The organism is Shinella sp. SUS2, assembly GCF_001262505.1.
Lineage (GTDB): Bacteria > Pseudomonadota > Alphaproteobacteria > Rhizobiales > Rhizobiaceae > Shinella.
Window position 1 is genome coordinate 264760 of the sequence record NZ_KQ410732.1, and the last position, 99335, is coordinate 364094.

General features: G+C 65.5%; 81 protein-coding genes. 41 read left to right on the forward strand and 40 right to left on the reverse strand.

What is annotated here, in order from left to right; all coding sequences use genetic code 11:
* The first annotated feature begins 50 nt into the window (after positions 1 to 50).
* On the forward strand, positions 51 to 947 hold the full coding sequence (locus tag AKG11_RS17425) for a MurR/RpiR family transcriptional regulator (RefSeq protein ID WP_023514864.1): 897 nt from the start codon (positions 51 to 53) through the stop codon (positions 945 to 947).
* On the forward strand, positions 937 to 2250 hold the full coding sequence (locus tag AKG11_RS17430; protein WP_023514863.1) for a type I glutamate--ammonia ligase: 1314 nt from the start codon (positions 937 to 939) through the stop codon (positions 2248 to 2250). Before AKG11_RS17425 ends, AKG11_RS17430 begins: the two co-directional genes overlap by 11 nt.
* Positions 2251 to 2393: 143 nt before the next feature.
* On the opposite strand, the gene AKG11_RS17435 is transcribed toward AKG11_RS17430, so the two are convergent.
* On the reverse strand, positions 2394 to 3155 hold the full coding sequence (locus AKG11_RS17435; protein ID WP_023514862.1) for a DeoR/GlpR family DNA-binding transcription regulator: 762 nt from the start codon (positions 3153 to 3155) through the stop codon (positions 2394 to 2396).
* Between the two features lie 231 nt (positions 3156 to 3386).
* On the opposite strand from AKG11_RS17435, the gene AKG11_RS17440 reads away from it, so the two are divergent.
* The 7 genes from AKG11_RS17440 to dmeF all read left to right on the forward strand — a co-directional run bounded on the left by AKG11_RS17440 (position 3387) and on the right by dmeF (position 12290).
* Positions 3387 to 4352: an ABC transporter substrate-binding protein gene (locus AKG11_RS17440; protein WP_023516957.1), complete on the forward strand. Its 966-nt coding sequence runs from the start codon at positions 3387 to 3389 to the stop codon at positions 4350 to 4352.
* A 94-nt stretch (positions 4353 to 4446) separates the two neighbouring features.
* Positions 4447 to 5466, forward strand: coding sequence for a quaternary amine ABC transporter ATP-binding protein (locus tag AKG11_RS17445; RefSeq protein ID WP_050744790.1), 1020 nt, complete (start codon positions 4447 to 4449; stop codon positions 5464 to 5466).
* Positions 5467 to 5470: 4 nt separating this feature from the next.
* Positions 5471 to 7504, forward strand: a complete 2034-nt coding sequence (locus tag AKG11_RS17450; protein ID WP_050744791.1) for an ABC transporter permease — start codon at positions 5471 to 5473, stop codon at positions 7502 to 7504.
* On the forward strand, positions 7504 to 8415 hold the full coding sequence (locus AKG11_RS17455) for a phosphotransferase (RefSeq protein WP_050744792.1): 912 nt from the start codon (positions 7504 to 7506) through the stop codon (positions 8413 to 8415). Before AKG11_RS17450 ends, AKG11_RS17455 begins: the two co-directional genes overlap by 1 nt.
* Entirely contained in the window at positions 8412 to 10853 is a 2442-nt protein-coding gene (locus tag AKG11_RS17460; RefSeq protein ID WP_050744793.1) for a GcvT family protein, read from the forward strand. The genes AKG11_RS17455 and AKG11_RS17460 overlap by 4 nt, the downstream gene beginning before the upstream one ends.
* Positions 10854 to 10941: 88 nt before the next feature.
* On the forward strand, positions 10942 to 11214 hold the full coding sequence (locus AKG11_RS17465) for a metal/formaldehyde-sensitive transcriptional repressor (protein WP_023516304.1): 273 nt from the start codon (positions 10942 to 10944) through the stop codon (positions 11212 to 11214).
* 86 nt (positions 11215 to 11300) lie between these two features.
* A complete protein-coding gene (dmeF, locus tag AKG11_RS17470; RefSeq protein ID WP_050744794.1) occupies positions 11301 to 12290 on the forward strand; it encodes a CDF family Co(II)/Ni(II) efflux transporter DmeF in 990 nt (329 codons plus the stop codon).
* 11 nt (positions 12291 to 12301) lie between these two features.
* Here dmeF and AKG11_RS17475 read toward each other — a convergent pair whose 3' ends face one another.
* Complete coding sequence (locus AKG11_RS17475; RefSeq protein ID WP_050744795.1) at positions 12302 to 12943, reverse strand: class I SAM-dependent DNA methyltransferase; 642 nt, start codon at positions 12941 to 12943, stop codon at positions 12302 to 12304.
* An 82-nt stretch (positions 12944 to 13025) separates the two neighbouring features.
* Between AKG11_RS17475 and AKG11_RS17480 the strand changes: the two genes are divergently transcribed.
* The 13 genes from AKG11_RS17480 to AKG11_RS17540 all read left to right on the forward strand — a co-directional run bounded on the left by AKG11_RS17480 (position 13026) and on the right by AKG11_RS17540 (position 28532).
* A complete protein-coding gene (locus AKG11_RS17480) occupies positions 13026 to 13931 on the forward strand; it encodes a phosphotransferase (protein ID WP_371260108.1) in 906 nt (301 codons plus the stop codon).
* A 204-nt stretch (positions 13932 to 14135) separates the two neighbouring features.
* Positions 14136 to 15164, forward strand: coding sequence for a substrate-binding domain-containing protein (locus tag AKG11_RS17485; RefSeq protein ID WP_023515422.1), 1029 nt, complete (start codon positions 14136 to 14138; stop codon positions 15162 to 15164).
* A 65-nt stretch (positions 15165 to 15229) separates the two neighbouring features.
* Positions 15230 to 16756 carry a sugar ABC transporter ATP-binding protein gene (locus tag AKG11_RS17490; RefSeq protein WP_050744797.1) on the forward strand — a complete coding sequence of 509 codons (1527 nt, stop codon included), beginning with the start codon at positions 15230 to 15232 and terminating at the stop codon, positions 16754 to 16756.
* Between the two features lie 22 nt (positions 16757 to 16778).
* On the forward strand, positions 16779 to 17768 hold the full coding sequence (locus AKG11_RS17495) for an ABC transporter permease (RefSeq protein ID WP_023515424.1): 990 nt from the start codon (positions 16779 to 16781) through the stop codon (positions 17766 to 17768).
* Between the two features lies 1 nt (position 17769).
* Positions 17770 to 18777, forward strand: a complete 1008-nt coding sequence (locus tag AKG11_RS17500; RefSeq protein ID WP_023515425.1) for a sugar-binding transcriptional regulator — start codon at positions 17770 to 17772, stop codon at positions 18775 to 18777.
* Positions 18774 to 19769: an aldo/keto reductase gene (locus AKG11_RS17505; protein WP_050744798.1), complete on the forward strand. Its 996-nt coding sequence runs from the start codon at positions 18774 to 18776 to the stop codon at positions 19767 to 19769. The genes AKG11_RS17500 and AKG11_RS17505 overlap by 4 nt, the downstream gene beginning before the upstream one ends.
* Before the next feature lie 12 nt (positions 19770 to 19781).
* Complete coding sequence (locus AKG11_RS17510) at positions 19782 to 21530, forward strand: glycerol-3-phosphate dehydrogenase/oxidase (RefSeq protein WP_050744799.1); 1749 nt, start codon at positions 19782 to 19784, stop codon at positions 21528 to 21530.
* A complete protein-coding gene (locus AKG11_RS17515) occupies positions 21503 to 22345 on the forward strand; it encodes a class I fructose-bisphosphate aldolase (protein WP_023515428.1) in 843 nt (280 codons plus the stop codon). The genes AKG11_RS17510 and AKG11_RS17515 overlap by 28 nt, the downstream gene beginning before the upstream one ends.
* Before the next feature lie 30 nt (positions 22346 to 22375).
* The gene (locus tag AKG11_RS17520; RefSeq protein ID WP_050744800.1) at positions 22376 to 23905 is read left to right on the forward strand and encodes an FGGY-family carbohydrate kinase; all 1530 of its coding nucleotides are present in this window, start codon (positions 22376 to 22378) and stop codon (positions 23903 to 23905) included.
* Positions 23906 to 23922: 17 nt separating this feature from the next.
* Positions 23923 to 25527, forward strand: coding sequence for a GMC family oxidoreductase (locus tag AKG11_RS17525; RefSeq protein WP_088016447.1), 1605 nt, complete (start codon positions 23923 to 23925; stop codon positions 25525 to 25527).
* A gap of 71 nt (positions 25528 to 25598) precedes the next feature.
* Entirely contained in the window at positions 25599 to 25847 is a 249-nt protein-coding gene (locus AKG11_RS17530) for a hypothetical protein (protein WP_024271381.1), read from the forward strand.
* The gene (locus tag AKG11_RS17535; protein ID WP_050744802.1) at positions 25844 to 26257 is read left to right on the forward strand and encodes a type II toxin-antitoxin system VapC family toxin; all 414 of its coding nucleotides are present in this window, start codon (positions 25844 to 25846) and stop codon (positions 26255 to 26257) included. Before AKG11_RS17530 ends, AKG11_RS17535 begins: the two co-directional genes overlap by 4 nt.
* 226 nt (positions 26258 to 26483) lie before the next feature.
* Positions 26484 to 28532 carry a putative bifunctional diguanylate cyclase/phosphodiesterase gene (locus AKG11_RS17540; RefSeq protein ID WP_050744803.1) on the forward strand — a complete coding sequence of 683 codons (2049 nt, stop codon included), beginning with the start codon at positions 26484 to 26486 and terminating at the stop codon, positions 28530 to 28532.
* 12 nt (positions 28533 to 28544) lie between these two features.
* Here the strand turns inward: AKG11_RS17540 and AKG11_RS17545 are convergent, their stop codons facing one another.
* On the reverse strand, positions 28545 to 29207 hold the full coding sequence (locus tag AKG11_RS17545) for a GntR family transcriptional regulator (RefSeq protein WP_023514811.1): 663 nt from the start codon (positions 29205 to 29207) through the stop codon (positions 28545 to 28547).
* Positions 29208 to 29451: 244 nt separating this feature from the next.
* On the opposite strand from AKG11_RS17545, the gene AKG11_RS17550 reads away from it, so the two are divergent.
* The 5 genes from AKG11_RS17550 (at position 29452) to AKG11_RS17570 (ending at position 35719) form a co-directional block, all read left to right on the forward strand.
* Entirely contained in the window at positions 29452 to 30717 is a 1266-nt protein-coding gene (locus AKG11_RS17550; RefSeq protein ID WP_050744804.1) for an NRAMP family divalent metal transporter, read from the forward strand.
* Between the two features lie 74 nt (positions 30718 to 30791).
* Positions 30792 to 31559: a LamB/YcsF family protein gene (locus AKG11_RS17555; RefSeq protein ID WP_050744805.1), complete on the forward strand. Its 768-nt coding sequence runs from the start codon at positions 30792 to 30794 to the stop codon at positions 31557 to 31559.
* Positions 31560 to 31568: 9 nt separating this feature from the next.
* The gene (locus AKG11_RS17560) at positions 31569 to 32378 is read left to right on the forward strand and encodes a putative hydro-lyase (RefSeq protein ID WP_050744806.1); all 810 of its coding nucleotides are present in this window, start codon (positions 31569 to 31571) and stop codon (positions 32376 to 32378) included.
* A gap of 7 nt (positions 32379 to 32385) precedes the next feature.
* The gene (locus AKG11_RS17565; RefSeq protein ID WP_050744807.1) at positions 32386 to 33978 is read left to right on the forward strand and encodes a 5-oxoprolinase subunit B/C family protein; all 1593 of its coding nucleotides are present in this window, start codon (positions 32386 to 32388) and stop codon (positions 33976 to 33978) included.
* Between the two features lie 10 nt (positions 33979 to 33988).
* Positions 33989 to 35719 carry an acetyl/propionyl/methylcrotonyl-CoA carboxylase subunit alpha gene (locus AKG11_RS17570; RefSeq protein WP_050744808.1) on the forward strand — a complete coding sequence of 577 codons (1731 nt, stop codon included), beginning with the start codon at positions 33989 to 33991 and terminating at the stop codon, positions 35717 to 35719.
* Between the two features lie 40 nt (positions 35720 to 35759).
* On the opposite strand, the gene AKG11_RS17575 is transcribed toward AKG11_RS17570, so the two are convergent.
* From AKG11_RS17575 to AKG11_RS17665, 19 genes are all read right to left on the reverse strand, one after another.
* Complete coding sequence (locus AKG11_RS17575) at positions 35760 to 36605, reverse strand: cupin domain-containing protein (RefSeq protein ID WP_023514793.1); 846 nt, start codon at positions 36603 to 36605, stop codon at positions 35760 to 35762.
* Between the two features lie 28 nt (positions 36606 to 36633).
* Entirely contained in the window at positions 36634 to 37200 is a 567-nt protein-coding gene (locus AKG11_RS17580; RefSeq protein WP_050744809.1) for a TetR/AcrR family transcriptional regulator, read from the reverse strand.
* Between the two features lie 32 nt (positions 37201 to 37232).
* Positions 37233 to 38318: a Gfo/Idh/MocA family protein gene (locus tag AKG11_RS17585; protein ID WP_050744810.1), complete on the reverse strand. Its 1086-nt coding sequence runs from the start codon at positions 38316 to 38318 to the stop codon at positions 37233 to 37235.
* 29 nt (positions 38319 to 38347) lie between these two features.
* On the reverse strand, positions 38348 to 39187 hold the full coding sequence (locus AKG11_RS17590; RefSeq protein ID WP_050744811.1) for a carbohydrate ABC transporter permease: 840 nt from the start codon (positions 39185 to 39187) through the stop codon (positions 38348 to 38350).
* Position 39188: 1 nt separating this feature from the next.
* Positions 39189 to 40097, reverse strand: a complete 909-nt coding sequence (locus AKG11_RS17595; protein WP_050744812.1) for a carbohydrate ABC transporter permease — start codon at positions 40095 to 40097, stop codon at positions 39189 to 39191.
* Position 40098: 1 nt separating this feature from the next.
* A complete protein-coding gene (locus tag AKG11_RS17600) occupies positions 40099 to 41172 on the reverse strand; it encodes an ABC transporter ATP-binding protein (protein ID WP_050744813.1) in 1074 nt (357 codons plus the stop codon).
* Entirely contained in the window at positions 41169 to 42113 is a 945-nt protein-coding gene (locus AKG11_RS17605; protein ID WP_050744814.1) for an ROK family protein, read from the reverse strand. The genes AKG11_RS17600 and AKG11_RS17605 overlap by 4 nt, the downstream gene beginning before the upstream one ends.
* Positions 42110 to 42895, reverse strand: a complete 786-nt coding sequence (locus AKG11_RS17610; protein ID WP_050744815.1) for a 6-phosphogluconolactonase — start codon at positions 42893 to 42895, stop codon at positions 42110 to 42112. The genes AKG11_RS17605 and AKG11_RS17610 overlap by 4 nt, the downstream gene beginning before the upstream one ends.
* Positions 42892 to 43767, reverse strand: coding sequence for a sugar phosphate isomerase/epimerase family protein (locus tag AKG11_RS17615; RefSeq protein WP_050744816.1), 876 nt, complete (start codon positions 43765 to 43767; stop codon positions 42892 to 42894). Before AKG11_RS17615 ends, AKG11_RS17610 begins: the two co-directional genes overlap by 4 nt.
* Before the next feature lie 126 nt (positions 43768 to 43893).
* A complete protein-coding gene (locus AKG11_RS17620) occupies positions 43894 to 45162 on the reverse strand; it encodes an ABC transporter substrate-binding protein (protein WP_050744817.1) in 1269 nt (422 codons plus the stop codon).
* 143 nt (positions 45163 to 45305) lie between these two features.
* Positions 45306 to 46481: a glycerate kinase family protein gene (locus AKG11_RS17625; protein ID WP_050744975.1), complete on the reverse strand. Its 1176-nt coding sequence runs from the start codon at positions 46479 to 46481 to the stop codon at positions 45306 to 45308.
* Between the two features lie 145 nt (positions 46482 to 46626).
* On the reverse strand, positions 46627 to 48105 hold the full coding sequence (locus AKG11_RS17630) for an SLC13 family permease (protein ID WP_245290126.1): 1479 nt from the start codon (positions 48103 to 48105) through the stop codon (positions 46627 to 46629).
* 34 nt (positions 48106 to 48139) lie between these two features.
* The gene (locus tag AKG11_RS35140) at positions 48140 to 48499 is read right to left on the reverse strand and encodes a hypothetical protein (protein ID WP_082342475.1); all 360 of its coding nucleotides are present in this window, start codon (positions 48497 to 48499) and stop codon (positions 48140 to 48142) included.
* Positions 48500 to 48677: 178 nt separating this feature from the next.
* Entirely contained in the window at positions 48678 to 49394 is a 717-nt protein-coding gene (locus tag AKG11_RS17640; RefSeq protein WP_050744818.1) for a DUF6065 family protein, read from the reverse strand.
* An 89-nt stretch (positions 49395 to 49483) separates the two neighbouring features.
* On the reverse strand, positions 49484 to 49792 hold the full coding sequence (locus AKG11_RS17645) for a DUF6958 family protein (protein ID WP_050744819.1): 309 nt from the start codon (positions 49790 to 49792) through the stop codon (positions 49484 to 49486).
* Positions 49785 to 50321: a GFA family protein gene (locus tag AKG11_RS17650; RefSeq protein WP_050744820.1), complete on the reverse strand. Its 537-nt coding sequence runs from the start codon at positions 50319 to 50321 to the stop codon at positions 49785 to 49787. Before AKG11_RS17650 ends, AKG11_RS17645 begins: the two co-directional genes overlap by 8 nt.
* The gene (locus AKG11_RS17655; protein ID WP_050744821.1) at positions 50272 to 50952 is read right to left on the reverse strand and encodes a TetR/AcrR family transcriptional regulator; all 681 of its coding nucleotides are present in this window, start codon (positions 50950 to 50952) and stop codon (positions 50272 to 50274) included. The genes AKG11_RS17650 and AKG11_RS17655 overlap by 50 nt, the downstream gene beginning before the upstream one ends.
* Before the next feature lie 253 nt (positions 50953 to 51205).
* Positions 51206 to 51946, reverse strand: a complete 741-nt coding sequence (locus AKG11_RS17660) for an anti-sigma factor family protein (RefSeq protein WP_050744822.1) — start codon at positions 51944 to 51946, stop codon at positions 51206 to 51208.
* Positions 51943 to 52485, reverse strand: coding sequence for an RNA polymerase sigma factor (locus tag AKG11_RS17665; protein ID WP_050744823.1), 543 nt, complete (start codon positions 52483 to 52485; stop codon positions 51943 to 51945). The genes AKG11_RS17660 and AKG11_RS17665 overlap by 4 nt, the downstream gene beginning before the upstream one ends.
* A gap of 110 nt (positions 52486 to 52595) precedes the next feature.
* Here AKG11_RS17665 and AKG11_RS17670 point away from each other — a divergent pair, with 110 nt between their 5' ends.
* Positions 52596 to 53993, forward strand: coding sequence for a S8 family serine peptidase (locus AKG11_RS17670; RefSeq protein ID WP_245290125.1), 1398 nt, complete (start codon positions 52596 to 52598; stop codon positions 53991 to 53993).
* On the opposite strand, the gene nadE is transcribed toward AKG11_RS17670, so the two are convergent.
* From nadE to AKG11_RS17700, 6 genes are all read right to left on the reverse strand, one after another.
* Entirely contained in the window at positions 53990 to 54979 is a 990-nt protein-coding gene (nadE, locus tag AKG11_RS17675; protein WP_050744824.1) for an NAD(+) synthase, read from the reverse strand. The genes AKG11_RS17670 and nadE overlap by 4 nt on opposite strands.
* A complete protein-coding gene (locus tag AKG11_RS17680) occupies positions 54976 to 56502 on the reverse strand; it encodes a class I adenylate-forming enzyme family protein (RefSeq protein ID WP_050744825.1) in 1527 nt (508 codons plus the stop codon). The genes nadE and AKG11_RS17680 overlap by 4 nt, the downstream gene beginning before the upstream one ends.
* 13 nt (positions 56503 to 56515) lie before the next feature.
* Positions 56516 to 56770, reverse strand: coding sequence for an acyl carrier protein (locus AKG11_RS17685; RefSeq protein WP_023515753.1), 255 nt, complete (start codon positions 56768 to 56770; stop codon positions 56516 to 56518).
* A gap of 2 nt (positions 56771 to 56772) precedes the next feature.
* The gene (asnB, locus tag AKG11_RS17690; protein ID WP_050744826.1) at positions 56773 to 58728 is read right to left on the reverse strand and encodes an asparagine synthase (glutamine-hydrolyzing); all 1956 of its coding nucleotides are present in this window, start codon (positions 58726 to 58728) and stop codon (positions 56773 to 56775) included.
* Positions 58729 to 58731: 3 nt separating this feature from the next.
* Positions 58732 to 59808 (reverse strand): hypothetical protein, encoded by a 1077-nt coding sequence (locus AKG11_RS17695; protein WP_245290124.1) that lies wholly within the window; start codon positions 59806 to 59808, stop codon positions 58732 to 58734.
* A 180-nt stretch (positions 59809 to 59988) separates the two neighbouring features.
* Complete coding sequence (locus AKG11_RS17700) at positions 59989 to 60771, reverse strand: glutaredoxin family protein (RefSeq protein WP_050744828.1); 783 nt, start codon at positions 60769 to 60771, stop codon at positions 59989 to 59991.
* A 51-nt stretch (positions 60772 to 60822) separates the two neighbouring features.
* On the opposite strand from AKG11_RS17700, the gene AKG11_RS17705 reads away from it, so the two are divergent.
* The 8 genes from AKG11_RS17705 (at position 60823) to AKG11_RS17740 (ending at position 70205) form a co-directional block, all read left to right on the forward strand.
* Positions 60823 to 61227 carry a MerR family transcriptional regulator gene (locus tag AKG11_RS17705; RefSeq protein ID WP_023517105.1) on the forward strand — a complete coding sequence of 135 codons (405 nt, stop codon included), beginning with the start codon at positions 60823 to 60825 and terminating at the stop codon, positions 61225 to 61227.
* A 231-nt stretch (positions 61228 to 61458) separates the two neighbouring features.
* On the forward strand, positions 61459 to 62577 hold the full coding sequence (locus AKG11_RS17710; protein WP_023517104.1) for a sugar ABC transporter substrate-binding protein: 1119 nt from the start codon (positions 61459 to 61461) through the stop codon (positions 62575 to 62577).
* Between the two features lie 59 nt (positions 62578 to 62636).
* Positions 62637 to 64187, forward strand: coding sequence for a sugar ABC transporter ATP-binding protein (locus AKG11_RS17715; RefSeq protein WP_050744829.1), 1551 nt, complete (start codon positions 62637 to 62639; stop codon positions 64185 to 64187).
* 3 nt (positions 64188 to 64190) lie between these two features.
* Positions 64191 to 65162 carry an ABC transporter permease gene (locus tag AKG11_RS17720; RefSeq protein ID WP_023517102.1) on the forward strand — a complete coding sequence of 324 codons (972 nt, stop codon included), beginning with the start codon at positions 64191 to 64193 and terminating at the stop codon, positions 65160 to 65162.
* A gap of 12 nt (positions 65163 to 65174) precedes the next feature.
* Positions 65175 to 66710 carry an FGGY-family carbohydrate kinase gene (locus tag AKG11_RS17725; RefSeq protein WP_050744830.1) on the forward strand — a complete coding sequence of 512 codons (1536 nt, stop codon included), beginning with the start codon at positions 65175 to 65177 and terminating at the stop codon, positions 66708 to 66710.
* Entirely contained in the window at positions 66707 to 67483 is a 777-nt protein-coding gene (locus AKG11_RS17730; RefSeq protein WP_050744831.1) for a DeoR/GlpR family DNA-binding transcription regulator, read from the forward strand. The genes AKG11_RS17725 and AKG11_RS17730 overlap by 4 nt, the downstream gene beginning before the upstream one ends.
* Before the next feature lie 38 nt (positions 67484 to 67521).
* The gene (locus AKG11_RS17735; RefSeq protein ID WP_050744978.1) at positions 67522 to 69210 is read left to right on the forward strand and encodes a glycerol-3-phosphate dehydrogenase/oxidase; all 1689 of its coding nucleotides are present in this window, start codon (positions 67522 to 67524) and stop codon (positions 69208 to 69210) included.
* The gene (locus AKG11_RS17740; protein ID WP_082342483.1) at positions 69207 to 70205 is read left to right on the forward strand and encodes a hypothetical protein; all 999 of its coding nucleotides are present in this window, start codon (positions 69207 to 69209) and stop codon (positions 70203 to 70205) included. Before AKG11_RS17735 ends, AKG11_RS17740 begins: the two co-directional genes overlap by 4 nt.
* Positions 70206 to 70287: 82 nt before the next feature.
* On the opposite strand, the gene AKG11_RS17745 is transcribed toward AKG11_RS17740, so the two are convergent.
* From AKG11_RS17745 to AKG11_RS17755, 3 genes are all read right to left on the reverse strand, one after another.
* Positions 70288 to 77073: a beta strand repeat-containing protein gene (locus AKG11_RS17745; RefSeq protein WP_245293364.1), complete on the reverse strand. Its 6786-nt coding sequence runs from the start codon at positions 77071 to 77073 to the stop codon at positions 70288 to 70290.
* Positions 77074 to 77260: 187 nt separating this feature from the next.
* Positions 77261 to 79276 carry a beta-N-acetylhexosaminidase gene (locus tag AKG11_RS17750; RefSeq protein ID WP_050744832.1) on the reverse strand — a complete coding sequence of 672 codons (2016 nt, stop codon included), beginning with the start codon at positions 79274 to 79276 and terminating at the stop codon, positions 77261 to 77263.
* 5 nt (positions 79277 to 79281) lie between these two features.
* A complete protein-coding gene (locus AKG11_RS17755) occupies positions 79282 to 79758 on the reverse strand; it encodes a GNAT family N-acetyltransferase (RefSeq protein ID WP_050744833.1) in 477 nt (158 codons plus the stop codon).
* A 163-nt stretch (positions 79759 to 79921) separates the two neighbouring features.
* Between AKG11_RS17755 and AKG11_RS17760 the strand changes: the two genes are divergently transcribed.
* A complete protein-coding gene (locus AKG11_RS17760; protein WP_050744834.1) occupies positions 79922 to 82216 on the forward strand; it encodes an FdhF/YdeP family oxidoreductase in 2295 nt (764 codons plus the stop codon).
* Positions 82213 to 82500, forward strand: coding sequence for a hypothetical protein (locus tag AKG11_RS17765; RefSeq protein ID WP_050744835.1), 288 nt, complete (start codon positions 82213 to 82215; stop codon positions 82498 to 82500). The genes AKG11_RS17760 and AKG11_RS17765 overlap by 4 nt, the downstream gene beginning before the upstream one ends.
* On the opposite strand, the gene AKG11_RS17770 is transcribed toward AKG11_RS17765, so the two are convergent.
* The 8 genes from AKG11_RS17770 to AKG11_RS17805 all read right to left on the reverse strand — a co-directional run bounded on the left by AKG11_RS17770 (position 82493) and on the right by AKG11_RS17805 (position 94911).
* On the reverse strand, positions 82493 to 84583 hold the full coding sequence (locus AKG11_RS17770; protein WP_197283992.1) for a caspase family protein: 2091 nt from the start codon (positions 84581 to 84583) through the stop codon (positions 82493 to 82495). The genes AKG11_RS17765 and AKG11_RS17770 overlap by 8 nt on opposite strands.
* 86 nt (positions 84584 to 84669) lie before the next feature.
* A complete protein-coding gene (locus AKG11_RS17775) occupies positions 84670 to 86547 on the reverse strand; it encodes a methyltransferase domain-containing protein (protein WP_050744837.1) in 1878 nt (625 codons plus the stop codon).
* Between the two features lie 8 nt (positions 86548 to 86555).
* Entirely contained in the window at positions 86556 to 88775 is a 2220-nt protein-coding gene (locus AKG11_RS17780; protein ID WP_050744838.1) for a glycosyltransferase, read from the reverse strand.
* The gene (locus AKG11_RS17785) at positions 88772 to 89212 is read right to left on the reverse strand and encodes a hypothetical protein (protein ID WP_050744839.1); all 441 of its coding nucleotides are present in this window, start codon (positions 89210 to 89212) and stop codon (positions 88772 to 88774) included. Before AKG11_RS17785 ends, AKG11_RS17780 begins: the two co-directional genes overlap by 4 nt.
* Positions 89213 to 89325: 113 nt before the next feature.
* Positions 89326 to 90942 (reverse strand): heparinase II/III domain-containing protein, encoded by a 1617-nt coding sequence (locus AKG11_RS17790; protein WP_050744840.1) that lies wholly within the window; start codon positions 90940 to 90942, stop codon positions 89326 to 89328.
* A 443-nt stretch (positions 90943 to 91385) separates the two neighbouring features.
* On the reverse strand, positions 91386 to 92336 hold the full coding sequence (gene araH / locus AKG11_RS17795) for an L-arabinose ABC transporter permease AraH (RefSeq protein ID WP_023514737.1): 951 nt from the start codon (positions 92334 to 92336) through the stop codon (positions 91386 to 91388).
* Positions 92333 to 93847 (reverse strand): L-arabinose ABC transporter ATP-binding protein AraG, encoded by a 1515-nt coding sequence (gene araG, locus AKG11_RS17800; protein WP_050744841.1) that lies wholly within the window; start codon positions 93845 to 93847, stop codon positions 92333 to 92335. The genes araH and araG overlap by 4 nt, the downstream gene beginning before the upstream one ends.
* An 80-nt stretch (positions 93848 to 93927) precedes the next feature.
* Positions 93928 to 94911 carry an arabinose ABC transporter substrate-binding protein gene (locus tag AKG11_RS17805; RefSeq protein ID WP_024271371.1) on the reverse strand — a complete coding sequence of 328 codons (984 nt, stop codon included), beginning with the start codon at positions 94909 to 94911 and terminating at the stop codon, positions 93928 to 93930.
* A 188-nt stretch (positions 94912 to 95099) separates the two neighbouring features.
* Between AKG11_RS17805 and AKG11_RS17810 the strand changes: the two genes are divergently transcribed.
* Genes AKG11_RS17810 through AKG11_RS17820 form a run of 3 tightly spaced genes read left to right on the forward strand, consistent with a single transcriptional unit; the run spans position 95100 to position 97842 of the window.
* Positions 95100 to 95870: a FadR/GntR family transcriptional regulator gene (locus tag AKG11_RS17810; protein WP_050744842.1), complete on the forward strand. Its 771-nt coding sequence runs from the start codon at positions 95100 to 95102 to the stop codon at positions 95868 to 95870.
* Positions 95871 to 95905: 35 nt separating this feature from the next.
* A complete protein-coding gene (dgoD, locus tag AKG11_RS17815) occupies positions 95906 to 97054 on the forward strand; it encodes a galactonate dehydratase (protein ID WP_050744843.1) in 1149 nt (382 codons plus the stop codon).
* Between the two features lie 11 nt (positions 97055 to 97065).
* Positions 97066 to 97842 carry an SDR family oxidoreductase gene (locus AKG11_RS17820; RefSeq protein ID WP_050744844.1) on the forward strand — a complete coding sequence of 259 codons (777 nt, stop codon included), beginning with the start codon at positions 97066 to 97068 and terminating at the stop codon, positions 97840 to 97842.
* A gap of 243 nt (positions 97843 to 98085) precedes the next feature.
* Here the strand turns inward: AKG11_RS17820 and AKG11_RS17825 are convergent, their stop codons facing one another.
* Positions 98086 to 99291 (reverse strand): ROK family transcriptional regulator, encoded by a 1206-nt coding sequence (locus tag AKG11_RS17825; protein ID WP_050744845.1) that lies wholly within the window; start codon positions 99289 to 99291, stop codon positions 98086 to 98088.
* Positions 99292 to 99335 lie beyond the last annotated feature (44 nt).

Here is a 99335-nt window from a genome sequence, read left to right on the forward strand (position 1 = left end):
AATTTTTTTCATGGCGCAAATATCCGGACCAACCAAGGGAACGAACGCCAATGAGCGATGGGAAATCGTCGACGACGATCCGCACGAGGATTCGCGATGCCGCAGCGCAGCTGACCGCCAGCGAGCGCAAGATCGCCAATGCCATTCTTGCGGATTACCCCTTCACGGGCCTCGAAAGCATCCAGGAACTGGCGGCCAAGACCGGCGTCAGCGCCCCCTCGATCACCCGTTTCGTCAGCAAGATCGGCTGTGGGGGCTTCCAGGACCTGCAGCGCCAGCTGATTGCCGAGCTGAAGGAAGGGCAGCGCTCGCCGCTCGACCTGAAATCGAGCCAGAAGCCGGTGGGCCATTCGGAATTCCTGTCGGAATACGTCGCGCGCGTCTCGGCCGTGATGCAGGAGATGACCGCAACGGTGTCGCAGGCGCAGTTCGACATCCTTGCCGAGCTGCTCGCCGATCCTGCGCGCAACATCTTCCTGCTCGGGGGGCGCGTCAGCGACAATGTCGCCGCGTTCCTGTCGATCCACCTGCGCCAGATCCGCAGCGGCATCTACCATATGGCCGGCAACCCGGAAATATGGCCGGAGCACGTCCTGCGCATGCGCCGGAAGGACGTCGTTCTGCTGTTCGATTTCCGGCGTTACCAGCTCAGCCTGGCGCGCCTTGCCGAGACCATCGCCGAAAAGCGCGGCGCGACGATCGTCGTCGTCACCGACAAGTGGATGTCGCCGGCGGCGCGCAGCGCCGACCATATCGTCGCGCTGCCGATCGATGCCGGCACGGCCTGGGATACGGTGGCGGCCGCCATGGCACTCGTCGAGGCGCTGATCGTGCGCGTCTCCGAGGCCGATTGGGGGGCGACGCAGAAACGCATCAAGGATTGGGACGGCATCCGCTTTTCGATGCCGGGCTATGATCAGATCAACGGGGACGCTGATGAAACGTGAAGAAATGATGGTCGCCTGCTGCGGCGACCTTTCGGGCAAAGTGCGCGGCAAGGCTTTTCCGCTGGTGCAGATGGAAAAGCGCCTGAGGCGCGGCGTCGGATGGACGCCGACCAATGTGCAGATCACCTGCTTCGACAACATCGCCGAAAGCCCGTTCGGCTCGCTCGGCGATCTCGTGCTCATTCCCGATCCGGCGACGAGCGTCAGCATCGAGAGCGAGGAGGGGGCACCGAACGAGAATTTCGTTCTCGGCAACATCCGCTATACCGACGGTCGGCCTTGGGAATTCTGCACGCGCTCAATCCTCGAGGCGGCGCTAGATCGCCTGCAAAGGGTGGCGGGCGTCACGCTCTACGGCGCCTTCGAGCACGAATTCCAGATCAAGCACCTCGTCTCCGATATCGGCAAGGCTTTTACGCTCGGCGGTTTCCAGGAGGAGCGGCATTTCTGCGAGGCGATCATCGCGGCGATGCGGGAAGCGGGCGTCACGCCCGACACCATCCTGAAGGAGTTCGGCGCCGGCCAGTTCGAGGTGACGATGGGCCCGCAGAAGGGCGTCACCGTCGCGGACCATTCGCTGATCACCCGCGAGCTCGTCGGTCTTGTCGCCCGCGAGCTTGGCTACGATCCCACCTTCACGCCGATCCGCGACCCCGCGGGCGTCGGCAATGGCGTGCATGTGCATATGAGCATGCTGGACGCAGCCGGCAATCCCGTCACGCATGATCCGAACGGCAAGCACGAGCTCTCCGACGTCGCCGGAAAGTTCGTTGCCGGTATCCTGAAATACCTCGATTCGATCATCGCCATTACCGCGCCGAGCGTCGTCTCCTATCTGCGTCTCACGCCGCATCGCTGGAGCGCGGCCTTCAACAATCTCGGTTTCCGCGATCGTGAGGCGTCGGTGCGCATCTGCCCGGTTTCCGACATCAGCGACATCGCCCGCGCTGCCCAGTTCAATTTCGAGTTCCGTGCTGCCGACGGCACGGCCAATCCGCATCTGACGCTTGCCGCCATCGTGCATGCCGGCGTGCAGGGTATCGAAGAGGGGCTTGCCGTGCCGGAGGCGACGCAGGAGGATTTATCTCTTTTGACCGTCGAGGCGCTGGCTGCACGCGGCTACGTTCGTCTGCCGCAGACGCTGGAGGCCGCGCTCCAGCGGTTCCGTGGCAATGCAACGGTGTGCGGCTGGTTCCCGGAAGGCTTTGCCGATGTCTACGTCAAGCACAAGGAAGGCGAGATCGCCTACCTTGCCGGCAAGACGCAGGCGGAAATCTGCGCCGCCTACGAAAATGCCTACTAGCCACAAGGCTTTTGAGTGCGGGGAAGTCTACAAGGATCCCTGCGCTCTTTTCGGGCGCCAGTGCTCGATGATGAAGTGATCGCCCGGGTTTCCGAGGGGGATGCAAAGCGGTTCGGCGGGATATCCGCCGGGCCGCTTTTTCGTCAGCGTGCCAGCGTGACGTTGACGCCAGCCGCCTTCAGCGAGGCGGAGACATCGCGGGGCGGCGTCTTGTCGGTGAAAAGATCGGTCAGCATGCTGAATTCGCAGACCCGCACCAGCCCCTGCCGGCCGAACTTCGTATGATCCGTGACGACGACGGCTCGCTTGCCGCGCGAGACCACGGCCCGGGCGAACTCCGCCTCCTCGAGGTCGTAGTCCATCACCCCGATGCCGGCATCAATCGCGCCCGTGGAAATGACCGCGTGGCCCACGGTGAAATGGCTGATGAACTCGATCGCCGAGACGCCGAAGGCGGCGCCGTTGTCGCTGCGCAATTCGCCGCCCGCCATGTAGACCCTGTTGTCGTTGACCGTTGAAAGGGTGCGGGCGATGTCGGAGGAGTTGGTCACGACCGTCAGCCGTCGGTGCCCCAGCAATTCACGGGCGAGGTAGCTCGTCGTCGTGCCCGTATCGAGCATGATCGAATCACCGTCGCGAATCGTCGCGGCCATGGCGACGGCGATCGCCTTCTTCGCCTCGCTGTTTTCGCGCATGCGCTTTTCAAAGGGCGCTTCGCCGACCACGGAGGGCAGCGCTACGGCGCCGTGCATCTTCAGCACGGTGCCGTTCGTCGTCAGCGGCTTGATGTCCCGTCGCACGGTTTCCAGCGAAACGTCGAGTTTCTTGGCAAGGTCGGCGATCGTCACCGTGCCGTCCTGCTGGAGCAGCCTCAGAATGTCGTTGTGGCGTTTGGAGTGGTTCATCGTCGTCATGTCCGCATGCGTTCTCCTGCTTCATAATCCTAGACGGATCATCTGGCAAGAAAGCCGCAAATTCGGTCATAAAGGCAGAAAAAGCCACATTGCAGGATTGACAGCCGCTTTTATCCAGCGTGAGATCGCTACCGTGCGCAGGCCGACAGATACAAAAGTACGGGGAACGGCATCCGGCGCATCATACAGCATCGACTTCAAAGTGCGACCGGGAGATCACGCATGTTTCAACCTATTCGCCTGTCAGGACTGTTTGCCGCGACGCTCTGCCTGTCCGCGGCCTTCACGATTGCGCCCGCAGCGGCGCAGGAATCCACTGACCCCATCAAGCTGACTCTGCACGACTGGACGGGCCAGCTCATCACCACCGAGATCATGGGTGAGGTGCTGAAGAAGGCCGGCTATTCCGTCGAATATGTCCAGGCCGACTATCTCGCGCAGTTTGCGGGGCTGGAAACCGGCGACCTGCACGTCGCCATGGAAATGTGGGAAACGACCGGCCGCGACGCGATGGACGCCGCGACGGCCACCGGCAAGGTCGAGAATTTCGGCGAGACCGGCATGCAGGCCAAGGAAGAGTGGTGGTATCCGGCCTATATGAAGGAGAAATGCCCCGGCCTGCCGAACTGGGAGGCGCTGAAGAGCGAGGCATGCGCGGAAGCCTTCTCCATTCCGGAAACCGCGCCAAAGGGGCGTTATCTCGGCGGCCCCGTCACGTGGGGCGGCTTCGATGACGAGCGCGTCGAGGCGCTGGACCTGCCCTTTGAGGTGATCCATGCCGGCACGGACGCCGCGCTCTTTGCCGAACTGGAAAGCGCCTACCAGCGCCAGGCGCCCATCCTCCTGTGGATATACGCGCCGCACTGGGCGCCGGCCAAGTACAAGGGCGAGTGGGTCGAGTTCCCGCCCTATTCGAAGGAATGCTACGAGGATCCGGCGACCGGCGTGAACCCCGATGCCGCCTATGATTGCGGCAAGCCCTTCGGCCCGATCTGGAAGGTCGGCTGGTCCGGCGTCAAGGACAAGTGGCCGGGCGCTTATGCCGCCATCAAGGCGTTTAACATCAACAACGACGAAATGGGGGCGATGATCACCAAGGTGGACCTCGACGGCAAGAAGGTCTCCGAGGTGGTCGCCGAATGGATGGCGGCGAACGAAGCGCGCTGGTCCGGCTGGATCAAGAAGTAGCGCGCAAGGCCCGGCCCTCCGCCAGCAGGGGAGGCCGGGCACCTTTCGTGCGGTCCCGCAAGGACCGCGTTTCGATGACGCGACCGGAATGAAAATGGCCTCTAGCGAACCGAAACTTGTCTGCCGCGGCGTCTGGAAGATTTTTGGAGCAGGCGGCAAATCCCTCGTCGGCTCCTCGTCTGCCCGGCTGACGAGTGCGGAGTTGCGCGCGGCCGGCGCTGTCGGTGCGGTGCGCGATGTCAACATCGAGGTGCGCGAGGGCGAGATCTTCGTCATTATGGGCCTGTCCGGTTCGGGCAAGTCGACGCTGGTGCGCTGCCTCTCCCGTCTCATCGAGCCGACCTCCGGCGACATCCTCTTCAACGGCGAGAATCTCCTGGCGGCGAGCGAGGCGCGGATGATCGAGATCCGCCGCCACCAGATGGGCATGGTCTTCCAGCATTTCGCCCTGCTGCCGCATCTCACGGTGCTGGCGAATGTCGCCTTTCCGCTGGAGATCCAGGGTGTCGAGCGAGCGGCGCGAGAGGAGCGGGCGCGGCGCATGATCGATCTCGTCGGTCTTGCCGGCCGCGAGAATGCCTTCCCGCGCGAGCTGTCCGGCGGCCAGCAGCAGCGCGTCGGCATTGCCCGCTCGCTTGCCGTCGAGCCGGAGCTCTGGTTCCTCGACGAGCCCTTTTCCGCGCTCGACCCGCTGATCCGACGGGAGATGCAGGACGAGTTCCTGCGCCTGCAATCGGTGCTGAGGAAGACCATCGTCTTCATCACACATGATTTCGACGAAGCGATCCGCCTTGCCGACCGCATCGCCATCATGAAGGATGGCGAGATCGTGCAGGCGGGCACGCCGGAGGATCTCGTGTTGAACCCGGCGACCCCCTATGTGGCGGAGTTTACGCGCAGCGTCGCCAGGGCCAAGGTCGTCAAGGTGGCCACCCTCATGCGGCCGCTCAACGGTACGCTGCCGCAGGCCTCGATCCGCGCCAATGCGCCGGTGGCCGAAGCCGCGCCGCTTTTTTCGCACGGTGCGGAGACACTCGCCGCACTCGACGGGGCGGGAATACCCGTCGGCCTCCTCGACCGCGCGGCGGTCGTCGACGTGATGATGCGGGGCTGACGACATGGGCGCGTCCTTCCCCGTTCTCCAGCCAGTCGCCGAACCGATCCCGGAAAATCCGACCGCGCGTGGTGCTGTGCGGACGCGCTGGCTGTGGCCTGCGGCGCTCGCCCTCTTCGTCCTCTTCTGGCAGTTCGGCGAGGGCGTTGCGAAATGGGCCTTCTCCTACCCGCGCGCTTTCGAGATCCCGGCGGCGCGCTGGATCGGCAAGGCGACGAAATGGCTGGTGGACGAGGCGAGCTTCGGCCTCTTCACCTTCACGGACTTCACCCGGTTCCTCGCCGAGATCATCGACCTGCCCTATCGGGTGGCGCTCGGCCTGCTCTCGAGCGGGCTCCTGTCGGGGCAGGGCTCGAGTGCCGTGCAGCACCTGCCGCCACTCTCCTGGCTGGCGGTTCTCGCTATCGTTGCGCTGATCGGCCATCATGCCGGCGGCGTGCGGCTCGCCGCGCTCGTCACGGCCTGCTTCGGCTTCCTCGTCCTCTTCGGCCAATGGACGAGCGCCATGGTGACGCTTGCCTCCATCGTCGTCGCGGTGCCGATCGGCGTGGTGGCCGGCCTGCTGCTCGGCCTTGCCGCCTGGCGCTGGCCGGTCTTCGAGCGGGTACTGGTTCCCATCCTCGACCTCATGCAGACGATCCCCGTTTTCGCCTATCTCGTGCCCGTGCTCGTCTTCTTCGGCTTCGGTCCGACCGCAGCCATCGTCGCGACGCTGATCTATGCCCTGCCGCCGATGGCACGCGTCACGATCCTCGCCATGCGCTCCGTACCATCGGAAATCCGCGACCTCGGCAACATGGTCGGTTGCAGCCGGCGGCAGATGACCTGGAAGATCATGGTGCCCTCGGCCAAGGACAGCCTGATGGTGGGGGTCAATCAGGTCATCATGCTCTCGCTCAACATGGTTATCATCGCCTCGATGATCGGTGCCGGCGGCCTCGGCTTCGACGTGCTCGCCGCGCTCCGCCGCCTCGATATCGGCGCGGGCCTCGAAGCCGGGCTTGCAATCGTCGCGCTCGCCGTGGCGCTCGACCGGCTGAGCCAGGCCTATGCGGAGAAAGCTGGGCGGCCTGCAGCCGGTCTCCCGACGGATGGCGGCCTCGTTTCCCGTCATGCCTATCTCGTCGCCGCGCTCGCCATCGTCGTCGTGGCCTTCCTCGCCGGGCTTGCCGTGCCCGCGCTGCAGAGCTTTCCGGAAAGCTGGCAGGTCTCCACCGGCACTTTCTGGTCCGAAGTGGTGCGCTGGATCAACGTCAATTTCTTCGATGCGCTGGAGGCGATCCGCAACGCCATTCTGCTGAACCTCCTCGTTCCGCTGAAGCGACTGCTTGGCGACCTGCCCTGGGCGGGTGTCGTCGCGCTGCTCGCGTTGGCTGGCTACCGGCTGGGCGGCCAGCGTCTCGCCACGCTGGTCGGTGTGCTTTCTTTCCTGATCGCCGCAACCGGGCAATGGGAGAAGGCGATGATCACCGTCTATCTCTGCGGCGTCTCCGTCGTCTTTGCCTGCCTTATCGGCGTGCCACTGGGCATTCTGGCGGCGGAGCGCGACCGGCTGTGGCGCTGGCTGCAACTCCTTATCGACACGCTGCAGACGCTGCCTTCCTTCGTCTATCTCATGCCTGTCGTCATGCTCTTCCGCGTCGGGGATTTTACCGCGATGATCGCCGTCGTCGCCTATTCCGTCGTGCCGGCGATCCGCTACACGGTGCTGGGCCTTCACCGCGTCGATCCGCGTGTGGTGGAGGCGGGCCGAGCCATGGGCTGCACGCCCGGGCAGATTCTCGTCAAGATCAAGCTGAAGCTGGCGCTGCCGGAAATCCTGCTCGGCCTCAACCAGACGATCATGTTTGCCCTTTCCATGCTGGTCATCACGGCGCTGGTGGGCACGCGTGATCTTGGGCAGGAGGTTTATATCGCGCTCACCAAGGCCGATACGGGGCGCGGCCTCGTCGCCGGTCTGTCCGTCGCCTTCATCGCCATCATCGCGGACCGGCTGATCTCAGCCGGCGCGAACCGCATTCGTGAAAGGGTGAGCTGATGGACGGTCATGTCGAACCCAGCCGGGCCGTCGAGGATCGCATCCGCGCTCTGCCCTGCTGGGAGGGCCGCATCGAGATCGCGCCGCTGAAGGGCGGCATCAGCAACGAGAGCTATCTCGTCAGCGATGCGGTAGGGCGCCATGTCGTGCGCTTTGGCCGGGACTATCCCTTCCATCACGTCTTCCGCGAGCGGGAGCTGATGACGGCCCGCGCGGCGCATGCGGCTGGATTCGGTCCCGAAGTGCGTTATGCCGAGCCCGGTGTGATGGTCTCTGCCTTTCTCGGTGCGAAGACGTTCAGCGCGGAAGATGTTGCCGCCGGGCGGCGGCGGGTGGCCGACCTGCTGCGCCGGTTCCATGGCGAGATGCCGCAGGAGGTCAGCGGCGCCGCCTTCCTCTTCTGGCCGTTCCACGTGGTGCGCGACTATGCCCGCACGCTGCGGGAGGGTGGCAGCCGCATGAAGCCGCATCTTCCGGGCTACCTCGCGCTTGCCGCTGAACTGGAGGCCGCCCAGGCGCCGCTGCCGATCGTCTTCGCGCACAACGACCTGTTGCCGGCCAATATCCTCGACGATGGCGATCGGCTCTGGCTGATCGATTTCGAATATGCCGGCTTTTCCACCGCCATGTTCGATCTTGCAGGCGCCACCTCCAATGCCGGGCTTTCGCCCGACGAGGCGGAGGATTTTCTCGATGCCTATTTCGCCGGTGCCCCCGACCCGGCGATCCTTCGCTCGCACGCGGCCATGCAATGCGCCTCGCTGCTGCGCGAGGCGATGTGGAGCATGGTGTCGGAGCTCCATCTCCAAGCCCCGGGGGCCGACTATGTCGGCTACACGGCCGAAAATCTCGATCGCCTCGACAGGGCGCTTGACCACTACAGAACGAAATACGGGAAACACACCAAATGACCCTGCCATCCCATGCTGAGATCGTTGTCATCGGCGGCGGCATCATCGGCTGCTCGACAGCCTATCATCTCGCCCGCGACCACAAGGCGAACGTGATCCTCCTGGAGCAGGGCACGCTGACCTCGGGCTCGACCTGGCATGCGGCCGGTCTCGTCGGTCAGCTCCGTTCCTCGGCGTCGATCACCCGGGTGCTGAAATACTCCGTCGATCTCTACAAGGGCCTCGAAGCCGAGACAGGCCTTGCGACCGGCTGGAAGATGACGGGATGCCTGCGGCTCGCCACCAACCAGGACCGCTGGACGGAGTTCCGCCGCCTCGCCACCACCGCCAGGAGCTTCGGCATGGACATGCATCTCCTGACGCCGCAGGAGGTCAAGGCCATGTGGCCGCTGATGGAGGTCGGCGACCTCGTCGGCGCAAGCTGGCTGCCGACGGACGGGCAGGCGAGCCCCTCGGACATCACCCAGTCGCTCGCAAGGGGCGCGCGCATGCACGGCGCGAAGATCGTCGAGAACGTGCGCGTGACGGGTTTCGACATCGAGGGCGGCTGTATCCGGCGCGTGCGCACGACGCTCGGGGACATCGCCTGCGAGAAGGTGGTCAATTGCGCCGGCCAGTGGGCGCGGCAGGTGGGCGCGATGGCCGGCATCAACGTGCCGCTGCAGCCGGTCAAGCACCAGTATATCATCACGGAAACCGTGCCGGGGCTTGCAACCGATGCGCCGACGATCCGCGATCCGGATCGCCGCACCTACTTCAAGGAAGAGGTCGGCGGGCTCGTCATGGGTGGCTATGAGCCGAACCCGCAGCCCTGGACGACCGGCGATGTGCCGGATGAGTGGGCCTATCGGCTGTTCGATGACGATTTCGACCATTTCGAGCAGCATATGGTGGAGGCGATCGCCCGCGTGCCGGCGCTGGAAAAGGTCGGCGTCAAGCAGATGATCAACGGACCGGAGAGTTTTACGCCCGACGGGAACTTCATTCTTGGTGTGGCGCCGGAATGCAGCAACATGTTCGTCGGTGCGGGCTTCAACGCTTTCGGGATCGCGTCGGGCGGCGGGGCCGGCTGGGTGCTGGCGCAATGGGTCGTTGATGGCGAGGCGCCGCTCGATCTCTGGGTGGTCGATATCCGCCGCTTCGCCGGCATGCACCGCGACCGTCAATGGGTGCTCGACCGCACGCTGGAGGCCTATGGCAAGCACTATACGATCGGCTTCCCGCACGAGGAATATGAAAGCGGGCGCCCGCGCGTCGTCTCGCCGCTCTACGAACGGCTGAAGGCGCATGGCGCGGTGTTCGGTTCCAAGCTCGGCTGGGAGCGGCCGAACTGGTTTGCGCCGAAGGGCACGGAGGCGCGGGACGTCTATTCGATGGGCCGGCAGAACTGGTTCTCGACGGTCGGCGACGAGCACCGCCATGTGCGTGAGGCCGTCGGCATCTTCGACCAATCCTCCTTCGCCAAATACGAGATGACGGGGCCGGACGCGCTGAAGGCGCTCGACTGGATCTGCGCCAACGATGTCGGCAAGCCGGTGGGGCGGCTGACCTATACGCAGCTTCTCAACACCCGCGGCGGTATCGAGGCGGACCTGACGGTGGCGCGGCTCGCCGAGGAAAAGTTCTACATCGTGACGGGCACGGGCTTCCGCACCCATGATCTCGGCTGGATCACGGATCACCTTCCCGATGGTCTCGACGTGACGCTTTGCGATGTGACGGAGGATTTCGGCACGCTCTCGCTGATGGGGCCGAAGGCGCGCGACGTGCTGGCCGCGCTGGCCGATGCCGATGTCTCCAATGTGGGCTTCCCCTTCGGCCATGTGCGGGAAATCGTGCTCGCCGGCCATGTCGTGCGGGCGCTGCGCGTCACCTATGTCGGTGAGCTCGGTTGGGAGCTGCATGTGCCGATCGATGCCATCGGCACGGTCTTCGACGCGCTGATGACGGCCGGTGCCCCGTTCGGCATCCGCCCTGTCGGCTACCGCGCCCTGGAATCGCTGCGCCTCGAAAAGGGTTATCGTGCCTGGGGATCCGACATCACGCCGAACGACACCCCCCTCGATGCCGGTCTCGGCTGGGCGGTGAAGCTGCGCAAGAATACCGATTTCCTCGGCCGCCGGGCGCTGGAGGCCTTGCAAGGGGAAAAGCGCAGGAAGGCGCTGGCCGGCTTCACGGTCGACAATCCCGATATCGTGCTCGTCGGCCGTGAGACGATCCTGCGCAACGGCGAGCCCGTCGGCTACCTCACCAGCGGCGGCTATGGCTACACGCTCGGCAAGAATGTTGGCTACGGCTATGTGCGCCGCGCCGAGGGCGTGGACGACGATTTCCTGACAGGCGGCGATTATGAACTCGTCGTCGCCATGGAGCGCACGCCGGCAAAGATTCATCTCGAACCGCTCTACGACCCGGCCGGTGCGCGTGTGAAAGCCTGATCCTGAGGAAGGGAGGGCCCTCGGGCCTTCCCGGAGAATGATTCATATAGTATACCCCCCTATAGTATAGATTCGAAGGACGACCTGCATGGGCCACACCATCCAGCAGAAGGACAAGCTGATCGCCCGCGTGCGTCGCATTCGTGGCCAGATCGAGGGCATCGAACGGGCGCTGGAAGGCGAGGCGGGATGTGCGGAGATCATGCGCCAGCTCGCCTCGGTGCGCGGCGCGCTCGGCGGCCTCACGGCCGAGGTGATGGAGGATCACCTGCGTCACCATGTGATGGAGGCCGAAACGAAGGCGGACTGTCTTCAGGGCGGCGAGGAACTGATCGGGGTCATCCGGACCTACATGAAATAGCGCAGTTCCCGCTACGGCGGGATGTACCGCGCAGCGGGACCTGTCGAAGGGATCCAGTCTCGCCGGCTACAACGAAAGGAAATCCCATGGCAAACGACATGACGGCAAGGTCCACACACGAGCACGTCTTTCTCGGCACAGACCATAGCCGCAACGAGCGCAGGGTCTGGCTCGTCATCGCGCTGACGGCCGGCATGATGGTGGCGGAAATCGTCGCGGGTGCGATCTACGGCTCGATGGCGCTGGTGGCAGATGGCTGGCACATGTCCACCCATGCCGGCGCCATGTTGATCGCGGCGCTTGCCTATTCCTATGCGCGCCGGCATGCGCGCGACCCGCGCTTCACCTTCGGCACGGGAAAACTTGGCGATCTCGCTGGCTTTGCCAGCGCCATCATCCTCGCTTTCATTGCCCTGCTCATTGGCTGGGAAAGTTTCCAGCGCCTTGCCAACCCGGTCGAGATCCATTTCGGCCAGGCGATCGCCGTCGCCGTTGCCGGCCTTGCCGTGAACCTTGTCAGCGCCTGGCTGCTGCGGGACGATCACGCGCATCACCACCATGGCCATCACGGTCATGGCCATGGTCATGGCGGGCACCATCATCACCACGACCATGATGATCATGATCACCATGCGCATGATCACCCGCATTCCGCGCGCGACAACAACCTGCGCGCCGCCTATCTGCATGTCCTGGCGGACGCACTGACCTCGATCCTTGCCATCGTGGCGCTGCTGGTCGGCCGGAGCTACGGCTGGCTCTGGGCAGATCCGCTGATGGGCGTGGTCGGGGCGCTGGTGATTGTGCGCTGGTCATGGAGCCTCATCCGCGAGACTGGCGGCGTGCTGATCGATGCGGTGCCGGAGGGCGGTGCGCTGGCGGACGGCATCCGCACGGCGCTGGAGCGCGGCGACGAGCGCATCACCGACCTGCATGTCTGGCAGGTTGGCCCGGGCCACCACGCCGCCATCGTTTCGCTGTCCTCGCCGCAGCCGAAGGCGCCGTCCGACTACAAGGCGCGGCTTGCCCATCTCGGTGCGCTGTCGCATGTGACCGTCGAGGTGCAGCCGGCCTGACCGGCGCTGCCTCAGCCGTGGCGCAGCACCTTCAGCACGACGCCGCGGCTCGGCACGGTGCCCGTCTCGCCGGGCATCGAGACATAGGGCGCCGTTTCCTCGGCCCGCTCGAGGATGCCCCCGCGCTCCAGGGTAGCCAGACGGTCGGAAAAGCCGTCGTTCCAGAGCGTGTTCTTGACCGTCAGAACGAGGATGCCGCCTGGCCGTGTGATGCGGATAAGCTCCGGTAGGCCCTCGACCCCGACATGGCCTGACGTGAAGACGCCGGCCGAGACGATGCCGGCGAAGTGACCGTCCGGGAAGGGCAGAGGATTGCCGAGGGCGGCGCGATGCAGAGCGGCATAGACGCTCTTTGCTGCCGCCCGGGCGAGCATGCCTTCGGAAATGTCGAGGCCCTCGACATGGGCATAGCCGAGGATCGCCAGCCACTCGCCGATGAGCCCGGTGCCGGCACCGGCATCGAGCAGGGGCGCGGCGCCACGCGGCAGGTGGCGCGCAAGCAGCGCAAGGCAGATCGACGGATGACGATAGCCGGCGCTCGCCATGTCGGCGTCGTAGGTCTCTGCCCAGCCGTCGTAGAGGGCTGCGACTTCCTCCGTGCCGCTTGCATTGTAGACCGCGCCGAGTGCGCCCTCGTGATGCCCGTTTGCCATAGCCTTTTCTCCCGTGTTCTGATGATGATAGCGAAAGGCCGAAATCTGTGAAACCGTCCCGGGCGGCCAAAAGGAGGTGTTGATGAGCGACGAGCGGCAGGCCCTGGATGCAATCGCAAAAATCCCCCTTCTGGCAGGCTACGACGGTCCCGTGGAACGGCTCGGTGGCCTCACCAACCTCGTCTTCCGCGTCCGTGACTGGTGCCTGCGCGTGCCCGGCAGGGGCACGGAGGAATATATCGATCGCGGCAACGAGGCCGCTGCGGCAAGGGAAGCCGCGCGTGTCGGCGTGGGGCCGGAGGTCTTTCACGCGGATCCGGCGAGCGGGCTGATGGTCACGCGCTTCATTCCCGGCGCGACGACGATGACGCCGGAGGGCTTCAAGGCCGTCGCCGGCGCCCCGGCGCGTGCAGGCGAGGCCTTCCGCCGCCTGCACGACAGCGGCGCGGTCTTTCCCGCGCGCTTCGAGCTCTTCGCGATGATCGACGATTACCTTTCGGTGCTCTCCACCAAAGATGTCGCCTTGCCGGAAGGCTATCACGAGGGATTGCGCGAGGCGGAAGTGGTGCGCGCCGCGCTTGCCGCCCATCCGCTGCCCGTCGTCGCCTGCCATTGCGATCCGCTCTGCGAGAACTTCCTCGACACGGGAGACCGCATGTGGATCGTCGACTGGGAATATTCCGGCATGAACGACCCGATGTGGGATCTCGGCGACCTCTCGGTGGAGGCTGAGTTCGACCGCGCGCAGGAAGAGGCCATGATTCGCGCCTATTTCGGCGGTGAGCCGAAACCGGCCGAGCGCGGCCGGATCGTCATCTACAAGGCGATGTGCGACCTGCTCTGGACCCTGTGGGGGCTCATCCAGCTGGCGAACGGCAATCCGGCCGCCGACTTCCGCGCTTATGCAGACGGGCGTTTTGCCCGTTGCCGCGCGCTGATGGCCGATCCGGTCTTCGCCGCTTCCGTGGCGGCCGTCTCCAAAGGGTGAAAGATATTTCAGTCTCCGGGCTTGATTTCACCATTTGAGTATGAAATATATTTCAATGTCTGAATTATATTGACACCCCCTCTGCTTTGCGATTAGTTGCCCATACCGGACTTCGAGGAGGAATTCCGGTCTTCACGGAGATCACCGGCGTCGGAACGACGCCCACGGGCTTTTTGGGAGGGGCTTTCGCCCCGAGGAGGATACTTGCGCACTTTTCTGACGACGACCGCGATGGCGGTCCTTGCGACGACGCTCTTTGCCGGTTCCGCGGCGGCCGAAACGGAGAACCCGTTCCGCTGCAAGCCGGGCGAGAAATACGTCATGAATGTCATGGTCTCGGGCGTCGAATACTGGTTCCCGGTCTATGAAATGTTCAAGCAGGCCGGCCAGCAGCTCGGCTGTGAGACGGAATACACCGGCACGCCGGAATATGACGTCAACAAGCAGATCGCCACCTTCGACCAGGCACTGGCACAGAACCCGGCCGGCATTCTCGTCCACCCGATGAACTCCGACCCGTTCATCGAGCCGATCAACCGCGCCATCGACCAGGGCACGGCGGTGGTGACCTTCGCTGCCGACTCGCCGCTTTCCAAGCGCGTCTCCTTCATCACCTCGGACAATACCCGCGAAGGCACCTATGCCGCCGATGCGATCGCCGAGAAGATGGGCGGCAAGGGCGAATATGCGGTCCTTGAAAATCCGGGTCAGGACAACCACGACAAGCGCATTTCCGCCTTCATCGCCCGCATGGAGGAGAAGTGGCCAGACATGAAGCTGGTCGGCCGCGCTGCGTCCAACCAGGACCCGACCAAGGCCTATCAGGGCCTGTCGAGCCTCATCCAGGCCAACCCGAACCTCGGCGCGGTCTTCATGCCGGAAGCCAACTCCGCCATCGGCGCGGCGCAGGCCAACAAGGAAGCCGGCGGCAAGGTCCTCGTCATGTGCGCGGACGTCAACGCCAACATCCTTGACATGATCAAGGCCGGCGAAGTCTTCGGCTCGATCAACCCGAACCAGGGCATGCAGGGCTATATGGGCTTCATGCTGCTCTGGCTTGCCAAGCATCCGGAACTGATCGACCCGATGAACGACGCCAAGCGCTCCGGCTTCAACCCGATGAGCATCCCGGTTGTCGACAACGGCCTGTCCATCGTGACGGCGGAAAATGCCGATGACTTCTACTGGGACAAGTACCTGAAGCGTCGCGGCACCAAGGGCATCGAGGAGTAAGCTTCCCAGGTGAACGCCATCCGCGCCGTGTGGCGCGGATGGTTCCGGGAAGAAGGAGGAAGACGATGGCGGAGCCGGTGCTCACCATTCATGGCGTGACCAAGCATTTCGGGGCGGTGAAGGCGTTGACCGAGGTCGACTTCACCCTGGAGCGCGGCGAAGTGCATGCGCTCTGCGGCGAGAACGGCGCCGGCAAGTCGACGCTGATGAACATCATCGCCGGCGTCCTGCAGCCGACAGAGGGGGATATCCGCGTCGATGGCAAGGCCGTGCGCATCGCTTCGCCTGCCGCCGCACAGGCACTCGGCATCGGCCTCGTGCATCAGGAAATCGCGCTCTGCCCGGATGCGACGGTTGCCGAAAACATGTTCATGGCCGCCACCAACCGGCGCCGCTCGCCTTTCATGAACTACCGCGCTCTGGAGCGTGATGCGCAGGCCGTGATGAACCGCCTTGCCGCCATCGATGTCCGCCGCAAGGTGGCGGACCTGCCGATTTCCAGCCAGCAGCTCGTCGAGATCGCCAAGGCGCTGACGCTCGACTGCCGTGTGCTGATCCTCGACGAACCCACCGCTGCCCTCACCGAAACCGAGGCGCAGCAGCTCTTTTCCATCATCCGCGACCTCAAGGCGAACGGCATCTCGATCATCTATATCAGCCACCGTATGGCCGAGATCTTTTCGCTCTGCGACCGTGTGACCGTTTTTCGCGATGGCCGCTATGTCTGCACCGACCGTATCACCGATATCACGCCTGATGACGTGGTACGCCGCATGGTCGGACGCGAGATCACGCAGCTCTATCCGGACAAGCTTGGCGCGGGAGAAGCGCCCGGCACGACGATCCTCGAGGTCGACCGCCTCGGTGACGGCGACCGTTTCCACGACGTCGGCTTCACTCTGCGCAAGGGCGAGATCCTCGGCATCGGCGGCCTGATCGGCTCCGGCCGGACGGAGATCGCAGAGGGCATCTGCGGGCTGCGGCCGCACACGGCGGGTAGGGTGCGCCTGCACGGCGAGACACAGGCGATCCGCTCCTATGCGGATGCAGTGAGGGCCGGCATCGTCTACCTTTCTGAGGACCGCAAGGGATCCGGCGTCTTCCTCGATCTCTCCATCGCGCAGAACATCTCCGTGCTCGACCTCAAGTCGCTGACGAGCCCGCTCGGCCTGCTCGACGGCCGCGCCGAGGCAGCACTGGCGGAGGATTTTGCAAAGCGGCTCGCCGTGCGCATGGGCGGCATCGACGCGCCGGTAAAATCGCTTTCCGGCGGCAACCAGCAGAAGGTGGCCATCGCCAAGCAGCTCGCCGTCAAGCCGAAGGTCGTTCTGATGGACGAACCGACGCGCGGTATCGATGTCGGGGCGAAGACGGAAATTCACCGCCTGCTGCGCGAGCTTGCACGCTCGGGCATCGGCATCGTCGTCATATCCTCGGAAATGCCGGAGCTGCTCGGGCTCTGCGACCGCGTGCTCGTTGTCCGGGAGGGACGCATCGCGGGTGAACTCGGCGCGGAGGAGATGACGGAGGAAGCCGTGATCCGGCTCGCTTCGGGCATGGGTACGGCAAGGGCGGCGAACCATGCCGCGTGAGAAGAAACTGGGAGAGACGGGAATGGCAATCGACACGATGGCGGCAAGCACGCCGAAGACATCGTCCTTCAGGCGCATCGGTACCATGCGTGAGGCCGGGCTGATCGCGATCATCCTCGTGCTCTGCGTGATCATGAGCTTCGCCTCGCCGCACTTCCTGACGCTCGGTAATTTCCGCGCCATGCTGATGAGCTTTTCGGTGGAAGGCATCGTCGTCGTCGGCATGACGATCCTTCTGATCGTCGGCGGCATCGACCTTGCGGTCGGCTCCGTCGTCTGCTTCGCGATGGTGCTGTCCGGCTCGCTGTTCCTGGCCGGGCTCGATCCGTGGACGGCCTCGCTGATCGGCATTCTCGCCTCGAGCGCCATCGGCGGCGCCATGGGCTTCTTCGTGACGGTCGTCGGCCTCAACCACTTCATCACGTCTCTGGCCGCGATGGTGATCGTGCGCGGTCTCTGCCTCATCATCACCAAGGGTACGCCGCTGTCGCTCTTCACGCTGCCGGCCGGCTTCAAGGCGGTGGGCCAGGGCACCTTCTACGGTGTGCCGTATGTCATCCTGATCTTCGTCGCGGTCGTCATCCTGTTCGATTTCCTGCTGCGCCGGGCGACCGCGTTCCGCAAGGTCTTCTACACCGGCAGCAACGAGAAGGCTGCGCTCTATTCCGGCATCAAGACCAACCAGGTGAAGTTCTGGGTAACGGTTCTGTGCTCCACCCTCGCCGGTGTCGCAGGCGTCATCTACATGTCCCGCTTCGGTGCAGCGACGCCCACCTTCGGTGCCGGCATGGAGCTCAACATCATCGCTGCGGCCGTCATCGGCGGGGCTTCGCTCAGCGGCGGCTCGGGCACCATTCTTGGCGCCATCCTCGGCATCGCGCTGCTCTCGGTCGTCACCTCGTCGCTGATCCTGCTCAACGTCTCGGTCTACTGGCAGGACATGATCAAGGGTTGCATCCTGCTATCGGCCGTCTCGATCGACCATTTCCTGCACAAGCGGAAGGCTTCCTGACATGCCGATCGCCAAGCTGAAACCCAAGACGACAGCGGCGCGTGAAGAGATCGTCATCGCCCGCCAGATGCACCAGGCGCTCGTGCTGCATTTCCTGGAAGGCCTGACGCAGGCGCAGATCGCCGACCAGCTCGGCCTGTCGCACGCCACCGTCAATCGCCTCATCAAGCGCGGCCGCCAGCTCGGCCTTGTGGAAATCAAGATCAAGTCGCCGGTCGAGCCGCTGGTCGATATGGAGGAACGGCTTCTGGCGCTCGGCGGCATCAGCCGCGCCGTCGTGGTGCCGACCGTCTCCGACAACCCGCAGACCGCCTTGCAAGCGGTGGGGGAGGCCGCAGCCCGGCTGCTGCTCGAAGAGATCGCCGATGGCGACACGATCTGCATCACCGGCGGCAAGGGCGTCAGCGCCGTCGTTGCCGGTCTGCAGGCCGCGCGACGCTTCGATGTCGAGGTCATTCCCGCAACGGGCTGTGTCCAGGGCAAACACTATACGGACGTCAACCACGTCTCGACGCTGATGGCCGAACGGCTCGGCGGGCGCTCCTACCAGATCCACGCACCGCTCTTTGCCGACGATGCCGAACAGCGCGCAATGCTGATGAACATGCGCTCCGTCGCCGACGTCTTCCAGCGGGCACGCGAGGCGAAGGTGGCGGTCGTCGGCATCGGCTCGATCATGAGCACGGATTCGACCTATTACGACCTGCATCCCTCCTCGAGCGAGGACCGCAAGGCGATCGAGCATTCCGGCGCAAGCTCGGAGCTGCTGGCCCATCTGCTCGACGGCGAGGGCCGGATCTGCGACTACAGCCTCAACCGTACCCTGGTCTCGCTGACGCTTCCGGAGTTCGCGTCCATCCCGACGAAGATCGGTGTCGCGAGCGGCTTCAACAAGGCCGGTTCCATTCTCAGCGTCCTGCGCGGCGATCATCTCGACACGCTCGTCACTGACGAGGCGACCGGTGCGCGCATTCTTGAACTGGCATCCGAAGAAGGAGTTTCCGCATGAGCGGCGAACAATTGATCCGCGACATCGGGCGCTCCGGCGTCAAGGCCTCGGCCGTCGGCCTCGGCACCTGGGCGATTGGCGGCTGGATGTGGGGCGGCACGGACGAGGCGCAATCCATCGCCGCGATCCAGGCCTCGCTTGATGCCGGCGTAACGCTCATCGACACGGCCCCCGCCTATGGCCTCGGCCGCTCGGAGGAGATCGTCGGCAAGGCCATCGCCGGGCGCCGCGACAAGGCCGTCATCGCCACGAAATGCGGTCTCGTCTGGCACACGCAAAAAGGCACGCGTTTTTTCGAACAGGACGGCAAGCCGGTCCACCGCTATCTCGGCCGGGATGCGATCATCCATGAGGTGGAGGAGAGCCTGCGCCGGCTCGGCACGGACTACATCGACCTCTACATCACCCACTGGCAGGACGCGACAACGCCCATCGGGGAAACGGTTGCGGCGCTCGAGGACCTGAAGAGAGCGGGCAAGATCCGCGCCATCGGTGCAAGCAACGTCGATAGGTCGGAGCTTGCGCAGTATATCGAAACAGGGTCGCTCGATGCGATCCAGGAGCGGTTCAGCATGATCGATCGCGAGATCGAGGCGGACCTGCTGCCGCTCACTGTTCCAAACGGCGTGTCGACGCTCAGCTATTCCTCGCTGGCGCTCGGCCTACTCTCCGGCACGATCGGCCCGGATCGCGTGTTCTCCGGCGACGACCAGCGCAAGGACAATCCGCGCTTCTCCGTCGCCAACCGGCAGAAGGCGAAGGCCTTTTCCGATGCGATTCGCCCCGTCGCCGAGCGCCATGGCGCGAGCATCGCCCAGGTCGTGATCGCCCGGACGCTGGCGCAGAAGGGCGTGACCTTCGCGCTCTGCGGCGCCAGAAACCCGGCGCAGGCGCTCGACAATGCGCGGGCCGGTACATTGCGGCTCGGGGCGGACGATCTGGCGGCCATCGACACCGCCATCGCGGCACACCTCGTCTCCATGGACGGATAACGGACTGCCATCATGAACCGGAAACAGACTTTGGACGGGCTCCGCCAGAGCCCGAAGGTGGACGTGTGCGTCCTCGGCGGCGGCATCAACGGGCTCAGCGTCTTTCGCGAGCTGGCGCTGCAGGGCGTCAACGTGCTCATCGTCGAGAAGGCTGACTACTGTTCCGGTGCGAGCGCCGCCCTCTCGCGCATGGTGCATGGGGGGCTGCGCTATCTCGAAAACGGCGAGTTCAGCCTCGTCAAGGAATCTCTCGTCGAGCGCGACCGCCTCTTGCGCAATGCGCCGCATTACGTCGCGCCGCTGCCGACGACGGTGCCGGTCTTCGACATCTTTTCGGGCCTTGCCAATGGCATCGTGCGTTTCCTCGGCCTCACCCGCCGCCCCAGTCGCCGCGGCGCGATCGCCATCAAGACGGGACTCGGCATCTACGATTTCCTCACGCGCAAACGGGCGCTGATGCCGAAGCACCAGTTCCGCAGCCGCAAGGCGACCCTTGGAAAGTGGCCGGCGCTCAATCCGGCGATCCGCAACTCGGCGACGTACTACGACGCCTGGGTCAGCCATCCCGAGCGTATCGGCATCGAGCTTCTGCGCGACGGCCTTTCCGGCGGCGAACAGGCACGGGCTCTCAACTACGCGACGATCGAGGAGGCGAGCGACGGGCGTTACAGGCTGCACGACGGCCTCACCGGGGAGACGCTTGCCCTCCAGCCGCGGCTCATCGTCAACGCGACGGGCGGCTGGATCGACATTGCCAATGCCAGCCTGTTTCCCGCGGAGGCACGGCCCGAGCCGCTGATGGGCGGCACGAAGGGCTCGCATCTCATCATCGACAATCCCGCCCTGCGCGACATGCTCGACGGGCACATGATCTACTACGAGAACGAGGACGGGCGCATCTGCATCCTCTTCCCCTATCTCGGCAAGGTGCTGGTGGGCTCGACGGATATCCGCGTCGACGATCCCGGCATGGTGCGCTGTGAGGCGGACGAGCGGGACTATATCCTGCAATCGCTCACTTTCGTTCTGCCCGGCATCCGCATCCGTCCGGAGGAGATCGTCTTCCAGTTTTCGGGCGTGCGCCCGCTGCCGGCGAGCAAGGACAGCTTTACCGGCCGTATCCCCCGCGACCATTTCTGCACCGTCCTCGAAGGGCGCGACGGCGGGCCGCCGGTGCTCTGCATGATCGGCGGCAAGTGGACGACGTTCCGTTCCTTCGGTGAACTCTCCGCCGACATGGCGCTCGACCGGCTCGGCCTGCCGCGCCGTATCGACACGGCGGAACGCCCGCTCGGTGGCGGCCGGGACTACCCCGAGAATGGTGGTGACTGGACGCGGGCGCTCTCGGCCTCTACAGGCCTTCCCGCAGAACAGACAGCGGCGCTGTTTTCGCGCTACGGCACGGATGCGCGCGACATCGCCCGCTTCATCGCCGCCGGGCCGGATCATGTCCTGTCTCATTCTGCCTACAGCGCTCGCGAACTTCTCTATCTCATTCGCTCCGAAGCCGTCGAGCATCTGGACGACCTCCTTCTGCGCCGCACTGCGCTCGCCGTTACCGGCGAACTCTCGCTTGCGATGGCGGAGGCCACGCTCGACGTGCTGGCAGCCGAAAAAGGCTGGCCCGCGGCGCGGAGGGCCGAGGAGCGCACCCGTTTTCTGACCCTCATGCGCGAGCGCCACGGCGTCGCGGAGGAAAACCTTTCCGCAAGGAACGAACAAAGGAGTGATGTATGCGAAACAACCGCAAGGTCCGGATGAACCGGCTGTTCGGCAACGGTCGTTGCCTGGACGTGGCGATCGATCACGGCGTGTGCAACGAGCCGTCCTTCCTCGACGGGCTGGAGAATATGCCGGCCGTGGTGAAGGCGCTGGTCGATGCGAGGCCCGATGCGATCCAGATGAACTACGGCCAGGCCGACCTTTTGCAGGGCCTTCCCGGCAAGGACAAGCCTGCCCTCGTCATGCGCATCGACATGGGCAATCCCTATAACCGCATTCGCCACCGCGACATGTGGGCTGTCCTGCAGAACGAGGCGGAACCGCTGATCGGTGCGCTGGAGATGGACGCCGCCTGTGTGGTGGTCAACCTTTTCATGCTGCCGGACGAGCCCGATCTTTTTCGCCAGTGCGTGCAGAATATCGCGCGCGTCCGAGCGGATTGCGAGAAGTACGGCATGCCGCTGATGATCGAGCCGCTCGTCATGCAACCCGTCACGGAGCGTGGCGGCTATATGGTTGACGGTGATGCGGAGAAGATCGTCACCCTGACGCGGCTTGCCCGCGAGATGGGTGCGGATATCATCAAGGCGGATCCGACAACGAATGCCGAGGATTTCCACCGGGTCGTTGAGGCGGCGCGTTGCCCGGTCCTCGTGCGCGGCGGCGGCAAGGAGGATCTTCGCGCCGTCTTCGACAAGTCCGCGGCCTTGATGCGGCAGGGCGCGGTGGGCATGGTCTATGGACGCAACATCTACCAGCACGCCAATCCGAGCGCCGTGGTGCGCGGGCTGATGGCGATCATCCATGCGGATGCGAGCGGCGAAGAGGCTTTCGCGCTCTATCAGCAGGGGTAAGATAGACCAGAACCTTGGGAGGGGTTCAGCATGCAGGAATATCTGTTGGGGCTCGATGCGGGCAACACCGTGATCAAGGCGGTGATCTTCGACCGGACGGGCCGGGAATTGGCGCATGCGGGCGAAGAAGGCCATAGCCGCATGCCGAGTCCCGGCCATGTCGAGCGCGATCTCGGGGAGCTCTGGGCCAATGCGCGGCGTGTCATCCGTACCTGCCTCGACCGGGCGGGCATTGCGGCGGGCGACATTGCCGCCATCGGCTGCGCCGGCCATGGCAACGGGCTCTATGCGCTCGATCGGGCGGGCGAGCCGCTTGTCGGCATCCAGTCGCTCGACACGCGGGCGACCGGCCTCGTCGAGACATGGCTGGCAGAAGGCGTCGGCGAACGGACCTATCCGATCGCTCGCCAACGCCCCTGGCCGTCGCAGACGCCGACCCTGCTCTCCTGGCTGAAGCGTCACCGGCCGGAACTCTTCAAGCGCATCGGCACGGTGTTCTTCTCGAAGGACTTCGTCGTCAATCGGTTGACCGGCCAGCGTGTCAGCGAGGTCTCGGATATGTCCGGCGCCGGCCTGCTCGATCTTGCCGCGCGCCGCTACGACAAGGCGTTGATGGAGGCCTATGGCCTCGGTGATTGCATGGATCTCCTGCCGCCGCTCATCGAAAGCGCCGATATCGCCGGGTACGTGACGGAGGCGGTGGCCGCGGAGACTGGCCTCGCCGCCGGCACGCCGGTCATCGGCGGGCTCTTCGACGTCGTCGCTTCGGCACTCGGTTCGGGCGTCTCGCGCACCGGCAGCGCGTCCGTCATCGCCGGCACCTGGAGCATCAACCAGGTCGTCATCGACGGCCCGGATCTCGACGGTCCGGTCTTCATGTCGTCGACCTTCGACCGTACCCGCTATATGGCGATGGAAAACAGCGCCACCTCGGCCGCCAATCTCGAATGGCTGGTGCGGGAGTTCTTCGAAGGCGACCACACCGCCGACGTCTCGCCCTTCGACGCCTGCTGCGCGCATGCCGCGGCGGTGGAGCCTGCAGCGGATGATCCGCTCTACCACCCCTATCTCTACGGCGCGCAACAGGACGGCCATGCGCGGGCGGGCTTCTACGGCATTGCTGGCTGGCACACCAAGGGACATCTGGTCCGTGCCCTGCTCGAAGGCGTCGCCTTCGGTCATCGCCAGCACGTCGAGACGATCCGCAAGGCCGGGGCGACGTTCGAGGAGGCGGTCCTGTCGGGCGGCGGCTCGCGCAGCAGGCTCTGGCCGCAGATCTTCGCCGACGTGCTCGGCGTCCCTGTCTCCGTCGCCATGTCACGCGAGACGGGCGCGCTCGGTGCGGCGATTGCGGCAGGCACCGGGGTCGGCCTCTTTGCCGATTTCACCGCAGGCGCCAATGCCATGGTGCGGACCGACCGGCACTACAGGCCGAATGTCGCGCTTGCCGCCCACTACGACCGTCGCTACGCCCTCTACAGGGATGTTGGCGAGGCCATGACGCCGCTTTGGCGGCGCCTTACAGCCTCGCAGGAGATGACAGCAGGAGTTGCAGCGTGACCGTCAGGGAACAGGAAATGCCGGTGGACGAGGGCAGCTACGACTTCATCGTCGTCGGTGCCGGCTCGGCCGGCTGCGTTTTGGCGAACCGGCTTTCGGCCGACCCGAAGAACCGGGTGCTGCTCATCGAGGCCGGCGGCTCGGACCGCTACCACTGGGTTCATGTGCCGATCGGCTATCTCTATTGCATGGGCAATCCGCGCACGGACTGGATGATGAAGACGGCCGCAGAGGCTGGTCTCAACGGCCGCGCGCTCAATTATCCGCGCGGAAAGGTGCTTGGCGGCTGCTCGTCGATCAACGGCATGATCTACATGCGCGGCCAGGCCGCCGACTATGACGGCTGGCGGCAGGCGGGCAATGCCGGTTGGGGCTGGGACGACGTGTTGCCCTATTTCCTGAAGTCGGAAGACAATTATCGCGGAAAAACCGGCATGCACGGGGCCGGCGGGGAGTGGCGCGTCGAGCGCCAGCGACTTTCCTGGCCGATCCTCGACGCCTTCCGCGATGCGGCCGAGGAACTCGGCATCCCGAAGACCGACGATTTCAACGACGGCGACAATGAGGGCTCCGGCTATTTCGAGGTCAACCAGCGCCGCGGGCTGCGCTGGAACACGACGAAGGCTTTCCTGCGGCCGGCGATGAAACGGCCGAACCTGCGTGTCCTCACCGGCGCGGAAACCGAGCGGCTGGAATTCGACGGCCGGGCGGTGACGGGCGTGCGCTTTCGTCAGGGCGGGCGTGCCCGCCTTGCTCGCGCCACGCGGGAGGTCGTGCTGTCGGCGGGCGCGATCAATTCCCCGAAAATCCTGGAGCTGTCGGGCATCGGCCGGCCGGAATTGCTTTCCGCGCTCGGCATTCCCGTTCACCACGTGCTGCCCGGCGTCGGCGAGAACCTTCAGGATCATCTGCAGATCCGCACGGTCTTCCGGATCGAGGGTGCGCGCACGCTGAACCAGCTCTACCACAACCTGTTCAGCCGTGCCGGCATGGGGCTGCAATATGCCTTCCGCCGCTCCGGCCCACTCTCCATGGCACCGAGCCAGCTCGGCATCTTTGCCAAGAGCGATCCTGCCGTCGCCACGGCCGATCTCGAATATCACGTCCAGCCGCTCAGCACCGACCGGCTCGGCGAGCCCCTGCATCGCTATCCCGCGGTCACCGTTTCGGTGTGCAATCTCCGGCCGGAAAGCCGCGGCACGGTGCACATTGCGACCCGCGACCTCGCTCTTGCGCCGGAAATCCGGCCGAACTACCTCTCGACGGTCGGTGACCGATTGCTCGCCGCAAAATCCATCCGCCATGCGCGCAGCCTCATGCAGGCAAAGGCCATTGCGCCCTTCCGTCCGCAGGAAATGCTGCCCGGCCGGGAGTATGACAGCGACGAGGAGTTGATCCGCAAGGCCGGCGACATCGCCACGACCATCTTCCACCCCGTCGGTACCTGCAAGATGGGAAGCGATCCGATGGCAGTGGTCGATACGAAGCTCCGTGTGCACGGCCTGGACCGGCTGCGCGTCGTCGATGCCTCGATCATGCCGACCATCGTTTCCGGCAACACCAATTCGCCTGTGATCATGATTGCGGAAAAGGCGGCGGAGGCGATTCTGGCACAAGCCTGATGGCTTGCCATCCCCTGCCATCTTGATGGCGTCAAGGCGAAGGGTTATATTTCCCCTCGAAGGAGACCGTCATGGCAGAACCGCAGCTTTCCGTCCGCAGCGCCCGCGCCCGCGATCTCGCTCATCGCCTTGCCCGGCGGGAAAACCGCACGGTCGCCGACATCGTCGAGCGGGCGCTGGAGGCCTATGAGGTGCGGGAGGCCGGCAGTGAGCCGGCGGCCCATTTCTACCGCCGGCTTGCCGCCGATTTCGGTGCGGAAGTCGACTTGGAGGCCGTGATCCGCGAGCATCGCACGCCGCACAAGGGTCTGGACCTTTGATCTTCCTCGACACGAATGTCGTGTCCGAGACGCTGAAGAAAGCGCCCTCGGAAAACGTGCTCGCCTGGCTCACGCGTTTCGACGCCGAATTGGCGCTGCCGACGGTGACGATTGCCGAGATCGCCTTCGGCATCCAGAAGATCAGGCCGGACGAGCGGGCCGTGAGGTTGGAGCAGGGGCTGGCCGAATGGCGGCGGCGCTTTGCCGGGCGGATTTTCGGCCTGACCGAGGCGGCGGCCCTTGCCTATGGCGAGATCATGGGGCAGGCGGTGCGGGAAGGACGCCCGATGTCGGCGCCTGACGGTATGATTGCCGCGATCGCCCGCGTCAACGGCGGTCGGCTTGCGACCCGCAACACGCGTGACTTTACCGGCACCGGCATCGAGGTCGTCGATCCCTGGGCCTTCTAGCGTCCCGAACCGGGGCGCAAACGTGCCGATAGGGTGCAATCTTATGGTTGTATTAGGGGTTTTCTCACACTCTTGTGCTCCACTCGTCCGTACCGAAGCGATGGTGCGGTTGCCGGTTTCCGGGCGCCTGCGCGCAAGGGACAAATGTGGTGAGACGGGTACGGCCTTTGGACAGGACGACAGCGATCGCGAATGACGGGGTGTGCCGCATCGGGGTTAAGGCCATATGCCCGTACACGAGCCGGGCCGCACGGTACCGGTCATGATGCGGTCTCCTCGAAGCACGCTTCGCCTGATTTCGGTCGCCTGGCCCTTCGTGCTGATCGTTGTGCTGCAGACCGCGCTTGCCACGTTCAGCCTGCAGGTCAGCACGTCGCTGCGCGCCTTTGTGACGGGCGAGAGCCTGTGGTCGAAGGGCCAGCACGACGCGCTCTATTACCTCAATCGCTATGCCGACAGCGGCAACCGCTCCTTCGTCGATCGCTATCGGCAGGCGATGGCCATCCCGCTCGGCGACCGGGCGGCACGGCTCGCGCTCGAGGCCGATCAGCCCGACATCCAGGCGGCCTATCAGGGTTTCCTGAAGGGCGGCAACCATCCGGATGACATTCCCAACGTGATCTGGTTGTTCCGTTATTTTCGCTGGCTTCCGGTGATGGAGGCCTGCGTGCGCGACTGGCGCACGGCGGAAGGGGTGCTGATGCAATTGTTGCCGATCGGCGAGGCGATCGACACGTCCCCCCATATCAGCGAGGCCGACCGCCGCGACATTACCCGCCAACTCGACGAGATCAACGCGCTTGTCACGCCACTCACCAAACGTTTCTCCGATCGCCTCGGCGAGGGAACGCGGCAGGTCCAGGCGGTGCTTCTTGCGGCCAATGTGGCGATGGCACTGCTCTTCATCGTGCTGACCGTCTGGCGGCTCAACAGTTTCCTCACCCACCGGCGCAGGATCGAGGAGCAATTGTCTTTCAGCGCCAATCACGACGATATGACGGGGCTTGCCAACCGCCGGTTGTTCGAGCGCGAGCTGGAGCGCATGCTGGCAGGGCCGAAGACCCGCCACGCACTGATGTTCATCGATCTCGACCAGTTCAAGGCCGTCAACGACAATGGCGGTCATGCGGCCGGCGACGCGCTGCTGCGCCGCGTCTCGCGCGATCTCGTCAACGCCATCCGGGGTACGGATCTTCTGGCACGGCTGGGTGGCGACGAGTTCGGCATCATCCTGCCGAACTGTGCGCCGGAGGATGGGCTGCGCATTGCCATGCGCCTGCGCGAGATCACGGAAGCGATCGACTTCGTCTGGAACGGCCATCGCTATTCGATCAGCGCCAGCATCGGTGTGGTGCATCTGGCCGGGCGCAACTACACGCTTGAGGAGGCGCTGCGCGCCGCCGACATTGCCTGCTACATGGCCAAGGAAAAGGGCCGCAACCGCGTGCACGTCTTCGAGACGACCGATGCGGCACAGACCCAGTTCACGGCCAATCTCAACTGGGTGCAGCGCCTGCACCGGGCGCTGGAGGAGGACCGCTTCCGGCTGTTTTCGCAGGCCATCGCCACCCTGCGGGAAGGTGGCGAGACGGGCGAGCATTGCGAGATCCTGCTACGCCTCGAAGAGGACGGCACGCTGCTGTCGCCCGGCGCGTTCATCCCCGCTGCCGAACGTTTCGGCCTGATGCCGGCGCTCGACCGCTGGGTCGTGCGCCATGCGCTGGACATCATCGGTCGCCGCAAGGGCGCGGCATCCGGCACCTATTCCATCAATCTCAGCGGCCTGACGCTGAAGGACGAGACCTTCCTGCCGTTCCTGCGGGAAGCCCTGCGCCGCAGCCGGGTGCCGGCCGAAGTGCTCTGCTTCGAGATCACCGAAACCAGCGCGATCGAGAATCTTGACGAAGCCATCGCCTTCATGAACGCCATGCGCGCCATGGGCTGCCGTTTCGCGCTTGACGATTTCGGCGTCGGCATGTCCTCGCTCACCTATCTCAAACGCCTGCCGGTGGACTATGTGAAGATCGACGGCAGTTTCGTGCGCGACATGCTGGCGGACAAGGCGGACTGGATGACCGTCGAGATGATCAACCAGATTTCTCACCTCGCCGGCCGCAAGACGATCGCGGAGTTTGTTGAAAACACGGAGATTCTTGCCGCGCTGCGCACGATCGGCGTGGATTATGCGCAGGGCTTTTCCATTGGTCGCCCGGAGCCCTTCCTGCCGGAAACGACAGGCCTTGCCGCACCGCTGCGCCGCGCCGACGTCGCATAGGTTCCACTGGCGCTAGGCCAGTTCCGAAGCCCGCTCGAGTGCCTTGAGCATCGTGCGTTCGGCGAGGTTCAGATAGATCTCCATCTGCGCCGCAGCCTCATGCGGCTGGTTCTTTTCGACGAGAGTCGTAATGGCGTCGTTCATGTCGACGAAGGGCGCGTGCAGGTGTTCCGGGTCGTTGAGAAGGCCGAAGCAGAGGCGCAGCTCCGCCGAGATCCGCTCATAGAATTCGTTGAGCCGCGCGCTATCGGAAAGGTCGATGACGGCGGTGTGGAACATCATGTTGGCGCTGCCGACACCGATCCAGTCGCCCTCGATACGCCGCTCCCGGGCCATCTCCACCGCCGCGCGCATGGCCCGGATTGCCGGATGCTTCTGCCAGGCCTGGCGCAGTGCGCCGCATTCCAGCATGCGTCGCACGCGGTAGATGTCGATGATCGAGGCCATGGAGGGCACGGCGACGAAGACACCGCGATTGGCCTCGTGGCGCAGCAGGCCATCCTTGGTGAGCAGGCGGAAGGCCTCGCGCAGCGAATTGCGCGAGACGTCGAAACGGTCGCTGAAGGCGGCTTCCGAGAGGCGCTGGCCGGGGGAGAGTTCGCCCGAGATCAGAAGCGTGCGAATGCGCCGCGCCAGTCGATCCGCCAGCGGCAGGCCTTCTCCGTCATCGGTCATGGTCTTCTCCCCGGCCCGATTCCGTTTGCTTCGGGCACCCTCTTTCCTGGCTGGGCATAGCATGAATGGGTGAGCGATGGGGCCGAAAAGTGTGGCGAATCCAGTGCTATGTGATTGGTAAAACGGCAGGAATAAGGAACGATATGGAAATATTGTTGAACAATCTTGACATTTTTGTGTAGCGGTTCATCATTTAACGATGAACCACTCGCGAGGGGCGGGTGCGTGAGAGCGGAGAAATCTCATGGAACAGAATGCTGCTGTGCCTGCCGGCCAGAGTGTGGTCGCGCAGGGCCTTCAAACCGTCAAATCCCGTCGCTCGGCGCTGATCGCCGCGATCTTCCTGATGGCGACCTCCGCCATCGGCCCGGGCTTCATCACCCAGACGGCGACTTTCACCACGAAGCTTGGCGCTGCCTTCGCCTTCGGCATCCTCGCCTCCATCCTCATCGACTTCGTCGTGCAGCTGAACATCTGGCGCATCGTGACGCTCACGCGCATGCGCGCTTCCGACGTCGCCAATGCCGCCATTCCCGGCTCCGGCTATCTTCTGGCCATCCTCGTCATCGTCGGTGGCCTGTTCTTCAACATCGGCAATATCGGCGGCACCGGCCTCGGCCTCAATGCGGTCTTTGGTCTCGATCCGAAGATCGGCGGAGCGATCAGCGCCGTATTCTCGATCGGCATCTTCCTGTCAAAGCGCGCCGGCCTTGCGGTCGACCGCTTCATCATCTTCGCCGGCATCCTGATGATCGTGCTGACGCTCTACGTCGCCTTCGTGTCCGGCCCGCCGGTCGGCGACGCGCTGTTCCAGACCGTCCTGCCCGACACGATCGACTTCGCCACGATCACCACCATCGTCGGCGGCACGGTCGGCGGCTACATCACCTATTCCGGCGCACACCGCCTGCTCGACCGCGGCATGGTCGGCCAGGAGCACCTGCCGGCTGTCACCCGCGCCGCGCTCACCGGCATCGCCGTGACCGGTCTCATGCGCTACGTCCTCTTCCTCGCCATCCTCGGCGTCGTCGCCAGTGGCGTCGTCATCGACACGGCGAGCCAGGCCGCCAACCCGGCCGCCCAGGCCTTCCAGGCGGCAGCAGGCGATGTCGGTCTGCGCCTCTTCGGCATCATCTTCTGGGCAGCGGCCATCACCAGCGTCATCGGCGCGGCCTATACCTCGGTTTCGTTCATCACCGTCTTCAAGCAGGATATCAGCGAACACGCCCGCAATATGGCCACGGTCGTCTTCATCGCCATCTCGCTGGTCTCCTACCTGCTGATCACCACGCCACCGGCGGCCATGCTGGTCTTCGTCGGAGGTCTCAACGGCCTCATCCTGCCGATCGGCCTCAGCATCTTCCTCTTTGCCGCCTGGAAGCGCGAGGACCTGATGGGGGGCTACCACTATCCGCGCTGGCTGCTCGCCCTTGGCGTCCTGATCTGCCTGTTGACATGGTATATGGGCTACAAGTCGGCCGGCACGATCTTCGGACTGCTTGGTCTCTAGAGCTATTCCAGCAAACGTGCGAAGCGGTTTTGCGTTCGGAACAGCGGCAAAACTCAAGAAAGGGAGAGGAAACAATGGCAGCGATCGACCTCAACAGCGATCTCGGTGAGAGCTACGGTGCGTGGCGCATGGGCGATGATGCGGCGATGCTCGCCGTCGTCTCCTCCGCCAACATCGCTTGTGGTTTCCATGCGGGCGACCCGGCGGGCATCTACCGCACGGTGCAGGCTGCCGCGAAAAACGGTGTCGTCATCGGCGCCCATGTCTCCTATCCCGATCGCGTCGGCTTCGGCCGACGCGACCTCGACGCCACGCCCGAGGAGCTGATCGCCGACGTGATCTACCAGATCGGCGCGATCAAGGGCGTCGCCGCTGCGGCCGGCACCACCGTGCGGTACGTCAAGCCGCATGGCGCGCTCTACAACCGCATCGCCTATGATGCCAGGCAGGGCCAGGCCGTTATCGACGGCATCAAGGCGGTCGATGCCTCGCTGATCCTGATGGGCCTTGCCAATGCGCCGATCCTCGATCTCGCCCGCAAGGCCGGCCTTGCCGTCGTCGCCGAAGCCTTCGCCGACCGCGCCTATACGCCGAAGGGCGAGCTCGTCTCGCGCCGCGAGCCGGGTGCCGTACTGCACGACGAGGCGACGATCGCCGACCGCATGGTGCAGCTCGCCCGCGAGGGCACGCTGGAAGCCATCGACGGCAGCACGATCCGCATCGAGGCGCAGTCGATCTGCGTGCACGGCGACAGCCCCGGCGCAGTGGCGATTGCAGAGGGGATCCGCCGCCGCTTCGAGGCGGAAGGCATCGCCATCCGCTCCTTCGCTGACAAGGCGTAAGGAGCGGCCATGACGATCCCGACCGCCTTCCTGGATCATGCCGACGCCACGGCCGCCCGCAAAGCGCGGTCCACCTACCGTGATGGGCTCGTTGCGCCCACTTCCGGCATTGCACCGGGCTTTACACAGGCCAACATGATCGTACTGCCGCGCGACTGGGCGTTCGATTTCCTGCTCTACGCGCAGCGCAATCCCAAACCATGCCCGGTGCTCGATGTCTCCGACCCCGGCTCGCCGACGACGCTTTTGGCGCCCGGCGCGGACCTGCGCACCGACCTGCCGCTCTATCGCATCTGGCGTGACGGCAAGCTCGCCGAGGAAACGCCGGACGCGTCGGCGGCCTGGGCGGAGCGCGACGATCTCGTCGCCTTCCTCATCGGCTGTTCCTTCACCTTTGAAACGCCGATGGTCGAGGCCGGCATCGAGATCCGCCACATGACGGACAAGACCAACGTGCCGATGTACCTGACCAACAAGGCCTGCCGGCCCGCCGGCCGCCTCAAGGGCAACATGGTCGTCTCCATGCGGCCGATCCCGGCCGCGCGCGTTGCCGACGCCGCCACCATATCCGGCCGCTTCCCGGCGGTGCACGGCGCGCCGGTTCATGTCGGCGCACCCGAGGACATCGGCATCAGCGACCTCGCAAAGCCTGATTTCGGCGATGCGGTGCGCATCGAGCCCGGCGAGGTGCCGGTCTTCTGGGCTTGCGGCGTCACTCCGCAGGCGGCTGTGATGGCATCGGGCGTGCCCTTTGCCATCACCCATGCGCCGGGCCACATGTTCATCACCGATATCCCCGATTCCGCCTATCACGCGTGAGGGTTCGATGCGCTTTCTTCCCGTCAGCCTGACCACCATCCTCGTCGAGCTCGCCGATCTCGACGAGACGCTCGCTCTCTTTGCTGCACTCCAGGCCGATCCCATCGATGGTATCGAGGAAATGGTGCCGGCCGCGCGCACGCTGATGATCCGCTTCCGCCCGGAAAAGGTGGCTGCGGCGGATCTTGCAGCCCGGATCGGCATTCGCGACCTTTCTGCCAAGATCGCACCGTCGGAGCATCTGGTCGAAATTCCCGTGCGGTATGACGGCGAAGACCTGCGCGATGTTGCGGAGCTGACCGGCCTCAGTGTCGAGGAGGTCGTCCGCCGGCATACGGAAAGCGAATTCACCGTGGCGTTCTGCGGCTTTGCGCCGGGTTTCGGCTATCTCGTCGGCGGCGATCCGGCCTTGCATGTCCCGCGCCGCAAGAGCCCGCGCACCCGCATTCCGGCCGGCTCGGTCGCCCTTGCCGGCGCCTTCAGCGGCGTCTACCCGCAGGCAAGCCCCGGCGGCTGGCAGATCATCGGCACGACGCCGGTCAAGATGTGGGACATCGATCGCGAGCCTGGTGCACTGTTCCAGCCCGGCTATCGCGTGCGCTTCTTCGATATGGAGGCAACGGGCCGGACGGTCAGCCTTCCCGTACCGACCGCCAAGGCGGATCGCACCGTCGTGGCGGATGCGCCGCAGTTCAGGGTTCTGGCCGCACCGATGCCGGCTCTCTTCCAGGATCTTGGCCGCTTCGGCCAGACGGGGCAGGGTGTTTCCGCCTCCGGCGCACTGGATCGCGGCGCGTTCAACGCCGCGGGCCGCGTTGTCGGCAATCCGGCCAACACGCCGGCGCTCGAACTCACCCTCGGCGGCTTCTCCTTCGAAAGCAACGTGCGCGCCGTGATCGGTCTTGCAGGTGCCGCCTGTCCCGTGACAGTCCGCGATGTGGACGGCCGCGCCCAAGACTTTTCGATTCTGCAGCCTATCGCGCTGGAGCCGGGCGACGTCGTGACGATCGGCCATCCGAAGGCGGGCATGCGGGCCTATCTTGCCGTGCGCGGCGGCTTCGATGTCGCGTCGATCCTCGGCAGTGCGGCCACCGACACGCTGGCCGTCGTCGGCCCCGAGCCGGTCACGGCCGGGACGGTGCTCGCGCTTGGTGGCCGCAAGGATGGGCTGGCGAGCGTTTCGCCCGATGAGCTTCCCGCTTTCGGGTTGCCCTCGGCCGGTGATGTGGTGGTGCTCGACGTGGTGCTCGGCCCGCGAACGGACTGGTTCACGCAGAAGGGCATCGAGACGCTGACGAGCCAGCTCTGGCAGGTGACGCCGCAATCGAGCCGCGTCGGCATCCGCCTTGCCGGCGAGGTGCCGCTGGAGCGCAAGGACAGTGCGGAGCTGCCGAGCGAAGGCACGGCGACGGGCGCCATCCAGGTGCCGCACAGCGGCCAGCCGGTGCTCTTCCTCGCTGACCATCCGCTGACCGGCGGCTATCCCGTCATCGGTGCCGTCGCCGAATACCATCTGGACCTCGCCGGCCAGATCCCGATCAATGCAAAAATCCGTTTCCGCCCGATCGGCCCCTTCGCCGACATTGCCGCGACCCGCTAGGAGAACCGCCATGAAGAAAGTGCTGATTGCCAATCGTGGCGAGATCGCCGTGCGCATCGCGCGCGCCTGCCAGGACCATGGCCTCCAGTCCGTGGCCGTCTATGCGGATCCGGATGCGGACGCGCTGTTCGTGCGCCTCGCCGACGAAGCCTATGGGCTCGGTGGCGTGCGTCCGGCGGAAACTTATCTCGATATCGAGAAGTTGATCGCTGTCGCAAAACGTGCCGGCGCGGATGCAGTTCATCCCGGTTACGGTTTTCTCTCCGAGCGTGCCGAATTCGCACGGGCCGTGCAGGGCGCGGGCCTCATCTGGATCGGCCCCGATCCGTCCGTCATCGAAGCGCTCGGCGACAAGGTCGAGGCACGGCGTATCGCGCAAAGCGTCGGCGCACCGCTGGTCGCCGGCAGCGATGGCCCGGTGTCCTCTGCAGCCGAGGTCGTCGCCTTTGCGGAGCTGCATGGCCTGCCGGTCGCCATCAAGGCCGCGCATGGCGGCGGCGGGCGCGGCCTCAAGGTGGCCTGGAAGATGGAGGAGGTCGCAGACCTCTACGAATCCGCCGTGCGCGAGGCAACGGCGGCCTTCGGGCGTGGCGAGTGTTTCCTCGAGCGCTTCCTCGACCGGCCGCGCCACATCGAGGCGCAGGTCATCGCCGACAAGCACGGCAACGTGTTGGTGCTCGGCACCCGCGACTGCTCGGCCCAGCGCCGCAACCAGAAACTCATCGAGGAGGCGCCGGCGCCCTTCCTCTCGGACGAACAGCGCCAGAAGATCCACACCTCCGCAAAGGCGATCTGCGCCGCCGCCGGTTACTCCGGCGCCGGTACCGTCGAGTTCCTGCTCGGCGTCGACGGCACGATCTCCTTCCTGGAGGTGAACACCCGTCTCCAGGTCGAGCATCCTGTCACGGAAGAGACGACCGGTATCGATCTCGTCATCGAACAGTTCCGCATCGCCGAAGGGCTGCCGTTGCGTGTGCTGGAAACGCCGGAACCGCGCGGCCACTCCATCGAGTTCCGTATCAACGCGGAAGACCCCGGCCGCGGCTTCCTGCCGACGCCGGGCGCCATCACGGTCTTCGATCCGCCCTCCGGCCCGGGCGTGCGCCTCGACAGCGGCGTCGTCAGCGGCTCCACCGTACCCGGTGTCTTCGATTCGCTGGTCGCCAAGCTGATCGTGACCGGCGCGACGCGCGACGAGGCCCTGCGCCGCGCCCGCCGTGCGCTGAAGGAGTTCCGCATCGAGGGTGTCGCGACGGTCCTGCCGTTCCACCGTGCCGCCATCGACACGGCTGACTTCATCGGCACGGATGGGTTCAAGGTGCATACGCGCTGGATCGAGACCGATTTTGCCGCCATGCCTGATGCCATGGCTCGGCCGGAGCCGACCGAAGACCCCACGCTCGTCCGCACCCATCTCGAAATCGACGGCAAGCGCGTGTCGCTCGCCCTTCCGAGCCTGCTGCTCGCCGGCCTCGGCGCGGCAGGGCAGGGCGCTGCATCGGCCGCAGGCAAGGGCGGGCGCCCTGCCGAGGACGGCATCGCCGCTCCGGTTTCCGGCACGCTGCAGGCGTTCAAGATCGCCGATGGCGCCACCGTCGCGGAAGGCGACCTTGTGGCTGTCATGGAAGCGATGAAGATGGAAACGCAGGTCCTCGCCCCCAAGGCCGGCCGGCTTCGCCTGCGCGTCAAGGAAGGTGACTACCTTCAGGCTGGCGACACGCTGATGGTGTTCGAAGGCTGAAACAAAAAGGGCTCCCGGTTTTCGAGAGCCCTTTTTCAGATCAGAAATCCGGCGCCACGCCGAAGACGAATTCGCAAGGCGTGTGCGACATGTTGAAATACTGGTGGTCGAACCCGGCGGGGATGTAGAAGCCGTCGCGCGGGTTGAGTTCGAACCAGGCCTGGCCCTCGGCATCCGGGATATGGATGTTGAGCACGCCGGAAACGACATACAGGCATTCGTCGCCCTTGTGGCGTTCGATGCGGGTGCGCTTGCCGCCGAGCACCGTCGTCTTGCCGACCGTCAGCTGGTCTGTCGCGCAGTAGAACCCGGTATAGGCGCCTTGCGTTGCGGCATCGAGGCTCCAAAGCATGTCGGCATCGCGCTTGGGATGGATGGTGCGGGCCTTCTCCTGCGCCGCCGCCTCCATTGGCCAGCGACCGAGGAATTCGTCCTGGATGTAGCGGTTTTCCGATAGCAGCGGCTTGGTGCGGGCATAGGGGCCCGACGTGCCCTTGGCCGGCGGCGGGGCAAAGAATTCGAGAACGCGGACCTGCTCCTCGCCGAGATTGAAACCGTGATGCCAGGTGTCCTTACGGAAGAACAGTGCTTCGCCCTGTTTGGCGATGCAGACTTCGCCTGTTTCCGGATTGGCGAGCCCCAGCGTGCCGCTGATCACATAGAGCAGCTCGTCGGCGCCAAAAATAGTGCGGAAGGCATCGGTGTGCTTGAAGCAGCCGCCGGGCTGCATGCCGAAGACGATCTGGTGGATGTTGTCCGTCGAGGCATAGATCCAGTCGTCGACGAGGCCGGCATTCTCCTCGCCCCACAGATGGCGTGTCACGCCGGCATAGGGAATGTGGCTTGGCCGGTCGAAGACGGGGCGGGGGGACGGCTTGTAGCCCATGGAAATCTCCTCTTCATGATATGGAAAGCTAGGGGGCGGCGCCCGCCGGGCGCGTGCGCGCGATCAGCCGGTCGATGACGGCCTGTTTCGTGGCGGGGTCGAGATGCATGACGTTGAACACTTCGGCCATCCACATGCCCTCGATGGCGAGGCGGATGATCGTCGCTTCGACCGGGTCCAGGCCGTCCGCTTCGACGGAAGCCTGGCAACGGATGTTCTGCTGGTGGACGATTTCGAGCAGGTCGGGAAAGTTCGACAGCGCTGCGGTGATGCTGGCGCCGAGACGGTCGTACTGGTCGCCGGTGCTGGCGGCCCCGCCCATGGTGGCCTTCACATAAGCGCGGGTGTAGCGGCCATGCGGTTCCTCGTCCTCACCTTCGAGGCCGGAAAGACCGGTCTCGAAGCGATAGACGAAGCGTTCGACCATGGCGCGCACCAGCGCATCCTTGCTGGCGAAGTGATAGAGGATGCCGCCCTTCGAAAGCCCGGTCACCTCCGCCACCTTGTCGAAAGTGAGCGAGGAAACGCCTTCCTTGACGATGATTTCCTCAGCGGCGCTGAGAATGCGTTCCCGGGCGGTGCCACGTCTTGCCATGTCGAACCTCGATGCTGTTGCTGGTCTTCCCGCTATAGCGACGAACTTTCGCGCAGGCGACCGACGATTTCCGCCATCAAAGCAAGGTCCTGGCGGGAATCGCCGAGTGTCGTCTTCGGCGCTGTGCCGTTCACGAGATGATCGTGGAAGGTGCGCAGTTCGATGGCGAAGGGGTCGGTATAGTTCGGGCCGAAGGTGCGGGTTTCGGTTTCCGTGTCGGTCGAGTCCGTGACCTCCAGCGATGTCGGCAGGTTGCGGATGTACGGCGTGTCATAGCCGAAGCTGAGACGGCGGCGGTCGGAATAGACCTCGATGCGGGCGTCGAAACGCGCGACATTGTCGATCAGCGCCTCGTAGATCGCAGTGAAGTGGCCGTAGTCGAAGAGCGCGACGATCTGCTCGCCGTTCTGCTTGTGATGGGCGGCGATGACCCGGTGCGGCAGGCCGATCAGTTCGCGCATGGCCGAGAGGCTGTGCGAGGAGAGGCCGGTCAGCACCTGGTAGGCGCGCATCAGGCTGGGCGAAGCGTCCTTGCCGGCGACGTCGCGCAGGAGCGCCTCGGTCTCGGCCCGGGACTGCGCGAGGAAGGCGCCGTCGAGATCGCTCGGATAGAAGATGTTGCGCGTCTGGCGGATGAAGAACGGGCCTTCGCAGATGAGGTCGCGCACGCGCACATAGCGCAGCGCCTCCTGCGCCGGCATCATCTCCTTGGCCTTCAGGAAGCTTGCCGAATAGCGCCGCATATAGGCGACGAAGACGAGGCGGCCGGATTTTTCGGCAAGCGGCAGGACGTCGTCGATCTCGCCGAGCGTCAGGCAGGCGGGCTTTTCGAGGAAGACGTCCTTACCGGCCTTCAGCGCCAGGTCGAGATAGTGGCGGTGCGTCTGGTCGGGCGTCAGGATGAAGACGGCGTCGATATCGGATGCCGCGAGCAGCGCTTCGGCGCTCTCATAGGCGCGGGCGCCCGGATAGCGGCCTACGCAGTGCGCGGTGAGGCTCGGCGAGACATCGAAGACGCCGGCGACCTCGAAGAGGTGACGATGATCGGCAAGGATCGGCAGGTGCATGAGCTGGCTCACCTCGCCAAGGCCGATGAGGCCGACACGGACGATACGCATGGAAAAGACCTTTCTGCCCCGGAAGGGGCCTATCCCTTGACCGCCCCGGCCGTGAGGCCGGAAACGATGTATTTCTGGAAGAGCAGTGCCAGCACGATCAGCGGCACGGTGACGATGGTCGACGCGGCCATGATCGCGCCATAGGGGAACTCGTAGCGGCTGGAGCCTGAAATGAGGGCGATGGCCACCGGTACGGTGCGGTTTTCGTCCGTGAGGATAAAGGTCAGCGCGAACAGGAACTCGTTCCACGAGGCGATGAAGGCGAGCAGGCCCGTCGAGATCAGCGCTGGCCCCATCATCGGCAGGAAGATGCAGCGCACGATGCGCAGCGGCGAGCAGCCGTCCATGATGGCGGCCTCCTCGATCTGTCGCGGCAGGCTGCGCATGAAGGTCGTCAGCACCCAGATGTTGAAGGGCAGCGTGAAGATCATGTAGGCGAAGATCAGCGAGCCGAGCGTGTTGTAGAGGCCGAGCCAGCGGATCATCTCGAAGAGGCCTGACAGCAGGGCGATCTGCGGGAACATCGAGACGGCGAGGAAGAGGAACATGATCGGCGAGTGGCCGCGGAAATCGATGCGGCCCAGCGCATAGGCCGCCGCGATTGCCAGCCCCAGCGAGAGCGCCACGACGGAGGCGGCGACGATGAGCGAATTCAGCAGGCTGCGCAGGAACACGCCGTCCGACAGGATCGCCTCGTAATTGTTGAACTTCAGGTCGGGCAGGAAGGTGACGTCGAAGATCGCCTGGCCGGATTTCAGCGAGGAGGCGATCATCCAGTAGAAGGGAAACAGCGTGTAGAGCGCGACCACGGCAAAGAGCGTGTAGATTGCGATGCGATGAAGGCGCCTGCCCGTTGAACTGCGCACCATGTCACACCCCCAGGAGCTTGCGGTTGAGCCGGAAGACGGTCACGTAGATCGCCGTCACCACGGCGATCATCAGGAAGATTGCGGCGCTTGCCGCCGAGCCGACGCCCATGTCCTGGAAATTGACCAGTACCTCGCGGGCGTAGATCGACACGGTCTTGGTGTCGTCGCTGTTCGAGGACAGCACGAAGCTGAGGTCGAACATGCGCAGCGCATCGAGCAGCCGGAACAGCACCGCGACGGCGATGCTGGGCGCAAGCAGCGGCAGGGTGAGCGCGGTGAACTGCCGCCATTCCGACACACCGTCGATCGAGGCGGCCTCGTAGATGCTTTTGGGCAGCATCTGCAGGCCGGCAAGGATGAGCAGCACCATGAAGGGCGTGGTGATCCAGACGTCGACGGCGATGATGACGGGCATCACGAGATCGGGATTGGCCGTCCAGGCGATGCCGTTGTCGATGAGGCCCATGAGCTTCAGCACATGGTTGAGGATGCCGAACTGGTCATGCAGCATCCACTGCCACATGCGCGCGCTGACGACGACGGGGATGGACCAGGGAATGAGGATGACTGCGCGCATGAAGCCGCGGCCGGAAATGTGGGCGTTCAGCAAAAGCGCGATGGCAAGTCCCAGCGCTGTCTCGATGGAGACCGAAATGACGGTGAAATAGAGCGTGTTGCGGACCGACTGCCACCACAGCGGATCCTCGAACAGCGTGAAATAGTTTTCGAGGCCGATATAGTCGTAGATGTCGGGTTCGGTGAGGAAGGCATCGGTGAAGGAGAAGAGGAAGGTCCGCCCGAGCGGCCACAGCGCCACGGCGAAGAGCACGAGGAGGCTCGGTGCGAGGAACAGCCAGGCCGTACGCGCCCGCTTGGCATTGAGGCCGATGCGTATTGCTCCCGTCGCCATGTCACATCCTCCCCGGCTTGATCGTGCACTCTTCCTTGTCGAAGAGATGCGCACGCGCGTGGTTCCAGCCGACGGCGATGGTGGTGCCAGGCCGGATATCCGGCTTGCCCTGTGCCTTGACGACGATCGAACGCCCGTCGCCGACGGTGAGATGGACGAGGGATTCCCCGCCGAGCGGCTCGACGAGCAAGACCTCGGCCTCCAGCGTCGCCTCGCCGCCACCGAGGATCAGGTCTTCCGGGCGGATGCCGAGGCTGACGTAGCCGGCATAGTCATGGGCGGGAAGGCGATAGCTTCTGCCGGATAGCGACAGCACGCTTTCCTCACCTTCCCGCCCCAGCGTTCCCGGGAGGAAATTCATGCGCGGTGAGCCGATGAAACTGGCGACGAAACGGTTGGCCGGACGCTCGTAGAGCTCCATGGGGGTGCCGACCTGCGCGATGCGGCCGTCCTTCAGCACGACGATGCGATCGGCGAGCGTCATTGCCTCCATCTGGTCGTGGGTGACATAGACCGTGGTGGCCTTCACCTCGCGGTGGATGCGGGCAATTTCCACGCGCATCTCCATGCGCAGGTCCGCATCGAGGTTGGAGAGCGGTTCGTCGAACAGGAAGAGCTTCTGCTGGCGCACGAGGGCGCGACCGATGGCGACACGCTGCTGCTGTCCGCCGGAAAGCTGGGCGGGGCGGCGGTCGAGCAGGTGGTCGATCTTGAGGAATTTTGCGGCCTTCGTGACGCGCTCGCGGATTTCGGCGGCGGGAAGTCGGGCGGTTTCCAGGGCGAAGCCGAGATTGCGTTCGACATTCATATGCGGATAGAGCGCGTAGGACTGGAAGACCATGGCGATGTTGCGTTTTGCCGGCGGCGTCTCGTTCATGCGGCTATCAGCGATGCGCAGCTCGCCGTCGGAAATTTCCTCCAACCCCGCGATCATGCGCAGCAGCGTGGACTTGCCGCAGCCCGAGGGGCCGACGAAGACGACGAACTCGCCCTCGGCAATCTCGAGATTAACGCCGTCGATGACCGTCAGCGCGCCGAACCGTTTGACGACATTGATGAGATCTATACCGCTCATGGCCGTTCCATCTTGCTGAGTGTCTTTTTCGCTATTTTTTCGTGCGCCCGGGCTGCCAGCGCTGCCACGCCGATGGCGCAGGCCGTGTCACCGATGAGGCTCGGCACGATCGGCATGTCGCGCGCTCCGTCCGCCCAGATGAACTCGCGCGTCAGTGCGGCAAGCCGCGGCGTCACCTTGGGGTCGCTGCCGATGCCGCCGCCAAGGACGAGCAGGGCGGGGTCGAGCGTGTTGATGAGCTGGCCGAGATAGGAGGCGAGCGAAAGGAGTGCATTGGCGACCATCTCCGCGGCGCGCGGGTCCGTCGCCTCGGCTTCGAAAAGCGCCAGTGCGGAGGCATCCGGGCGCCCGGTGATCGCACCATAGCGCTCGCCGAGAGCCTTGCCGCCGGCAAAAAGTTCCAGATTGTGCCGCACCGCGCGGCCCTCACCGTCAAAGGCGACGATATCGCTGCCGGAGAAATGGATGGCGAAGCCGCGGGCGCCTTCATAGGGCGTGCCGCCGATGACCAGCGAATGGGAGAGGCCGGTGGAGATGGTGGCGTAGACGAAGGGATCGACGCCCCTGCCGGCGCCCATCCAGCCCTCGGCGAAGGCGGCGGCGCGCACGTCGCTGTCGATGTGCAAGGGGGCGACGGCGCCAAGCCGGGTGCGGTAGTCGAGGCCGCGCCAGTCGAAATTCCAGGCAGAGGCCGGCTCGCCGTCCCGTGTCACGAGTTCCGGCAGGCAGATGCCGAGGGCCGCGATGTCGAGGGGCTGCCCGCGTGCGCGATCCTGCATGGTTGCCGCGAGGTGGCAGACGAGATCGAGCACCGCGCTGCCGCCGTCCTGGCAGGGCGTCGCCTCGGTGCGCTCGGCGACGACCGCGCCGTCCGAAAGCCTGACGATGCAGGCCTTCGTCTTGGTGCCGCCGACATCGACCCCGATCGCGTGCCGTGTCATGGTTGCGCTCCGGCGGCCGTATCGGCGTGGAGCTCGCCGTTCCGGCACTCGGCGAGAATGGTCGCCGGCCAGGACGGATCGTAGGCTTCTGCGCCCGAAAGGCGGCGGAAGGCCTCGCGCTTGCCGTCACCCCAGACGATCATCGCGACGGCCTTGGACAGCGCGGCGATGGAGCCGATGCCGATAGTGAGGCCGTGGGTCGGCACGTCCTCGATACCGCGGAATTCCGGGAAGGTCGCAAGATTGTCGCGCCGCGTCTGCTCGGCGAGCGTGACGATGCGGGTGCGGCTCTCGCGGGCGGAGCCGGGTGGGTTGAAGGCGATATGGCCGTCGCCGGCGCCGGAGGCGAGCAGGAACAGGTCGATGCCGCCGAGAGCTGCGAGCATGCCGTCATAGGCTTCCGGCTCGGCGATGGCAGGCATGTGGAAGTTTGCCTCCGGCATGCGCAGGCCGTCCGGCAGCGCCCGGTTGATGCGACCGACGATCTCCCGTTCGCCGAAGCCGCGGCAGGAGTAGTGCACGCTGGCGGCTGGAGGAAAGAGGCCGGCGCCACCGGGCAGCAGATATTCGTCCATCATCGCGATGACGAGATGCGAACAATCGACGGGCGCGGCGGCGAGCTGGCGCTCCAGCGCCTGATAGACCGGCATCGGGCTTCGCCCGCCCGGGCAGCCGAGCACATAAGGTCGCCCGGCGGCATTGGCGGCACGGATCTCCGCGAGGATGCGGGCGGCGAGATGCGCGCCGATTGCCTCGGGCGTGTCGTGGATCAGGGTCTTCATCGGCCGCTCCGTCCCGCAAGCAGGGTCGAGACGAAGGTGAAGTTGCGCGTGGCGATCGCCTCCGGCGTCTCGGGGTGTTTCGGCGCAAGATCCTGTTCGACGACCAGCGGGCCGTCATAGCCGCTCGCCAGCAGCGTCTCGAGAAAATCGGCGATGTCGACGGCGCCGCGGTCGAGATCCGTCATGATGCCGTCCTCGAAGGCGCGGTCGCAATGGATGTTCTCCGCCAGCACCCTGTCGCGGAAGGCGCCGTCGACATTCTTGAGATGGATGGCATTGATGCGTGCCGTGTGCCGCAGGAAGAACGCCTTCGGATCGGCTTTCCAATAGGCGTGGTGGCCGGTATCGAGGCAGAGGCCGACGAGATCGGGATCGGTCTCCGCAAGAAGCCGATCGATCTGGTCCTCATGTTCGACGCAGGTGCCGACATGCGGGTGGAAGCTGAACCGCAGACCGTAGTCCCGCACGATCCGGGCGGAGAGTAGGGTCAGTTCGACGACGGTGCGCCAGCCGGCCTCGTCGACAATACCCATCTGGTCCTTCGGGTAGAATTCGGATTCATCCATCAGGATGAAATGTGTGCCACCGACGGCCGTGAGCAGAGAGCAGATCTGATGCGTCCGTTCCGCAAGGGCGTCCGCGGTCCCCGCATCCGCCAGCGTGTGGACATGGGCCGCTGCGACCACGGAGAGGCCGCGGCTGGTCAGCTCGCGTGATAGCACTGCGGGATCGGTGGAGAAGTAGCCGTAGGGGCCGAGTTCGGTATGCCGGTATCCGGCCGCGACGATGCGGTCGAGATAATCGGTCCAGCCGAGGTCGTTGCCGGTGGGCCAATAGACGCCCCAGCAGCACGGTGCGATCGCGATATTCACTGTCTTTTCCTTGGGTTTCCCGGAGCGTTTCGACTGTTCTTCGAACCGCCGAAACGCTCGGGCTTCTGTTTCGCGCAACTCCGGACCAAAGGCGCTATGCTGTCCTTCCGGAATTGCCCACGGCGGTTACCAGCCGCGCTTCTTCAGCCGTTCCAGGTCGCTGCTCACCTTCGCGAGCGCGTCTCCGGCGCTTTCCTTGCCGCTCAGAACGTTGTGAACGCCGTTGAAGATGCGCTGCGAGACGCGGTTGTACGAGGCGCCCGTGACCTGCGACGGCCGCGAGGCGCTTTCCGCATAGGCCTTTTCGGCAAAGCGTAGCGAGGGGTTCTTTTCCAGGATTTCCGTATCCTGGTAGAGCGCCTTCAGCGTCGGGCTGTAGCCCTGCAGGGCGCGGCGCTTCTGTTCCTTGGCGTTGGTGAGGTATTGTACCAGACTGACGGCCGCATCGACATCGTCGGCATATTTCGAGACGCCGAGAAGGCCGGCACCGTAGCAGCCGCTGGATTTCTCGCCTTCCGCGCCGACCGGCAGCGCCATCACGCCGACCTTGCCGAGCAGCGACGAGCCTTCCGCCTGGCTGGTTCCCCAGACATAGCCCCAGTTGCGGTGGAAGATGGAATTGCCCGCCTCGAAGACGCCGCGCGAACCTTCCTCGTCATAGTTGAGCACGCCTTCCGGGCTGATGCCGCCGATCCAGGTGCGGGCGAGTTCCAGCGCTTCGATGGCCTTCGGATTGTTCGCGGTGATCTCGCCGTCCGGCGAGATGAAGGTGCCGCCGCCATAGGAGGCGACCCATTCGAGCGCGTCGCAGGTCAAGCCTTCATAGGCGCGGCCCTGCCAGACGTAGCCCCACATGTCCTTGTTGCCGGCGGTGCGTTCCTGTTCCTGGACGGACTTTGCCGTCTCGGTCAGTTCCGCCCAGGTCTTCGGCTCGGCCTTGCCGTATTTTCCGAGCAGGTCCTTGCGGTAGAACATCAGGCCGGCATCGACGAACCACGGCATGGCGAGCAGCTTGCCCTCGATGGTGCTGTCGGCGAGCGCAGCCTCGAAATGTCCCGAAAGCTCCTCTGCCGACACCTTTTCCTTGAGATCGACCAGATGCGAGGCGAGTGCGCCGACCCAGATGTTGTCGAGCGTCAGAACGTCGATGTCGCCCGATTTGCCGGCGAGAAGCTGCTGGTAGAGCGGCAGGGCCTCGCCCCAGTTCGCCGGCATCTTGTTGATCTTGACCGTGTTGCCGGTCTCTTTTGCCCAGGCCTCGGAGGCCGATTGGCAGAGTTCGAGTTCGGCCCCGGCCGAGCTGCAGAAGATCGACACTTCCGCCGCTGCCGCAGAGCCACCCCACAGGACGGCGCCGATGAGCGCCGTCGTTCTCAGAAATCCATCCCGCTGCACTGTGTTTCCTCCCACACCGCGTTAAGCACGAGAAATTACTATACCGTCTGGTCGGTAAAGTAAAGCGGGCGGAATGCCCCTTTGCGAAGAGTGTGGACAATGTCAGGATACTCTCGGTGCGGTCCCGTGGTGCGTCTCCAGCGTCATGCGGCCCTGTCGAGGCGATCGCGCAGGCTCATGCCGACCATCACCATGCGCGCGGCATCTTCCGCCGCCCGGGCCAGGAGCTTCGGGGCGCCGGAAATTGCGTCTTCCAACGAGCAGGGGCGGCTGAGGATGGAGGCGAAGGCATCGATGCCGTGCTCGAAATTGAGCCGTACACCCTTGCCGAGCGTGCCGGCGAGCGCGATGACGGGCACGCCCATCTGCTTTGCCCGGTGGGCCACCTCGGCCGGCACCTTGCCGAAAGGCGTCTGCCCGTCGAGGCTGCCTTCCGCGGTGATGACGAGGTCAGCGGTCGCCATGAAGCGATCGAGTTCCAGATATTGCATGACGATGTCGTAGCGGGGATGCAGCCTTCCGCCGAGAAGGCCGAGCACCGCTGCGCCTAGCCCGCCGGAAGCGCCGGCACCGGGCGCCGTGCCGACCTCGATGCCGGTCGTGCGCTGGATGGCGCCGGCATAGATCTCCATCGCGCTTGCAAGCACCTCGACTTGCGCCGGAGTTGCGCCCTTCTGCGGACCGAAGACCCGGGCGACGCCACGCTCGCCGAGCAGCAGGTTGTGCCAGTTGACGGCCGCGTCGATGCGCACGCGGTCGAGGCGCGGGTCGCGGCTGGCCATGTCGATGGCGGCGAGGCGGGCGAGGGCTGCTCCGCCGCGGGGGAGGGGCGCGCCCGTATCGTCGAGCAGCCGGATGCCGAGCGCCTCGGCCATGCCCGCGCCGCCATCGTTGATGCCGCTGTCGCCGCAACCGAGCAGGATACGGCGGGCGCCGCGGTCGAGTGCGGCGCGCACCAGTTCGCCGACGCCGTAGCTTGTGGTGAGGCAGGGGTTGCGCCGGTCGCGCGGCACGAGGCTGAGACCCGCGGCCGCGGCCATCTCGATGACGGCGGTCGGCTCGCTGCAACCGCCGAGGAAGCCAAAATGGGCCTCGACCGGTTCACCGATCGGACCGGTCACCGAGAGGTTATGCAGCGTGCCGCCGGTCGCCTTGACGAGCGCCCTGGTGAAGCCTTCCCCGCCATCGGCCATCGGTGCCTTCAGGATGGTGGCGTTCGGGAAGGCGCGGTGCACGCCCGTTGCGATGCAATCGGCTGCCTCATCCGCCGACAGGCTTTCCTTGAAACCGGAAGGGGCGACAAGAACCGTGAAAGACATGGAGCGTTCCTTTTCTGCTGTGACAACCATGTGACAGGGGAGGAACGGGCGCGCGCGCGGTCTATTCCATCGGGTCGAAAAAAATTAGTCGGCTAAATAAAAAAAGGCCGCCAATGGCGGCCTTTTTCCCTCGTGTTGCGCTTGTTTAGCGCAGCGGTACACCCTGCAAGGGCCAGATCAGCGTTGCGAAGACGACGAGCAGTCCGACGAACGGCACGATCAGAATGGCGGCGAGGCGGAAGAGGTCGACCTGGCCGAAGGCCGGCGGATCCATGCCGCCGAAGAGCGCCACGGGCTTTGCCGACACCATCAGCGTCTGGCAGAAGCCGCTCGCCAGCGTGACGACCATGACGAGAGCGACGGGATCGGCGCCAAGGGCGGCGAGCGGCAGGGCGAGGGCGGGAATGAGCACTGTCGCCCGCGCCGTGCGGGAGGTGATGACGAGATGCGACAGCGTCGCGGCAATTGCCGCGAAGGCGATGACGAGGGCGGGCCAGGCCGCGATACCCTTGCCGGCAAGTCCGACCACCCGCTCGGCGAGCACGGCCGCCGTTCCGGTCTCGAGCAGCGCCTCGCCGATGACGAGCGTGCCGGCGAGGAACAGCAGGAGGTTCCATTCGACGCCCTTCAGCGCGGCCTTCAGGGAAAGGCCAGAAATGCGCTCGGTCGTCAGCAGCAGGGCGGTGGCAATGCCGATCAGCGCCATGCCGATGCCGTGGAGCTGCTGCGTTGCAAAAAGGAGGACCATTGCCGCGGCGATGGCGAGCACCGTCCACTGGCGCCGTGTCATGCGGGTAGGTGACGCTTCCGCGGCAGGGTGGGCAAGCGCCATGCTGCGCTCTTCGGGGCTCAGGAAGAGACGCAGCAGCGCCGCGCAGGCGATCAGCGAGCAGAGGAGGGAGAACGGGCCGGCGAGCGCGAGCCAGCCGAGGAAGTCGGGGCTTTCGCCACCCGTCTTCTTCATCATGTCGGTAGCGACGAGATGGGCGCCCGCGCCGATAAGCGATGCGCCGGCGGACAGCAGGATGACGGAGGGAAAGAGCAGCGCCAATGCACGGTTCACCCGCCCGTTGCCGATGGCCGCCGACAGGCCGAGATAGACCGGTGCCAGCATGGCGGCGCGCGCCGAGGTGGAGGGAATGACGAAGGCGGTGGCGAAGATGAGGAGCGTCAGCGTCCAGAACAGGCTCTGCACGGTGTTGAGCCGGGCGAGCAGGCGCGCGATGACCTGTTCGACCACGCCGACCTGCCGCAGCACACCGGCAACGACGAAGGCCGCCAGCATCAGCCAGACGATATCGTTGCCGAGCGAGCGGTAAAGCACGTCCTCGTCGATGGCGCCGACGGCCGCCAGCACGGCCGCGCCGGCCAGCGCCACCGGCGTATCCGGCAGATCGAGAATAGTCCAGGCGGTGATTGCGGCGACGAAGACCGCAAGGGTCAGCCGCATAGGCAGCGTCAGGCCGTCGATCGCCAGGAAGATCAGCATGGCGCTGAAGGCGAGCACGATCGCCGCGACGATCTGCTTGACGCGGGCGAGCGGGACGGTGGCTTGCGAAACCGGGGACGGTTCCCCACGCCGGGCGGCGTGGGGTGCGGGCGGGGCGATTGCATAAAGGGCCAAGATCTGCCCTCCTTTCGGTCTTTCAGGCGGGGTCTCAATCGTCGTCGGACGAAGAGTTCGACGAGGAGTTCGAGCTCGAATCGCTCGAGGAGTTGGAAGAGCTGTTCGAGGAGGAATTGCTCGACGAATTGGAACTCGAATTGGAGTTGGAGTTCCGCGAGGAATTCGACGAGCTGTTGGAGCTGCTGTTGGAGCTGCTGTTGGAATTGCGGTTGGAACTCCAGCTGCCCCGGCGGTCGTCGTCCCGGTCACGATAGGCGCGACTGTGGTGCGCCTTGTTGCTGCGCGTCATCTTCTGCAGGAACCGCTGGACCGGATCGTCCGCGACGGCAGGGGCCGGCGCTGCCGCACCGACCACGAGGAAGGTGCCGAGGATTGCGATGAGTTTCTTCATGGCATGTCTCCTTTGAATGACAGCCTTGCCGGCTGCAAAGGAGGAACGGCGGGATAGGGTGTCTATTCCCAAAAAAACGAAATATTTTTCAATTGCATAGATCGTTTTTTCGTCCATGCGGCATCGCCGCCGCTGCATGCGCAACGGCGGTGAAAGGGCAGTTTTCGTCTTCTGCGGGCTATCGCTGTGCGCGTGCGAACTTGCGGTACCAGCCGTCGGCAGCGAGTGTCTTGCGTAGGATCGTCTTGCGGACCGTGCCCTCCGCCTCGCACTCGGCGCGGATGTCAGCGTCGAGGTCGGAGGTTTCGCGGCGGAAGGGGATGACCTGTACGAGGGGCGTGCCGCGTTCGAGCACATGCAGGCCGTCCTCGCCGGTGGCGAAGAAGGGGAAGTGGATTTCCGACTGGTAGGTATCGGTGTCGACGACGCCGGCCACGACCTCGAAGACGCCGTTCGCCCGGTTAAGCGGCGGCACGAAGAGGCAGCTCCAGCCCGGCGGCGTGCGGATGGTCCAGTAGTTGTGGAACTTGCAGGGCGGCAGGGGCTCGCGCGGATTGCCGGCGACCTGGTGGCTCGCATGGTTGCTGACCAGCGTGCGATCGAAATCCCAGCCGCAATCCACGGTCCTGCCGCCATCGGATATCTCCATGCGGACCGTGCCGGAAAGCCCGATCACCCATCCCGCCGCCATGGCGTCGAGAAAGGGCATGCAACGTTTCACCGTCAGGCCGCTGTTCGTCGGAGAGACATGGGCGGCATCGACGGGTGGCAGCTTGCGGAACCAGTCGGGCAGGGCCGTCTTGGCGCGCACCGGGGCGGGGATGACACCCTCGTCCTCCTTGCTGCAGAGGAAGGTCAGCCGGGGCTGCGGTTTCTTCAGAAGGGCGAGTGCCATCGCTGTTCTCCTCATCGTTCGATTGAAGGAGGAACGGCGCCGGCCGCAGTCTATTCCCGGCATCCCGAAAAAATGCCGGGAGATGCCGTTCAGCCGGCCACAGCGGCAGCAAGGCGGTAGAGCTGCACCGGCTTGCGCGGTGCACGCCGGATGACGCCCTTCGCCTCAAGGTCGAGTTGCACGGCCTTCATCCACCAGCCCGCCTTCTGCCGCTCCGGAAAATCCGCTTCCGAGAGGAAGGGCAGGAGGGCGGCCTGGGCCTCCGCCACCGTCATGCCGGGCGCGGTGTCCGGCAGGGCGGTGAGAAGCGCCTTGCGCATCGCCATGTATTTCGTGTGGTCCACCCGCTCCGTGCGGCCGGGAATGTTGATGTTCTCGATTTCGATTTTCTCAGGCATCGACGGTTCCTCCCACGGTGATTTTCGGATTGCGGAAGCCCATGGCGATCCATGCCGCCAGAAGCTTGGCATAGAAGGCGACGGTATGGGTCTTGAGGTTCGGCATGTCGGCCGGCAGGCCGGACGTATTGGCAAGGTCGCCGGTCATCGTGCGGAACGTCGCCTTCGGCCGTGCCGCCTCCGGCCACAGATGCAGGTAGAGGCTCAGCCAGTGCGCGCCCTTCATCTCCAGGAAAACAGGTGTGTTGCAGCAGGTCGCGATCACCCGGCGCGAGCCAGCGCCGGGGGAGAGGCGAAACTCCCGGAGGGTTTCCGCGCCGGAGAGGAACTGTATCCGGTCCTTGCGGTACTCCGCCGCGGGTGTCGCCTGGTAGGCGGTCAGTGTGTTCTTCGCGCCGGGAAGGGCGGCGAGCCTGCCGGCGGCGGCCCGGCAGCTGTTGCACAGGCACTCCGAAACGAGGATCGGGTCTCCCCGCAGTTCAAGGCATGTCCGCCCGCAGGCGCAGCCGATCAGGGTCGTTCTCATCATGCGCGTCATCCTCCATGGCGTTGAACAGGTGTCGTATGTATCGCTCCAGATGATCGAGGCTTTCGCGCGCGAGCACGGGGTCGTTGCCGGCCTTGGCAAGGACGAAACCGCCCTGCAGCACGGCCTGCATGTGCCGTGCCAGACTGTCGGCCGACCAGTCCGCGGCGATGCCGCGCTCTTGCCGCGCCGTCTCGATATCGGCCTCCAGCGTCGCCGTGTGACCGAAGATGCTGCGGCCGCAGGCGTCGCGAATATCGGGCGCGCTCGCGTGCACCTCCTGCGCCATCGTTCCGACGAGGCAGGTGAAATCCTTCAGCGCGCCCGTGATGATCGCCTTGCGGAACGCCACATAGGCAAGGACCCGGGCGAGGGCGTCGTTCGGCGCATGATAGGGCGCGGCTGCAAAATAGGCCGTCGTCGTCTCCGTCCAGAACTCTGCAACCGCCACGCCCAGCGCCTCCTTGCTGGCGAAGTGATGGAAGAAGGCGCCCTTGGTGACGTCGGCTGCCTTGCAGAGATCATCGACGCTCGTTGCGGCAAATCCCTTCTCGCGGATGATGTCGCGGGCCGCCTCGAGGAGCCGGGTTCGTGCATTGCCGCGTTCGGGGGCGTGTTTGGTCGGTCTGGACATGCTGGTAACATACCATACGGTTGGTATGTGTCAAGAATAGATTGATATCAATCTATTTGGCTGTGCCGTCCCCTATGCCCTGAGCAGGGCATCACGTCCAAAACGCCTTGTCTGCCGGCCTTTCCGATGTGGGAGCGGAGCCGTTCGGGGCCTTATGACTTGTCGATTTTCGATCTGCCGCAAACTGCAGGCAAGGCTCCTTCCCTTGTTGGGAGGAGCCGCCGGCCGCCCGGAAGGCGGTATAAGTAGTTTTTCAGGGAGAAAGCGCCTTGCGCTCCTCTTCGGCCGAAAGCGGCGCGCCTGCCTGGATGGAGGCGAGGTAGGCGTCGACGGTCTCCTGTGCGGAGGCGGGCACGTAGCCTTCGGCCTGCGGCGTCGTCAGCGCGAGCCGCGTGGTCCACGCGCCGTCCTGACGGCAGGCAACGGTCTGTGTGTTGCTTGCCGGCTGTGTCAGCCGGTATTCCCGGCAGAGCTCGCCGCGCTCGTCGCGGAAGGTGGCGACGACATGCAGCACGGAAGTGCCGAGCGTCACGTCCCGGCCGGATGCCTCACGATCGAGGGCGGCGGCGATCTCCGCGCCGGAATCCGTCGCTGAAGGGCCCATGCGCCCGAGCGTGAAGCCGACGACGCCGGTGATGACGGCGACGAGGCTCGCCGCGATCGGCATCATCCACGACCGCGCCACCGGCCGGACGGGCTCCGGATGTGGCCTTGCGGGGAAGGAGACGACATTGTCCTGCGGCGGTGCTGATTTCTGTCCCGCCTCCTGCACCATGCGCTGCACCGCAACGGTCAGTGCTTCCGGCACCGGCTCGTCGATCAGCGGCTTGAGGGTGTCGCCGACCAGACGGCGGCTGTCGAAAAAGACGGCGAGCCGTTCGGCGAGGGCCTCGTCGTCGGCGAGCGCCTCTTCCAGGGCGAGGCTCTGCGCCTCGTCCAGTTCGCCATCGGCAAACGCCATCAATGTTTCGTCGTCGAATTCCTGTTTGCTCATAGAACGCCGCCTTTCGTATCGGACGAACGCCCGTCGCTGAAACTTATTCCCGTGAGCTCCATCAAATTTTTCCGTGCGCGGGCAAGGCGGCTCATCACCGTGCCGATCGGAATGGCCAGCACTTCCGCGGCATCGCGGTAGCTCATGTCCTCCACGCAGACCAGAACCAGCACTTCGCGCTGTTCCGTCGGCAGCTTCTGCAAGGCAGCGGCCACGCCGGCGAGGTCCATGCGCGCATAGGCGGCCGCCTCGCCCGAGGGCACGGAGACGTCGAGCGCCTCGTCGATGTCGTCATGCGGGCCGGCCGTCTTCTGGCGGCGCAGGTGGTCGATCCACAGATTGCGCAGGATGCGGAACATCCACGCGTCGAAGCGGCTGTCGGGTGCAAAGCTGTCTGCGGCGAGGATCGCCCGCTCGCAGGCGGCCTGCACCAGGTCGTCGGCCAGTTCCCGTGAACGGCAGAGAGAAATCGCAAAACGTCTGAGGTTCGGCAGGAAGGCCACAAGCCGTTCCGGCACCGTCGGCATGGTGTTCGTCATGCAATTTCTTTGGCACGCCATGGAATAAGCTGTCGAGTCAAACGTATGTCAGGGATGACTATCAACAGAAGGTGGCACCGATGAACCGGTGTCGCCACGGGAGACGGACCATGCCGAGCCGCCTTATGGACAGAACCGTACGCCTTTCCCTCCTCGCTGCGCTGGTCATGGCCGGGGTCGTTGCCCTGCCTGCGCCGCAAGGTAGCCTGGCGCCGGGCGTGGCCATGGCCCTTGCCGACGACGACGACGGCGACGACGGTGATGACGATGACGACGGCGGCAGCAGCCATCGCGGCGGCCGCGGGGATGACCGCCGCATGGAGACGCCGCGTATCCTGCGCCCGCTGTTCTCCCGTCCCGAGCGCGAGGTCCGGCGCGCGCCCGTGCGCCGGCCGGTCGTGGTGCCGGAGCGGGCGCAGAACGAGATCGTCGCGGCGGGCCTCGATGAGGGCGCGCTTGCCGGCCTGACACAGGACGGCTTCGTCATCGACAGCCGCATCGAGGTCGCGCTGGTCGGCGGCGAGATGGTTCGCCTCATCGTTCCCCGGGGCATGACCCTCGAGGCTGCGCGCGCTGCCGTCTCGGCCCGCAGTGCCACTGCGGCGGTGGATTTCAACCATTTCTACCAGCCGCAGGCGGCAGAGGCCGAAAAGGCGGCCTGCGTGCGGGAAAGCTGCGGCCTGGTGCGCCACATGGTCGGCTGGCCGACCGGAGGTGACGGCAGCGGCATGGCCTGCCTGAAGCCGCAACGCATCGGCCTCATCGACACGGCGATCAATGCCGACCATGCCGTTCTGGCGAAGGCGCGGCTGGAGGTGCTCAGCCTTGGCGACGAAAAGGGTGCGGCATCGGGCGAGCAGCACGGCACGGCCGTCGCGGCCCTGCTGGTCGGCGCACCCGGCAGCCGCGTGCCGGGCCTGCTGCCCGAGGCCGAGGTCGTCGCCGTGGATGCTTTCCAGCGTTTTCGCAAGACCGCCGACATCGCCAATGTCTACGACCTCGTACGTGCGCTCGACCTTCTCGTCCAGCGTGACATCCGGGTCGTCAACCTAAGCCTCACGGGTCCGGCCAATATGCTGCTGGAGCGGGCGGTGGCGGCCGCCGCCAGCCGGGGGATCATCATGGTTGCCGCTGCCGGCAATGACGGGCCGAATGCCGAGCCGGTCTATCCCGCCGCCTATGAGCACGTGATCGCCGTGACGGCGGTCGACAAGGCGCGCAATCCCTATCGCCGCGCAGTGCGGGGGGACCATATCGATATCGCGGCGCCCGGCGTCGGCGTGTGGACGGCGGCGTCGGTTTCCGGTGCAAGGCAGAAGAGCGGCACCTCGTTCGCCGCCCCCTTCGTCACCGCTGCCGTCTCCGTTCTCCTGACCGCCAAGCCCGGCCTTTCGCCGGACGCGGTCGAGGCGGAGCTGATGAAATCCGCCGAGGACATCGGCAAGCCCGGCAAGGATGCCGTCTACGGCTGGGGATTGCTCAACGCCCGCGCGTTGTGCGGAACCTAGTCCGCACCATCGAAGACGAGTGGCGGGCAATGCAGGTAGCGGGCAACCTTGCGCTTGGCGGCGATGTCCGTCCAGACCAGTTCGACGTCGCTTGCCTTGAGGCCCGTTGCTGCGGCGATCTCCGCTGGCGGCACGGCGTTCTCCAGCCCGTAGAGGCAGATGTCCATCTTGTCGTAGGGCAGGGCGAAGTAGAACTCCTCCTGTGTCTGCGGCAGGGAATAGGTGTCGGTGGTGGGCGGACGCGACAGGATGTCGGCCGGGACGCCGAGATGGGCGGCAAGCTGGAAGACCTGCGACTTGTAGAGGTGGGCGATCGGCTTGATATCGGCGGCGCCGTCGCCGTTCTTGACGAAGAAGCCCTGGTCGTATTCCAGCCGGTTCGGCGTGCCGAGCACGGCGAAGTTCAGCCGGTCGGCGTGGTAGTACTCGAGCTGCTTGCGGGTGCGCTGCTTCATGTTCGTCGCCGCGACGATGCCGAGATAGGCATTCGCCGACAGGCGCACCTTGCGCATTTCACCGTCGGGCGCGCGCACAACGAGGGAGGAGATGTTGTAACCGCCCGTCGTCATCGGGTTGTCGAAGACGATCTTGGAGGCCCAGCCCGCCTCGTATTCCGGCACGGCCTCGCGGATGAAGGCGTCGCGGCGCGTATAACAGCCCATGGCGGCGAGCGATGGGCCGATATCCTCGACGATGCTCTCGATCCCGAAGGTTTCGGCGACGCTGCGCCCGAGGCGCAGGCTTTCCGGATCGGAATCGTTTTCCGGCATGAACAGGGCGAAGACGTTCTTTGCGCCGAGCGCCTTGACGGCGAGCGCTGCGCAGAGGCTGGAATCGATGCCGCCGGAAAGGCCGAGCACCAGGCCGCGCTTGCGCAGGTCGAGGCGCAAGCGCTCACGCATCCAGCCGGTAATGCGTTCTACCTCTGCAGCGGGATCGAGCACGAGCGGGGCAAAGGTTGGCGTGTGGGACTTCGGCGCGATCATGCAGGCGATCCTGTCTTTTGGCCAGTCGTAATGGCGGGTTCGGCGGCAAGCCGGCGGCTTGCCTTGCCGGAATCGGTCTTGGGAAGGGAATCCCGGAATTCGACTTGCTTCGGGACCATGTGGTCCTCGAGATGGCGGGCGCAGAAGCGCAGCACGTCCCGTTCGGTGAGGGCCGGGTCCGAGGCGACGACCACAGCCTTGACCGCCTGCCCGAGGACCTCATGAGGAATGCCGACGACCAGCGCTTCCGCGACGCCCGGCATGCGGGAGAGCACGTCTTCCACGGCTTTCGGCGCGACCTTCTCGCCGCGCGACTTGATGATGTCGTCCATGCGGGAGACGAAGGTGAGGTAGCCGTCCACATCCGCGGTGAAAAGGTCGCCGGTGTGGAGGCGCAGGCCGTCCATACGCGGATCGGGCCGCAGCGCGCGGCGTGTCGCGGCCTCGTTCTGCCAGTAGCCGCGCATGACATGCGGCCCGCTGATCACCAGTTCGCCGACCGTGCCGGGCGACACAGGCGCGCCTGCCTCATCGACGACCTCGGCCCGGCCGCCCGGTATGGCGATGCCGACAGAACCGCGCCGGGCATCGATATCGCCCGGCGGCAGCCAACTCGCACGGGTGCATTCGGTCTGGCCGTACATCGAATAGAGTTTCACTTGCGGCAAGAAGGCGCGCAGCCAGTCGAGATGGGCGAGCGGCATGGGCGCGGCGGCGCTGGTGACGTAGCGCAGGCTTGCAAAGAGCGACGCGTCGAGGTCGCGCGCCTGCATCATCATGGCGGCCATGGCCGGCACGAGGGGAAATCCGGTGACGCGCTCGTCGCGGATCCTCTCGAAGATCGCCTGCGGAAAGGCGAAGGATTTCTCGATGACCAGGGTCGCACCGCAGCGCATGGCGGTGACGAGCTGGTTGAGGCCGTAGCCGAAGGACATGGGCAGCACGACGAGAATGGTGTCGGCGGCGGTGTTCTCGAGATAGGTGGTGATCGCGCGGGCAGCGGCGTCCATGTTCTCATGGGCGAGCATCACGCCCTTCGGTTCCCCCGTCGAGCCCGATGTGTAGATCAGTGCTGCGAGATCCGTGTCGGGCAGGGGGTCGGCGATGAGCGGCGCGGCATCGAGCGCTGCCTCGAAGCCACCGCCTGCCACGATGCGAGGTGTCGCGGCGATCTCTGGCGTTTCATCGAGCAGCCTTTCGAGGCGGCCTTCCACGAAAACCAGCGCGGGGGTGCAGTCGCGGGCGATCTGCGCGAGCCGTGTGCTCTTGGCCGCGGGGTTGACGGGGCAGATGACGGCACCCGCAATCCAGGTCGCGAGGACGGCGACGGCGGTCTGCCAGCCGTTGTCCAGGAGGATGAGAACGCGGTCGCCGCGTTCGACGCCGCGTGTGCGCAGCGTCGTTGCCGTGCGTGTCGCAAGATCGAGGAAGCGCGCGTAGCTGAGCCGCACGTCGCCCGAGACGATCGCCGTCTGGGCGCCGTCGCGGGCTGCGCTGTCCTTGAGATATTGCTCGATCCGCATGGCCGGCTTGCCGTCAGGCCGCCTGCTTGCGGTCGATGAAGCCGGCGATGCGCTCGATCGTGTCGAGGTTGGTCGGGACGATGTCGGCATCGGCGACCTGGATGCCGAAGCGTTCTTCAAGGAAGCCGACGAGTTCGAGGATGCCGGTGGAATCGACGAGGTCGTTGTCGATCAGCGACAGGTCGGCCGGCAGCGGATGGCTGTCGTCGCCGAACAGGAAGTTTTCCACGATGAAGGTGCGGATTGCGGCTTTGGTCTCGTCGGACATGGTCAGCTTATCCCAATGCTGGATGCAGGTTCTGTGGATCGCGCGGCGCCGGTGCCGCGCAGGAGCTCGGTGGAGAGGATGCCGATGAAGGCCGTGTTGTCGCGGAAGCCGGAGACCTGTCCGTTGCGAACCTTCTCCTTCAGCTTGCCGACGGCCTGGACATTGAACAGCCCACCCTCGGCAAGCCGCTCCGGCGACAGCACGGTGTCGAGATAGGCCGGCGTGTGCGGGGCAGCGAAGCTCTCGCTGTCCGGCGCGCGATAGGGCTGTTTCGGGCGGTCGATGATGACCTCGGGTACGAGGCCGCGGGCGGCTTCCTTGAGAATGTGCTTTTCACGAAGGCCGAGCAGCTTCGTATCCGGGGCAAGGCCGGCGGCGAAGGCGACGACCCGGTGGTCGAGGAAGGGAAAGCGGCCTTCCACGGCATTGGCCATCATCACCCGGTCGCCCTGGCTGGACAGGATATAGCCCGGCAGCAGGAAGGCCGTTTCGAGATATTGCGCCTGGTGCAGCGGATGCCAGCGGCGGAAATCGGCCGGCAGCTGCGCTGCAAGGTCCTCGGCGGCGTCGTAGTTGACAAGCGTCTCCTTGAGGCCGGCGGAGAAGAACAGCTTTGCCGCCGCCGTGGAGCGGAAGCGCGGGCGGTGGGAATAGAGCGGATCGTCGAGGGCTTCCGAGCCGAAGGCGAAGAAACGCGCGAGATATTCCGGCGTCTGCTGTTTGAGGCCCGGCAGATAGGGGTAGAGCCGCTGGAAGAGACGGGGGCGGTGGACGGATCCCGGTTGCCGGCCGCAGAAGCGCCGGACGCGTGCCTCACGGAAAAGGTCGTAGCCGGCGAAGATCTCGTCCGCACCCTCGCCGGTCAGCACGACCTTCATGCCGCGCTCGCGCACGCGGGCGGCAAGCAGGTGCAGCGGCACAGGGGCGGCGCGCAGGATCGGTCGCTCGATATGGCCCATCACTGCGGGCAGGTGGTGTGCGATCGCCTCCGTCGAGCATTCGACGCTGTCGGCGGCCGCATCGAGCGTGGCTGCCATCTGCCGCTGCCAGGCGCTTTCGTCGTGTTCCTCGCTGCGGAAGGTCAGGGAAAAGGTGCGAAGGCCGCGTGTCACGCTGCGCGCAGCAAGCGCGGCGATGATGGAGGAATCGATGCCGCCGGAAAGATAGGATCCGACGGGCACGTCGGCGCGCAGGCGAATGCGCGTCGCATCGGCGAGAAGCGCGCGCAGCTCCTCGACCTGGCTTTCGAACCAGCTGGCCGGCGGGACATCGCAGCGATCGGGGAAGGAGAGTTGCCACCAGGGGCGGACCGTCTGGCGGTCGCCCTCGACGGTCATCAGGTGCCCGGGCGGCAGTTCGAAGATGTTGCGGTAGGCGGTGCGCGGCGGGATCGGGCACCAGAGCGTAAAGATCTGGTCGAGCGCCACGGGATCGATCTCGGCGACCATGCCGGGCAAGGCCAGCAGCGCGCCGATCTCTGAGGCGAAGAACAGCGCGCCTTCGTGCCGCGTATAGAACAGCGGACGCACGCCCATGCGGTCGCGGGCAAGCACAAGCCGACGGTTCTTCGTATCGTGGATGGCGAAGGCGAAGTCACCGTTGAAGTCCGCCAGGCAGGAAGGTCCCTTTTCCGCAAAGGCCGTGAGCAGAACCTCGGTGTCCGACGTGGTGCGGAACCGGTGGCCGCGGGCCGTCAGATCGTCGCGCAGCTCCACATAGTTGAAGATCTCGCCGTTGAAGGAGAGCGCGAGCGCCCCGTCATCCGTCGCCATCGGCTGGGCGCCGTCGGCAAGGCCGACGATGGAAAGGCGCGTATGGGCAAGGCCCGCATCGCTGCGGATGAGGATCCCTTCACCGTCCGGACCGCGATGGCGAAGCGCGGCGACCATGCGGCGCAGGTGGTCCGCCGCCCGTTCCGGCGCGATGTTTCCCCCGTAGTATCCAGCGATCCCGCACATGGCTTACCCGAACCGGTCGCCGATGAGGCGCGTCCAGCCTTCGCCGGCAAGGCCGTTGAGGAATGCCTTGCCGTTCGTCATCGCCTCCAGCAGTGCGGGGTCGCGGGTATGCACGATGGTCGAGGAGGTGTGCAGGAAGGCGCATTTCTTGCCAAGCATTGCCTGCAGCAAGGCCGGCTGTGTGCGGCCGCGGATGGCGACGAGGCCACGGGCGTGCGCATTTCTTATCAGGCAATCGATGATGATGGATTCCTGGCCGGGTTCCGCCATGATCTGGACCGTATGGCCGATACCGCCCGGGCCACCATAATAAAGGTAGGCGCCCATGGCCTTGCCGGATCGGGTCTTGACAACATGCTGAACACGTTCGCCATGCATCGCCTTGCGCGCGGCGTGCTGCAGCATCGTTTCCAGCATCGGTCTGTCCCAGACCGGACGCAGCGGGAAATGGCTGGAAAATTGCCTGCAAAGGTTGGCAAATTCATCATCGGATACCGGCTCGTCGATGAAGGCGTCCGCCTTGCTTGCCTGCGGCGCGTAATGGGACCAGGTCTGCTTTTCGCTGCGCCGGGAAACGATGGCATCGGCGGCGCGGGCGATCGGGCGGAACAGTTTCAGGGCGGAATGGCGTCCGGCTGCGACCTCCAGCGAGAAGGCGGCCGGTTTGAGGATGCGCAGCCATTCGAGGCTGTAGGGCGCAAGGACCGTGGCGCGCGCCTTGCGCCACATGTCGGTGGAAATCGTGTTGGACGTCTCGGTGAAGGAGAAGTCCTGGGGGCCGGAGAACACGTCGCGCAGCAGGCGCGGAGCGGCGAAAGGGTCGCTGTCCCGGTCGTCGCAGGCGAAAGTGCCGCAGTTGGCGACCTTCAGGCGGCGACCCTCGAACTCCATCTCCATCGGCAGGACACCGAGGAAACCTGAAACGCTGCCATCGGCGCGCACATGCACGCGGGAGCGCAGCTCCGGTTCTTTCTCGGAAAAGTCGATGAAGAGGGTGCGCAGATAGGTTTTCAGATCGTCGTTCGCCGGATCGGCGGTCTTGCGCAGCAGGCGCTGGAACAGGTCCGCGACCGCATCCACATCCCCTGCTTCAAATGAACGAACGCTCGACATCGATACCCACCCGGCCCTGTCCCATTCCGGGCCTCGTCCTGTTCTGCTTACGCGAGGAGCGTGAAGAAAAGGTCAAGAAAGCATTCTGGGTTGGTGACGTAACGTAAGGAGCGTGCCATGCGGCAACATGGCACGCTCCCCGGCAGACTACATGGCGTGACCACCGACATAACCGAGGCTGGCTGCCGCCATCCAGACCGCCATGGCGATCATCATCAGGTTCTCCGTCAGCGAGATGAAACCGAGCGGCACGTTGCTGGAGCCGCCGACGCAGGCGCATTTCAGTTCACGCTTCTCGATATAGACCGCCTTGAAGACCGACACGGCGCCGATCGTGCCGATGAAGAGCGCGATCGGGATCGACAGCCCGTTGAGCGCGCCCGCCACCATCAGGATGCCGGCAAGACCCTCGGCATAGGGATAGATGTAGCTGTAGGGCACCCAGCGCTTGGCGAGCAGGTCGTAATTGAGGAACATGGTCGCAAAACTCTCGACATTCTGCAGCTTCAGCATGGCGAGAGCGACCATCGAGAAGGCGATGAACCATTCCGCGGCCCTGAGGGTGAAGGGCGTGCCGCTGACAGCGTAGCTTGCGGCCATTGCCATCAGCGCCGTCAGGGCGAAGAGCACGATGACGGGGCGGTAGGTGGTGGCCTTCGGATCGACGACGGGCTTGCCGAGATAGCGCCTCAGGTCGTCGTAGCCGCCGACGCGCACGTCGTCGATGAAAACCTGCGGGGTGGTGGGAACGGCGTGTTTCGCCTTGAAGGCGTCTGTTTCTCCGCGGCTCGTCAGGTGGCGGTCGTCGACCTCGTAGCCCGAGCGCTTCAGCAGGTCCTTCGCCTTCAGGCCATAGGGGCAGGTGTGGCCGGGCATCACCATGCGATAGAGGATGGCCGTGCGGCCGGCCTGATCGTTTCTGTCCAACATCTCACGTCTCCTGTCTTGTGAAATCGTTGGCAGGACTATAAGTTCCGTACCATGGTACGGAGTCAAGCCCCTGATGAACTGACGATCGGAAAACTTGCGGCGGCAGGCAATGTCGGCGTGGAGACCGTGCGTTTCTACCAGCGCAGGGGATTGCTCGCGACGCCCAGACGCCTCGACGGTATCCGTCGATACGGGCCGGCCGATGTCAGCCGTTTGCGGTTCATCCGGCAGGCGCAGGCCGCCGGCTTCACGCTGGAGGAAATCCGCCAGCTGCTCGCACTCGATTCCGGCGAGGACAGGGCGGCAGTGCGCGTCCTGGCGGCGAAGCGCCTTGCAGAACTGGAGGCCCGGATGGCGGAGCTTCAGGAGGCACGGCTGTCGCTGCAGAAGCTTGTCTCGGAATGTGCGGTCGGCAAGACCGGCCCCTGTCCCATCCTGAAATCCTTCAAGGCCTGAGCAGTCAGCCGCTCGGACGACCGGTTTACCCGTGGCTGCCCCGGCTGGGGCCGTATGTTTTCAATCCTGTTTTTCGAATTTTCTTCTGCGGAGAGGTGACCGCGGCGGCGCATGCCTTCCTGTGTGCAGAAATGGGCATCTGGAAAATTTGTAACATATATTGACGATATTATAACGACGCTATACGTTACAAATAGCGCTGGACGAAGAGGCGCATTCGGAGGAGAATCCATGAAAACCAGGACTTTGCTGGCAGGTCTGTCAGCGATGACGATCGCCCTTTCTCTGTCCACCGCCGCCGTGGCGAAGGACAGCTATCGCGTTGCCGTGATCCGGTGGGAGCCGAACGACATCTATTTCAACGGCGTGCAGCTCGGGCAGGAGATCGAGAGGAAGCGCATCGAGGAAAAGGATGGCGTGAAGATCGAGTTCACGGTGTTCGGCGCCAATGACGTGAGTGCGCAACGCAATGCGCTCGACGCGCAGATCGCCCGCGGCGTCGATGGCGTGCTCCTGGTTCCGTGGCGCGGCGAGGCGATGATCAAGGTGGTCGAGGACCTCGCCGCCAAGAACGTTCCGGTCGTCGTTTCCAATGCCTTCGTGCCGAAGTCCAAGTCGACCTTCGTCGCCTTCGACAACGAGACGGCCGGCCGCAAGGGCGGCGAGGCGATCGTGAACTGGCTCGACAAGAACCGAGGCGAGAGCTGGCGCAAGCAAGAGGGCGTGATCATCGAGCTGCGCTGCATCATCACCGCATCCTTCGACATCGGCCGCAGCGCCGGCTATCATTCGGCCTTCGATCCGATCGTCAAGGACAACCCGAACATCAAGATCGAATCCCATGAGGCGGGCTGCGACGGGTCCAAGGCCCGCAAGGTCGTCGACGACATGATCTCGCGTTACGGCAAGGACAAGATCCTTGCGGTCGCCAGCATCGACGGCACGATGGGTATCGGCGGTGCGATTCCGGCCTTCGGGGCGCAGGATATGCTGAAGAAGTCGGACGATCCGGCGCATATCCCGGTCGCGACGATCGACGGCACGCAGCCGGAACTCGCAGCGGTGGAGAAGGGCGATCTCACCCACGTCTCGGTGCAGCCGGCGACGGGCGAGGGCATCGTCTCCATGCGTCTGCTCTACGACATGATGAAGAGCGGCAAGCTTCTCGACAAGTCGGCTTCCGCCGGTACCTTCCCCATCGAGGGCGAGGAGCTCTGGGCGCCGGTCGAGATCGTGCCCTCCGAGGCCTTCGACGGCGACTGGTACAAGATCCAGGCCTATTCCGTACCGGAAGACGTGCCGGCGGCCGACGCCCGCAACTGGGCGAACCAGATGAAGGCCGCGAACTGATTGAGTGCCGGGCGGCGGCATGTCGGCCGCCGCCTTCCTTCCCGACCACGAGTAGAACCATGATCCAATCCGCCGCCCTCCCGGCGACCGGGACGCCGTCCTATCGCCTTGCCGGGTTGACCAAGAGCTTCCCGGGCCTCACCGCCGTCGCGGATGTCGATCTTTCCGTGCGCCGCGGTGAGATCCACGGCATCATCGGCCGCAACGGTGCCGGCAAGTCCGTGCTGATGAGCCTGATTTCCGGCGCGCAACAGGCGACGTCGGGCACGATCGAAATCGGCGGCGCGCCTGTCGCCATCGCCGACTACAATCCCGTGCGTGCCCACGGGATCGGCGTTTCGCTCGTGCCGCAGGAGCCGAAATTCGCGCCGCGCCTGTCCGTCGTCGACAACATGTTCATGGGCCAGCCGCTGACCCGCAGGCTCGGCTTCCTGCGCCGTGCCGACATGCGACGCAAGGCCGTCGAGGTTGCCGAGGCCGTCGGGCTTTCCATCGACCCGGACGCGCTGATGCTGACGCTGCCCATCGAGAGCCAGCAATTGCTTGCCTTCGGCAAGGCGCAGTTCATCGACGAGGCGAAGGTCATCCTGCTGGACGAGATCACCGCTTCGCTCTCGCGCGAGCGCAAGACGATGCTGCTGTCGCTGCTGCGCGATCTCGTGCGCCGCCATCCCGACCGGTCCTACACGCTGATCTCGCACCACGTTTCCGAGATCATGGAATTCTGTGACCGCGTCACGGTCATGCGCGATGCCCGCGCCGTCGCCACGCTCGACGTCGCCACCACCACCGGTGCGGAACTCGCCAACTGGATCGTCGGCGACATTCCCGTGATGAGCCTTGATGGCCTCGCGCGCGCCGTGCCGGAAGATCAGTCGCGCCCCATTGCCCGCATTTCCGGCCTCACCCGTCGCGGTGTCTTCGAGGACGTCACGCTGTCGCTCGGCACGGGCGATGTCATCGGTTTTGCCGGGCTGGACGGGTCCGGCAAGGACGAGGCGGCCGAAGCCCTGTTCGGCCTCGGCGTGCTTGACGCCGGAACCTTCGAGATGGAGGGCAGGGCGCTGCATCTTGCATCGCCCGGCGAAGCGATGAAGCACCGTATCGCGCTGCTGCCGAAACATCGCGAGCGCCAGGCCGTCATCCAGGGCCGCTCGATTGCCGAAAACACGCTGATTTCCAGCTACCGCCAGTTCTCCACCGCGCTCGGCCTGATCGATAGCCGCCGCGCCCGTCAGGTGACGGCCGACAAGATCGTCGAGTTCAAGGTCAAGGCCAAGGGGCCGGAGATCGGTATGAGCGGCCTTTCCGGCGGCAACAAGCAGAAGGTTCTGATCGCGCGCCTGACGCTGAACGCGCCGCGCCTGCTCATCCTCAACGAACCGACACGCGGCGTCGATCTCGCCACGAAACCCGAAATCCTCAAGGCGATCCGCACCGATCTGTCGCGCGACAGTGCGGTGATCATGCTGACGGAGAGCGAGGAGGAGATGATTACGGTCTGCGACCGCATCTATGTCTTCTTCCGTGGCCGCATTATCGCCGTCCTCAAACGCGGTGAGGAGAACTTCACCGTCTCCGCGCTCTACAAGACCATTCAAGGAGTTTGAACGATGTCCAGCACAGTCCGGCTGTTCTCCCGTCTGATGGAGCGCCACCTCATCTGGGCGCTGCTTGCCGTTCTCGTCGCCGTCGGGCTCACTGTTCCCGGTTTCGCCTCGCTGCAGAACATCACCAACGTGCTCTGGGCGGCAGCGCCGCTCGGCTGCATGGTGCTCGGCCTCTTCCTCGTCCTGCTCATCAAGGAGGTCGATCTCTCGCTGGAATCGAGCTTTGCCTTTGCGCCGGCCGTTGCCATCGTGGCGATGACGGTCTGGGCGCCTGATGTGGTCCATCCCGTTCTCGCCGTCATCCTGACGCCGGTCGTTGGCCTGCTTGTCGGCCTTGCAGCAGGCGCCTTCGCGGTAAACCTGCGCGTCAACGCCTTCCTCGTGACGCTCGCGACGCTGCTCGTGATGCGCGGTGCCGTGGTCTTCCTCATTCCCGAGGGTGTCTACTACCTGCCAGCCGAGTATACCTATCTCGGCGAAGCACGCTGGTTCGGCATTCCGGTTGCGATCTTCGTCTGGCTCGTGCTCTACGGCGTTGCCTATATCTTCATGGAGCGCCATCGCATCGGCAAGGAGATCTACGCCATCGGCAACAACGAGGAAGCCGCCTTCCTTGCCGGTGTAAAGGTGCACCGCACGAAAATCCTCTGCTTCGGCATTGCCGGCCTTGCCGCCGCCGTCGGCGGCCTCCTGGAAGTCGGGCGCCTGCAATCGGTCGTCGCCGATCTCGGCGAAGGTGACATCCTCATGGTCTTCGCCGGCACCATTCTCGGCGGCACCAGCCTTAATGGCGGCATCGGGCGGCTTTCGGGCGTGTTCGGCGCGGTCATCGTCATCGCCATCATCGAGAACCTGATGAACCTCACCGGCATCGAGCCCTCGATCCGGCAGATGGTCTTCGGTTGCGTGCTGCTTGTCGCGATCTATCTTGCCAGCCTGCAGGACCGTTTCGCCCTGCATGCAAGCCGGAACTGACGGGAGAGAACGATGGCGCTGCTTCTGGGCATCGATAATGGCCTCACGGTCACCAAGGCGGTGATTTTCGAGGAGGACGGCACGCCGGTCGCCGTCGCGCGGCGGCGGGTGCCGCAGTCTTTCCCCGAGCCGCGCCATGTCGAGCGCGATATGGCGGGCCTGTGGACCGCGACCGCCGAGGCGATCCGCGAGGCGATCGAGAAGAGCGGCCGGCCGGCCGGCGACATCAAGGCCATCGCGGCCACCGCCCATGGCGACGGCCTCTACCTGCTCGACGGTGACAAGCGCCCGCTCGGCGCCGGCATCCTCTCGCTCGACAGCCGCGCCGGCGGGATCGTCGATGCGTGGGAGAAGGACGGCGTGGCGCGACGCGCGCTGGAGCTGACCGGCCAGACCGCCCACGCCTCGGCGCCCTCGGCCCTGCTTGCCCATATCCGGCAGCACGAGCCGGAGCGCTACCGCGCCATCGGCCATGTCTTCACCTGCAAGGACTGGCTGCGCTTCTGCCTGACCGGTGTCGTCGGCACCGATCTGACCGAGGCGAGCACGAGCTTCACCAATGTGCGCACGCAGGCCTTCGACAGGGCGGCGCTGGAGGTCTTCGGCCTCGGCGACCTCTGGCCGGCCCTTCCACCCGTTGCGCGGCCGGATGAGATCATGGGTACGGTAACGCGCGACGCGGCGGCAGCGACCGGCCTCCTCAAGGGCACGCCCGTTGCCGCCGGCCTGCACGACGTGACGGCCTCGGCGCTCGGCATCGGCGGCCATGCGCCGGGTCTGCTGGCGGTCGTCGCCGGGACCTATTCGATCAACGAGCTGGTCACCGAGGAACCGATGGCCGATCCGCGCTGGTTCTGCCGCAACGGCATCCGCAAGGGCTGGTGGAATTCCATGGCCATCTCCCCGGCCTCCACCGCGAACTACGACTGGTTCCTCGACAATTTCTGCCGCGACCTTTCGGAAAGGGCCGAGCACGAGGCGACCGACATCCATACGCTGCTGCAGCCGGAACTTGCGCGGGCGCTGGGAAAGCCGTCGGACATCGCCTTCCATCCCTTCCTCTTCGGCTCGCCCTTCGGCAGCGGTGCAAGCGCCGGCTTCTTTGGCATGCACGGCTGGCACGAGCGCGGCGACCTTCTGAAGGCCGTGCTGGAAGGCATCGTCTTCAATCACAAGCTCCACATCGACGACCTCCTGTCGCGCGTGCCGGTGGAGCGCATGCGCATCAGCGGCGGTGGCGCGCGCAGCCCGGTTCTGGCGCAGATGTTCGCCGACGCGACGGGGCTCGCCGTCGACGTTTCCTCCGCCGACGAGGCGGCCGCCTGGGGCGCGGCGCTCGTCGCCGGTACTGCGGTCGGGCTCTATGCGAGCCCGGAAACCGGCGCGGCGGCGACGACCCGTATCCTGCGTTCCTACCAGCCGGATGCGGTGCGCAGCGCCCGGCTTGCCGAGCGCTACAATCTCTATAGACAGCTTGCGGACGGGATGGCGCCCCACTGGCGGGCCATCGAGGATCTCGCAAAACGGTCAAGGGGAGTGGACGGATGAAGGCGGAAGCACGGCGCGAGGAGATTGCCGACTACATCATGAGGGCCGGCCAGGCGCGCATCGAGGATCTCGTCGAGCATTTCGGCGTGTCGCGCATGACCATTCACCGGCATATCGACGCGCTCGCCCAGCAGGGTGTGCTGCGTAAGCTGCACGGCATGGTCACAGTCCAGCCTTCCGGTCTTTACGAAAGCACGTTCCGCTACCGCGAGACGGTGGGCAAGGGGGAGAAGGAAGCGCTCGCCCGCGCCGCCATGGCCTATGTCGAGGCCGGACAGGCCGTGATGCTCGACGATTCTTCCACGGCCTGCGCACTTGCGGACCTCCTGCCGGAGGCCCATCCGCTCACCGTCATCACGAACAGCTACATTTCGGCGGGCAAGCTGATCGAGGCCGAGGAAGTGGAACTGATCAGCCTCGGCGGCAAGTACCACCGCAACTACAACGCCTATATCGGCATCACCTGTGAGAAGGCGGTATCAAGCCTTCGGGCGAACGTTCTCTTCTGTTCCGCCTCTGCCATCGACGGCGTGACGGCGTTCATCCAGGACGCGCAGGTCACCAAGGTCAAGCAGGCGATGATGGCCTCGTCGAGCCGCAAGATCCTGCTCGTTGATTCCTCGAAATTCGGCAAGGTCGCCCTCAACGTGCTGAGCGATCTGACCGCCTTCGACGTCGTACTGACGACGGACCGGGTCGACGAAGCGGTGAGGGCGCGTCTGAAAGACGCCGGCGTCAAACTCGAAATCGTGAAAATGGGCAAGAGTACATGAATGCGACAGCAGCAGGCGCCGCCGCCTTTCCCGGCGGCATGGGCGAACGGATGGCGGCGATGGCGGCGCGCGGCACGGTCGACGTTCTCATCGTCGGGGCAGGTGTCAACGGCGCGGGCCTTTTCCGCGACCTGACGGCCCAGGGGCTCGACTGCCTGCTGATCGAGAAGAACGATTATGCCGCCGGCACCAGCGCGGCGCCCTCCCGTCTCATCCACGGCGGGCTGAAATATCTCGAGACGGGCGAGTTCCGCCTCGTCGCGCAGTCGACGCTGGAGCGCAACCTGCTGCTCGCCAATGCGCCGCACTACGTCAAGCCGCTGCCGACGCTGATCCCGATCTTCTCCTGGACGAAGGGTATCGGTGCGGCGCTGCGCACGCTGTTCGGCTCGAAGAGCGCCCCCCGCAGCCGCGGCGCGCTGCTCGTCAAGATCGGCCTGATGCTCTACGATTTCTATGGCGCGCGCCACCGCGTCATGCCGCGCCATTCGACGGCAAGCCGGGCCGCCTCGCTGCGCGATCTGCCGGCGCTGACGCCCGACATCGTGGCGACGGGCACCTATTACGACGCCACCGTCACCCATCCCGAGCGCCTGATCCTCGAACTCGTACGCGACGGCCTTGCCGACAGCCCGCGGTCCGCGGCGCTCAACCATGTCCGGCTGGAACGCGCCGCGGACGGCGCTCTGACGGTCAGAAGCCTCACCGGCGAGGCGGAGGCGACCGTACGGCCGAAGATCGTCGTCAATGCGGCCGGTCCCTGGATCGACGAGGTGAACGCCATCCTCGGCGAACCCTCGCGCATGATCGGCGGCACCAAGGGGTCGCATATTTTGCTCGACCATCCTGACCTGTTGAAGGAATTGAAGGGACGGATGATCTATTTCGAGGCGGATGACGGGCGCATCTGCCTGGTCTTCGAATATCTCGGCCGTGCCCTTGCCGGCTCGACCGACATCAAGGCGGCCAATCCCGATACGGTGCGTTGCGAGCCCGACGAGGTGGAATACCTCCTCGAAAGCCTGCGCAGGCTCCTGCCGAAGCTTCGCTTCTCTCGCGACCAGATCGTCTATGTCTATAGCGGTATCCGCCCGCTGCCGGCTTCCGATGCGAAGGATCCGGGCCTCATCACCCGCGACCACGCGACGCCGGTCCTCGAACCCGCCGCCGGCCGGCCCTATCCGGTCTATTCGCTCGTCGGCGGCAAGTGGACGACCTTCCGGGGCTATGCGGAAGAAGTGGCGGACATGCTGATGAAGCGCCTTGGCGCAAGCCGCAAGGCTTCGACCCGAGACCTCGCCATCGGCGGGGGGCGTGACTATCCGAAGAACGAGGCGGGAAAGCAGGCGTGGATTGCCGGTCTCGCACGGGAAACCGGGCTTGCGGAGAAGCGCGTCGGCGATCTCTTCGCCCACTACGGCACCACGGCGCGGGTCGTTGCGGCGCATGTCGCCGCGGTTCCGGCCGATGCGCCGCTTCCCGACGCTCCGGACTACAGCACCGGCGAGGTGGATTACGTGCTGCGCAACGAGCAGGTCGGCTCGCTGGCGGACCTGGCCTTCCGTCGCACGACGCTTGCCGTGACCGGCCGTCTGACGGCGCGACTGGTCGAGGCGCTCGCCGTCCAGGCGGGCGAGACGTTCGGCTGGGATGCGGCCCGCCGTGCCGATGAAATCGCCGCCGTTCGCGCGCGGCTGAAGACCTTCCATGGAGTTGATCTGACATGATGCCCAAGAGCTACGACGAGAAGATGGCGCGCATCCGCGCCGGCACCTACCGATCGGGTGATTTCATCCTCGTCGATGCCAAGGATGCCGACATTTCCGGCGGCATCCTGACGACGGGTTTTCGCCGCGGCGCAGACGGGATCGCGGCCGGCAGCCGCACGCGCCGGGAGTTCCTCGCCGAGATGGAAACCCTTATCGCGGAAAAAGCCGTCGATGTCATGCTGGGCTCTGCGAGCAACATCGAGCGGCTCGTCGAGCGCGGCAGCTTCGACGGCAGCCCCGTGACGCCGGCCTTTCGTGCCAACGAGACGACCGACGTCTGGCTCAACATCCGCGGCGGCCGCTATCGCGAGACGCCGGCTCAGCCCTATCGCGGCGCCGATCTTCTGCGCGCGCAGGCTGAGCTCTGCCTGTTCTCGATGACCTTCAACAACGATGCCGTTGCAGACGTCGCCATGCTGGAGGCCTACCGGACCTTCCGCGCCGACGCACGCACCGCCGGCAAGCGGCATTTCCTCGAAGTGTTCAATCCGAATGCCGCAACGGGCTTCGGCGTTGCCGAGGCCGGCGCCTTCGTGAACGACTGCATCGTACGGGCTTTGGCGAGCCTCACGCGCGCCGAGCGGCCGGAGTTTCTGAAGATCGTCTATAACGGCCGCCGCGCGCTCGAAGAGCTGGTCGCTCATGACGACACTGTCGTCGTCGGCGTGATGGGCGGGGCGAGCGGCACGCATCGCGATGCGATGGAAATGGTCGCCCGCGCCGAGGCGAGCGGCGCCCGCCTCGCCATTTTCGGCCGCAAGATCAACCTTGCCGAACACCAGCTGTCGCTGACGACCTGGATGCGCGCCGTCGCGAACCGAAACGTGACGCCGGCGGAAGCCGTGCGCGGCTATCACGGCGACCTGCAGCGGTTCGGCCTGAAGCCGGACCGCGCGCTCGACCTCGACAACACGATCACCGATGCGGCACTGAGGGAAGACGGTAGCCCGTAGCCGTCTGCGCAGAAGCGGCCGATCCAAATGCAGTTCGCCCCGGCTTGCCGGGGCGAACGTGTTTTCAGGCTTTGTCGCTTGATCAGACCGTGAGGTAGGAGGAGATGATCGACGCGATCTCCGATTGCGCATCGCTCTCGGCCTTGGGCTCTGCAGAGCTCGGATCTTCCGCTGCAGACTCGTCGCTCATGGGCGGAGAGGCGAAGTTCTGTGCGCCCCCGCCACCTTGCGGCAGGGCGTTGATCTGTGCCGAGGTCATGGCGGCAAGCTGGCCGGGCGTGAAGGCGGCAGCCTGCTCGGTGGAAAGACCGGCGAGTGTCGCCGTGCCGAGGCCGGAAATCGCGCTTGAGCTCAGCGAGATGATATCCTCGGCCGAGAACGTGGCTAGGTCGTCGGCACCGAGGGCCGCGGCCTGTGTCGCCGTCAGCGCACCGATCTGGTCGGACGAGAGCGCCCCCACCTGCTGGGCGCCGAGTGCCGACATCTGGCCATAGGTGAGAGCGGCGACCTGAGCCGTCGACAGGGCTGCGATCGACGCCGTCGACAGTGCGCCGATCGTGCCGCTCGAAAGCCCGCGGATGGCTGCCGTGCCGATGGCCGCCAGCTCCTCGGAGGAGATGGTCTGCATCTGTGCGGAGGTGAGGCCGGCAATGCCCGGCAGGCTCAGCGCGGCGATCTGGGCCAGCGACAAGGCCTCGACCTGTGCGGTGCTGAGTGCTGCGATCTGGGCACTGCTGAGGCCGGAGATCGCTGCCGTGCCGAGGGCGGCGATTTCACCTTCGGAGAGCGTCGCCATATAGCCCGGCGGCAGGCCCTTGATCGCGCTGGCGCTGATCGCGGCGAGCTTGCCGTGCGAGAACGTGTCGAGCGCCTCGGTCGAAAGGCCTGCAAGGGCGGATGAACCGAGGGCCGCGATCTGGCTTGTCGTGAGCGCTTCGACCTGTTCCAGCGTCAGGCCGCCGGTCTGCGTGCTAGTAAGACCGGCCACACCGCCCGTGCTGAGCGCTGCGATCTGGGCAGGCGTCAGTGCGCTGACGTCGATGGCATCGAGGGCGGCAACCTGCTTGGAGGTGAGGGCTCCCAGCTGCTGGGCGGAAAGCCCGGCGACCTGAGCGGAGGTGAGGGCGGCGACCTGGCTTGTGGTGAGCCCGCTGATCCCCGCAGCGCTGAGTGCGGCGATCTGGCTGGCCGAGAAGCCGGCAAGCACCGCCGGCGACAGGCCGGCAATCGCGCTCGAGCTGATGGCCGCCATGTCGGCCGTCGAGAACAGCGCGATGTCATCCGCATCGAGCGCCGCGATCTGCTGCGAGCTCAGGGCGCCGACCTGGGCGCTTGTCAGCGCCTCGACCTGGTCGGCGGTCAGTGCGCCGATCTGGGCGCTCGACAGGCCGGAAATGCCGGAGGGGCTGAAGGCGGCGATCTGCTCGGGGCTGAGCGCGGCGAGCGTTGCCGTCGACAGACCGGACATGGCCCGTGAATTGATCGCGGCAAGATCGGCCGTCGAGAACAGTTCGAGGTCTTCGGCCTCAAGCGCTGCGATCTGATGCGAATTCAGCGCGGCGACCTGCTTGCTGGTCAGGGCCTCCGCCTGGCTGCTGGAAAGCGCTGCGACCTGCGCGGTGGAAAGGGCAGCGATGCCGGCCGTGCCGAGGGCGGCGATCTGCTCGGGCGAGAGGACTGCGATGTCATCCGTACCGAGCGCGCCGATCTGTGCCGATCCGAAGGCGGCGAGCTGGGTCTTGGTCAGCGCCTCCAGCTGGTCGCTGCTGAGGGCGTTGACCTGTGTGGATGTCAGGCCGGCCCCGTTCAGCGCTGCGATCTGCGCCGTCGTCAGGGCCGCGATGGTTGCCGCCGACAGGCCGGAGACCGCGCCCGATGTGATTGCGGCCATCTCGGCGGCGGTGAAGGTCTCCATCGTGTCGGCGCTGAAGGCGGCGACCTGGCTGGAACTCAGTGCGGCGATCTGGCCGCTGGTCAGCGCCTCGGCCTGGCTGGTGGACAGGACGGAAATCTGGTCCGTGGTGAGGCCGGAAACACCGGCCGAGCCGAGGGCGGCGATCTGCGCCGGGGAAAGGGCGGCGATGTCGTCCGTGCTGAGCGCTGCGGTCTGCTTCGACCCGAGGGCGGCGAGCTGGGCCGTGGTGAGCGCACCGACCTGATCGGTGGAAAGGGCGGCGATCTGGCTGCTCGTCATGCCGGAAAGGCCGGCCGGGCCGAGCGCGGCGATCTGGCTTGTCGTCAGCGAGGCGAGCATGTCGGTCGACAGGCCCGACATCGCGCTGGAGCTGATGGCGGCCATGTCGGCGACGGAGAAGGTGTCGAGGTCGTCGAGATCGAGCGCCGCGATCTGGCGCGAGGTGAGGGCGGCGACCTGCTTGCTGCTCAGGGCCTCGGCCTGGGCGGTGGAGAGCGCCGCGATCTGGTCGGTGGAGAGGCCGGCAATGGCGGCCGTGCTGAGGGCGGCAACCTGCTCCGTCGAAAGCGCGGCAATGTATTCCGTGCCGAGCGTTGCGATCTGCCGGGCATCGAGGGCGCGAACCTGGGCAGGCGACAGGGCGTCGAGCTGGGCGCTGGTGAGGGCCTGGATCTGGCGGGTTGCAAGGCCGCCGATCGCAGCGGTGCTGAGGGCTGCCACCTGCGCCGTCGAGAGGTTCGCGATTGCGGCCGTCGAGAGGCCGGAGACCGCGTTTGCGCCGATGGCGGCGATCTCGCGCGTCGAGAAGGTGGCGATGTCGTCGGTCCCGAAGGCCGCAAGCTGCGCCGAGCTCATTGCGCCGATCTGGGTGCTGGTGAGCGCCTCGGCCTGGGCGACGCTGAGCGCTTCGAACTGCCGTGCCGTCATGCCGCCGATACCGGCGGTGCTGAAGGCTGCGATCTGGGCGGTCGAAAGGGCCGCGAGCGTTTCGGTCGAGATCCCGGCAATGGCGTTCGAGCCGATGGCGGCGATATCCCGGGTCGAGAAGGTGGCGAGGTCATCGGCACCGAAGGTGGCGAGCTGGGCGGAGCTGAGGGCCGCAACCTGCTGGCTGGTCAGGGCTTCGGCCTGCGCCGTGGAGAGGGCGGCGAGCTGCTGGGCGCTCATCGCGCCGATGGCGGCGGTGCTGAAGGCGGCAATCTGTGCCGTCGAGAGCGCGGCGATTGCGGCCGGAGACAGCCCGGCGATGGCGCCGGAGCTGATCATGCCGATATCCCTCGGCGAGAAGGTGGCGATGTCGTCGGTGCCGAGTTCGCTGATCTGGTCGGATTTGAGGGAGCCCACCTGCGCGCTGGTCAGCGCTTCGGCCTGGGCGGTGGAAAGGGTGGCGAGCTGTTCGGAGGTGAAGCCCGCGATGCTGCCGGCATTGAGCGCGGCGATCTGAGCCGTGGTCAGCGCCGCCACGTTGTCGGTTCCCAGCGCGGCGATCTGCGCGGAGGAGAGTGCCGCCATCTGGCGGTTGTTGAGGGCGTTGATCTGCGTCGTGGTGAGTGCCGCGATCTGATTTGCGGTCAGGCCGGAAATGCCGACGCCGCTGAGCGCATTGATCTGCGCGCTCGTCAGCGAGGCGATGTCGGCGGGGCTGAGGGCACCGACCTGTCCGGAGTTGAGCCCGCCGATCTGTGCCGTGGTCAGGGCCGCGACCTGCTCGGAGGTGAGGCCCGCCATCTGGTTCGTGGTGAGGCCGCTGATGGCGGCCGGGTTGAGACTGGCGATCTGCGCGGTGGAGAGGACATCGATGTCGTCGTCAAGGCCGGCGAGCTGGGTGGCGTTCAGCGCCCGCAGCTGGGCGGTGGAGAGCTGGCTCACCTGCTGGGAGGTCAGCGCATCGAGCTGGCTGCTGGTCAGGCCCGTCATGCTGCTCGTGCTGAGCGCGGCAAGCTGATCGGAGGAGAGCGCGGTGATGGAGCCGGCACTCAGGCCGGGAATGGCGCGGAAGGAAAGGGCGGCGACCTGCGCGGTCGAAAGCGCCCGGATGTCTTCCACCTCGAAGGCGCCGGCCTGCGTGGGGGTGAGGCTGGCGATCTGGGCGGTGGTGAGGGCGGCGATCTGGGCGGAGGACAGCGCCTCGATCTGCCGGGCGCTCATGCCCGGGATCGCATAGCGGTCGAGAGCGGCGATCTGGCTGGCCGAAAGGCCGGTGAGCACATCGGCATCAAGCCCGGAAATCGCCCGGCTGCTGATGGCCGCAAGGTCGGCGCTCGAGAAGGTCGCGATGTCGGCCGCGGTCAACGCGGCAAGCTGGTTGGCGCTCAGCGCCTTGACCTGGGTCGGGGTCAGGGCCTCGATCTGTGCCGTGCTCAGCGCTTCGATCTGGCTGGGCGAAAGGATGGCGATGACACTGGCACTGAGGGCTGCGATCTGGCCGGTGGTGAGCGAGGCGAGGACCGTTCCGTCCATCCCGGAGAACTGCTTGGCGGAAAGGCCGGCGATCTGCGCGGTCGACAGCGCGCCGACCTGCTCGTCCGAAAGCCCGATGAAGGCATCGGACGTGATGCCCTGCATCGCCTTGGCATTGATCGCCGCTATGTCCTCCGTCGAGAAGGTGGCAAGGTCGTCCGCGCCGAGGAACGCGATCTGCTGGGCGCTGAGCGCGCGGACCTGCACCGGCGAGAAGGCCTCGACCTGCTCGGGGGTGAGGGCGGCGATCTGCGTCGACTTCAGGCTGGCGATGGCGCTGGTTCCGAGGGCCGCGATCTGGTCGGTGGAAAGCGCGGCGATGGCCTCACTGCTGAGGCCGGAGATGGCCTTGGCATTGATCGCGGCGATATGTGCTTCGGTGAGCATCGCCATGTCTTCAGGGCCGAGGGCTGAAAGCTGTGTCGCGCCGAGTGCCGCGACCTGGGCGGTGGAAAGCGCCTCGATCTGTTCGGCTTCGAGGGCGCGGATCTGCGCACCCGTCAGGCTGCCGAGCGCGCCGCCGCTGAGCGCGGCGATCTGGTCGGTGGTGAGGGTCGCGACGGCGGCCGTGCTGAGGCCGGAAATGCCGCGATTGCTGATGGCCGCCATGTCCGCGGTCGAGAAGGTGGCGATGGCGTCCGGCGCCAGTGCGGCGAGCTGGACGGCGCTCATGGCGCGGACCTGATTGGGCGTGAAGGCCTCGACCTGCTCGGTGGTGAGCGCGGCGAGCTGCGACGATTTGAGGGCCGTGATCTGGCCGGTCGTCAGTGCCGCGATCTGCTCGGGGGTGAGGCGGGAGATGGAGTCGCTGCCGAGGCTGGAAAGCGCGTTGACCGAAAGCGCGGCGATATCGGCGGTCGAGAAGGTTTCCAGCGCCTCGGGAGAGAGAACGCCGACCTGCCGGGCCGTCAGCGCCTTGACCTGCGCGACCGTGAGGGCTTCGGCCTGTGCGACTTCGAGCGCGGCGATCTGCTGCGTCGAGAGGCCGGGGATCGATTTCACGCTGAGCGCGGCGATCTGGTCGGTGGAAAGGCTGGCAATCGTGCCGGTGGAAAGGCCCGTTACGGCGCTCGCCGAGAGGGCGGCGATGTCGGCGGTCGAGAACACCGCAAGGTCATCGGCTTCGAGCGCGGCGATCTGGGTTGCGGTGAGCGCCTTGGCCTGCACCGGCGAGAGGGCTTCGACCTGGTCGCTGGCGAGGACGGCGATCTGGGCGGTCGTCAGGCCGGGGATGGCGCTGCTGTTGACGGCGGCGATCTGGAGCGTGGAGAACAGCGCGATGCCGGCGGTGCCGAGCGCGGCGATCTGTCTTGCGGAAAGCGCGTTGATCTGCGCCGTCGACAGTGCCTCGATCTGCGCCTGCGAAAGGGCGGCGACGGCGGCGGTGTTGAGCCCCTTCAGCGCAGTGTTATTGATGGCGGCGAGGGCGTCGCTGGAGAGCGCGGCGATATCGTCGGCACCGAGCGCGCCGATCTGCGCCATGTTCATCCCGCGCACCTGGGTGGACGTGAAGAGCTCGATCTGGGCCGGGCTGAGGGCATTGATCTGCATCACCGTCAGGGCCTGGATGGCGGACGGGCTGAGCGCCTCGATCTGGTCGGCGGAGAGTGCGGCGATGACGCCGATGCTGAGGCTGGGAACGGCACGGCTGGAGATCGCCGCGATATCCTGGCTGGAGAAGGTGGCAAGGCCGGACGATCCCATGGCCGTAAGCTGCTGGCCGGTAAGCGCGCGGACCTGCGCCGGGGTCAATGCCTCGATCTGCGCGGTGTTCATGGCGCTGATCTGGGTCGATCGGAGACCTGTCAGCGCGCTGGTGCTGAGCGCTGCGATCTGTGTCTCGCTGAAGGCGGCAACCGCTTCGGCGCTGAGTGCCGCGATCTGCGTCGGCTTGAGGAGTGCGACCTGCGCCGTCGTGAGCGCTGCGATCTGTTCCGGGGTCAGCGACGTGGTCTGCGCCGGCGTGAAGCCCGCGATGGCGAGCGGCGTCAGGGCGCTGATCTGTTCGGAGGAAAGGGCGGCGATGGCCGCGGTGCCGAGAAGCTGCACGGCCTTGTAGCTGATGGCGGCCATGTCGTCGGTGGAGAAGGTCGCGATATCCGCGGGGTCGAGGGCGGCGAGCTGGGCGGCGCTCAGCATGCGGACCTGCGAGACCGTCAGCGCCTCCGCCTGCTCGGACGACAGGCCTCTCATCTGGGTCGCGGTGAGGGCGGCGACCTGGGAGGGTGCAAGGTTCTCGATGGCGATTTTGTCGAGAGCGCTGAGCTGGTCGAGCGACAGGCCGATGATGGCGCTTTGCGAAATGGCGCTCAGCTGTCGGGTGTTGAGGGTCTCGATGTCCTCCACTTCCAGCGCTGCGATCTGCTTGGAAGAGAAGGCATTGAGCTGGCTCGTGGAGAGCGAGGCGACGTCCTCCGTCGTCCAGGCCAGGATTGCCGAAGTGGAGAGTTGCTTGATCTGGGCGATGCTCAGGGTGGGCACGATCGACGTCATGGGCAAAGTCCTGAAATATGGAATCGAAAGAACAGCAAATTCACCATTCGGCTGATTTTCGATACAATCGCGAGCTTGCCTGAACCTGTACGTGGAGGTTGCGGGGCGGAATGCCTGATTTCCCGGGAGTTTGCGGGCTTTCCTGCCCGCGCGGGACGGCCGAAGGGTGCGCCTGCCGGCCGGTGTTCTACGCGGCGCCGTAAAGCACCGGCATGAGGCCTGCGGAAGCCTGGAAACGCCGCCAGGATTTGTGTTCCGGTCGGGTCCAGCCGGTTTCGGCGACGGCCGAGAGGCGGGGGAAGACGAGACGGTCGAAGACGGCGCGGTCGAGCATCGGCTCTGACCAGATGCAGGCCTGCACGCCGAGCAGTCTGGCCTTCTGCGCCTCGTTCCAGCCGGAGACGGGATCGAAGGCGTAGGTCATTTCTGGCGTCGAGGCGCCAGCCCAGCTTGCTCCCGGCTCGTCCCAGTCGGCCGAATGCGCCATGTCGAGATAATAGGCCTGGCCTGGGCAGACGACCATCGTGTAGCCCTCGTCGGCAAGTGCCGCCGAGGCCGCGACGTCCCGCCAGCCGCAGAGATAGGTCGTGTCCTTGTCGATGACGTTGCCGTGCGCGGCTTCCTGCCAGCCGCCGGTGGTGCAGCCCTGTGCGGTGAGGAATGCCTGGATGCGCCTGAGGAAGATCGCCTGCAACGCCGCCGCGCCGGACCCTTCGATGGCATCGGCGCCGTGCGTGTTGGTGATCACGTTGAGCCGTTTCGCATGGGCTTCGCTCATGTCCCTTCCGGCGATTTCGGACAGTTTCGCGAGCGCCTCCGGCGAGCCGGACCACGCGCCGATCGGGACTTCGTCTGCGCCGATGTGGATGGTTCGGAAGGGGAAAAGCGCGATCAGTTCCGCAAGGATCGTTTCCACGACACGGTAGGTCGTCTCGCGTGCGGGGTTGAGGCAATTGTCGGCAAAGCCCTGGACCGAATGATAGCTGCCCCGCTCGTCGGGATCGCGGAGCTCGGGGATGGCCATTTGCAGGGCATGGCAATGGCCGGGCATGTCGATTTCCGGCACGATCTCGATGCCGTAGTCCTGGGCATGTCCGACGATGTCGCGGATGGCAGCCTTGCTGTAGTAGCCGCCGCTGCGTTCCGCGCCGGTACCGAGCAAAGGCGGAATGGCAAGACCTTCGCCGCGCCAGGCGCTTGTTGCCGTCAGTGCCGGATAGGCATCGATCTCGACCCGCCAGGCCTCGTCGTCGGAGAGGTGCCAGTGGAAGCGGTTGAGCTTGTTCCAGGCGAGAACGGAAAGGAGCCGCCGGATTTCCGCTGCGCCGTAGAACCGGCGTGCCACGTCGAGATGCAGCCCGCGCCAGCCCATCGCCGGCGCATCGGCGATCTGTCCTTCTGCCGGAAACCCGAAGGCGTGCGGATAATGATGCGCGCCGCGCCAGATCTGGCCGAGCGTGATGAGCCCATAGAGGAATCCGGTCTGCCCGGAGGCGTGGATGGCGACGGAGCCGGGTGTGAAGACCAGTTCATGCGCCTCGGCGGCGAGCGTTTGCCGTATGTGGAAATGCACCGGCAGTCCGCCCTCCTCGGCAGCGCGGACGATGCCTTCGACGGCGAAAAGTGCTTCGGTCAGCCGCCGGAATGCTGCCGCCGCCGCCGTTGCCATGGCATCTTCCGCAAGAAGCGTCAGGCCGGCGGGGGCGGAGCCGAGGCGGGTGAGCGCGACATGGTTCGGCCAGGGGATGACCGAAACCGGTGCCGGTGGTCTGGCGGGCACGGGATAGGGCTCCATGCCCCGTTTCGGCGCAGCGTTGCCGCCCATGCGCTTCGTCGGCGTGGTGGCGACCTGGCGCGTGCTGCCGTCGGGAAAGAGCAGATAGGCGCCGCGTGCACCATCCGTCCAGTGCTGGAATGGCCAGGACAGGCCATGGATGGTGACGGTCCAGCTCGCGCCGGCGCCAAGCTCCAGCCCCTCCGGCGGCAGCAGCTCCGTGAAGGTTGAAAGCCGCCGGCCGATATGGCCGCCCTCCGCGGTTGCCGTGGCATCGACCTGACAGGGGCCGCTGAAGCACAGGCGGAAATTGTCGATGGCGGTCGCCCCGTCGTTGTGCAACGTGAGCCGGTAGGCCATCGCCTGCTCCCCCGCGGCCGGGATCCAGACGGTTTCGAGCGTAAGGCCGTAGAGGTCATGCGCCGGCATGGCAATCATCCCTGGACCGGCAGCATGCCGGCATAGATACCGGGCGCCGAGTCCGGGATCGGCATGGCATTGACCGTCTTCTCGTAGAAGGCCGAAGGTCCGACATCGCCGATGATCGCATAGCCGTATCCCATCGCCTTCAGGTCGAAGAGGCTGGCAAGCAACAGGGCGTGGCCGATGCCGAGCCCGCGCGCGTCCGCTTCCACCCCCGTCGGCCCGAAAAAGCCGCGGGCGATCGCTTCATGACAGGCGAAACCGACGAGCCGGCGCTCGCGGGTTGCGATGAAGACGGTGGGTGGCTGGCGCGTCAGCGCGACCGCGGTCTCGCTGGCCCAGCCATTGCCGAACGTATCCGCCACCCAGTCGGTGACGAGCCTGGCTTCGGGCGCAAGGGCCCTGCGGATCGTCACGCCGGCCTGCGTCATCCGGGCATCGAGCGCCGGGTCGGGATCAAGACGCGAGAGATTGACGAGATAGTCCAAGGCCACGCCTCCGGTTCGGTGATCCCCTTAGAGGATTGGTAGTCAATCGCCGTGATTCAGGCAAACTGCCAGATTTTGTGTGGCCGATGGCGATAGGAATTCCCTATCAAGCCATTCGAACTGGCCCCTTGATCAATCCTGACGAATGGCAAATACCTGATTTATGGATACTCGTTTTATCGGAAAGAAATCCTCCGCGGCCGGTGGCTGGGGGGCGTTGAAAAGCTGTGGCAAGCGACTGCTTGAAAGCGGCACGCCGCTGTCGGGCGCCAGGGCCATGCTGAAGGCGAACCAGCCGGACGGGTTCGATTGCCCGGGCTGTGCCTGGGGGGATCCCGAGCACGGCTCTTCCTTCGAATTCTGCGAGAACGGCGTGAAGGCGGTTGCCTGGGAGGCGACGGAAAAGCGGGCCACGCCCGCCTTCTTCGCCGCCCATACGGTCTCGGACCTGCGCAAGCTGAGCGACTACGAGCTGGAACTCCATGGCCGCCTCACCCATCCGATGCGCTATGACGCGGCGAGCGACCGCTATCTGCCGGTCGCCTGGGACGATGCTTTCACAGAAATCGGCAACATCCTGAAGAGCCTCGACAATCCTGATCGTGCGGAGTTCTACACTTCCGGCCGCGCCAGCAACGAAGCGGCCTATCTCTATCAGCTCTTCGTCCGCCTCTACGGCACGAACAATTTTCCCGATTGCTCGAACATGTGCCACGAGGCGAGCGGCGTTGCGCTGCGCCAGGCGATCGGCGTCGGCAAGGGAACGGTGTTGCTCGAGGATTTCGAGGCGGCGGACGCGATCTTCGTGATCGGCCAGAACCCCGGGACCAATCATCCGCGCATGCTGGGGGACCTGCGCCGGGCGGCCCTGCGCGGCGCGCGCATCGTCGTCTTCAATCCGATCCGCGAGCGGGGCCTGGAGCGTTTCTCCGATCCGCAGGACAAGATCGAGATGCTGCGCGGCGGCTCGACCGACATTGCCAGCCACTATTTCCAGCCGCAGCTCGGCGGTGACATGGCGGCCGTGCGCGGCATGGCGAAGGCGGTGCTTGCAGCGGAGGACGCGGCGGTTGCGGCGGGCCTGCCGCCGGTGCTCGACCATGCTTTCCTTGCCGAACATTGCGTGGATTTTTCCGCCTATCGTGCCGCGGTCGAGGCGACCGGCTGGTCCGAGATCGAGGATCAGTCCGGCCTGACACGGGCCGAGATCGAACGTGCGGCGGCGGTCTACATGCAGGCCGAGCGCGTCATCTGCACCTGGGCGATGGGCGTGACGCAGCATGTGCATTCCGTCGCGACGATCCGCGAGATCGCCAACTTCATGTTCCTGCGCGGCAATATCGGCCGGCCGGGAGCAGGTCTCTGCCCGGTGCGCGGTCATTCCAACGTGCAGGGCGACCGCACGGTCGGCATCAACGAGAAGCCGCCGGAAGCTTTCCTCGATGCGCTGGAGCGGGAGTTCGGCTTTTCTCCACCGCGCCAACACGGGCACAATGTGCTGTCGGCAATCGGTGCCATGCTGGATGGCTCGGCGGAGGCCTTCATCGGCCTCGGCGGCAATTTCGCCCGCGCGACGCCGGATAGCACGCTGGTGGAAACGGCGCTGCGCCGGCTCAAGCTGACGGTGAACATCGCCACGAAGCCCAACCACTCGCACCTGATGCCGGGAGAGGTGTCCTTCATCCTGCCCTGCCTTGGCCGCACCGAGATGGACCTTGCGCCCAACGGCAATTCCCAGCTGATCAGCGTCGAGGATTCGATGAGCATGGTGCATGGCTCGGCCGGTATCAACCGGCCCGCCTCGCCGCATCTGAAATCGGAAGTGGCGATCATCGCCGGCATCGCCGAAGCGACGGTCGGCAGCGGCATCGTGCGCTGGAGTGCGCTTGCGGAAGACTATGACCGCATCCGCGACCATATCGAGGCGACCATTCCGGGTTTTACGGATTACAACACGCGCCTGCGCAAGCCGCGCGGCTTCCTCCTGCGCAATGCGGCGTCGCACCGGGAATGGGATACGCCTGCCGGCAAGGCCTCCTTCTTCTCCGGCCCGCTGCCGGAGGAGACGGTGCACCAACGGGCGCGCAAGGCCGGCGGGCGCTTCGCGCTGCAGACGTTCCGCTCGCACGACCAGTACAATACGACCGTCTACGGCCTCGACGACCGCTACCGCGGCGTCTACGGCGAACGGCAGGTCATCTTCATCCATCCCGAGGACCTGAAGGCCATGGAGGCGGAAGCCGGCGACCGGGTGGACGTCGTCGGCGCTCACAACGACGGGATCGAACGCGTGGCGCGCGATTTCCGCTTCGTGCCCTATGACGTGCCGCGCGGCAGCATCGCGGGCTACTATCCGGAGCTGAATGTGCTGGTGCCGCTCTCCAGCGCCGGGGAGGAAAGCGACACGCCAACCTCCAAGTCGATCATGGTCTCCTTCCGCAGGCGCGAGGCCGCGTGAGCGGCGAGGTGAGGGAGGCCGGGGACTTCCTGGCGCTTGTCGCCCGCGTGCAGGGCGAGGATCCTCGGCTGACAGGCATCCAGGCCGCGCTCGTCGCGGCCGCTCGCATGGGCGTCGCGAGCGACAGCCGCACGTTCGCCTACCGCCTCAGCCTTGCCCACGCCCTCGTGCTGAGGGAATTGAACGCGCTGGCCGAGCGCGGTGTGGTCCGTATCGACGGGCGGGATGCGCGCACGATGCGGACCCGCTATTGCCTCGGACCGGCCGCAGTCGGGCCTATTTGACGGCCGTGGGCTGGAAGCCGGCCGCGAATTTTTCAGCCTTCCTGACGGCCTTTCCTCCGAGCTTTTCGCCGAGCGCCGCCACCATTTCGCCGGCCCGTTCGACGCCGTTGGCCTTTGCCAGCGTGAACCAGTTGAGTGCCTGCCCGGCATCTTTCTTGAGGCCGGTGCCGTCGAGATAGAGCGTGGCAAGCCGGAACTGTGCCTCGTTGTAGCCCTGTCTTGCCGCTTTGCCGACCCATTCGGCGCCGGCGGCGGGGTTCTTTTTCAGGGCGCTGCCGTCGAGATAGAGGTCCCCGAGCCGGAGCTCGGCATAGATATGGCCCATTTCTGCGGCGCCCGTCAGCAGGATCTCCGCCTGGGCGACGTCCTTCGGCACGGCCTTGCCGTCGAGATAATAGGCCGAGAGCTTCTCCATGGCGGGCGCGAATCCCTGTTTTGCCGCCCGCCAGAGCCAGTAGGCCGCCTTCTGCGGATCGGCCGTCACGCCGAGACCGTTCTCGTAGATCAAGGCAAGGTTGAACTCGGCGAAGACGTTCTTCTTCGCCGCCCCCAGCACATACCAGTAGCGGGCTTCCGTCAGGTTCTTCTCGATGCCGCGGCCGTCGCGATAGACGTCGCCCAGCGAACGATAGGCGATCGGAAAGCCGGCACCGGCGCCGGTCCGGTAGATTTCCCGGGCCTCGTCATGCCGGCCGGCGGCATCGATGGCGCGGCCGTAGTTCATGAGGATGCGCAGGCTGTCGGGAAACTGCTTGAGCGCCGTCATGCAGGCCGGCACCGCAGTTTCCGGCTTGATCTGCTTGAAATAGACACCGACGGCGGGGTCGGCGATCTCCTGCACATGGCCGGCCTCGCGGTCGCAATCGGTGATCTCGGGGTAGAGCGGGTTCTGGGCGAATTCCTCGTAATTCGCCGTGACGCGGCCGGAGATCGCCGGCACGGTCTCGTCGGAGCCTTTCGTCGCATCTTCCAGCCGCAGCCGGGCGAGCTTGGCGAAGACGCCCTCGGGGAATTTTTCGAGATAGCCGCGATACTGGTCGGCGGTGCCGTTCGCCTGGATGCCGTTCCACATCAGAAGGTCCTCGGCCGCATTGATGCTGCGATCGACCGGCAGAGCCGCAACCTCCTGTTCCTTCTCCTCCTTCGGCTTGTTCGCTTCGGCCAGCGTATCGACGCGCATTTCGGCGATGTCGGCAAAGAGGCCCTGGGGGAAGGCGGCGAGGTAGGATTGGTAGCTTTTGGTCGTGTCGCCGTCGACGGCTGCCTGCCAGGCTTCGGCATCCTTGGTTGCTTCCGCGGAGAACTTCGGTACTTCCGGCAGGGCGTCGGTGAAGAAGAAGTCCTTGGTCAGCGAGGAATTGTCCCACGGTACCTGTTCGCCGCCGGTCTCCTCGACAACCCGCTCGCGCACCCGCTTGAAGACCTGCTCGATGGGCAGGCCCGGCGCGGTGATGAAGTCGGCGAGTGCCCGCGTGAAGGGACTGTTACCCTTCGTGCCGTCCGTCGCGACCTTTCCCGGTGCGGTGGCGAAGGCGATGAAGGTGCCCAGCGGCCCGGTGGCACGCGCAAGGCCGCGTGTTGCGCCGTCATTGGCCGCCGTGCCCGCCGAGCGGTTGGTCTCCAGCGGATTGTTGCGGCAGGCATCGACGATGAACACGGCGATGCGTGGGCGGGCGCGCTCGATCTGCTCGGTGATCATCTTCAGGCTGAAGGCTTCGAGCGGCAGGTCGGAAGAGGAGGTGAGCTGGCTGTCCGTCGGGATCAGGTAGTTCTCGTCGGCGAACTGGATGCCGTGGCCGGCATAGTAGACGACGAGATTGGTTTCCGGCGTCAGCGCCTCGGTCAGGCTCTTCAGCGCGCGAACCATCTGCTGGCGGTCGCCGTCGATGACCGAGACGATCTTGAAGCCGGCGGCGGAGAGCGCCTTCTCCATCAGCTTGGCGTCGCTCTGCGCATTGGGCAGGCGCGGAAGATCGGTATATTTGCCGTTGCCGATCACCAGCGCGACGCGGTTGTCTGCGGCGGCGAACGCCGCGGTCGCCATCGAGAAAAACAGAACGAGAAGAAGACACAATCTTTGCATGAGCATCGCCACCCCATGAAGATCCTGGCAGGAGGCTAGCATAGTCCTCCGGCCCGATACTGGACAAGACGGGATGCAGCCCGGCGTTATTCTGCGTCCCTGTCCTCAAAACTGCCTTCCAGCATGCGCGCCAGCGTTTCAGCGCCGTTCCGCCAGCCATCTCCGGCCTCGGCGATGCCTGCGCACGTCGTTGCCAAATTAGCTTGCACGTCGGCACGAAGCAGTCTGCCGAGGGCGGCGGAGAGGTGCGCCTCGTCGTCCGCAACGCGATGCAGCAAGGCGGCACCGCGGCTCTCGGCCCAGCGTGCGCGATCGACCTGCCGGTCCATGTCCGGGCTTTCGTCCGGCGCGAAGAGGGTGGGAATGCCACCTGCAATGTTCTCATGGAACGTGTTGTAGCCTGCCCGCACGATCGCGGCGTCCCAGGCGCGGCTTACGGCATAGGCGGGGTGGCGCATGAGCCGGTGGTGGCGTTCGGGATGGCGGGGCGCGGTCTTTCCGGTCAGGGGGGATTGTAGTTCCAGCACATGCAGGTCGGCCCTCGCAAGGAGGTCGTCCAGCAGCCGGGTGTGAAGACGCATGAGATCGGGATTGGCGGAACGGGAGAGGTCGAGAAGGATGACGGTGGCTGTCTGTGGCAGGCCGAGTGTTTGTCGCGCCGCATCACGTGCCAGGCGCTCCGACGGGTCGATCAGCAGCATCGGAGGCACCAGCCGGGTCTTTGCTCGGTCGGCGGCGGTCGGCCCGCCATCGTATTCGCCGGCATAGTCGTCCGGTTCGATGATGATGGGGAAATGCGCGCCGGCACCGATATAGGTTTCATGGTGTGCCGGCCACATTCCGCGCCGGATCCAGATGGCCTGCACGCCGGGATGATGGCCGAGGGCCTGGATGACGCCGTCAAAGACGAAATTGACGTCGTAGACGAGGGTGGTGGCGTGATGGGCTTCGAGCAGCAGACCGATTTCCGCGGCGAGCCGGTCGTTCCAGGCGGCGGGCTCCTCGCCGGTCAGCCCATGATGCGGCACGAAATGCACGGGAAAGCCGAGATCGCGCACGATGCCTGCGCTGTAGCTCATGGTCAGGAAGGCGGCCGGGCGGTGTTTCAGCCGTCTTGCGATCGCAAGCTGGCGAGTGAGATGGCCCTGGCCGATGCCGTTCGCCGAGACGAACAGGATGCCGTCGGGACGGTCAGAGAGAGGGACAGGGCTTGTCGGCTGCGCCGTTGCCGCCCGCTCATCGAGGATCGGCCGATCCTCCAGCCTTTCGATGAAGAAGACGGCACTGTTGTTGAAGCCGCGCCAGGCCGTTTCCGGGACGTTGATGGCGAGAAGCCGTTCTGCGGGAACGAGGCGGGTCGCGTCGTAGTCCGCTGGCAGCGGCAGGACCGCGCCGAGCGTATCGGCGAGATCCTCCGGGGAGAAGATGCGCATGTGATCCGACTGACCGAAGCGTGCTGTGCGCTCGGCCTCGGTGTGCCCCTCCAGCGCCTCGCGGAACCCGCCTTCGAGGAAGGGGATGCTGAAAATATGCAGGCCGCCGGGTTTCACTAAACGGTGGAGGCCGGCGGCGACGGCGCGATAGTCGCAGGCGACGTGTTCGAGCACATGGTTGTGCAGCACGATATCGAAGGAAGCCGGGGCAAGGGTTGGAAGATCGCGGCAGAGATCGAGACGGGTGACGGCGAAAGGGAATTGGCCGGGGTCGATGTCGGCGCTGAGATAGCTGCTGCCGAAGCGGTTTCGAAAGGGGGTGGCGAGGCACTCTTCGGGAGCGAGGTGCAGGATGCGGCGATTTCCCGACAGGAGGCCGCGCAGGCGCAGCACCTCGAAGATCAGCCGGTGACGCTCCAGCGAACCGCAGCCCTCGCAGCGCACGTTTCGGCGCAGGAAGGCGCTGTCCTTCTCGCCATAGGTATCCCCGAAGACCGGACTGCCGCAGATGTTGCAGGTTGGCGAGGCCACCGTCGTCCTCACAGGCTGTCGAGCTTGGTGATGTCCCAGTCGGTCCGGACGATCCGGGCATGGTCCTCCACGTAACGGGCGATGTCGCGGGCGCCGTTCGTCCAGGTGATAGACCGGCAGCGGCGCACCACGCTCTCTCGTTCCACCGGATCCAGCAGGCGCTCGACATGGGCCGCGGCAAAGCCGAGGTCGTAGTCGCGGCGCATCAGCCAGCCGCGGCCGGTGAGTTCCGCCCAGCGGGCGCGGCTTGCCTGCAGGTCCATCTCGTCGGCTTCGTTGGGCACGAACAGTGTCGGGACGGCGCCGAGCACCTGTTCGTGAAAGGTGTTGTAGCCGGCCGCGGTGATCGCCGCGTCGAAGGCGTTGCTGAAGCGGAAGCTCGGGAAGAGCTCGACCACCCGGTGCCGCTCGCCCAGCCTTTCGAGGTCGGCGGCGTCGGGCGTGATCGGCGAGCGGATCTCGAGCGCGATCGTGTCGGGGCGGCGCAGCACTTCGGCGAGCAGCGCGCTGCGAACATCCCGCATGTCGAAATTGGCGCCCGAGCCGAGCTGGAAGGCGACGACGGTTATGCCTTCGGGCAGGCCCAGCGCGGCCCGCGCGCTTTCGCGTGCCATGCGGTCGGCCGGGTCGAGCTGCAGGACGGGCGGCACGAGGAAGGTTTCCCTGCGGCAGGCTGCGGTTGGGCCGTGATCGAAGGTTTCCGCCAGCTCGCCGGGTTCGATCACCGCATCGAAATGGTCGGTGAAGTCGAGGAACACCCGGTGGGATTCCCGCCAGAGCGGTCGCCGCACCCAGATCTTGAAGAGATCGGGAAACGCGCCGAGCGCCCGGGTGACGCCTTCGAAAACCGCCGTCGCATCATAGGCGAAGACAGCGGGGCGCAGATGGGCGATGAGTTCGAACAGCTCCTCGGCAAGGCAGGTGTTCCAGTCCTCGGGGTCGGCATCGAGGATGCGGTGATGCGGCAGGAAATGCGCCTGGTAGCCCTGCTGTACGGCCGCCTTCATGGAATAGGACATGGTGGCGAAGACCGGTGTCAGACCCGACGGCAGCCGCTGCGCGACGGCGAGCTGCTGGGTGAGGTGTCCGACGCCGATGCCGTTGCTGGAGGCAAAGAGCACATTGCGTTGCGGCAGGGCCGGGAAAAGTTCGCCACCGGGGGGGCTCGCCTCTTCCGGCGTCCCCATGATGCGGTTGAGACGGTCGGCATAGATCGCCGCGTCGTGGTTGTTTTCGACGAAGCGGCGGGCCTGCATACATTGCGACCGGTAGCGCTCCGGGTCGTTCACGAAGCCATCGATGAGGCGCTCGACATCTTGAGGTTCGCCGTAGATCGCTGCCTTTCCGAACAGCAGCGCGAAATGCGGGGGCAGGATGACGACAAGACCGGTCGCGAGCGCTTCGAGGATCGTCCGCCCGAAGGCCTCCGACCAGGCCGGATCATGGAAGTAGACATAGAAATCGAGCGTGCCGAGGAAGGCTGGAACACCGTCCCAGGTGAAGGGCACCAGCTCCCAGTTCGGCGGGATCGCGCCGTATTTTTCAGTGAGGAAAGTATCGGCGCCGAGCGCGCGCACGCGAAACCGTGCGCCGTCGGCCGGGTAGGCGAGCAGCACGTCCTCGGCGGTCGGCCACTTCAACGGGTCGGGGCGTGAGTGTCGCCCGATGACGACGGGATAGGCGGGCTCTCGGGCCGGTTTTGCTGCCCAGTCGTCAAGGTCGATGAGATTGCCCCAGTCCTCCTCCAGCATATGCGCATAGGGCGGCAGGCGGCGCGGAAGGCTGTCGCGCACGACGGCGCTAACCGGCGCCAGGAACACATCGCTGCCGAAGGCGTCGCAGGCATGGGCAACGACGCGTTCGAGGTCGTACTGCCGGCGGCCGTCTCCGTCATACATCGGGTGGTGCAGGACGATCAGCAGTTTATTCGTGGTGATCGACAGCGGGCGCGTCGGGCGGTTCTCGACGATCGTCGGGTGATGGATCAGCACGAGGCGGGCGTGGAGGCGCATGTCGGGGTCGATGCGCTCGGTCAATCCTTCATCGATCAGGCGCCGCAGGTCCGGGTGCATGGGGAAGGGCAGACCGAGCAGCGGTCCTTTGACGGCGAGCAACCCTGTGCGCAGGCCTGCGCGTGCGGCGGTACGGATTTCCACGGCGAGTGCCGTCGACGTCCCTCCCTCGAAGCGAACATCCGCAACGAAGAGGACGTCGAGCGCCGTGCTCATCGATTGGTCCGCGCCGTCATTGCAGGGGCTGCGGCAAGGAAGGCGTCGATGTTCTGGCCGTAGCTGATGACATGCACCGGCTGCCATTTCGACATGAGGAGACGCCAGCGTTTGGCCAGATAGGCGTTCCAGGAGATTTCGGCGGCGTGCAGCTTCTGTTCGAGGGTGGAGGGCAGGTATTCGAAGATGGCGTTCCTGTCGCGGAACCGCATGAAGTCGAGGCTGTCGGTGAGATAGACGATCTTGTGCTTCGTGCCGAAGCGACGAGCCGTCACGTCGATGATCTCGTCGATCTGCTCCGCCTCGACGCCGATGAGCGTAACGATGATCGTGCTGAGCGCCGGTTGCGAGGCGTAGATGGCGAGGGTTTGCGCCGGCACTTCGTCCGGTGTGGCAGGCTTAGGGCCGCGTTGCGGCAACCAGCCGAAGATCCCCATTTCGCCTCCCCCTCGATCCCGCCGGGGCGGGCCTGAAAGCGCCTCTGGATGAAGGCTATTGCCGGGACCCGGCGCTGTCAACGAAGGGCGAATGGAAAAAGCGGGGTGAGGGATCAGGAGGCGAGCGGCCAAGCGGCAATGGCAGCGGGGCGCCATAGCGACGGCTGGCCGGCGGCGAGACGCACGACGACCGATTGCGTTCCGGTGGCCGCAGGAACGGGGAAAAACAACCGGCCGAAGGCGGCATTGCTGCTCTCGCCGATGGGGGAAGGGGCGGGCTCGAACGACCAGGCGAGGCCGACCGGTGCCAGGATCTCAGCCGTCACTGTCACGCCGTCGAGGGTGAGCCGGGCGCAGGCGCCATCGAGATCGACGGTGGCTTCGCTGTAGAATTGCCAGAGGCCGGCCGGGGTGGCGGCGCCCTCCTGCTCCAGCTCATCGACGATGAAGGCGGTGTCGGCGCCGTCAAGGGCCACGCCTCGGCGCCAATCGACCGGCCAGCCGTCATCGCCCATGGCATAGGCGGCAAAGCGGCGGCCGTCCCGCTGTCCCACACCGAGGAGCCTTGCAAAGGCCGTGGTCGATTGCGGTGCGCCGTCGATCAGCACGGTGCTGTGAGCCGCGGTCTGCGTGCGAAAATAGTCGAACCGACGCGCGGGCTCGAAATAGCCGGGAAGGGCATAGTTTTCCCGGCCGAGCTCGCTGGCGAAACGCCGGCCGGCTATCTCCAGCACGAAGGTGCCGAGGTCGAGATGGGCGTGGTTGACGTCGTTGCGCCCGCCTTTCAGGGCGAGCCAGGTCGTGCCGGTCCGCAGAACCGCAACACCTGCCGGCTCGTAGGCGGTCGGTGCGTCATCGGCCGGCTGGGGCCCGGCCTCCGGTGCGCACCACAGGAGGTCGAAAGGGTGCGGATCGCCGGGAGCGGTGTGTTGCCAGGCCGTTGCGGCCGGTTCGCTCGCGCGGCCGGCGAGCCAGCCGAGCACGGGCGCGCGGCGCGGCTGCTCCGTCGCGTCGCCGAAATTGAACACCCGGCCGCTGGGGCCGGTGAGGTCGCGGCCATATCGCCAGGTGCGCGTGATTGCGTCCGGCATATCCGTCGCAAGGCCGAGATCGTCGAGAAGGGCGTGGGCGAGCACGGCGTAGCGCGTGGCATATTCCCAGTAGTCCGGCCCCTCCTCATAGCTGCCATCGGCGCCGAAGGCGGACAGTCCATGTCGCAGGGCAGGCCGGAAACACGCCAGCACGTCCCCGGAGAGGGTGGCGTCCGTGTCGGCCATGGCGGCGGCACCGGCGATCATGCCGGTGCAGCAGACGATATTCCAGTTGTTGCTGACCGTCATCCAGGACGCCCCGGCTGCCGCGGCGGCAAGGCCTGGGGCAAGCCCCTTGGTGGCGATGGCCGTGGCGATCGTGTCATGGTCGGCACGGGTCAACAGCGGCCTCGTCCAGCAAAGGCCGAGCGCCATGCCGGTCGTCATCTCCGCGGTGTCGAGGAAATGGGTCGGGTTCCAGTTGGTGAATACGGCAGCGTTCAGCAGTTCGCGGATCACCCGCCGGCGAAAGGCGCTGCCGCCGACAAGGCAATCGGCAACGGCCAGCGTTGCGATGCGGTCGAAAAGCTTGCGGCTCGTCGGTAGAATGACGTCGCGTCCATCCTCCCGTTCCAGTTCAAGCAGGGGGGCGGTGTGGATATCGCCAGCGGTCTGCAGGACCCAGTCGGAATAGCGCATGCCAGCAACGGACGACCGGGCCGAAGACCGGATCTGCCCCGCATTCAGAGAAAGGATCAATAATTCCTGGCCCCGCGCGTGGCGCTTGACGTATCGATATGTGCCTTCTTGGCGACCTTGCAGGGCACCTGCTTGCCCTTGACGGTACAGACTGTCGGTTTACCTGCGCTCGTCTCGCAGCCGCTCAGTAAAACGGATGCCGACAGAAGTGCTGCCAGCGAAGTCCACCTTGCTATTACGAATCTGGTCATGGTCCTGTCCACCCGAAATTAGCAAGTCTTCATGGAAAGCGACAAGACGGGTAAAGTCAATATCCCCGCTGCCCAAAACAGGGTGTTTCCTGCGACTGGGCGACAGGGGTGGCCGGAATTCGATCCCGGCCACCCAGGCTACAGTGACCTGCAAAGGATGAACCCGGCACTGCCGCGCTGCGGAAGGTGCAGTCAGGTGCGCCGGCCGGCTGCGGCCGAGCGCAGGTTGTCGAGCAAAACGGCGAGCAGGAGGATCAGGCCGCGCACGACATACTGGTAGAACGCCTGGATGTTGAGGAGGTTCATGACGTTTTCCGCAATGCCCATGATCAGCACGCCGACGATGACGCCCGTCATGGCCGCCCGGCCGCCGGCAAGCGACACCCCGCCGAGCACGCAGGCCGAGATGACCGAGAGTTCTAGGCCTGTCGCGGCATTCGGCTGGCCGGAGGTGATGCGCGAGGCCAGCAGCACGCCGGCAACCGCGCAGACGAGGCCCTGCAGTGCGAAGATCCAGATGCGCATGTTCGAGACGTTGACGCCGGCAAGGCGCGAGGCCTCGGGATTGCCGCCGATCGCCAGCGTGTTCTTGCCGAAGACCGTGCGGTTCAGCACGAAGCCGAAGACGATGAAGAAGGCGGCCATGACCCAGATCGGCGTCGGGATGCCGAGGAATTTCGACAGGGCGAGCTGGTAGAAGCCCGGATCGTTGATGCCGACGGCGCGGCCGTCCGAGGCGATCAGCGCGAAGCCGCGTACGATCTGCATGGTGGCGAGCGTCGTGATCAGCGCGTTGATGCGGAAGCGGGCGATCACCACGCCGTTGACGAGGCCAACCGCGCCGCCGCAGATCAGTGCGGCGATAAGGCCGACGAGGATCGACCCCGAGGCATTGGACGCCATGACGGCGACCATGCCGGAAAAGGCGACGGTGGAGCCGACCGACAGGTCGAAGTCACGCGAGGCGAGGCAGAACATCATCGTGCAGGCGACGATGCCGATGGTGACCACCGATTGCAAGAGGCCGAGCATGTTGCGCTCGGTCAGGAAGTTGGGCACCGTCAGGGCCACGATGGCGAAGGCGACGGCGAAGATGACGACCAGACCCTGTTCGCCGAGGAGGAGTTTTTTCAAGGACGTCATCGGGACTTGACCTGCTGGTTGGGAACATCGGGAAGGGCGGCGGCGAGGATGCGGCGTTCGTCGAAATCGGCCCGCTCGATGTCCGCGGCGACACGGCCTTCGCACATGACCATGATGCGGTCGGTGATGCCCATCACCTCGGGCAGTTCGCTGGAGATGACGATGATCGCCATGCCCTGGCCGGCGAGCTCGTAGAGGATCTCGTAGATCTCGGATTTGGCGCCGACGTCGATGCCGCGTGTCGGTTCGTCGATGATGAGGACCTTGACGCCTTGCTCCGACAGCCAGCGGCCGAGAATGACCTTCTGCTGGTTGCCGCCCGAGAGGTTGACGATCTCCTGTTTGCGGGAGGGCGTGCGCACGCGCAGTTTGGCGATGAAGCGGTCGGCAAGCTCGGCCTCCTTCTTCGGCTGGAGGATGCCGAAGGGGGAAAAGTGCCGGCGCGAGGAGATCGCCATGTTCTCCTCGATGTTGCGGCCCTGCACGATGCCGTCGAACTTGCGGTCTTCCGGGCAGAGCACGATGCCGGAGCGGATCGATTGCGGTGGACTGTCCGGTGCAACGGCCCTGCCGTCGACGGCCACCGTGCCTTGCGAACGGCTGTCGGCGCCGTAGACGAGACGTGCCATTTCGCTGCGGCCGGCGCCGATGAGACCGAAGAAGCCGAGGATTTCACCCTGGCGCACGGAGAAATTGATCGGCGTACGCAGCTTGCGCCCGGCGAGGTCCTTAACCTCCAGCCGCACGGCGCCGCGCTCGCGGGGGCGAAAACCCCAGATGTTGGCGATCTCGCGGCCGACCATCTCGGAAATGATCTGGTCGCGCGTCACGGCGGCGATATCGGGGTGATGGGCCGCCAGCTTGCCGTCGCGCAAGACCGTGAGGCTGTCGCACAGGCGAAAAATCTCGTCGAGGCGATGCGAGACGTAGAGGATGACCTTGCCCTGCGCGCGAAGGCGGTCGATGAGGGAGAAGAGGATTTCGCTTTCGCGCGAGGAGAGGGAAGAGGTCGGTTCGTCGAGCGCGATGACGCGCGCGTCGGCCATCACGGCCTTGGCGATCTCGACCATCTGGCGTTCGCCGATCGACAGCGACGCGACCTTGGCGGCGGGATCGATGTCGATGCCGATATCCTTGAGCTTCGCCTTCACCACGCCGAGGAGGCGCGTGCGGTCGATGACGCCGGCCTTGCCGGGAAAGCGCCCGAGCCAGAGGTTCTCGGCGACTGTCAGCTCGGGCACGAGCTGCAGTTCCTGGTGAATGACGATGACGCCGGCTTCGAAGGCGTCGCGCACCGAGCGGTAGTGCTGCGCCTTGCCGTCGATCAGGATCTCTCCGGTATCGGCGGACTGATCACCCGAGAGAACGCGGATAAGCGTCGATTTTCCCGCGCCATTTTCGCCCATCAGGCCGTGCACGGCGCCCTTCTTCACGGAGAAGGAGACGTCGGCGAGCGCCTGCACGCCGGGATATCCCTTGGATATCGCGTTGAATTGAAGGAAGTCCTGCATCTCTCCACCCCCGAAAAGAAGCCCGGCGGCCCAAAAGCCTTCAACTGCGCCGCCGGGGTGATATCATCTTGGGAGGATGATTATTCGATGCCAAGGTCCTTGCGGACGGTCTCATAGTTGTCGCGCAGAGCGACCTGGCCGGCCGTCAGGGTCAGCTTTTCCGGTTCCTTGCCGTTGGCGACCCACTCGAACATGTTGAGCGCGGTCTCGTAGCCGTGACGCTTCGGCGAGATGATCACGGTGCCGAAGAAGCCGGTTGCCGTGGGCTTCTTGAACTCGTTGATCGCCGAATCCGCACCGCCGATGCCGACGCCGATCATGCTGTCGGCGGCAATGCCGACGCTTTCGGTGGCGCGCACCGCGCCAAGCACGGCTTCGTCATTGAGGCCGACGGCGACCCAGTGCTTGATGCCGGCATTCTTGTTGAGCACGACGGTCGAAGCGTTGAGCGCCGCTTCCGTGTCGGTCTTGGCCTGCGGGGCGTCGAAGATGTTGGCTTCCGGGAAGCCGGCGGCCTTCAGCACGGAGAGCGCACCTTCGACACGGTCGACGGCGGTCGGCAGCTGGTCGTAGGAGACGCGGATCGCGCCGACGTCCTTCATGTCCCAGCCGCGCTTCTTGATTTCCGCGACAATGGTCTCGCCGACGGCCTCACCGATCTTGGTGGCCGAGATGCCCATATGCGGCACGTCTTCGATCGGGCTGCCATCGGCATTGACCAGGCGGTCGTCGACGGTCATCAGCTTGAGATCGTTGGCGGCGGCCTTGGCGACGATGCCGGGCCCAAGCTTCACGTCCGGCGTGCAGATGATGAAGCCCTGGGCACCCTGCGCGCCGAGATTGTCGATGGCCGACTGAACCTTTTCGCCGTCCTCCGCGCCGATCTTGACGAGGGTAAAGCCCTTCTCCTTGGCGGCGACGTCTGCGAACTTCCATTCGTCCTGGAACCACGGCTCTTCCGGCTGCTTCACGATGAAGCCGATCTTCACATCGGCAGCGAAGGCGGAGGTTGCGGCGAATACGGCGACGGTGCCAGCCAGGATGGCTGCTTTGATAAGGCCCATTGTCTCTCTCCCAAGTTAACTGCGCCTGCAGTGTGCCTTGGTGTAGTGTCTTTCATCATATTCGTCAATTGCGTTTGTATGATGAATTAAATAACAGTGTATGATAGTAACGTCGCGATGATGCGAAGCGGGCCGTCGCCATCGGGCGCGAAACGGGATATGCATCGCGGACGGAAATGGGGTGGAGAATGATCGTGCAGGAACAGGACGGGCGCTCGGGCGTGGCCGATGGCGAGGGCGGCGTACGGCGTCCCCGGGTGCAGAAGAACATCACGCGGGCGATTGCCTCGGATATCTGCGCCGACATCTTCCCGGTCGGCGGGTTCCTGCCGACCGAGAACGAGCTGTGCCTGCGCTACGGCGTCAGCCGCACCGTCATCCGCGAATCGCTGAAGATCCTCGAATCGAAGGGCCTGGTGCGCGGCCGCTCCCGGGTCGGCACGATCGTCTGCCCCAAGGAGGAGTGGAACATCCTCGACCAGCAGGTGCTGGAATGGATCGGCCCGCGCATCTTCGAATTCGATCTTCTCACCTGCGTGCTCGACGCGCGCCGTGCCATCGAGCCCTTTGCCGCCGAACTCGCCGCCGAGCGCGCGACGGTGCAGGATGTCGCGGAAATCGAGCGCGCCTGGGAACGCATGCGCGAGGCGGAGAGCGATCTCGATGCCTTCTCGCAGGCGGACTTCGCTTTCCATGCGGCGCTGCTCAAGGCCAGCCACAACCAGGTTTTCATGCAGCTCGCCAGCATCATCCAGGCCGCGCTCGAATTCTCGCTGCATGCCTCCGCCGAAGCGGCGGATGCCCGGGACGAAGCGCTGGAGGTCCACAAGCGCCTCGTGGATGCGCTGCGCATGCGCGACAAGGCGACGGCGCGTGAATGTTCGCACCGCCTGCTTGATCTTGCCGCGCGCGATCTGGCGATTGCCGTCAAGAATCATCCGACGCCTGCGGGCGCCTGATCCAATCCCCTTTCTGTTTCCAGACGAGTGTCCCCATGAAGATCACCAAGCTCACGACCTATATCGTTCCGCCTCGCTGGCTCTTCCTCAAGGTGGAGACGGACGAGGGCATCGTCGGCTGGGGCGAACCCGTCGTGGAAGGTCGCGCGCTGACCGTGGAGGCGGCGGTGCACGAGCTCTCCGACTACCTCGTCGGCAAGGACCCGCTGCTCATCGAAGACCATTGGCAGGTCATGTATCGCGGCGGCTTCTACCGCGGCGGGTCGGTGCACATGTCGGCGCTGGCCGGCATCGACCAGGCGCTCTGGGACATCAAGGGCAAAGCTTATGGCCAGCCCATTCACGCTCTGCTCGGCGGCCAGGTGCGCGACAAGATCAAGGTCTACAGCTGGATCGGCGGCGACCGTCCCGCCGATGTCGCCAACAATGCCCGCGAGGTCGTCGCCCGCGGCTTCAAGGCGATCAAGCTCAACGGCTGCGAGGAAATGCAGATCGTCGACAGCTGGGACAAGGTGGAAAAGGCGGTGGAGACCGTCGCCATCATCCGCGAGGCGATCGGCCCGCATGTCGGTATCGGCGTCGATTTCCATGGCCGCGTGCACCGGCCCATGGCCAAGGTGCTCGCAAAGGAGCTCCAGCCCTATAATCTGATGTTCATCGAGGAACCTGTGCTTTCGGAAAACCGCGAGGCCTTGAAGGAGATCGCCAACCATTGCTCGACGCCGATCGCGCTGGGCGAACGGCTCTATTCGCGCTGGGACTTCAAGTCGGTCCTGTCGGACGGCTATGTCGACATCCTCCAGCCGGATCTTTCCCATGCCGGCGGCATCACGGAATGCCGCAAGATCGCGGCGATGGCGGAAGCCTATGACGTGGCGCTGGCGCCGCATTGCCCGCTGGGCCCGATCGCGCTCGCCGCCTGCCTGCAGGTGGATGCGGTCTCCTACAATGCCTTCATCCAGGAACAGAGCCTCGGCATCCACTACAACAAGGCCAACGACATCCTCGACTACATCTCCAACAAGGAGGTGTTCCACTATGCCGACGGTTTCGTTTCGATCCCGCAGGGACCCGGGCTCGGCGTCGAGGTGGACGAGGCCTATGTCATCGAACGGGCAAAGGAGGGCCATCGCTGGCGCAACCCCGTGTGGCGGCATGAAGACGGTAGCGTCGCCGAATGGTAGGGGGAGCGGAGATGGCTGGACGTCTTGACGGAAAACGGATCGTCGTCACCGGTGCGGCGCAGGGCATCGGCCTTGCCATCGCCGAATGCTTCCTTACCGAGGGGGCAAGTCTCTTCCTCATCGATCGTGACGGCGATCTGCTGGCCGCGGAAGCCGGCCGGCTTCGTGCCGCTGGCGGCAAGGTTGGCCATGCGGCGGCTGACATCACCGATGCCGATGCCATCGCGCGGGCGGTGGCTGCTGCGACAGCCGAGATTGGCCGGCCGAATGCGCTGGTCAACAATGCCGGGGTCAATGTCTTCTTCGAGCCGCTGAAGCTCTCGGATGCCGACTGGCAGCGCTGCTTCGACATCAACCTCAAGGGCGCCTGGAATTGCAGCAAGGCCGTTCTGCCGGGCATGATCGAAGAGGGGGGCGGGGTCATTCTCAACATCGCCTCGACCCACGCCTTCACCATCATCCCGCACACTTTTCCCTATCCGGTGGCCAAGCACGCGCTGCTCGGCATGACCAAGGCGCTCGGCCTCGAATATGCGGGGCAGGGCGTTCGTGTGAACGCGCTGGCGCCCGGCTATGTGCGCACGCAGAAGGCCGTGGAATACTGGAACAGCTTTCCAGATCCCGTCGCGGCAGAGGCTGAAACGATGAAGCTTCATCCCGGCGGGCGTATCGCCTCGCCGGAGGAGATCGCCAAAGCCGCGCTCTTCATGGTTTCGGACGAATGCCCCTTCATGAACGCCACCTGCCTGACGGTGGATGGCGGGATGAGCGTGCTGCATCACCCCTGAGCGGATGGGATTTTCGACAGCGGAAAAAAAGAGGCCCCGCACGAAGCGGGGCAGCGAGCGCCACGGTTGGCTCCCAATGACGCGGGGAAGCTCGCGGGTTGCGCGAGTAATATCTGAGTAGGGTTTTGCTGGGACGCAGGGAAGGTCTGATTCGGCGATTCCGGTACGCTCGTGCAAATAAACTGCAGATGCAGCGGTTTTGGCCAGGTTGCGGACGGGAAGTGCCCACGAAACAGGCAGCCGTCAGGACGCCGTTTTCAGGATCGCGGAGAAGCGGGGATCGAAAGCCCGGCGGATCGGCTCGGCCGCGGCACCCAGCGCGACCGCCCACGGGCCGATCATGCCGAGCTGCAGGCGCGGCAGCGTGCGGTCAGGTCGGTCGGCGTTGGAGGAGATGAGCGGGAACATGGCATCGAACAGCCGCTTTGCCAGCGGCTCCGGTGCGCTGCCCGAGAGAATGACGGTCTGGGGATCGAAGATGGTCTCGACCGTGTGCACGGCCTGGCGCATGTCGGCCGCCGCGCCGGCCAGCCAGTCGAGAATGCGCGGATCGTCCGCAAGCGTCCGCCGCTCGACCTCAGCGTAGGCCTCCGTGGTCGCCGAATCGAGGCCGAGATGCTGGAACAGCGAAGCGAGCGACGAGCGGTGTTCGAGCGGCGACTGGCTGCCGCCGCGCGAGAACAGCACCATGCCGATCTCGCCGGCATTGCGGTTGCTGCCCGTATAGAGCTCCCCGCCGAGGATCAGCCCCGCCCCGATACCGTAGCCGAAATAGATGCAGACGGCATGGTCGAGGCCGTCCGCCGAGCCGTTCATCCGCTCGGCTGTCGCGCAGGCGGTGGCGTCGTTCTGCAGGCTTGTGGCCAGTCCCGTGCCGGCGGCCAGCGTTTCGACGAGCGGGAAGCTCTGCCACGGCGCCATCATCCAGGCATTGTCCTCGGACGGCGGAAGGCCGAAAGGCCCGGGCATTGCAAGGCCGAGCCCGGCAAGCCGGTGTGTCGATTCGGGGATGCGCCGTGCCAGGTCGCTGCGCATGGTCTCGATGAGGCGAAGGATCAGCTTGCACCCCTCCACCGGGCCGCCCGGCGGAAGGTTGGCGACGGCGCGGGCGACTTCCCGCCCCATGAGGTCGACGGCGACGAGGCGCGTGAGGTGCCGGTCGATCTGCACGCCGAGGGCAAAGGCGCCTTCCGGAACAAGGCGATAGGGCGTTGAGGGCTGGCCGCGCCCGCCGCGCACCACCTCCTCCGACGCGACGAGCCCGTCCACCTCGAGGCTTTCGACGAGATTGGAGATGGTCTGCTTGGTCAGTCGCGTGGCGCGGGAAAGATCGGCGCGCGACAGGGGTCCGTTCAGCCGGATGGCCTCGATGATGACGCGCCGGTTATGGGCGCTGGTGCCTTCCTGGTTGGTTCCGCTCTTGGCGCGGATCGTCCGCAGTTCGTTCATCGATACCCCCTCTTGACACCATTTGAATAATACAGAACACTTAA

What these genes read in the sequence shown, in the direction of transcription:
- AKG11_RS17425 (WP_023514864.1), top strand. Translation starts at nt 51, where the DNA reads ATGAGCGATGGGAAATCGTCGACGACGATCCGCACGAGGATTCGCGAT.
- AKG11_RS17430 (WP_023514863.1), top strand. Translation starts at nt 937, where the DNA reads ATGAAACGTGAAGAAATGATGGTCGCCTGCTGCGGCGACCTTTCGGGC.
- AKG11_RS17435 (WP_023514862.1), bottom strand. Translation starts at nt 3,155, where the DNA reads ATGAACCACTCCAAACGCCACAACGACATTCTGAGGCTGCTCCAGCAG.
- AKG11_RS17440 (WP_023516957.1), top strand. Translation starts at nt 3,387, where the DNA reads ATGTTTCAACCTATTCGCCTGTCAGGACTGTTTGCCGCGACGCTCTGC.
- AKG11_RS17445 (WP_050744790.1), top strand. Translation starts at nt 4,447, where the DNA reads ATGGCCTCTAGCGAACCGAAACTTGTCTGCCGCGGCGTCTGGAAGATT.
- AKG11_RS17450 (WP_050744791.1), top strand. Translation starts at nt 5,471, where the DNA reads ATGGGCGCGTCCTTCCCCGTTCTCCAGCCAGTCGCCGAACCGATCCCG.
- AKG11_RS17455 (WP_050744792.1), top strand. Translation starts at nt 7,504, where the DNA reads ATGGACGGTCATGTCGAACCCAGCCGGGCCGTCGAGGATCGCATCCGC.
- AKG11_RS17460 (WP_050744793.1), top strand. Translation starts at nt 8,412, where the DNA reads ATGACCCTGCCATCCCATGCTGAGATCGTTGTCATCGGCGGCGGCATC.
- AKG11_RS17465 (WP_023516304.1), top strand. Translation starts at nt 10,942, where the DNA reads ATGGGCCACACCATCCAGCAGAAGGACAAGCTGATCGCCCGCGTGCGT.
- dmeF (WP_050744794.1), top strand. Translation starts at nt 11,301, where the DNA reads ATGGCAAACGACATGACGGCAAGGTCCACACACGAGCACGTCTTTCTC.
- AKG11_RS17475 (WP_050744795.1), bottom strand. Translation starts at nt 12,943, where the DNA reads ATGGCAAACGGGCATCACGAGGGCGCACTCGGCGCGGTCTACAATGCA.
- AKG11_RS17480 (WP_371260108.1), top strand. Translation starts at nt 13,026, where the DNA reads ATGAGCGACGAGCGGCAGGCCCTGGATGCAATCGCAAAAATCCCCCTT.
- AKG11_RS17490 (WP_050744797.1), top strand. Translation starts at nt 15,230, where the DNA reads ATGGCGGAGCCGGTGCTCACCATTCATGGCGTGACCAAGCATTTCGGG.
- AKG11_RS17495 (WP_023515424.1), top strand. Translation starts at nt 16,779, where the DNA reads ATGGCAATCGACACGATGGCGGCAAGCACGCCGAAGACATCGTCCTTC.
- AKG11_RS17500 (WP_023515425.1), top strand. Translation starts at nt 17,770, where the DNA reads ATGCCGATCGCCAAGCTGAAACCCAAGACGACAGCGGCGCGTGAAGAG.
- AKG11_RS17505 (WP_050744798.1), top strand. Translation starts at nt 18,774, where the DNA reads ATGAGCGGCGAACAATTGATCCGCGACATCGGGCGCTCCGGCGTCAAG.
- AKG11_RS17510 (WP_050744799.1), top strand. Translation starts at nt 19,782, where the DNA reads ATGAACCGGAAACAGACTTTGGACGGGCTCCGCCAGAGCCCGAAGGTG.
- AKG11_RS17515 (WP_023515428.1), top strand. Translation starts at nt 21,503, where the DNA reads ATGCGAAACAACCGCAAGGTCCGGATGAACCGGCTGTTCGGCAACGGT.
- AKG11_RS17520 (WP_050744800.1), top strand. Translation starts at nt 22,376, where the DNA reads ATGCAGGAATATCTGTTGGGGCTCGATGCGGGCAACACCGTGATCAAG.
- AKG11_RS17525 (WP_088016447.1), top strand. Translation starts at nt 23,923, where the DNA reads ATGCCGGTGGACGAGGGCAGCTACGACTTCATCGTCGTCGGTGCCGGC.
- AKG11_RS17530 (WP_024271381.1), top strand. Translation starts at nt 25,599, where the DNA reads ATGGCAGAACCGCAGCTTTCCGTCCGCAGCGCCCGCGCCCGCGATCTC.
- AKG11_RS17540 (WP_050744803.1), top strand. Translation starts at nt 26,484, where the DNA reads ATGCCCGTACACGAGCCGGGCCGCACGGTACCGGTCATGATGCGGTCT.
- AKG11_RS17545 (WP_023514811.1), bottom strand. Translation starts at nt 29,207, where the DNA reads ATGACCGATGACGGAGAAGGCCTGCCGCTGGCGGATCGACTGGCGCGG.
- AKG11_RS17550 (WP_050744804.1), top strand. Translation starts at nt 29,452, where the DNA reads ATGGAACAGAATGCTGCTGTGCCTGCCGGCCAGAGTGTGGTCGCGCAG.
- AKG11_RS17555 (WP_050744805.1), top strand. Translation starts at nt 30,792, where the DNA reads ATGGCAGCGATCGACCTCAACAGCGATCTCGGTGAGAGCTACGGTGCG.
- AKG11_RS17560 (WP_050744806.1), top strand. Translation starts at nt 31,569, where the DNA reads ATGACGATCCCGACCGCCTTCCTGGATCATGCCGACGCCACGGCCGCC.
- AKG11_RS17565 (WP_050744807.1), top strand. Translation starts at nt 32,386, where the DNA reads ATGCGCTTTCTTCCCGTCAGCCTGACCACCATCCTCGTCGAGCTCGCC.
- AKG11_RS17570 (WP_050744808.1), top strand. Translation starts at nt 33,989, where the DNA reads ATGAAGAAAGTGCTGATTGCCAATCGTGGCGAGATCGCCGTGCGCATC.
- AKG11_RS17575 (WP_023514793.1), bottom strand. Translation starts at nt 36,605, where the DNA reads ATGGGCTACAAGCCGTCCCCCCGCCCCGTCTTCGACCGGCCAAGCCAC.
- AKG11_RS17580 (WP_050744809.1), bottom strand. Translation starts at nt 37,200, where the DNA reads ATGGCAAGACGTGGCACCGCCCGGGAACGCATTCTCAGCGCCGCTGAG.
- AKG11_RS17585 (WP_050744810.1), bottom strand. Translation starts at nt 38,318, where the DNA reads ATGCGTATCGTCCGTGTCGGCCTCATCGGCCTTGGCGAGGTGAGCCAG.
- AKG11_RS17590 (WP_050744811.1), bottom strand. Translation starts at nt 39,187, where the DNA reads ATGGTGCGCAGTTCAACGGGCAGGCGCCTTCATCGCATCGCAATCTAC.
- AKG11_RS17595 (WP_050744812.1), bottom strand. Translation starts at nt 40,097, where the DNA reads ATGGCGACGGGAGCAATACGCATCGGCCTCAATGCCAAGCGGGCGCGT.
- AKG11_RS17600 (WP_050744813.1), bottom strand. Translation starts at nt 41,172, where the DNA reads ATGAGCGGTATAGATCTCATCAATGTCGTCAAACGGTTCGGCGCGCTG.
- AKG11_RS17605 (WP_050744814.1), bottom strand. Translation starts at nt 42,113, where the DNA reads ATGACACGGCACGCGATCGGGGTCGATGTCGGCGGCACCAAGACGAAG.
- AKG11_RS17610 (WP_050744815.1), bottom strand. Translation starts at nt 42,895, where the DNA reads ATGAAGACCCTGATCCACGACACGCCCGAGGCAATCGGCGCGCATCTC.
- AKG11_RS17625 (WP_050744975.1), bottom strand. Translation starts at nt 46,481, where the DNA reads ATGTCTTTCACGGTTCTTGTCGCCCCTTCCGGTTTCAAGGAAAGCCTG.
- AKG11_RS35140 (WP_082342475.1), bottom strand. Translation starts at nt 48,499, where the DNA reads ATGAAGAAACTCATCGCAATCCTCGGCACCTTCCTCGTGGTCGGTGCG.
- AKG11_RS17640 (WP_050744818.1), bottom strand. Translation starts at nt 49,394, where the DNA reads ATGGCACTCGCCCTTCTGAAGAAACCGCAGCCCCGGCTGACCTTCCTC.
- AKG11_RS17645 (WP_050744819.1), bottom strand. Translation starts at nt 49,792, where the DNA reads ATGCCTGAGAAAATCGAAATCGAGAACATCAACATTCCCGGCCGCACG.
- AKG11_RS17650 (WP_050744820.1), bottom strand. Translation starts at nt 50,321, where the DNA reads ATGATGAGAACGACCCTGATCGGCTGCGCCTGCGGGCGGACATGCCTT.
- AKG11_RS17655 (WP_050744821.1), bottom strand. Translation starts at nt 50,952, where the DNA reads ATGTCCAGACCGACCAAACACGCCCCCGAACGCGGCAATGCACGAACC.
- AKG11_RS17660 (WP_050744822.1), bottom strand. Translation starts at nt 51,946, where the DNA reads ATGAGCAAACAGGAATTCGACGACGAAACATTGATGGCGTTTGCCGAT.
- AKG11_RS17665 (WP_050744823.1), bottom strand. Translation starts at nt 52,485, where the DNA reads ATGACGAACACCATGCCGACGGTGCCGGAACGGCTTGTGGCCTTCCTG.
- AKG11_RS17670 (WP_245290125.1), top strand. Translation starts at nt 52,596, where the DNA reads ATGCCGAGCCGCCTTATGGACAGAACCGTACGCCTTTCCCTCCTCGCT.
- nadE (WP_050744824.1), bottom strand. Translation starts at nt 54,979, where the DNA reads ATGATCGCGCCGAAGTCCCACACGCCAACCTTTGCCCCGCTCGTGCTC.
- AKG11_RS17680 (WP_050744825.1), bottom strand. Translation starts at nt 56,502, where the DNA reads ATGCGGATCGAGCAATATCTCAAGGACAGCGCAGCCCGCGACGGCGCC.
- AKG11_RS17685 (WP_023515753.1), bottom strand. Translation starts at nt 56,770, where the DNA reads ATGTCCGACGAGACCAAAGCCGCAATCCGCACCTTCATCGTGGAAAAC.
- asnB (WP_050744826.1), bottom strand. Translation starts at nt 58,728, where the DNA reads ATGTGCGGGATCGCTGGATACTACGGGGGAAACATCGCGCCGGAACGG.
- AKG11_RS17700 (WP_050744828.1), bottom strand. Translation starts at nt 60,771, where the DNA reads ATGTTGGACAGAAACGATCAGGCCGGCCGCACGGCCATCCTCTATCGC.
- AKG11_RS17705 (WP_023517105.1), top strand. Translation starts at nt 60,823, where the DNA reads ATGGTACGGAGTCAAGCCCCTGATGAACTGACGATCGGAAAACTTGCG.
- AKG11_RS17710 (WP_023517104.1), top strand. Translation starts at nt 61,459, where the DNA reads ATGAAAACCAGGACTTTGCTGGCAGGTCTGTCAGCGATGACGATCGCC.
- AKG11_RS17715 (WP_050744829.1), top strand. Translation starts at nt 62,637, where the DNA reads ATGATCCAATCCGCCGCCCTCCCGGCGACCGGGACGCCGTCCTATCGC.
- AKG11_RS17720 (WP_023517102.1), top strand. Translation starts at nt 64,191, where the DNA reads ATGTCCAGCACAGTCCGGCTGTTCTCCCGTCTGATGGAGCGCCACCTC.
- AKG11_RS17725 (WP_050744830.1), top strand. Translation starts at nt 65,175, where the DNA reads ATGGCGCTGCTTCTGGGCATCGATAATGGCCTCACGGTCACCAAGGCG.
- AKG11_RS17730 (WP_050744831.1), top strand. Translation starts at nt 66,707, where the DNA reads ATGAAGGCGGAAGCACGGCGCGAGGAGATTGCCGACTACATCATGAGG.
- AKG11_RS17735 (WP_050744978.1), top strand. Translation starts at nt 67,522, where the DNA reads ATGGGCGAACGGATGGCGGCGATGGCGGCGCGCGGCACGGTCGACGTT.
- AKG11_RS17740 (WP_082342483.1), top strand. Translation starts at nt 69,207, where the DNA reads ATGATGCCCAAGAGCTACGACGAGAAGATGGCGCGCATCCGCGCCGGC.
- AKG11_RS17745 (WP_245293364.1), bottom strand. Translation starts at nt 77,073, where the DNA reads ATGACGTCGATCGTGCCCACCCTGAGCATCGCCCAGATCAAGCAACTC.
- AKG11_RS17750 (WP_050744832.1), bottom strand. Translation starts at nt 79,276, where the DNA reads ATGCCGGCGCATGACCTCTACGGCCTTACGCTCGAAACCGTCTGGATC.
- AKG11_RS17760 (WP_050744834.1), top strand. Translation starts at nt 79,922, where the DNA reads ATGGATACTCGTTTTATCGGAAAGAAATCCTCCGCGGCCGGTGGCTGG.
- AKG11_RS17770 (WP_197283992.1), bottom strand. Translation starts at nt 84,583, where the DNA reads ATGCAAAGATTGTGTCTTCTTCTCGTTCTGTTTTTCTCGATGGCGACC.
- AKG11_RS17780 (WP_050744838.1), bottom strand. Translation starts at nt 88,775, where the DNA reads ATGAGCACGGCGCTCGACGTCCTCTTCGTTGCGGATGTTCGCTTCGAG.
- AKG11_RS17785 (WP_050744839.1), bottom strand. Translation starts at nt 89,212, where the DNA reads ATGGGGATCTTCGGCTGGTTGCCGCAACGCGGCCCTAAGCCTGCCACA.
- AKG11_RS17790 (WP_050744840.1), bottom strand. Translation starts at nt 90,942, where the DNA reads ATGCGCTATTCCGACTGGGTCCTGCAGACCGCTGGCGATATCCACACC.
- araH (WP_023514737.1), bottom strand. Translation starts at nt 92,336, where the DNA reads ATGACGTCCTTGAAAAAACTCCTCCTCGGCGAACAGGGTCTGGTCGTC.
- araG (WP_050744841.1), bottom strand. Translation starts at nt 93,847, where the DNA reads ATGCAGGACTTCCTTCAATTCAACGCGATATCCAAGGGATATCCCGGC.
- AKG11_RS17805 (WP_024271371.1), bottom strand. Translation starts at nt 94,911, where the DNA reads ATGGGCCTTATCAAAGCAGCCATCCTGGCTGGCACCGTCGCCGTATTC.
- AKG11_RS17810 (WP_050744842.1), top strand. Translation starts at nt 95,100, where the DNA reads ATGATCGTGCAGGAACAGGACGGGCGCTCGGGCGTGGCCGATGGCGAG.
- dgoD (WP_050744843.1), top strand. Translation starts at nt 95,906, where the DNA reads ATGAAGATCACCAAGCTCACGACCTATATCGTTCCGCCTCGCTGGCTC.
- AKG11_RS17820 (WP_050744844.1), top strand. Translation starts at nt 97,066, where the DNA reads ATGGCTGGACGTCTTGACGGAAAACGGATCGTCGTCACCGGTGCGGCG.
- AKG11_RS17825 (WP_050744845.1), bottom strand. Translation starts at nt 99,291, where the DNA reads ATGAACGAACTGCGGACGATCCGCGCCAAGAGCGGAACCAACCAGGAA.